This is a genomic window from Streptomyces sp. NPDC005202, assembly GCF_040608235.1.
Lineage (GTDB): Bacteria > Actinomycetota > Actinomycetes > Streptomycetales > Streptomycetaceae > Streptomyces.
On record NZ_JBEXHW010000027.1, the window covers coordinates 1 to 97,851 of the forward strand.

At 70.3% G+C, this 97,851-nt stretch carries 94 protein-coding genes and 11 pseudogenes; 63 read left to right on the forward strand and 42 right to left on the reverse strand.

Features of this window, described 5'->3' with window-relative positions; all coding sequences use genetic code 11:
- Nucleotides 1-98 precede the first annotated feature (98 nt).
- Entirely contained in the window at nucleotides 99-2,819 is a 2,721-nt protein-coding gene (gene ppdK / locus ABZV31_RS28725; protein WP_355899513.1) for a pyruvate, phosphate dikinase, read from the reverse strand.
- A 268-nt stretch (nucleotides 2,820-3,087) separates the two neighbouring features.
- On the opposite strand from ppdK, the gene ABZV31_RS28730 reads away from it, so the two are divergent.
- The 8 genes from ABZV31_RS28730 (at nucleotide 3,088) to ABZV31_RS28765 (ending at nucleotide 9,194) form a co-directional block, all read left to right on the forward strand.
- Nucleotides 3,088-4,044 carry a universal stress protein gene (locus ABZV31_RS28730; protein ID WP_355899515.1) on the forward strand — a complete coding sequence of 319 codons (957 nt, stop codon included), beginning with the start codon at nucleotides 3,088-3,090 and terminating at the stop codon, nucleotides 4,042-4,044.
- Nucleotides 4,045-4,140: 96 nt separating this feature from the next.
- Nucleotides 4,141-5,058, forward strand: a complete 918-nt coding sequence (locus ABZV31_RS28735; protein ID WP_355899517.1) for a carbamate kinase — start codon at nucleotides 4,141-4,143, stop codon at nucleotides 5,056-5,058.
- 505 nt (nucleotides 5,059-5,563) lie between these two features.
- Complete coding sequence (locus ABZV31_RS28740) at nucleotides 5,564-6,313, forward strand: SOS response-associated peptidase (protein ID WP_355899519.1); 750 nt, start codon at nucleotides 5,564-5,566, stop codon at nucleotides 6,311-6,313.
- 14 nt (nucleotides 6,314-6,327) lie between these two features.
- On the forward strand, nucleotides 6,328-6,735 hold the full coding sequence (locus tag ABZV31_RS28745) for an alpha/beta fold hydrolase (protein ID WP_355899671.1): 408 nt from the start codon (nucleotides 6,328-6,330) through the stop codon (nucleotides 6,733-6,735).
- Between the two features lie 214 nt (nucleotides 6,736-6,949).
- The gene (locus tag ABZV31_RS28750) at nucleotides 6,950-8,065 is read left to right on the forward strand and encodes an AI-2E family transporter (RefSeq protein ID WP_355899673.1); all 1,116 of its coding nucleotides are present in this window, start codon (nucleotides 6,950-6,952) and stop codon (nucleotides 8,063-8,065) included.
- A 292-nt stretch (nucleotides 8,066-8,357) separates the two neighbouring features.
- Complete coding sequence (locus tag ABZV31_RS28755; RefSeq protein ID WP_355899521.1) at nucleotides 8,358-8,525, forward strand: hypothetical protein; 168 nt, start codon at nucleotides 8,358-8,360, stop codon at nucleotides 8,523-8,525.
- Nucleotides 8,522-8,662 carry a hypothetical protein gene (locus ABZV31_RS28760; protein ID WP_355899522.1) on the forward strand — a complete coding sequence of 47 codons (141 nt, stop codon included), beginning with the start codon at nucleotides 8,522-8,524 and terminating at the stop codon, nucleotides 8,660-8,662. Before ABZV31_RS28755 ends, ABZV31_RS28760 begins: the two co-directional genes overlap by 4 nt.
- Before the next feature lie 121 nt (nucleotides 8,663-8,783).
- Nucleotides 8,784-9,194, forward strand: a complete 411-nt coding sequence (locus ABZV31_RS28765) for an SRPBCC family protein (RefSeq protein WP_355899524.1) — start codon at nucleotides 8,784-8,786, stop codon at nucleotides 9,192-9,194.
- Nucleotides 9,195-9,323: 129 nt separating this feature from the next.
- On the opposite strand, the gene ABZV31_RS28770 is transcribed toward ABZV31_RS28765, so the two are convergent.
- Complete coding sequence (locus ABZV31_RS28770; protein WP_355899526.1) at nucleotides 9,324-9,536, reverse strand: hypothetical protein; 213 nt, start codon at nucleotides 9,534-9,536, stop codon at nucleotides 9,324-9,326.
- A gap of 282 nt (nucleotides 9,537-9,818) precedes the next feature.
- On the opposite strand from ABZV31_RS28770, the gene ABZV31_RS28775 reads away from it, so the two are divergent.
- The 7 genes and pseudogenes from ABZV31_RS28775 (at nucleotide 9,819) to ABZV31_RS28805 (ending at nucleotide 17,626) form a co-directional block, all read left to right on the forward strand.
- A complete protein-coding gene (locus ABZV31_RS28775) occupies nucleotides 9,819-10,376 on the forward strand; it encodes a hypothetical protein (RefSeq protein WP_355899527.1) in 558 nt (185 codons plus the stop codon).
- Between the two features lie 86 nt (nucleotides 10,377-10,462).
- Nucleotides 10,463-10,999 carry a hypothetical protein gene (locus ABZV31_RS28780; protein WP_355899529.1) on the forward strand — a complete coding sequence of 179 codons (537 nt, stop codon included), beginning with the start codon at nucleotides 10,463-10,465 and terminating at the stop codon, nucleotides 10,997-10,999.
- 214 nt (nucleotides 11,000-11,213) lie between these two features.
- Nucleotides 11,214-12,072, forward strand: a pseudogene (locus ABZV31_RS28785) (site-specific integrase).
- A 334-nt stretch (nucleotides 12,073-12,406) separates the two neighbouring features.
- On the forward strand, nucleotides 12,407-13,450 hold the full coding sequence (gene trpS, locus ABZV31_RS28790; protein WP_355899675.1) for a tryptophan--tRNA ligase: 1,044 nt from the start codon (nucleotides 12,407-12,409) through the stop codon (nucleotides 13,448-13,450).
- A 247-nt stretch (nucleotides 13,451-13,697) separates the two neighbouring features.
- Nucleotides 13,698-14,821: pseudogene (locus tag ABZV31_RS28795) on the forward strand (tyrosine-type recombinase/integrase).
- Nucleotides 14,818-16,932: a site-specific integrase gene (locus ABZV31_RS28800; RefSeq protein ID WP_355899531.1), complete on the forward strand. Its 2,115-nt coding sequence runs from the start codon at nucleotides 14,818-14,820 to the stop codon at nucleotides 16,930-16,932. Before ABZV31_RS28795 ends, ABZV31_RS28800 begins: the two are co-directional and overlap by 4 nt.
- A gap of 262 nt (nucleotides 16,933-17,194) precedes the next feature.
- Nucleotides 17,195-17,626 (forward strand): hypothetical protein, encoded by a 432-nt coding sequence (locus ABZV31_RS28805; protein ID WP_355899533.1) that lies wholly within the window; start codon nucleotides 17,195-17,197, stop codon nucleotides 17,624-17,626.
- Here ABZV31_RS28805 and ABZV31_RS28810 read toward each other — a convergent pair.
- The 4 genes from ABZV31_RS28810 to ABZV31_RS28825 form a co-directional block, all read right to left on the reverse strand.
- On the reverse strand, nucleotides 17,615-18,061 hold the full coding sequence (locus ABZV31_RS28810; protein WP_355899535.1) for a Tn3 family transposase: 447 nt from the start codon (nucleotides 18,059-18,061) through the stop codon (nucleotides 17,615-17,617). The two genes, ABZV31_RS28805 and ABZV31_RS28810, sit on opposite strands and share 12 nt — an antisense overlap.
- A gap of 17 nt (nucleotides 18,062-18,078) precedes the next feature.
- Nucleotides 18,079-18,300: a hypothetical protein gene (locus tag ABZV31_RS28815; RefSeq protein ID WP_355899537.1), complete on the reverse strand. Its 222-nt coding sequence runs from the start codon at nucleotides 18,298-18,300 to the stop codon at nucleotides 18,079-18,081.
- Nucleotides 18,301-18,349: 49 nt separating this feature from the next.
- A complete protein-coding gene (locus ABZV31_RS28820) occupies nucleotides 18,350-18,589 on the reverse strand; it encodes a hypothetical protein (protein ID WP_355899539.1) in 240 nt (79 codons plus the stop codon).
- 223 nt (nucleotides 18,590-18,812) lie between these two features.
- On the reverse strand, nucleotides 18,813-19,463 hold the full coding sequence (locus tag ABZV31_RS28825) for a DUF4158 domain-containing protein (RefSeq protein ID WP_355899541.1): 651 nt from the start codon (nucleotides 19,461-19,463) through the stop codon (nucleotides 18,813-18,815).
- Nucleotides 19,464-19,529: 66 nt separating this feature from the next.
- Here ABZV31_RS28825 and ABZV31_RS28830 point away from each other — a divergent pair.
- Nucleotides 19,530-19,712 (forward strand): annotated as a pseudogene (locus tag ABZV31_RS28830) (SDR family NAD(P)-dependent oxidoreductase); the annotation flags it as partial.
- Nucleotides 19,713-20,251: 539 nt separating this feature from the next.
- Here ABZV31_RS28830 and ABZV31_RS28835 read toward each other — a convergent pair.
- Nucleotides 20,252-20,956, reverse strand: a complete 705-nt coding sequence (locus tag ABZV31_RS28835) for a hypothetical protein (protein WP_355899543.1) — start codon at nucleotides 20,954-20,956, stop codon at nucleotides 20,252-20,254.
- Nucleotides 20,957-21,293: 337 nt separating this feature from the next.
- Nucleotides 21,294-22,742, reverse strand: coding sequence for a hypothetical protein (locus ABZV31_RS28840; protein WP_355899545.1), 1,449 nt, complete (start codon nucleotides 22,740-22,742; stop codon nucleotides 21,294-21,296).
- A gap of 113 nt (nucleotides 22,743-22,855) precedes the next feature.
- Here ABZV31_RS28840 and ABZV31_RS28845 point away from each other — a divergent pair, with 113 nt between their 5' ends.
- Nucleotides 22,856-24,106 carry a molybdopterin-dependent oxidoreductase gene (locus ABZV31_RS28845; protein WP_355899547.1) on the forward strand — a complete coding sequence of 417 codons (1,251 nt, stop codon included), beginning with the start codon at nucleotides 22,856-22,858 and terminating at the stop codon, nucleotides 24,104-24,106.
- A gap of 313 nt (nucleotides 24,107-24,419) precedes the next feature.
- Here the strand turns inward: ABZV31_RS28845 and ABZV31_RS28850 are convergent, their stop codons facing one another.
- Genes ABZV31_RS28850 through ABZV31_RS28860 form a run of 3 tightly spaced genes read right to left on the reverse strand, consistent with a single transcriptional unit; the run spans nucleotide 24,420 to nucleotide 26,559 of the window.
- On the reverse strand, nucleotides 24,420-25,232 hold the full coding sequence (locus ABZV31_RS28850; RefSeq protein ID WP_355899548.1) for a class I SAM-dependent methyltransferase: 813 nt from the start codon (nucleotides 25,230-25,232) through the stop codon (nucleotides 24,420-24,422).
- On the reverse strand, nucleotides 25,229-25,846 hold the full coding sequence (locus ABZV31_RS28855; protein WP_355899550.1) for a DUF2064 domain-containing protein: 618 nt from the start codon (nucleotides 25,844-25,846) through the stop codon (nucleotides 25,229-25,231). Before ABZV31_RS28855 ends, ABZV31_RS28850 begins: the two co-directional genes overlap by 4 nt.
- Nucleotides 25,843-26,559 (reverse strand): glycosyltransferase family 2 protein, encoded by a 717-nt coding sequence (locus ABZV31_RS28860; RefSeq protein ID WP_355899552.1) that lies wholly within the window; start codon nucleotides 26,557-26,559, stop codon nucleotides 25,843-25,845. The genes ABZV31_RS28855 and ABZV31_RS28860 overlap by 4 nt, the downstream gene beginning before the upstream one ends.
- Nucleotides 26,560-26,673: 114 nt before the next feature.
- Between ABZV31_RS28860 and ABZV31_RS28865 the strand changes: the two genes are divergently transcribed.
- A complete protein-coding gene (locus ABZV31_RS28865; RefSeq protein WP_355899554.1) occupies nucleotides 26,674-27,420 on the forward strand; it encodes a response regulator transcription factor in 747 nt (248 codons plus the stop codon).
- 2 nt (nucleotides 27,421-27,422) lie between these two features.
- The gene (locus tag ABZV31_RS28870) at nucleotides 27,423-28,535 is read left to right on the forward strand and encodes a HAMP domain-containing sensor histidine kinase (protein ID WP_355899556.1); all 1,113 of its coding nucleotides are present in this window, start codon (nucleotides 27,423-27,425) and stop codon (nucleotides 28,533-28,535) included.
- 52 nt (nucleotides 28,536-28,587) lie between these two features.
- Here the strand turns inward: ABZV31_RS28870 and ABZV31_RS28875 are convergent, their stop codons facing one another.
- Nucleotides 28,588-29,613 carry an NAD-dependent epimerase/dehydratase family protein gene (locus tag ABZV31_RS28875; protein ID WP_355899557.1) on the reverse strand — a complete coding sequence of 342 codons (1,026 nt, stop codon included), beginning with the start codon at nucleotides 29,611-29,613 and terminating at the stop codon, nucleotides 28,588-28,590.
- A 176-nt stretch (nucleotides 29,614-29,789) separates the two neighbouring features.
- On the opposite strand from ABZV31_RS28875, the gene ABZV31_RS28880 reads away from it, so the two are divergent.
- Nucleotides 29,790-30,494, forward strand: coding sequence for a PAS domain-containing protein (locus tag ABZV31_RS28880; protein WP_355899559.1), 705 nt, complete (start codon nucleotides 29,790-29,792; stop codon nucleotides 30,492-30,494).
- A complete protein-coding gene (locus ABZV31_RS28885; protein WP_355899561.1) occupies nucleotides 30,491-31,459 on the forward strand; it encodes a pyridoxal-phosphate dependent enzyme in 969 nt (322 codons plus the stop codon). Before ABZV31_RS28880 ends, ABZV31_RS28885 begins: the two co-directional genes overlap by 4 nt.
- A gap of 452 nt (nucleotides 31,460-31,911) precedes the next feature.
- Here ABZV31_RS28885 and ABZV31_RS28890 read toward each other — a convergent pair whose 3' ends face one another.
- From ABZV31_RS28890 to ABZV31_RS28925, 8 genes are all read right to left on the reverse strand, one after another.
- Nucleotides 31,912-32,355 carry a hypothetical protein gene (locus tag ABZV31_RS28890; protein WP_355899563.1) on the reverse strand — a complete coding sequence of 148 codons (444 nt, stop codon included), beginning with the start codon at nucleotides 32,353-32,355 and terminating at the stop codon, nucleotides 31,912-31,914.
- A gap of 334 nt (nucleotides 32,356-32,689) precedes the next feature.
- Nucleotides 32,690-32,920 (reverse strand): hypothetical protein, encoded by a 231-nt coding sequence (locus ABZV31_RS28895; RefSeq protein WP_355899564.1) that lies wholly within the window; start codon nucleotides 32,918-32,920, stop codon nucleotides 32,690-32,692.
- A 124-nt stretch (nucleotides 32,921-33,044) separates the two neighbouring features.
- Nucleotides 33,045-34,286, reverse strand: coding sequence for a cytochrome P450 (locus ABZV31_RS28900; protein ID WP_355899566.1), 1,242 nt, complete (start codon nucleotides 34,284-34,286; stop codon nucleotides 33,045-33,047).
- Nucleotides 34,287-34,350: 64 nt separating this feature from the next.
- Entirely contained in the window at nucleotides 34,351-35,742 is a 1,392-nt protein-coding gene (locus ABZV31_RS28905; RefSeq protein ID WP_355899567.1) for an FAD-dependent oxidoreductase, read from the reverse strand.
- Nucleotides 35,732-35,977, reverse strand: coding sequence for a ferredoxin (locus ABZV31_RS28910; RefSeq protein ID WP_355899569.1), 246 nt, complete (start codon nucleotides 35,975-35,977; stop codon nucleotides 35,732-35,734). Before ABZV31_RS28910 ends, ABZV31_RS28905 begins: the two co-directional genes overlap by 11 nt.
- A 170-nt stretch (nucleotides 35,978-36,147) precedes the next feature.
- Nucleotides 36,148-36,828, reverse strand: coding sequence for a hypothetical protein (locus ABZV31_RS28915; protein ID WP_355899571.1), 681 nt, complete (start codon nucleotides 36,826-36,828; stop codon nucleotides 36,148-36,150).
- Nucleotides 36,829-37,008: 180 nt separating this feature from the next.
- Nucleotides 37,009-38,685: a multicopper oxidase family protein gene (locus ABZV31_RS28920; protein ID WP_355899573.1), complete on the reverse strand. Its 1,677-nt coding sequence runs from the start codon at nucleotides 38,683-38,685 to the stop codon at nucleotides 37,009-37,011.
- A 361-nt stretch (nucleotides 38,686-39,046) separates the two neighbouring features.
- Nucleotides 39,047-39,442, reverse strand: a complete 396-nt coding sequence (locus ABZV31_RS28925; RefSeq protein WP_355899574.1) for a group 1 truncated hemoglobin — start codon at nucleotides 39,440-39,442, stop codon at nucleotides 39,047-39,049.
- Nucleotides 39,443-40,006: 564 nt separating this feature from the next.
- On the opposite strand from ABZV31_RS28925, the gene ABZV31_RS28930 reads away from it, so the two are divergent.
- The 4 genes from ABZV31_RS28930 to ABZV31_RS28945 all read left to right on the forward strand — a co-directional run bounded on the left by ABZV31_RS28930 (nucleotide 40,007) and on the right by ABZV31_RS28945 (nucleotide 44,176).
- Nucleotides 40,007-40,345: a hypothetical protein gene (locus ABZV31_RS28930; RefSeq protein ID WP_355899576.1), complete on the forward strand. Its 339-nt coding sequence runs from the start codon at nucleotides 40,007-40,009 to the stop codon at nucleotides 40,343-40,345.
- Between the two features lie 395 nt (nucleotides 40,346-40,740).
- Nucleotides 40,741-41,193 carry an NAD(P)H-dependent oxidoreductase gene (locus ABZV31_RS28935; RefSeq protein WP_355899578.1) on the forward strand — a complete coding sequence of 151 codons (453 nt, stop codon included), beginning with the start codon at nucleotides 40,741-40,743 and terminating at the stop codon, nucleotides 41,191-41,193.
- Between the two features lie 51 nt (nucleotides 41,194-41,244).
- Complete coding sequence (locus ABZV31_RS28940; RefSeq protein ID WP_355899580.1) at nucleotides 41,245-43,782, forward strand: MMPL family transporter; 2,538 nt, start codon at nucleotides 41,245-41,247, stop codon at nucleotides 43,780-43,782.
- The gene (locus ABZV31_RS28945; protein ID WP_355899582.1) at nucleotides 43,739-44,176 is read left to right on the forward strand and encodes a 4'-phosphopantetheinyl transferase superfamily protein; all 438 of its coding nucleotides are present in this window, start codon (nucleotides 43,739-43,741) and stop codon (nucleotides 44,174-44,176) included. Before ABZV31_RS28940 ends, ABZV31_RS28945 begins: the two co-directional genes overlap by 44 nt.
- A 48-nt stretch (nucleotides 44,177-44,224) precedes the next feature.
- Here the strand turns inward: ABZV31_RS28945 and ABZV31_RS28950 are convergent, their stop codons facing one another.
- Nucleotides 44,225-44,959, reverse strand: coding sequence for a hypothetical protein (locus ABZV31_RS28950; protein ID WP_355899584.1), 735 nt, complete (start codon nucleotides 44,957-44,959; stop codon nucleotides 44,225-44,227).
- Between the two features lie 1,019 nt (nucleotides 44,960-45,978).
- Here ABZV31_RS28950 and ABZV31_RS28955 point away from each other — a divergent pair.
- On the forward strand, nucleotides 45,979-46,488 hold the full coding sequence (locus ABZV31_RS28955) for a GNAT family N-acetyltransferase (protein ID WP_355899586.1): 510 nt from the start codon (nucleotides 45,979-45,981) through the stop codon (nucleotides 46,486-46,488).
- A gap of 23 nt (nucleotides 46,489-46,511) precedes the next feature.
- On the opposite strand, the pseudogene ABZV31_RS28960 reads toward ABZV31_RS28955, so the two are convergent.
- Together ABZV31_RS28960 and ABZV31_RS28965 are read right to left on the reverse strand one after the other, a co-directional pair.
- Nucleotides 46,512-46,805: pseudogene (locus ABZV31_RS28960) on the reverse strand (alpha/beta hydrolase); the annotation flags it as partial.
- Nucleotides 46,806-47,057: 252 nt separating this feature from the next.
- Nucleotides 47,058-47,669 (reverse strand): TetR/AcrR family transcriptional regulator, encoded by a 612-nt coding sequence (locus ABZV31_RS28965; RefSeq protein WP_355899588.1) that lies wholly within the window; start codon nucleotides 47,667-47,669, stop codon nucleotides 47,058-47,060.
- A gap of 99 nt (nucleotides 47,670-47,768) precedes the next feature.
- Between ABZV31_RS28965 and ABZV31_RS28970 the strand changes: the two genes are divergently transcribed.
- Nucleotides 47,769-48,686, forward strand: a complete 918-nt coding sequence (locus ABZV31_RS28970; protein ID WP_355899590.1) for an oxidoreductase — start codon at nucleotides 47,769-47,771, stop codon at nucleotides 48,684-48,686.
- Nucleotides 48,687-49,140: 454 nt separating this feature from the next.
- The gene (locus ABZV31_RS28975) at nucleotides 49,141-50,538 is read left to right on the forward strand and encodes a PP2C family protein-serine/threonine phosphatase (RefSeq protein WP_355899592.1); all 1,398 of its coding nucleotides are present in this window, start codon (nucleotides 49,141-49,143) and stop codon (nucleotides 50,536-50,538) included.
- Here the strand turns inward: ABZV31_RS28975 and ABZV31_RS28980 are convergent.
- On the reverse strand, nucleotides 50,517-51,962 hold the full coding sequence (locus tag ABZV31_RS28980; protein ID WP_355899594.1) for a glyceraldehyde-3-phosphate dehydrogenase: 1,446 nt from the start codon (nucleotides 51,960-51,962) through the stop codon (nucleotides 50,517-50,519). The genes ABZV31_RS28975 and ABZV31_RS28980 overlap by 22 nt on opposite strands.
- Before the next feature lie 301 nt (nucleotides 51,963-52,263).
- A complete protein-coding gene (locus tag ABZV31_RS28985; RefSeq protein WP_355899595.1) occupies nucleotides 52,264-53,589 on the reverse strand; it encodes a lipase family protein in 1,326 nt (441 codons plus the stop codon).
- Between the two features lie 1,158 nt (nucleotides 53,590-54,747).
- On the opposite strand from ABZV31_RS28985, the gene ABZV31_RS28990 reads away from it, so the two are divergent.
- From ABZV31_RS28990 to ABZV31_RS29035, 10 genes and pseudogenes are all read left to right on the forward strand, one after another.
- Nucleotides 54,748-55,956 (forward strand): ATP-binding protein, encoded by a 1,209-nt coding sequence (locus tag ABZV31_RS28990; protein ID WP_355899676.1) that lies wholly within the window; start codon nucleotides 54,748-54,750, stop codon nucleotides 55,954-55,956.
- On the forward strand, nucleotides 55,953-56,354 hold the full coding sequence (locus ABZV31_RS28995) for a roadblock/LC7 domain-containing protein (protein ID WP_355899597.1): 402 nt from the start codon (nucleotides 55,953-55,955) through the stop codon (nucleotides 56,352-56,354). Before ABZV31_RS28990 ends, ABZV31_RS28995 begins: the two co-directional genes overlap by 4 nt.
- A complete protein-coding gene (locus ABZV31_RS29000; RefSeq protein ID WP_355899599.1) occupies nucleotides 56,351-56,725 on the forward strand; it encodes a DUF742 domain-containing protein in 375 nt (124 codons plus the stop codon). Before ABZV31_RS28995 ends, ABZV31_RS29000 begins: the two co-directional genes overlap by 4 nt.
- On the forward strand, nucleotides 56,700-57,302 hold the full coding sequence (locus ABZV31_RS29005; RefSeq protein ID WP_355899601.1) for an ATP/GTP-binding protein: 603 nt from the start codon (nucleotides 56,700-56,702) through the stop codon (nucleotides 57,300-57,302). Before ABZV31_RS29000 ends, ABZV31_RS29005 begins: the two co-directional genes overlap by 26 nt.
- A 95-nt stretch (nucleotides 57,303-57,397) precedes the next feature.
- The gene (locus tag ABZV31_RS29010) at nucleotides 57,398-58,702 is read left to right on the forward strand and encodes a cytochrome P450 (RefSeq protein WP_355899678.1); all 1,305 of its coding nucleotides are present in this window, start codon (nucleotides 57,398-57,400) and stop codon (nucleotides 58,700-58,702) included.
- A gap of 104 nt (nucleotides 58,703-58,806) precedes the next feature.
- A complete protein-coding gene (locus ABZV31_RS29015; protein ID WP_355899603.1) occupies nucleotides 58,807-60,069 on the forward strand; it encodes a cytochrome P450 in 1,263 nt (420 codons plus the stop codon).
- A complete protein-coding gene (locus tag ABZV31_RS29020; RefSeq protein ID WP_355899605.1) occupies nucleotides 60,066-60,857 on the forward strand; it encodes an enoyl-CoA hydratase/isomerase family protein in 792 nt (263 codons plus the stop codon). Before ABZV31_RS29015 ends, ABZV31_RS29020 begins: the two co-directional genes overlap by 4 nt.
- Before the next feature lie 201 nt (nucleotides 60,858-61,058).
- A complete protein-coding gene (locus tag ABZV31_RS29025; protein WP_355899607.1) occupies nucleotides 61,059-61,961 on the forward strand; it encodes a serine hydrolase in 903 nt (300 codons plus the stop codon).
- Nucleotides 61,962-62,148: 187 nt separating this feature from the next.
- Nucleotides 62,149-62,619, forward strand: a complete 471-nt coding sequence (locus tag ABZV31_RS29030) for a MarR family transcriptional regulator (RefSeq protein WP_355899609.1) — start codon at nucleotides 62,149-62,151, stop codon at nucleotides 62,617-62,619.
- A gap of 74 nt (nucleotides 62,620-62,693) precedes the next feature.
- A pseudogene (locus tag ABZV31_RS29035) lies at nucleotides 62,694-62,878 on the forward strand (MFS transporter); the annotation flags it as partial.
- Between the two features lie 471 nt (nucleotides 62,879-63,349).
- Here the strand turns inward: ABZV31_RS29035 and ABZV31_RS29040 are convergent.
- Nucleotides 63,350-63,646, reverse strand: coding sequence for a hypothetical protein (locus ABZV31_RS29040; protein ID WP_355899611.1), 297 nt, complete (start codon nucleotides 63,644-63,646; stop codon nucleotides 63,350-63,352).
- A gap of 496 nt (nucleotides 63,647-64,142) precedes the next feature.
- Here ABZV31_RS29040 and ABZV31_RS29045 point away from each other — a divergent pair, with 496 nt between their 5' ends.
- From ABZV31_RS29045 to ykgO, 3 genes are all read left to right on the forward strand, one after another.
- Nucleotides 64,143-64,373 carry a helix-turn-helix transcriptional regulator gene (locus ABZV31_RS29045; RefSeq protein WP_355899612.1) on the forward strand — a complete coding sequence of 77 codons (231 nt, stop codon included), beginning with the start codon at nucleotides 64,143-64,145 and terminating at the stop codon, nucleotides 64,371-64,373.
- A 258-nt stretch (nucleotides 64,374-64,631) separates the two neighbouring features.
- Nucleotides 64,632-64,796 (forward strand): 50S ribosomal protein L33, encoded by a 165-nt coding sequence (gene rpmG / locus ABZV31_RS29050; protein WP_351308460.1) that lies wholly within the window; start codon nucleotides 64,632-64,634, stop codon nucleotides 64,794-64,796.
- Nucleotides 64,797-64,871: 75 nt separating this feature from the next.
- Nucleotides 64,872-64,994, forward strand: coding sequence for a type B 50S ribosomal protein L36 (gene ykgO, locus ABZV31_RS29055; protein ID WP_355899614.1), 123 nt, complete (start codon nucleotides 64,872-64,874; stop codon nucleotides 64,992-64,994).
- A 188-nt stretch (nucleotides 64,995-65,182) separates the two neighbouring features.
- Here ykgO and ABZV31_RS29060 read toward each other — a convergent pair whose 3' ends face one another.
- Complete coding sequence (locus ABZV31_RS29060) at nucleotides 65,183-65,338, reverse strand: DUF6131 family protein (protein WP_355899616.1); 156 nt, start codon at nucleotides 65,336-65,338, stop codon at nucleotides 65,183-65,185.
- Nucleotides 65,339-65,647: 309 nt separating this feature from the next.
- Here ABZV31_RS29060 and ABZV31_RS29065 point away from each other — a divergent pair.
- A pseudogene (locus tag ABZV31_RS29065) lies at nucleotides 65,648-65,761 on the forward strand (alpha/beta hydrolase); the annotation flags it as partial.
- A gap of 62 nt (nucleotides 65,762-65,823) precedes the next feature.
- On the opposite strand, the pseudogene ABZV31_RS29070 reads toward ABZV31_RS29065, so the two are convergent.
- Nucleotides 65,824-66,015 (reverse strand): annotated as a pseudogene (locus ABZV31_RS29070) (alcohol dehydrogenase); the annotation flags it as partial.
- A 68-nt stretch (nucleotides 66,016-66,083) separates the two neighbouring features.
- On the opposite strand from ABZV31_RS29070, the pseudogene ABZV31_RS29075 reads away from it, so the two are divergent.
- A pseudogene (locus tag ABZV31_RS29075) lies at nucleotides 66,084-66,510 on the forward strand (hypothetical protein).
- 47 nt (nucleotides 66,511-66,557) lie between these two features.
- Here the strand turns inward: ABZV31_RS29075 and ABZV31_RS29080 are convergent.
- From ABZV31_RS29080 to ABZV31_RS29090, 3 genes are all read right to left on the reverse strand, one after another.
- Complete coding sequence (locus tag ABZV31_RS29080) at nucleotides 66,558-67,595, reverse strand: alcohol dehydrogenase catalytic domain-containing protein (protein ID WP_355899618.1); 1,038 nt, start codon at nucleotides 67,593-67,595, stop codon at nucleotides 66,558-66,560.
- Nucleotides 67,596-68,116: 521 nt separating this feature from the next.
- Nucleotides 68,117-68,533, reverse strand: coding sequence for a cupin domain-containing protein (locus tag ABZV31_RS29085; RefSeq protein WP_355899620.1), 417 nt, complete (start codon nucleotides 68,531-68,533; stop codon nucleotides 68,117-68,119).
- Nucleotides 68,534-68,591: 58 nt separating this feature from the next.
- On the reverse strand, nucleotides 68,592-68,951 hold the full coding sequence (locus ABZV31_RS29090; RefSeq protein ID WP_355899622.1) for a carboxymuconolactone decarboxylase family protein: 360 nt from the start codon (nucleotides 68,949-68,951) through the stop codon (nucleotides 68,592-68,594).
- A gap of 175 nt (nucleotides 68,952-69,126) precedes the next feature.
- On the opposite strand from ABZV31_RS29090, the gene ABZV31_RS29095 reads away from it, so the two are divergent.
- Entirely contained in the window at nucleotides 69,127-69,990 is an 864-nt protein-coding gene (locus tag ABZV31_RS29095; protein ID WP_355899624.1) for a helix-turn-helix transcriptional regulator, read from the forward strand.
- Between the two features lie 208 nt (nucleotides 69,991-70,198).
- Nucleotides 70,199-70,537 carry a hypothetical protein gene (locus tag ABZV31_RS29100; RefSeq protein WP_355899626.1) on the forward strand — a complete coding sequence of 113 codons (339 nt, stop codon included), beginning with the start codon at nucleotides 70,199-70,201 and terminating at the stop codon, nucleotides 70,535-70,537.
- Between the two features lie 178 nt (nucleotides 70,538-70,715).
- Here the strand turns inward: ABZV31_RS29100 and ABZV31_RS29105 are convergent, their stop codons facing one another.
- Nucleotides 70,716-71,510, reverse strand: coding sequence for a polysaccharide deacetylase family protein (locus ABZV31_RS29105; RefSeq protein WP_355899628.1), 795 nt, complete (start codon nucleotides 71,508-71,510; stop codon nucleotides 70,716-70,718).
- 739 nt (nucleotides 71,511-72,249) lie between these two features.
- On the opposite strand from ABZV31_RS29105, the gene ABZV31_RS29110 reads away from it, so the two are divergent.
- Nucleotides 72,250-72,564 (forward strand): GNAT family N-acetyltransferase, encoded by a 315-nt coding sequence (locus tag ABZV31_RS29110; RefSeq protein ID WP_355899680.1) that lies wholly within the window; start codon nucleotides 72,250-72,252, stop codon nucleotides 72,562-72,564.
- Nucleotides 72,565-73,044: 480 nt separating this feature from the next.
- Here the strand turns inward: ABZV31_RS29110 and ABZV31_RS29115 are convergent.
- Nucleotides 73,045-73,748: pseudogene (locus ABZV31_RS29115) on the reverse strand (DUF4328 domain-containing protein).
- A gap of 527 nt (nucleotides 73,749-74,275) precedes the next feature.
- Here ABZV31_RS29115 and ABZV31_RS29120 point away from each other — a divergent pair.
- The 3 genes from ABZV31_RS29120 to ABZV31_RS29130 all read left to right on the forward strand — a co-directional run bounded on the left by ABZV31_RS29120 (nucleotide 74,276) and on the right by ABZV31_RS29130 (nucleotide 80,105).
- On the forward strand, nucleotides 74,276-75,307 hold the full coding sequence (locus ABZV31_RS29120; protein WP_355899630.1) for a VCBS repeat-containing protein: 1,032 nt from the start codon (nucleotides 74,276-74,278) through the stop codon (nucleotides 75,305-75,307).
- A 97-nt stretch (nucleotides 75,308-75,404) separates the two neighbouring features.
- Entirely contained in the window at nucleotides 75,405-78,620 is a 3,216-nt protein-coding gene (locus ABZV31_RS29125; RefSeq protein WP_355899632.1) for a BTAD domain-containing putative transcriptional regulator, read from the forward strand.
- A gap of 72 nt (nucleotides 78,621-78,692) precedes the next feature.
- A complete protein-coding gene (locus ABZV31_RS29130; RefSeq protein WP_355899633.1) occupies nucleotides 78,693-80,105 on the forward strand; it encodes an FAD-binding oxidoreductase in 1,413 nt (470 codons plus the stop codon).
- 171 nt (nucleotides 80,106-80,276) lie between these two features.
- Here the strand turns inward: ABZV31_RS29130 and ABZV31_RS29135 are convergent, their stop codons facing one another.
- From ABZV31_RS29135 to mdlC, 3 genes are read right to left on the reverse strand one after another with little or no spacing between them, the layout of a single operon-like run.
- A complete protein-coding gene (locus ABZV31_RS29135) occupies nucleotides 80,277-81,533 on the reverse strand; it encodes an aromatic acid/H+ symport family MFS transporter (RefSeq protein ID WP_355899635.1) in 1,257 nt (418 codons plus the stop codon).
- 39 nt (nucleotides 81,534-81,572) lie between these two features.
- A complete protein-coding gene (locus ABZV31_RS29140; RefSeq protein ID WP_355899637.1) occupies nucleotides 81,573-83,027 on the reverse strand; it encodes a benzaldehyde dehydrogenase in 1,455 nt (484 codons plus the stop codon).
- Nucleotides 83,028-83,058: 31 nt separating this feature from the next.
- Nucleotides 83,059-84,639, reverse strand: a complete 1,581-nt coding sequence (mdlC, locus tag ABZV31_RS29145) for a benzoylformate decarboxylase (protein ID WP_355899639.1) — start codon at nucleotides 84,637-84,639, stop codon at nucleotides 83,059-83,061.
- 96 nt (nucleotides 84,640-84,735) lie between these two features.
- Here mdlC and ABZV31_RS29150 point away from each other — a divergent pair, with 96 nt between their 5' ends.
- On the forward strand, nucleotides 84,736-85,668 hold the full coding sequence (locus ABZV31_RS29150; RefSeq protein ID WP_355899640.1) for a LysR family transcriptional regulator: 933 nt from the start codon (nucleotides 84,736-84,738) through the stop codon (nucleotides 85,666-85,668).
- Between the two features lie 295 nt (nucleotides 85,669-85,963).
- Here the strand turns inward: ABZV31_RS29150 and ABZV31_RS29155 are convergent, their stop codons facing one another.
- Complete coding sequence (locus tag ABZV31_RS29155) at nucleotides 85,964-87,118, reverse strand: DUF3103 family protein (RefSeq protein WP_355899642.1); 1,155 nt, start codon at nucleotides 87,116-87,118, stop codon at nucleotides 85,964-85,966.
- A 378-nt stretch (nucleotides 87,119-87,496) separates the two neighbouring features.
- On the opposite strand from ABZV31_RS29155, the gene ABZV31_RS29160 reads away from it, so the two are divergent.
- Nucleotides 87,497-87,850 (forward strand): hypothetical protein, encoded by a 354-nt coding sequence (locus ABZV31_RS29160; RefSeq protein WP_355899644.1) that lies wholly within the window; start codon nucleotides 87,497-87,499, stop codon nucleotides 87,848-87,850.
- Between the two features lie 500 nt (nucleotides 87,851-88,350).
- Entirely contained in the window at nucleotides 88,351-88,497 is a 147-nt protein-coding gene (locus ABZV31_RS29165) for a hypothetical protein (RefSeq protein WP_355899646.1), read from the forward strand.
- Nucleotides 88,498-88,609: 112 nt separating this feature from the next.
- Here the strand turns inward: ABZV31_RS29165 and ABZV31_RS29170 are convergent.
- Nucleotides 88,610-89,446 (reverse strand): annotated as a pseudogene (locus ABZV31_RS29170) (alpha/beta hydrolase).
- 69 nt (nucleotides 89,447-89,515) lie between these two features.
- Nucleotides 89,516-90,001, reverse strand: a complete 486-nt coding sequence (locus tag ABZV31_RS29175) for a hypothetical protein (RefSeq protein WP_355899648.1) — start codon at nucleotides 89,999-90,001, stop codon at nucleotides 89,516-89,518.
- Between the two features lie 325 nt (nucleotides 90,002-90,326).
- Between ABZV31_RS29175 and ABZV31_RS29180 the strand changes: the two genes are divergently transcribed.
- The 5 genes and pseudogenes from ABZV31_RS29180 to ABZV31_RS29200 form a co-directional block, all read left to right on the forward strand.
- On the forward strand, nucleotides 90,327-90,635 hold the full coding sequence (locus ABZV31_RS29180; RefSeq protein WP_355899682.1) for a DUF190 domain-containing protein: 309 nt from the start codon (nucleotides 90,327-90,329) through the stop codon (nucleotides 90,633-90,635).
- Nucleotides 90,636-91,001: 366 nt separating this feature from the next.
- Nucleotides 91,002-91,700 carry a fluoride efflux transporter CrcB gene (crcB, locus tag ABZV31_RS29185; RefSeq protein ID WP_355899650.1) on the forward strand — a complete coding sequence of 233 codons (699 nt, stop codon included), beginning with the start codon at nucleotides 91,002-91,004 and terminating at the stop codon, nucleotides 91,698-91,700.
- Between the two features lie 10 nt (nucleotides 91,701-91,710).
- Nucleotides 91,711-92,136, forward strand: a complete 426-nt coding sequence (locus ABZV31_RS29190) for a DUF190 domain-containing protein (protein WP_355899652.1) — start codon at nucleotides 91,711-91,713, stop codon at nucleotides 92,134-92,136.
- Entirely contained in the window at nucleotides 92,136-92,504 is a 369-nt protein-coding gene (gene crcB / locus ABZV31_RS29195; RefSeq protein ID WP_355899654.1) for a fluoride efflux transporter CrcB, read from the forward strand. Before ABZV31_RS29190 ends, crcB (ABZV31_RS29195) begins: the two co-directional genes overlap by 1 nt.
- A gap of 254 nt (nucleotides 92,505-92,758) precedes the next feature.
- Nucleotides 92,759-93,066 (forward strand): annotated as a pseudogene (locus tag ABZV31_RS29200) (transposase); the annotation flags it as partial.
- Nucleotides 93,067-93,230: 164 nt separating this feature from the next.
- On the opposite strand, the gene ABZV31_RS29205 reads toward ABZV31_RS29200, so the two are convergent.
- Complete coding sequence (locus ABZV31_RS29205; RefSeq protein WP_355899656.1) at nucleotides 93,231-93,419, reverse strand: hypothetical protein; 189 nt, start codon at nucleotides 93,417-93,419, stop codon at nucleotides 93,231-93,233.
- Nucleotides 93,420-93,679: 260 nt separating this feature from the next.
- Nucleotides 93,680-93,847, reverse strand: a complete 168-nt coding sequence (locus tag ABZV31_RS29210; protein WP_355899658.1) for a hypothetical protein — start codon at nucleotides 93,845-93,847, stop codon at nucleotides 93,680-93,682.
- Between the two features lie 45 nt (nucleotides 93,848-93,892).
- On the opposite strand from ABZV31_RS29210, the gene ABZV31_RS29215 reads away from it, so the two are divergent.
- Both ABZV31_RS29215 and ABZV31_RS29220 read left to right on the forward strand, forming a co-directional pair.
- Complete coding sequence (locus ABZV31_RS29215) at nucleotides 93,893-94,435, forward strand: hypothetical protein (RefSeq protein ID WP_355899659.1); 543 nt, start codon at nucleotides 93,893-93,895, stop codon at nucleotides 94,433-94,435.
- Nucleotides 94,436-94,533: 98 nt separating this feature from the next.
- Complete coding sequence (locus ABZV31_RS29220; protein WP_355899661.1) at nucleotides 94,534-95,001, forward strand: MarR family transcriptional regulator; 468 nt, start codon at nucleotides 94,534-94,536, stop codon at nucleotides 94,999-95,001.
- Nucleotides 95,002-95,182: 181 nt separating this feature from the next.
- Here ABZV31_RS29220 and ABZV31_RS29225 read toward each other — a convergent pair whose 3' ends face one another.
- Complete coding sequence (locus ABZV31_RS29225; protein WP_355899663.1) at nucleotides 95,183-95,338, reverse strand: hypothetical protein; 156 nt, start codon at nucleotides 95,336-95,338, stop codon at nucleotides 95,183-95,185.
- Between the two features lie 13 nt (nucleotides 95,339-95,351).
- Between ABZV31_RS29225 and ABZV31_RS29230 the strand changes: the two genes are divergently transcribed.
- From ABZV31_RS29230 to ABZV31_RS29245, 4 genes are all read left to right on the forward strand, one after another.
- The gene (locus tag ABZV31_RS29230) at nucleotides 95,352-95,462 is read left to right on the forward strand and encodes an SDR family oxidoreductase (protein ID WP_355899665.1); all 111 of its coding nucleotides are present in this window, start codon (nucleotides 95,352-95,354) and stop codon (nucleotides 95,460-95,462) included.
- Between the two features lie 372 nt (nucleotides 95,463-95,834).
- The gene (locus ABZV31_RS29235; RefSeq protein ID WP_355899666.1) at nucleotides 95,835-96,116 is read left to right on the forward strand and encodes a hypothetical protein; all 282 of its coding nucleotides are present in this window, start codon (nucleotides 95,835-95,837) and stop codon (nucleotides 96,114-96,116) included.
- A gap of 86 nt (nucleotides 96,117-96,202) precedes the next feature.
- Nucleotides 96,203-97,117 (forward strand): NmrA family NAD(P)-binding protein, encoded by a 915-nt coding sequence (locus ABZV31_RS29240; RefSeq protein ID WP_355899668.1) that lies wholly within the window; start codon nucleotides 96,203-96,205, stop codon nucleotides 97,115-97,117.
- Between the two features lie 545 nt (nucleotides 97,118-97,662).
- A partial coding sequence (locus tag ABZV31_RS29245) for a transposase (RefSeq protein ID WP_355899669.1) occupies nucleotides 97,663-97,851 on the forward strand: 189 nt, incomplete at its 3' end.

Sequence of the window (97,851 nt, forward strand, 5' to 3'; positions counted from 1 at the left end):
TGCCGGGCCCGCGCGGCGTCGGCGCTGCTGGACCGGGTGGTCAGCGCGGCCGTGAGCCGGGCCGGGGGCAACGGCGGGACCGGGGCCGGCGGTCCTGCTCACCTGCTGTCACTCGCCTCGGCCCCCTCCAGGACGGCCCGCCCGGCCTCCAGACGCGCCACCGGGACCCGGAACGGCGAGCAGGAGACGTAGTCGAGGCCGGCGGTGTGGAAGAAGTGCACCGAGTCGGGGTCGCCGCCGTGTTCGCCGCAGACGCCGATCTTCAGGTCGGGGCGTGCGGCGCGGCCCTCGTCGACGGCGATCCGGACCAGGCGGCCCACGCCCTCACGGTCGATCGTCTCGAAGGGGGAGGCGGGGAAGACGCCCTTGTCGAGGTAGGCCGAGAAGAACGCGGCCTCGACGTCGTCGCGGGAGAAGCCCCAGGTGGTCTGGGTCAGGTCGTTGGTGCCGAAGGAGAAGAACTCAGCCTCCCGGGCGATCCGGCCCGCCGTGAGCGCCGCTCGGGGCAGCTCGATCATGGTGCCGACCGGGCACGTGACCGGGATGCCGGACGCGTCCGAGACCTCGGTCAGCACGCGCTCCACTTCCTCGCGCACGATCCGCAGTTCCGTGACGTCCCCGACGAGCGGGACCATGATCTCCGCTTGTGGGGTGCCGCCCGCTCGCGTGCGTTCCACGACGGCCTCGGCGATGGCCCGCACCTGCATGGCGACCAGGCCCGGGACCACCAGGCCCAGACGCACGCCGCGCAGGCCGAGCATCGGGTTCTCCTCGTGCATCCGGTTCACGGCGTGCAGCAACTCGGCGTCGTGCGCGTCGGGTTGCTCGCCACGGGCCTCGGCGGCCGCGATGCGGGTGGCGAGGTCGGTGCGGTCGGGCAGGAACTCGTGCAGCGGCGGGTCGAGGAGGCGGATGGTGACGGGCAGTCCGTCCATCGCCTCCAGGATGCCGGTGAAGTCCTCGCGTTGGAGCGGCTGGAGGGCGTCCAGCGCACGGTCGCGCTCGGCGTCCGTGCGGGCCAGGATCATCTCCTCGACCAGCTTGCGGCGCTCGCCGAGGAACATGTGCTCGGTGCGGCACAGGCCGATGCCCTGCGCGCCGAACCGGCGTGCCCGGGAGGCGTCCTCGGGGGTGTCGGCGTTGGCGCGCACCTCCATCCGCCGGACCGCATCGGCCCGGCCCAGGGCGCGGGCCACGGCGTCGACCACTCCGGCCGAGGGCTCGTCGACCACTCCGGCCGAGGGCTCGTCGACCTCACCGGCCTCCAAATACCGCATGACCGCGGAGTCGACCATCGGCACCGACCCGGGGTACACCGTCCCCGCGGAGCCGTCCACCGAGATCACGGTGCCCTCCTCGACGACGGTGCCGTCGCGGGTGGTCAGGCGCCGGGCCGCGGTGTCCACGGCGAGTTCCTCGGCGCCGCAGACGCAGACCTTGCCCATGCCGCGGGCGACGACGGCCGCGTGGCTGGTCTTGCCGCCGCGGCTGGTCAGCACCGCCTGGGCGGCGACCATGCCGGGCAGGTCGTCGGGGGTCGTCTCCTGGCGTACGAGGACGACCTTCTCGCCGGCCGCGGCACGCCGTACGGCCTCGGCGGAGTCGAACACCGTCGCGCCGACCGCGGCACCGGGCGAGGCCGGGATGCCGTGGGCGAGCGGGGCCCCGGTCGCGGAGGCGTCGAAGCGCGGGAACATCAGCCTGGCGAGCCCGTCCCCGCTCACCCGCGCCAGGCCCTTGTCGGGGGTGATGAGACCCTCGTCGATCAGTTCGGCGGCGATGGCGAAGGCGGCCTCGGCGGTGCGCTTGCCCACCCGGGTCTGCAGCATCCACAGGTTGCCGCGCTCGATGGTGAACTCGATGTCGCACAGGTCCCGGTAGTGCCGCTCCAGGGTCCGCATGTGCGCCCTCAGCTGTTCGTACGAACGGGGATCCAGGCGCTCCAGCTCGGCCAGGGGCACGGTGTTCCGGATGCCGGCGACGACGTCCTCGCCCTGCGCGTTGGGCAGGTAGTCGCCGTACAGGCCGGGGCGTCCGGTGGCGGGGTCGCGGGTGAAGGCCACGCCGCTGCCGGAATCGGGTCCGAGGTTGCCGAAGACCATGCACTGCACGTTGACGGCGGTGCCGAGGTCGTCGGGGATGTGCTCGCGCCGCCGGTACAGACGCGCCCGTTCGCCGTTCCAGGACTCGAAGACGGCGAGGATCGCACGGCGCAGCTGCTCTGCGGGGGACTGCGGGAAGTGCTCGCCGGTCTCGTAGTGGATCAGGTTCTGGTACGTCTCCACGAGCTGGGCGAGGTCTTCGGCGTCCAGGTGCACGTCGTCCGGGACGCCGCGCAGGTCCTTGAGCACCGTGATGGCCTGCTCGAACAGCGCCGCGTCGACGCCCATGACCGTACTGCCGAACATCTGCACCAGGCGGCGGTAGGAGTCCCAGGCGAAGCGTTCACTGCCGGAGACCTTCGCCAGGCCGAGGACGGAGTCGTCGTCGAGGCCGATGTCGAGGATGGTGTCCATCATGCCGGGCATGGAGAATCGCGCGCCGGAGCGGACGGACAGCAGCAGCGGGTCGTCCGGCTGACCCAGCCGCCGTCCGGCCGCGGCCTCCACGGCCGACAGGTGGCCGGAGACCTCCTGCGCCATGCCCTCGGGCCCGGCGCCGGTGGCGAGGAAGGCCCGGCAGGCCTCGGTGGTGAGGGTGAAGCCCAGTGGGACCGGGAGCCCCAGCCGGGTCATCTCGGCCAGGTTGGAGCCCTTGCCGCCGAGCAGGCCGGCCAGGTCACGGCCGCCCTCCGTGAAGTCGTACACGTAACGGACCATGACGCTGTGCTCCTCAGCTCTGTGGGCCTGGTGCATCCAGAGCTCTGTGGGCCTGGTGTATCCAGCCTCGGACGGGCGGCGCAGCCGGGGGAGGTGCCGGGCGTCCCCGGCGCAGGGCCGGTCGGCCCCCGGTCCCGTGGCGGTCCGCCCGCCGGTTGGGCCGAAGGGCCCCACGGGGGGACTGTGCGGCCCATGGGCGTATGCCCGTCCCGGCAGCAGGCTCGACATACAGGAGGGCCCACAGGCCCGGATCCGGGAGGGACACGTCATGCTTCGGAATGTCGCCGCGGGAATCGACGGATCCCCCCAAAGTCTCGCGGCCGCGCACTGGGCGGCCCAGGAGGCCCTGCGCCGGGGAGTCGCGCTGAGCCTGGTGCACGCCTGGCGCAGCCATCCGCGTCCGGCGCCGTACGTCCCTCTGGGCAGCACGGAACACCAGTGGGCCGAGCACCTCCTTCAGCAGGCGGTCGACAGTGTCCGTGCCGCCCACCCCGGGCTGGACATCGCCGCTCGCCTGGTGTGCGACGCGCCGGATGCCGCGCTGCTCACGGCGGCCGGGGACGCGGAACTTCTGGTGCTCGGATCGCTGGGGCTCGGTAGCGTGGCCGGATTCGTGACCGGCTCGGTGTCCCAGCGCGTCGTGGGGCGGTGCACGCGCCCGGTGGTGCTGGTGCGGGCGGGGCAGGGCGCTGCCGACGAGCACCTGCCGGCCGTGGACGGTGTCGCCCCGGAGGAGATTCCCGAGATTCCCTTCCGCGCGGTGGTCCTCGGCCTGGACGTCCATCACCCCGGCGACGAACTGATCGAGTTCGCCTTCGAGGCGGCCCGGCGGCGCCAAACCGACCTGCGCGTCGTCCACGTCTTCAAGGCGCCGTCGGCCTCCGCCGCTGACGGCTCATCGGCCTCCGCCGCCGACGGCTCATCGGCCTCCGCCGCCGACGGCCCGTCGGTCCCGGCGCCCGGTCCGGAACTGCTCGCGGCCGAGGAACGCGCCGTCGTCGCGGCCCTGCGCCCCTGGTGCGAGAAGTACCCCGACGTCCCCGTGACCGAGACGGTCGTCGAAGGACGCGCCGGCGCGGAACTGGTGCGGGCCGCCACCGGGGCCGGCCTCGTCGTGGTGGGGCGCCGGACCGGCAGCGGCAGGCTCGGCGCCCACACCGGTCCGGTCGCCCACGCCGTCCTGCACCACGTCGGCTGTCCCGTCGCCGTCGTTCCGCACGACTGAGCCGGCTCCCGGCCGGCCCGACGGCAGCGACCGGCCACGGAGGACGAGCCGTGACCGACCGCCCGGCGGGCCTCACGCACCCGAAGGACTGAGACGATGCGTATCGTAGTCGCCCTCGGCGGCAACGCCCTGCTCCTGAGGGGCGACCGCCCCGACGCGGACGTCCAGCGGGCGAACGTCGTGCGGGTGGCCACCGCGATCGCCCCCCTCGCCCACGAACACGACCTGGTGATCACTCACGGCAACGGGCCCCAGATCGCCTTGCTCGCCGACGAGAGCACCACCGACCCCGAGCTCGCCGCCCCGTACCCGCTGGACCTGCTCACCGCCCAGACCCAGGGCATGATCGGCTCCCTGCTGGCGCGCGCCCTGCACGACGCGCTGCCCGGACGACGGGTTGCGGCGCTGGTGACGCACACCGTCATAAGGCCCGACGACCCGGCGTTCGACCGGCCCACCACGCCTGTCGGCACGTCCTACCCGCGCAAACTGGCACAGGCGCTCGCCTGCAGGCGCGGCTGGCACATCGCCGAGGACGGCCACGGCGGCTGGCGCCCCGTCGTCCCCTCGCCGTCCCCGGAGCGGATCCTGGAGACCGAGACCGTGCAGGAGCTGCTGGGCAGCGGAACCCTTGTCGTCTGCTCGGGCGGTGGAGGCATCCCCGTGACCGAGGGCAGGGGCGTCCTGCCCGGCACGGAGGCGGTCGTCGACAAGGACCTCGCCGCCGCCCGGCTCGCCGAGGACCTCAAGGCGGACTTCCTGCTCATCCTCACCAATGTCCCCAACGTCTACGCCCACTACGGCACCCGCGACCAGCGGCCGGTCCTGGACGTCACGCCCGCCGAACTGCGCGGCGGCCGCTACGCGGACGGTTCGATGGGGCCCAAGGCCGAGGCGGCCGCCCGGTTCGTCGAGCACACCGGACGACTGGCCGCCATCGGTGCCCTCGATGCGGCCTACGAGATCGTCCACGGCAGGTCGGGGACGCTGGTCCGCCCCGACCTGGCCGGCTGAGACCGCCGCCGGGGTGGTCGGCGGGGCCGATGGTCGGCGGGCGGGGCCGATGGTCCCTGCGGGCGGGGCCGATGGTCCCTGCGGGCGGGGGCCGCAAGGGACCGGCACGTGCACTGTCCGGCACTCCCCGCGATCACCTCCGGCGACGAGCATCGACCGTGAGAGAAGCGCTCAGGGAGAGGACCTGTGATGACCGCGACGGTGGCAGCCGACAACCGGACCGCCGACGCCTGGCGGCACTTCGCCGGGACGAGGTGGCGCGAGCGGAGCGAGATGGGGGTGCCCCGGCCGAAGGCCGGGGGAGGATCGACGTGCGCGACTTCGGCCGGGCCAACTACACGCCGTACGAGGGCACCGCGGACTTCCTGACCGGCCCAGGTCCCCGACCCGAGGCTGACCGAGCGGGTCCGCGGACAGTTCCAGGAGCACGGCATGGCCGCCTACTGACCGGCACACCATGGGCGGGCTGCGGGCACCGCGACCGGCGCCGTGACACCCTTGCGGCATGTGCGGTCGCTACGTCTCCACCCGTCGTCCCGAGGACCTGGTCCAGCACTTCCGGGTCACCGAGTGGCGCCCCGAGGAGGCGCTGGCGCCGAGCTGGAACGTCGCCCCGACCGACGACGTCTGGGCCGTCCTCGAGCGCGCCCCGCGCGAGGACCGCGACGGTGACGGCACGCCGGTGCGCAGGGAGCTGCGGCCGCTGCGCTGGGGCCTGGTTCCCTCCTGGGCCAAGGACGTGAAGATCGGCGCCCGGCTGATCAACACTCGGGTGGAGACGGTGCACGAGAAGCCCGCCTTCCGCCGGGCCTTCGTCAAACGCCGCTGTCTGCTGCCGGCCGACGGCTTCTACGAATGGCGGCAGATCAAGGACCGGGACACGGGCAGGGCCCGCAAGCAGCCCTACTTCATCCACCCCGAGGACGCACAGGTGATGGCCCTGGCCGGCCTGTACGAGTACTGGCGCAACCCGGAGGTCGCGCGGGACGACGATCCCGCCGCCTGGCTGATGACCTGCACCGTCATCACCACCGATGCCACCGACGCCGCCGGCCGCGTCCACCCCCGCATGCCGCTCGCCCTCACCCCGGACCACTACGACGACTGGCTCGACCCCCATAACCAGAACCCCGACGAGCTGCGTGAGCTGCTCAGCCCCCCGGCGGGCGGACACCTGAACGCCCGGCCCGTCTCCCCGGCCGTCAACAACGTCCGCAACAACGGCCCTCAGCTTCTGGAGGAGGCGGCGCGTTAGCGTACGGCCCCCCAATCGTTCAGTCCGCTTCTTCTTCTCTCGACGCCCGCGGCCTCGCCGAGCACTCCTGGCACGACCCGGACCTCCACCACGTCGACCCCGCCGACGTCCCGGCCGGCCAACTCGCGCTCCGGCAGGCCAACATGGCCACCATGCGCACGCTCGCCGGCGACCCCTACCTGCACGACCCCAAACTGCTGCGCCGGCTCGGGCGCGTCCACCCGCCCGCGCTCCTGCTGTGGGGAGAGAGCGACCGCATCGTGACCCCCGCCTACGGCGCGGAGTACGCCGCCGCCTTCGCCGACGGCCGCCTGGAGGTCGTACCCAAGGCGGGGCACCTTCCGCAGATCGAACAGCCCGACGCCACCTTCGCCCTGGTCGACGCTCACCTGCGCCGCACCAGCACCCCATCCCCTCGATGACCGGCCGGGGGACCGCCGGAAGGCCCTGAGCAGGGCATGCCCGGCGTACGGCGCCTGTACGACGCCTCGCCCGTTCGGGCGCGTTGCACCCCGCGCCCCGCCCGGCTGGCCCTTACCGTGCTCTAGACGTGACCGGCAGTCGGGAACGGGAGGCGTGGTGGCGGATACGGGCGGTCCGGCGGCCGGGCGGGGCCGGGGGCGCCGCGCGGCCGGCATGGTGCTGGGCAGCCGACCCGGGCACTCCGTGCGACTCCCGCCCCGTGTCCGGTCCGGTCCAGCGGCCTCGGTCGCCGAACGCACGGTGCCCTGGCTGCGCGTCGCCGCCGCCTACGCCTGGCGCCTGATCGTCGTCGGCGTCGTCGTCCAGAGCGTCTTCACCGTCCTCGGCCGCTTCCAGCTCATCGCCGTGGCCCTGTTCCTCGCGCTGGTCATCACCTCGGTCCTGCGCCCCCTCGCCGACCTGCTCAGCCGCCGGCTCCCGAGACCGCTCAGCGTCGTCATCGCCCTCGTGGGCAGCCTGCTGCTCCTGTTCTCCCTGCTCGCCCTCGTCGGCAACGCCGTGGCGGGGGAGTCGGGCAGGCTCGCCGGTGAGTTCCGCGGCGGCATCCACCGGATCGAACTGTGGCTCCAGCGCCCCCCGTTCCGGCTCAGCCCGGGGAAACTCTCCGATCTGCAGCAGCAGGTTCTCTCCTACCTCTCCGCACACCGGGCCAACCTCCTCAACAGGGCCCTCAGCGGCTTCGGCAGGGTCGTCGAACTCGTCACCGGGGCGCTGCTCGCGCTCTTCTCCTCCGTCTTCTTCATCCACTCCGGCGAACGCCTGTGGGGCTGGGCGCGCGACCAGTTGCTGCCCAGGGACGCCCGGCCGGTGTGGGACCGGGCCGGACGCGCGGCCTGGCGGACGTTCGCCGGGTACACGCGCGGCATCATCATCGTGGCCGCCACCAACGCCGTACTCGTCGGTGTCGTCCTGCTCGTACTGCGGGTGCCGCTGGCGCTGCCGCTCACCCTGCTGGAGTTCTTCGCCACGTTCGTGCCACTGGTGGGCTCACCGGTCGCACTCGGGGTGGCCACGGTGGTCGCCCTCGCCGGGCGCGGCCCTCTCACGGCCGCGGGCGTGCTGGTGCTCATCGTCGTCATCGGTCAGCTCGAAGGACACGTCCTGCATCCGGTGGTGATGAGCTGGGCGGTCCGCCTGCACCCGCTCGTCGTCGCCGTGTCCGTCATCGCGGGCAGCATCATCGCGGGCGTGATCGGCGCCGTGGTGGCCGTCCCGTTCGTCTCCGTCGCCTGGGCGGTGCTCCGGGCACTGCGACCGGAGCCCCCGTAACGAGCACGTCCATGCGCGGATCGGGCCCGGCAGTGCACGGCGCCCCGCGGATTGGCCGGAACGGTCTGCCCGCCTGTGTTGCCTTCTTCGGCACGCTGGTTCACGGTGTTGCCTCCACCAGGCAGCGCTCGTCGCCCGCTGGAACGGCCATGCATGGACCGAGCTGCCCGCGCCCGGCGGCATCCGCGCCTCCGTCACCGGACTGCTCCCCGTCGCCGCCGACGACATCTGGCTCACCGGGTACGCGTACGGAGTCGGCGGGCCGCCCGGAAAACCTCCCTCGGTCACCCTCATGCACGGGGACGGCAGCACGTGGACCAGCGTGACCGCGCCGTTCACCGTCGGCATGCTCGGCGGGATCGTCGGCGACGAGCGGGGACGGCCCGACCGCATCGCGGGCTGGGACTTCTGGGACCAGACCCGCGCCACTACCTGCGCTTTGACGGCACGTCCTGGGTGAGCGAGCGTGGCCCGACCGCCACGACCCCCGTGCTGATCACCTCTCTGGCGACCGTGCCCGGTTCCGGCGGGTACTGGTCCGTCGGCACGACGTCCTCCTCGCCGTATCCGCCCGCGCAGGTGCGCATCGAACAGTGACGTGAACAGTCCGTGACCGACGCCGTCGGCGCCCCGACGAACGGGGCGCCACGGCTTTTCGGTTCCGGCAGAAGGGGCACGCGTCCGTCGTACGATCCCCGAGCGGAGGAACGGTGCCGCGATGGCCGAGTACGAACGTTCACGCACGATGCCCGCACAGCCCGAGCACGTCTTCGACCAGGCCGCCAACGTCGACCAGTTCGACGCCTGGCTGCCGGACGCCCTGCACGTGCACGCCGAGGACCCGCCCGCCGTCACCGTGCACGAGGACCACACCGACCAGGACACCTCCGCCCTGCTGCGCCCCGAGCGCGACCGGATGCGGCTCGAATGGGGCACCCGCGAGCAGGGCGGCTACGCCGGCTGGCTCCAGGTCGCCGGCATCGGAAGCGGCGCCAGCGAGGTGACCGTGCACCTGGCGTTCTTCGACGACAGCCACGATCCCGGCGAGCAGGCCGCGTGCGACGCCCTCGACCGCAGCCTGCGGCGGCTGGAGGAGCAGGTGCGGATGCACGAACACCCGGCCGGCTGATCCGCGACCGGCGCGCCCCACCGTGGATCCGGCCTGCTGTAGGGCAGGGCCGCCGTGATCACTGGCGGCTCTCCCTCCTCCTTGAGGTGAGTGATCAGCGCATCGGCGCCCTCGCGAGGGATGATCGGCTCAGGCAGGTCCTACGGCCCGGCTGCGGTAGGACTCCGGGTAGCGTTCGGTGAACTTGAGGGCCCAGATCAGCAGCACCACCGGGACCACCCAGTTGAGCCAGTCGCTCGCGGAGGGCGTGCGCACGGCCAGCCAGGTCGACACGGCCATGACCGCGAACACGGCTCCCCATGCCGTGGTCAGCACCACGTTGATGTGTCTGAAGACGGGCAAGTTCCAGACGCTGGGTGGGGCCGACTGCCGGGCGTACTGCGCGGTGAAGGGATCGGACAGCAGGGAAGCGAAAGCGACGACGGGTGGTGAACGTGTCACGTGTCCCACACCGTGTCGAGAGAGAGCAGGCAGGTGTCCGACCCGTACCGCGGTCGCCCGCTTCATGGTGAGACCGTACTCGTGCCGTTCACGGCCTCCCGGCGGGTATGGGCAAAGTCATTCAAATGGGTGTGATACGGTCACTGCTGGGCATGGGTAGCACGCGCCAAGGAGGTGCATCACATGTCCACGGGAACACTTCTCGCGATCATCATTCCCATAGTCGTCGTGATCGCCCTGGTCGCGGTGACGGCCTCGCTGATGACGCGACGCCATCACCTCCGTGAGCGTTTCGGCCCGGAGTACGAACGGACGGTCGAGGGCGCCGACAGCCGGATGGCCGGCGAGCGTGAGCTCAGGGCCCGCGAAAAGCGGCACGATTCACTGGACATCAAGCCGCTGCCCGCCGCCTCGCGGGATCGCTACACCCGGGAGTGGAGCAGCGTCCAGGAGGGGTTCGTGGACTGGCCGGTGGACGCGGTGCACGATGCGGACCAGCTGGTGACCTCCCTGATGCACGAGCGCGGTTACCCGACCGAGGGATTCGAGCAGCAGGCCAAGGCCCTCTCGGTGGAGCACGGCCGCACCCTCGAGCACTACCGTGCCGCCCACGAGATCGAAACGCTCAGCACCCGCAGCAAGGCCACGACCGAGCAGCTCCGGGGCGCCATGGTGCACTACCGGGCACTCTTCGACGAACTGCTCTCCGACGGGGGCCGGGCCCAGCCCGCCCGGTCCTGAATCCGCCTGCCACTCCGGCCGTCGGCCGCCCGCCCGTGCGCCCCGGGATCCCGGGCCCCGGCGCCGGCCGGCAGGGGAGGGACGCCATGCACAGCAACGAGGAACCGAGCCGCGCGAGCGGCGGCCTGTCCACCGAGGATCTCGCTCAGCCTTCCGGTGGCACGGCTGCAAGCACCAGAGAGGCGGAGGGAGCCGCCTCGGGGGCTCCCGTCTTCCCTGGCGAGAGCACCGCCGGGGAGCCCGCGACGACAGAGGCCGCAACGGCCGATACGTCTGATACGTCGGATGCCGAAACCGCGAACACGGCGGGAACCGCCGAAACTGCGGACACGGCGCAGACAACGGACGAATACACCCCGCCGCTGCTGACCGCCGAGGACGAGCAGGGCTTCCGCGACCGCTGGCAGGAGATCCAGAGCAAGTTCGTGGACGACCCCCGCGAGGCCGTGCACAGTGCCGACACCCTGGTCGCGGACGTCATGCAGGCGCTGGCCGCCACCTTCGCCCGGCACAAGCAGGACCTGGAGGGCCAGTGGAGCCAGGGCGAGCAGGTGGACACAGAGGATCTGCGCAAGGCATTGCGCCGGTACCGGTCGTTCTTCAACCGGCTGCTCAGCACGTGAATCCGCGGCCGTCGGGCTGGCCGACGCGGTCCGCGCCGTCGGCCTGCCGGTCGTCGGCCCTGGTGGGCAGCTGACGGGGCGCCGGCGGCGGGGTCGGTCTGAAGTTCTCCCCAGATAACACTCCAATATCTGCGGTAGCTTGATCCGTCACCTGCGGTGACGTTCTCTGGCCACTACGTGAAGCGGCCCTGTTATCTGCGGCAAGGGGGAAGCGGTGCCCACCGTCGTAAAGCTGCCGACCGGCAAGGCGTTGACCGTCCGGGCGGCGGCCGACGCCTTCCTGGACTCGCTCGGCAACCCGAACACAGTCCGGAACTACGGGATTGGAGTGGGCAAGACCGCCGAACGTCTGGGCGAAGGTCGGCCACTGGCGGCGGTCGTGGACGACGAGATCGGCGAAGCCCTGGAACTGCTGTGGGGCACCGCGGCGGTCAACACCTGGAATCCCGCCGGGCGGCGCTGCTCTCCTGGCTCGGCTGGTGCCGCGAGCGCGGCTACGACAGCCCGGCGGTCCCGCTCTGGTTGAAGCGGCTGGCGGTGCCGGACTCCCAGACCCCAGCCCGCTCGAAGATGGCGATCCACCGGCTCATCGCCCGCCGGGACGTGCACCTGCGGGAGCGCCGCCGCACCAAGGCCCGCCGCCGCGGACAGGTCCGCGAGGACTACGTGTTGGAGACCGTCTATTGGGACGCCGGCACTGCCCGACTCCTGCCCCGGCCACTCAAGGGCCGCACCCGCGGGCCGGTGTTCGTCACGCACCGTAGGCCCGGGCCGGGGAAGGTCGTCAGCCCGCGCGACGTGTGCCCGGACAGCGGGCTGGCCCGGCTGTCGTACGGGCAGGCCCGCGCCCTGCTCGACGAGCACACCGCCGTTCGGGGGCCGGGCACCGGCTGGGACCTGCACGAATACCGCCATTCCTCTCTTACCCATCTCGGCGAGGCTGGGGCGAGCCTCCTGATGCTGCGAAGTCCCGGCACAAGAAGCCGGAGAAAGTCCGCCGCTACTTCAAGCCGTCCCCGGAGTCGATTGCCGAGCTCACGAGCCTCCTCGCACCAGGCGACAGCAGGCGCTGATCAGCTGTGGAACCTCGGGCCAGCCAACCGCCAGCAGCGGCGCGCATGGGCAAGGCGATAAGCCCGCCGATTTCCCCCGGATCATGCCAGCTGACGTTATGATGCGCCCATGCATCTTTCATCGTGTCTGAGCTGGTGGCGCTCCTTGTAGGAGCGGCCGCCTCTCACGCATGAACCGGGCCGTTCGGACGGACGGCCCTTTTGTGTCCCCTGGATCAGGGGTCGTGTCGTCCTGACGGCGATACCGACCCACCAGGAGACACTCATGAACACCACCCTCCACACCGCAGGACCCGAGACCCTCGCCTCCGACTCCCCTACCGACACCCTCGGGATGTCTGCCGCGCAGGCTCGCAGCACGAAACTGGAAGAGCTGATCCGTAAAGACCCGGGGCAGTTCCGCGTGCTGACCGGCGACCGCCCCACCGGACAGCTGCATCTGGGGCACTACTTCGGCACGCTCCACAACCGGGTGCGTCTCCAGGACCTCGGGGTGGAGATGTTCGTGATCATCGCGGATTTCCAGGTCCTGACCGACCGCGACCTAGCGGACAACCTGACCGGGCACGTCGAGGAGCTCGTGCTGGACTACCTCGCCATTGGCGTGGACCCGGCACGCAGCACGATCTTCACGCACAGCGCCGTTCCCGCCCTCAACCAGTTGCTGCTGCCCTTCCTCAGCCTTGTCTCCACTGCCGAGCTCAGCCGCAATCCCACGGTCAAGGATGAGATTGCTCACTCGCGGCAGTCCTCCGTCAGTGGGCTGATGTTCACCTACCCCGCCCACCAGGCCGCCGACATCCTCTTCTGCAAGGCCAACCTGGTCCCGGTCGGGCAGGACCAGCTCCCCCACCTGGAACTGACCCGGACCATCGCCCGCCGCTTCAACGACCGCTACGGCGCTGGCACCGCTGTGTTCCCCCAGCCCGATGCCCTGCTGTCGAGCGCGCCGCTCCTGCTCGGCACGGACGGCACCAAGATGAGCAAGAGCCGGGGCAATGCCATCACCCTGGCCGTCGGCGCCGACGAGAGCGCCCGCCTGATCAAGGGGGCCAAGACCGACTCCGAGCGCCACATCACCTACGACCCGGCCACTCGCCCGGAGGTGTCCTCGCTTCTGCTGCTGGCAGCCCTCTGCCAGAACCGAACTCCCGAGGAGGTTGCCGCCGACATCGGTTCCGCGGGAGCCGCCGCGCTGAAGAAGACCGTGACCGAGGCGGTCAACGAGTACCTGGCTCCGATCCGGGCCCGCCGAACCGAGTATGCGCAGGACCGCGCCTACCTCCGCCAGATCCTGCGGGAGGGCAACGAGCGAGCCAGAGCCGTGGCTGATGCCACCCTCGCCGAGGTGCGTACCGCCATGAACAGCCACTACTGACACCCAGGCCAGTGAGACACCGCCGCCGAATCTGTGTCTCACTGCCCACCTTCCTACGGTTCGTCGGCCTCCTCGGGAACGCGCAGAGGCCGCATCCCGTCAGGCAGCTCGGGAAGCTGGAAGGAATACCGGCCGAGCATCTCCTTATCTGGACACCTTCGAGTGACGCCTGAACCGGCGCCGTGGCGGTGGAGGCGGAGGTCTCGTTGGGCTATCCGAGTGCAGGCTTGGGGAGGCCAGTGTGCGGGTGGTCAAAGAACGCGACGGCGGCGTCGTACGGCGAGTTCGGTTGGTCGACGGTGACGGTGAACCGATCGCGGCGGCCTGCCGGTTCCTGGATCATCTGGTCGACCGGGGCTTCTCGCCGCACACGATCTGCGCGTACGCGTACGACCTGCGGCGCCTGTTCACCTTCCTCGTTGCCGAGGGCATGGACTGGCGCGAGTTCCGGGGCCCGGATGCCTTGCGGCTGCTGGCGTTCCTGCGGCGGGCGCCCTCGCGTCGGCCGGCCCAGCGGCTCGGCCTGACGGTCGTGGTCGGCGGTCCGGAGACACCGGGCAGTCTGCTCGCGCCGGCAACGGTGAACCGGATCTTGGCTGCCGTCTCCAGCTTCTACGACTGGGCGGTGGTCGCCGAGGAGTACGACGGCGACTCCCCGATGCAGAAGCGTCTCGACCCGGCACTGGCCCGGGTGCCGGACCGGCATCAGCCGCTCATGGGCCGCGCCAGCCGTCAGCAGCCGATGCGTCGCACGGTGACGGTCAAGCAGCCGCGGCGACTGCCACGCCCGGTGGACGAGGCGGTGCTGCAGCAGTTCATCGGCAGCCTGAAGCGGCTGCGGGACCTGGCGGTGTTCCTGCTGATGCTGGACGGCGGGCTGCGGCCGGGTGAGGTGCTGTCGCTGCACGTGGACGACATCTCTTATGGCCGCCGCCGGATGATGGTCCGCAAGCGCGACGACCACCCGCGCGGGGTCCGCGGCAAGTCCCGCACCGAACGGGTCGTGGACCTGCACGAGCCCCGCACCCTGGAGGCGGTCAGCCGCTATGTGATGCACGAGCGTCCCCTCGACGCGACCAGCCCGTTCGTGTTCCTGGTCGGAGGGAAGGGCACCCGCCGTCTGGAGCCGCTGGGCTACGACGCGGTGGTGCGGCTGTTCGCGCGGCGGCTGGACAAGCTCGGCCTGCGCACGCCGGAGACCACGCCGCACGCGCTACTCACGCCACGGCGATGTGGGAGGGCGGGATGCGGGAGTTGTCGCTGCAGAAGCGGTTGGGGCACGCATCGCCGGAGTCGACGAAGGTTTATACCCGGGTCTCCGACGAGGCTGTGCTGGCCGACTACACCCGCGCGCTGGAGGGCAACAGGTGACCGCGCTGACTCTGGCACCCGCCCTGGAATTGGACCGCCGCCGGTGCCACGCAACGAGGGAGGAGTACTTCGCCTGGGTCCGAGCGACGTTCGCCGATGCTCCGGCGTCGATCAAGTCCCGCCGCTACTTCTACAACCGCTTCCTCAAGCACTGGCCGGACTTGGAGGACTGGTTCGCCGAGCCCCTTCTGGTCCGCCTGGACCTGCACGGACGCGTCGCGCATGAGCCAGGCAAACGCATCGGGCCATCCCACGAGGCAGGCCCCTACCTCGCCTACCTCTCGCTGGTGCACGGTCTCAGGCTGGACGCCGACTACGTCCTCAGTCGGAATTTCGACAGCCTGTTCGTCCCCAAGGTCGCCGCCAGCCTCGGGCTGGACCTGGATCTGCTCGATTCGCTCTCCGCCCGCATGCTCCAGCTCGGCTATGCGCCTGTCAGCGGCCGGTCCGTCCTCACCTGGACGTTCAACCGCCTTCTCCTGATGAGAGGAGACCCTGACCTGCGCGCGATCCGGCTCGACGACCTTACCACTCTCGCCGAAGAGATCAAGCGCTACTGCGCCCGGCCAGAGGCCGGGTTCGTACGGGCCAGCCATGTCTCCAACGCACGCCGCCGCCTGCCCATGAACCAGCTCGCTGAGATCTACCAGAAGGCGTGCCTGACCAGGCTGCACGGCGTCCATGTGCTGCTGTTCAACATCGGACAGGTCCCCGAGCCGCCGTTCCACGGCCTGAAGACCGCCGAACTCTGGCGGACCGAACTCACCCCTCCCGAGACGCCGCCGACGCTCGCCGCCCCGGTGACGCGCTGGCTGTCGGGACGGTTGCAGACCAGCGACCGCGCGGAGTCTGTCCGCCACTCACGCGACGCCTTCCGCTACTTCCTGCGCTGGCTCGCCCAGGCCCACCCCGACATCAACGCGATGACCCAGCTGGAGCGTCGGCACATCGAGGGCTTCATGGCCCACCTGCACGAGCACACCAACGCCCGCACCGGACGGCCACTGACGGCACGGTCCCGCTACACCTACCTCAGCCCGCTGCTTCAGTTCTTCCGCGAGACCAGCCAGTGGGGCTGGAGCGACGTCCCGGGCCGGCCCTTGCTCGGCCGCTCGGACATGCCCAAACTCCCTTCCGCACTGCCGCGGTTCATCCCCCGGGCCGAGCTGGACCGCCTCATGGAAGCGGTCGAAGAACTCGAAGACCCGCACCAACGAGCCGCTCTGCTTCTGCTGCGCTGGAGCGGTGCCCGGCGCGGCGAGATCGCACGGCTGACCCTGGACTGCCTGGACGCCTACCCCGACGGCTATCCGCGGCTGCGGATCCCGGTCGGCAAGACCTACACCGAGCGCATGGTCCCGCTGCATCCCCAGGCGGCGGACGCTCTGCGCGAGCTGATCGACGCGGCCAAGGCCGCGAACGCCGCAGCCCGCCACGACGCATGGGCCCAGCGGTCGGTCCGCTACGTATTCATGCGGCGGGGCAAGCCGATGGGCCGGCACTTCCTCTATGCGGACGCCCTGGAGATCGCCTGCCGCAAGGCCGGGCTCGTCGACGGCGACGGAAATCCCACCGTGACCGCCCACCGGTTTCGCCACACGGTCGGCACTCAGCTCGCCGAAGGCGGCGCCCAGATCCAGACCATCATGGCGATCCTCGGGCACCGCAACGCACAGATGTCGGCCACCTACTCCCACATCAGCGACCCCGTCCTGAAGGAGCAGTACGAGAAAGTCATCGCCGGCGGCGGACGGATCGCAGGCCCGGCCGCAGAGGAACTCCTGACCAGCCGGATCGGCGAGGACACCCTGAACTGGCTCAAGACCAACTTCTTCAAGACCGAACTCGAACTCGGCCACTGCCTGCGGGCACCCGCTGAAGGGCCCTGTGAGTGCGATCTCTATCTCCGTTGCTCGAAGTTCCTCACCACCACTGAGTACGCCCCGCGTCTGCGATCCCGGCTTGCCCGCGAGCAGCAACTGGCCCAGGACGCCATCGAGCGCGGCTGGCCCCGCGAAGTCGAGCGGCACAACGCCATCGCCGACCGGATCCGTGGACTCCTCGCCGATCTCGGAGAGAGCGCCGATCCCGGCCCTGACGATCACTGCTGAGCAGTTGGTTCGGCGGCCTGAGCGAGAGCCCCCGACGGATACTTGTCAGATGGATGGATCAAGGGCCTCTTAGGTCAACACCACGCATGACTGGGCCGGCATCGTCGACGCGGGCCATCTCACTCAGATCCGCCAGGAACCCGCACAGTTCGCTCCGGGCGGGCCGGGACACCTTGTTCTTGAGGTCGTTGCTTATGCCGCTGATGAGGCAGCGAGCCGGGGCGGTGGACGGTGCGTGGTCACGCTACATACTGACGGCTCCGTGTCGGTGAAGGATGACGGGCGGGGCACCGACACTCGGGTCGACGAGCACGGCCGGGTGGTGAAGAAGCCGGTCATGGCCACGAAGGATCTTCGCTTCTTCGACCTCCCGGAGGCGGAACCGCTTCCGGACGGACATCCACGTCGCGGTATGTCCGTCGTCGCAGCGCTTAGCGAGTGGCTGATTCATACCAACCGCCGTCTCAACGGATCCTGGAGCCAGCGTTATGCGCGTGGCATCCCGGTGACCGACCTGGAGCCCGTCGAGGCCGACGGGACCACGGGGACCTGCGTCCGCTTCCTGCCGGACAAAGCTCTGCGTTCGCGGTGGTCGTTGACCGCGGGTGATCTGGCGCGGTGGTCCGAGCACTGGCCCGACCTGACTGTCCACCTCGAAGATCAGCGAGACGCCGTGGACCGGTCAGGTCCGTGACCGCGGGGCGTCACGACCGAATTGCACCAGAACGAGCGGCCCGGTCTGCCCTCGACCCGTCGTCCCAACGCTCGGCTCGGTGACCTGAAGGCGGTAGGTGTCGGAGCCGGTCTCGATCAAGGGCATCTGAAGTTGGGCCGGTCCCGCATACGCAAATTCGTCCAGATAAATGTTGATGTGGTGCCGCACGAACGGCGACAGGCGGGTCACATCTTCATCGCGGACGTTGAACCCGTCCGCGCGCAGCTGGGTTACTGCGGCGTCCATGTACCTCGTGTTGAACAGCACCAGCGCGTTCAGGACCAGGCCGAGCACGCCGATCTGGTCCTCCATGCCGTCCTGGTAGCGCTGGTAGAGCTGCCCGGCCCTGCCGTGGAAGATCTTCCGGTGCGTGACGACCCTCCTCGAGGTTGGCCTGGGCTTTGAGCGCCCCATGAGGTCCGGCAGCGACGTCAGCGCGTTGAGGACCGGAAGCCCTTCCGGGGGGTGGCGCCGAAGTCCACGACCTTCACGAGGAGCTTGAGGAACGGCCGCACCGTGCCGAACCGGCCCACCAGCATCGCCCGCCATGCCTCGTCGGCGTCGGAGTCCAGCGGCGGCGTCAGCTCGAACAGCGCGGCGATCGCGGCGGCCAGCTCGTGGCGCGGCACCACCGCCTCGATCCGCTCCCACATCGCCTCGAAGCTCTCGACCTTCGGGCCGCTGATCTCCCCGGTGTCGGTGTCAACCTGCTCGGACCCTCTCCACCCTCGGCAGAGTCTTCATCTTCTCCTTGACCGTCTCCCGCTCGGCCTTGGCCAGCAGCTTCGTCGCGATCAGTACCTCCAGCAGGTCCAGCGCGTCATCGACCGCCCGGGTTGTCAGGTGAACGGTGGTGGCCAGCAGCGTCGCCAGACGCCGGGAATTGCTGTGCCGGCGCAGGAGCGACGCCTTGCCGTCCACGCCATACCGGGAAAGCGCCATACCGGGAAAGCTCCGCCCGCCGCCGCGGAGGGATCGCCGAGACGTCCAGATCACCCATCCCGAGGTCGGCGATCTCCTCCGCACGCTGAAGCGCCCACTTCATCTGCGGGCCCGACACCCGCACCGGACCGCGCCGCAGCCGGTCCAGCTCCGATACCCGCTCGCCAGGCGGGACGGTCAGCAGCGAGTCCAGCACCGCCCGCTGACCGACGTTCAGCAGCCCCTACAGGGTGTCCCACAGCCGCTGGTTCGCTGCCTTCCGCACGGTGCCCACCAGCCGGGCCAGACGGCCTGCCCCGGGCAGCAGCACCCGGCGCTCACGCAGCCACCCGGCCGCCGCGTCGAACAGCGCCTTCGGCCCGTCGCCGGTCGTCCAGGCCCGCGCGTCCAGCCACGCGCTCAGCTCTTCGCGCACCTCGGCTAGTCCCGCCAGCCCCCGGCCTCCTGGATCTCCCCGGCATGGGTGCGGACCGTTCCGTCCCGCTCGCCCTACAGCTTCAGACACGACGGGTCCGCGAGTTCCAACTGCTCGGCCAGATACTTCGGCCGCCAGCGCCGGCACCTGCCGCGGGTCCGGCATGAACCGGCCCAGGTACCGCACGCTCGTCAACTGGACCGCGTACCCGAGCCGGTTGTGCGCACGCCGCTTGGCCTGCACCGCGTCCCGATCCGCGTCGTCCAGGAAGAAGTACCGCTCCAACTCGGCACGAGACGGCGCCCCGTGAAACGCCCCATACCGGGCCGCCTGCTCATCCGACAGGAACTCGACCGCCACAACAGCCCTCCGAATGTCGACAACAACGACCCGCGAAGGCTGCGACGCGCAATCACCCCAGGTCAAAGCACCAAGCAGCCCGGAGAAGGCTTTGCGCACGATCTGACACGGAAGTTCCTCAGACCCCTACTCGAGCCAACCCACGCACAGAAAGGGTTGAACGGCATGCAGATCGATCTGAAAGGCCGCGGCCCCCGCACGGCTCTGGTCACCGGCTCGACGCAGGGCATCGGCGAGGCGATCGCCGTCGGCCTCGCCCGCGCCGCTGCCCGAGTGGGCATCAACGGCCGCACTGCCGAGCGGGTGGAGGACAGTGTCGCCCGGCTGCACCAGCACCTGCCCGGCGCCGCGCCTGGAACACCGGAGGCGGTGGTGAGGCCATGGACCAGATGCGGCAGCAGGTCGGACGCCCATGACGTCACATCCCACGAGGTGGGATCGGTCACCCGAAGGGCGGTGGCGGGGACGTCGCTGCCCGCCATGGCCGCCGCTCCGAGCGGCCCGGCCGCCCACGTCGGCAGGGGCGTGCCTCGGCGCCCGAGCACCCCGTACGCCGCTCCGACGCCGAGGCCGGTGACGTATTCAAGGAGCGCACCGGCAGCTTGTTGACGGTTGGACTTGGTTTCCCCATCACCCAACTCCACGCCGGTGTGGTCGGCGAGACGCTCCGCGATCTGCACCGGCATGTCGCTGGACGACCGGCCGCGCAGCAGCATGTCGCCCTAGGTGGCCAGGTTCAGTGCGATGGTACCCGCTGCCCCGGCCAGCAGGCCTTTGGTCACTGACTGCATCCGAGGCACTCCCTTGGGTCTGTGCCGATGTGCTGGACAGACCCCGGGTTCTCGCGCGGCGGCGGCCAAACAGAGCGCGGCAGGACACGGCACGCCTCAACTGTCGGCCTGTTCAGGTTGTGCCTCGGCCTCGGGCTCTGCCGCTGCCTCAGGCTGTGCCGTCGCCTCGGGGGCGGTGTAGAAGACAGAGGTGCCCTGCTTGGTGCGCTGGGCGCGGTTCTTGGCCACGAGTCCTTCCAGCGTGGTGCGCACGACGGTGGTCTTGATACCGCGGTCGGGATGGGCCTGGCAGAGTGCGGTGGCGATTTCCGCCGCCGAGCGAGGTTCGCTCTGCTCGGAGAGGTGACTGCGGACGAGTTCGACCAGCGTGGGCTGCGCCGACTGCGCCGATTGCGCGGACTGAGCGGACTGCGTCGCCACGGCCTTGCCCGCGCGCTTCCTGGCCGCCTGCTTCGTGGCCGCCTGCTTCGTGGCCGTGCCGTCTGCCTGCGCGGTGGTGGACTTCTGCGTCCGGGCCCGCTGACCGCTGCCCCGTTGAGCAGAGCCCTTCTTGCGCGGGCCGGGCACCGCGGCGGGTGCGGGCTCGGCCGCGGGCCGCGCGGGCGTCGGTGCGATGCCCAGTGCCTGTTGCATGTTCACCAGCACGGTGTGGTCGTGCTGCAGGGTGACCAACTGCTCCTGCAGCGTGGCGATCTCCGCGCTGATGCGTTCCTGCTCCTTGACGTTCGCTTCGAGGTCACTGGCCACCTGGGCGATGTAGTGAGATGTCAGCTCGGTGGCGGGAGTCGTGCTCTCGGACATGGGTCGGCCTTTCCTTGGTGCCGTTCCTTGGTGCCGTGGTGCACAGATAGTACGGATGAGTGGAGCCGGTTGTTCCTGGCGTGTGAGGGGTCGCTGCCCCGCCGTGCGGAGCGATGCTCCGTGACCTGGTGACAAAGGCACCTCGGGGAACCTGAGTTCCTATGAGCACCGCATGAGCGCACGGTGGCTGTGGCCCTGCCGTTGGGCCATGGACATGAGTCGCAGAGAGAAGCCGGACCGGGGGCATCGCGGTGGTGTTCGCGGGAGGTGATTCCTCGGCGGGACGGGTTCGGCCGGGCGGGACAACGGCGTGCTCTGGCGTGCTCTGACGAATTCGTCACCAGCCGGTGAGCAGCAGGTGGTTGAGGAGAAGGGCGAGCACCGCCTGGGCGGTGAGCCAGACACGGGGGTGGGTCAGGAAGGCGCACGCCGGAAGCAGCCACATGGCGAAGGGCAGCCAGATGCGTTCCGTCTCCGCCTTGCTCATGCCGGACAGGTCGGCGACGAGGAGGGCGAGCAGAGCGCAGCAGACGAGCAGGGCGAGCCGTACCTCGGCGGCCGGCCCGTCGCCGGCCGGTGCCGTCACCGGCCGGGCGCGTACGTCGGCGCGTTCGCGGACGAGCGCCCGGCCGGCCCGTTGCAGGCCGGCCGCCGTGGCGAGGCCGACGATGAGCACGGTGCACGCGAGGTTGGCCCACACCCAGTAGCCGTAGGGCCGGGTCCCGCCGACCCCTTGGTAGTAGCGCGTGACCAGCAGGCGGTACGCCTCCCACCAGTCGAAGCCGGCGAGGGTGAACAGCAGCGGGACCACGGCCAGCCCGGCGAGGAGGAAGGGAAGCACGCGGGCCGCATGGCGCCCGGTCCGCGCGTCGCTGCGGGTACACGCGGACCGGGGCCGTTGAGGGGACTCGGGCCGGCCCGGCCCGCCCCGCCCGAGCAGCAGGACGCCCGCGGCGATCAGCGCGAACAGCGTCAGGCCGTACGAGAGGTAGCAGGTCAGGCCGAACAGCAGCCCCGAGCCGAAGGCGGCCGTTCCCCGCAGGCCGAACCCCGCCCGTCCCGTCACCGCGAGCGCGAGCAGCGCCACCGACCAGGCGGCCACGGCCGCGAAGTAGCCGTCGGCGGAGGCGCCCACCCATACCGCGGCCGGCGCCAACACCAGAAAGGGTGCCGCCCGGCGTGCCAGGCGCTCCCCGGCCAGCACCCGCACCGTCACCAGCACGGCCACGCACGCCGTGGCGCCGACGGTGATGCACCAGGCGCCGGCCCAGCCTCCGCCGCGCAGGCCGACCCGGTCGAGCAGGACAAAGGTGAGCGTCGCGGCCGGGGGATGACCGGCGATGTGGGCGGGCCAGGGGGCGGGGGACCCGGCCACGATGTGGTGGGTGAAATCCCGCAGCGTGGCCGGGATGTCGTGGAAGCGGTCGATGACCCGGAGGTACTCGTTGGTGGTGGTCAGCCGGATGGCCACCCCCTGGTGCCAGCCGTCGACGAGCGCGAGGGACCAGGTCCACGCCATGGCCGTGCCCCAGGCGGTGGCGAGCAGCGCCCGCCACGGCAGCCGCACCGCGAGAAGCGGTCCGTACGCCACCATGGCAACCGCCACCAGCACGGCAGCGGATGTGCCCGGTCCCACGTGCGGGTCCCAGTCGGCGAACAACGGAGGCCAGTGGACGAACAGCGTGTGGTGGGCGAGCTGGATGTGGCGGCCGACCAGGACGGCCGCCAGGACGAGCAGGGCGGCGGCCGCGGCGGCGCACAGGTCGCGGAGGAGAGGGCGGGTCACACGGGCACGCTAGGCCGCAGGGCGGCGAACGGGCTGGTACACCGGCTGGACGTCAGCGTTTCGTCATGGGTTGCGCACCCTTTCTCGGGCGGATCGCGGCCTACGGTCGAGGCATGCGCGATCAACGGCTCCCCACCTCGCCCGGCTTCTGGCGCAGTCCGCTGCGCGGCCCCTGGTTCACCTCGGTGCTGGGTCTCGTCCTGCTCGTCGGCATCAGCGTGCTGTTCGTGACGGGGCTGGTCTCGTACGCCGCCTACAACCCGAACCTGTCGCCGGTGAACGACCAGACCCCCGACAAGGGCGTCCTCGGCTTCTACCTCTTCGCCTGGCCGACGCATCCGCACTGGCTGTACCGGCTCACGCAGGGCGTCCACGTCACGCTCGGCATCACCCTGATCCCCGTTCTGCTGGCCAAGCTGTGGTCGGTCGTGCCCAAGCTGTTCGCGCTGCCCCCGGCCCGGTCCCTCGCACACGCTCTGGAGCGGATCTCGCTGTTGCTGCTGGTCGGGGGCGGACTGTTCGAGTTCACCACCGGTGTGCTCAACGTCCAGCTCGACTACGTCTTTCCCGGCTCCTTCTACCCGCTGCACTTCTACGGCGCCTGGGTCTTCTTCGCCGCCTTCGTCGTCCACGCCGTCCTGAAGGTGCCCGCGGCGGTGCGGAACGTGCGCCGTATGCGGGAGGGCGGAGAGCCGGCGGCACCGCGGGAGGAAGGGGAGCTGGTATCATCCCGACCCGACCCGTCCACCGTCTCGCGCCGCGGGGCGCTGTGGCTGGTCGGCGGCGGCTCGCTGCTGCTGTTCGTCACCAACGCCGGCCGCAGCTTCGACGGGCCGCTGCGGCAGACCGCCGTACTCACGCCTCACGGCGGGGCGGAGCCCGGCAGCGGTCCGGGCGGCTTCCAGATCAACAAGACGGCCGCGTACGCGCGGATCACCGCGGCGGAGACGAACGAGGAGGCGTGGCGGCTGGTCGTCACCGGTCGCACCGGCACCGTCCGGCTCAGCCGGGCCGACCTGCTCCGGCTCCCCTTGCACAGCTCGGCGCTGCCCATCGCCTGTGTGGAGGGCTGGTCCACCTCGGACCAGTGGTGGCGCGGGGTCCGGCTGCGGGACCTCGCAGCACTCGTCGGGTACGACGACGCACCCGACGTCCTCGTGGAGTCCCTCCAACGGCACGGTGCCTTCCGCCGGGCCGCGCTGCGCGCCAACCAGGTGGCCGACCCGCGTTCCCTGCTCGCCCTGTACGCCAACGGCGAGGACCTCACCCCGGACCACGGCTACCCGGCCCGCGTCATCGTGCCCGCGGCGCCCGGTGTGCTCAACACCAAGTGGGTGGCCCGGATGACCTTCGGAGACCTGTGATGATGCGTCGGATCCCGATCGGCAGCCCCCTGCAGCTGCTGCTGCTCGCCTGCTCGTTCGCATTGGCCGCATACGCGGGTGTGCGGCTGCTCGCGGGCGACTGGTTCCAGGTGGCGCTGTGGTTCGTGGGGGCGGCGCTGCTGCACGACCTGGTGCTGCTGCCGCTGTACGCGGCGGCCGACCGCGCGGTCGTACGGGCGCTCGGCACGGTCGGCCACCGGGAGCGGGCCCTGTACGTCCGTGTCCCGGCGGCCCTGTCCGGCCTGCTGCTCCTGTTGTGGTTCCCGCTGATCAGCGGTCAAATGGACCGGCCCTACCGGTTGGCCGCCGGGCTGTCGACGGACGGCTTCCTCGCCCGCTGGCTGCTGATCACCGCCGTGCTCTTCGGCGGCTCGGCGCTGCTCTTCGTGCTGCGGCTGCGCAGGGCGACGAAGGACCGCCCGCCCGCCGTCCACTGATCGACGGCCCGCCAGCCCGCCCGTTCCGCGTGCCGGAGCAGGGCCGGAGTACCGAGCCGCGCCCAGGGGAACGGGCTGCCCGCGGCGCCCCGCGCGTCAGTGACGTGGACGACCTGGACGACCTGGACGCGGACGCGTTCGTCGACGTCCACCGGCGCAGTCTCGGCGATCAGCAGACCGCCGGGGCGCAGGAGCCGGGCCAGCCGGCGGAGCAGGGCGCGCGGGTCGCCGCCGATGCCGACGTTGCCGTCCATGAGGAGTGCGGTGTCCCAGCGGCCCTGGCCGGGAACCGGCTCGAAGACGGATCGGCGCAGCGCGGGGCCGCCGAGCCTCATCGTGTGCGCCACGGCGGCCTCGCTGACGTCGATGCCCAGGACGTGCCGCCCCTGCGCTGCGAGCGCCGCGACCAGCCGTCCCGGCCCGCACCCGACGTCGAGCACGGCGCCCTCGCACCGGCCCAGCACCTCCAGGTCCACCGCGTCGGCGTCCGCGCACCACCGTTCCACCTCCAGCGGCAGCAGCCACCCGTCGGCCCGGCGCAGGAAGAGCGGGCCGTGGCCGGTGCGCAGGGCGGCGGAGTAGGGCTCGGCGGCGGCCCAGGCGGGCGCGGTGGTCCCCGTGGGCTGTCCCGGCGTGTTTGGTGGCGCGATCTCGTGTGCGGTGCTCATGGGCCGGTGACCGCCGTGAGCCGGGCGAGCCGCGCGGCGAACCGGCCGTGCGGAGCGCAGGCGGCGACGGCCCGGGCGTCGGCTGCGGTGTCGACGTCGCGAAGGCGCGGCAGGTCGCGCACGCGCAGGCCCGCGGCGACGAGCCGGTCCCGCTGGACGGCACCCGTCACGGCCGTCGACATGGGCACGCCCCGCAGGAGGGAGGGATCGGGTTCGGCCAGTCCCAGGGCCCAGAAGCCGCCGTCCTCGGCCGGGCCGAAATACGCGTCGCAGTCGGCGAAGTCCACGGTGAGCTGTTCCGCTGTCACCTGCGGTGTGTCCATCCCGATCAGCAGCGCCGGGCCGTCGCATCCGGCGAAGGCCGCGGCCAGCCGTTCGTCCAGCCCGCCCGTGCACTGCGGCATGACGTCGAAGCCGGGCGGAAGCCAGGGGCCGATCGTGCCGTCGAGGACGAGGACGCGCCGCGAGGCGGGAGTCGCGGCCACGGTGTGCAGGGTGTCCGTGAGCGCCGCCTCGGCGAGCGACGCCGCCTCCCGTGGGGTGAACGGTGGCGTCAGCCGGGTCTTCACCCTCCCTGGCCGCGGCTCCTTGGCGATGACGAGCAGCGTGGTCACCGAGGGATTCCTCCTCCTGTGGTCTGCGGGGCCGGTTCGGCCAGCACCCGGCTCATGTCCCGTACCGCCTGCCAGGTCCCGCGCCAGGTGCCCGTCACCTTGGACGCGCCGGCGCGCGGCAGGTACGGCACGTCGTGCTCGCTGATGCGCCAGCCGGCGTCGGCGGCACGCACGACCATCTGCAGCGGATAGCCGCTGCGGCGGTCGGTGAGGCCGAGGGCGAGCAGCGGTTCGCGCCGGGCGGCGCGCAGGGGACCGAGGTCGTGCAGGGGCAGGCCCGTGCGGCGGCGCAGCATCCGGGCGAGCACGAGGTTGCCGGCCCGGGCGTGCGCGGGCCAGGCGCCCCGGCTCTGCGGACGCCGCCGGCCGAGCACCAGGTCGGCTGCACCGGCGTGCACCTCGCGGACGAAGGGCACCAGCAGCGACGGGTCGAGGGAGGCGTCGCAGTCGCAGAAGCAGACGATGTCGGCGGTGGCGGCGGTCAGTCCCGCGTGGCAGGCGGCGCCGAACCCGCGGCGCGGCTCGTTCACGACGGTCGCGCCCCGGGCCCGCGCCAGCTCGGCCGAGCCGTCGGTGGAGCCGTTGTCCACGACGAGGGCGCGCCAGCCGTCCGGGATGCGGGCGAGCACCCAGGGCAGGGCCGCGGCCTCGTTCAGGCAGGGGAGCACCACGTCGACGTCCGATGATGTGGGAGAGGTCGTCACGGCGTTCACCCTACGAACGCGAATGGCGCATATCGGGCTTCGGCTCCTTACGAAACACGGACGTCGGGGCCGCGGGAGCTCTCGGCGGCGGCACGGACCGGGGCGCGGTGCCACGCTGGACGCATGCAGCAGCCGTACGAACCCATGCAGGCAGCGCCCGCCGAGAACCGGCCGGCCGGAGCCGCTCGTGTCCTGGTCGTGGACGACGACCCCACCGTCGCCGAGGTCGTCTCCGGCTATCTGAACCGCGCCGGCTACGTCGTGGACCGGGCCGAGGACGGGCCGACGGCGCTCACCCGGGCCGCCGCGCACTGGCCGGACCTGGTGGTGCTCGACCTGATGCTGCCGGGCATGGACGGCCTGGAAGTGTGCCGTCGGATGCGCGGGCACGGACCTGTACCGGTCATCATGCTCACCGCCCGCGGCGACGAGGACGACCGGATCCTGGGCCTCGAGGTCGGCGCCGACGACTACGTCACCAAACCGTTCAGCCCCCGCGAACTCGTCCTGCGTGTGGAGTCGGTGCTGCGCCGTACGCGGCCCGTCACCGCTCCGCACCCGCTGGGCGCGGCCGGCCTGGCCGTCGACCCGGCCGCCCGGCGCGCCACCAAGGACGGCGCCGAACTCGCCCTTACGCTCCGCGAGTTCGACCTGCTCGCCTTCTTCCTGCGCCACCCGGGCCGAGCCTTCAGCCGCGAGGACCTGATGCGCGAGGTGTGGGGCTGGGACTTCGGTGACCTGTCGACGGTCACCGTCCACGTCCGACGGCTGCGCGGCAAGGTCGAGGACGACCCGGCCCGGCCCCGCCTGATCCAGACCGTGTGGGGCGTGGGGTACCGTTTCGACGCCGCCGGGCGCGAGGGGAGCTGATCGTGCGCGACACCCTCCTGATCGCCCTGTACGCCTTCCTCGGCGCCGCCGCGACCGGCCTGGCCGGGGCGGGCGTGCTGCGGCTGATCCGGCGGCGCTCGCTCACCGCGTCGCTTGCCGTGGTGGCCGCCGTGGCGGTGTGTGCGATGCTCGCCGGCACCCTGGCCGTGGCGGAGGCGATGTTCCTGTCCGCGCACGACCTGTCCGTCGTCACCACGGTCGTGGCGATGGCCGCGATCGTGTCCCTGGCCACCGCACTGCTGCTGGGCCGCTGGGTCGTGGCCCGCAGCCGCGCCCTCGCCCGCGCCGCCCGGTCGTTCGGGGACGGCGGGGACTTCGCCGCCCCCGACGGCCCGGCGACCGCCGAACTGGAGTCCCTGAGCCGCGAGTTGGCCGCGACCAGCGCCAGGCTCGCCGAGTCCCGGGAGCGCGAGCGCGCCCTGGAGTCCTCCCGCCGTGAACTCGTCGCCTGGATCTCGCACGACCTGCGCACCCCGCTCGCCGGACTGCGCGCCATGGCGGAGGCACTGGAGGACGGGGTGGCCGCCGACCCGGGCCGCTACCTCAAACAGATCCGCACCGAGGTCGAGCGACTGAACGACATGGTGGGCGACCTGTTCGAGCTCTCCCGCATCCACGCGGGCAGCCTCGCCCTCACCTGCTCCCGGATCTCGCTGTACGACCTGGTCGGCGACGCCCTCGCCGGAGCGGATCCGCTGGCGAAGGAACTCGGCGTGCGCCTCGTGGGCGACCGCATCGAGCCGGTGCCCGTCGAGGTGGACGGCAAGGAGATGAGCCGCGTGCTGGGCAACCTGCTGGTGAACGCGATCCGCCGCACGCCCGCCGACGGTACGGTCGCGGTCACCGCCGAACGCTCACCCGAGGGGGTCGTCCTCTCCGTCAGCGACAGTTGCGGCGGCATCCCCGATGAGGACCTGCCACGCGTCTTCGACACCGGCTGGTGCGGCACGGACGCCCGCACCCCTCCGGGCGGCGCGGGCCTCGGTCTCGCCATCGTCCGGGGCATCGTCGAGGCCCACCGGGGACGTGCCACCGTGCGCAACATCCCCGGCGGCTGCCGTTTCGAGGTGACACTGCCCACGGCCGAGGGATGAACGCCGGGGGAGTCGGGGGAGTCACGGGGAGCCGTCGGACAGTCGCCGACCCCTACCGCGGGGAGAACCCGCTCGGCTTCTCGCCGCGGAGCCGGGCGCGCGCGAACTCCCGCATGCCCTCCTCGAATCCCACGTCGGCCTTCCAGCCCAGCTCGGCCCTCAGCCGTGAGGAGTCGGCGGTGATGTGGCGCACGTCGCCCAGGCGGTACTCGCCGGTGACGACGGGCTCGGGCCCGCCGTGCGCGGCGGCCAGCGCCCGTGCCATCTCGCCGACCGTGTGCGGTTCGCCGCTGCCGGTGTTGTAGGCGGTGAGCATCCCCTCGGGCGTGGTGGCCTCCAGCGCCGCGACGTTGGCCGCGGCGACGTCCCGCACGTGCACGAAGTCGCGCCGCTGCCGTCCGTCCTCGAAGACGCGCGGAGCCTCGCCGCGGGCGAGCGAGGAGCGGAAGAAGGAGGCGACCCCGGCATACGGGGTGTCGCGGGGCATGCGGGGGCCGTACACGTTGTGGTAGCGCAGTGACACCGCCGATCCGCCCGTCGACCGGGCCCACGCGGCCGCCAGGTGTTCCTGGGCGAGCTTGGTCGTGGCGTACACGTTCCGGGGGTCGACCGGGGCGTCCTCGCCGACCAGCCCCGGCGACAGCTCCTCCCCGCACGCCGGGCACGTCGGCTCGAACCGGCCCGCGTCCAGATCGGCGACGGCCCGCGGACCCGGCCGCACCGGCCCGTGCCGATGGCACTCGTACCGCCCTTCCCCGTAGACGACCATCGATCCGGCCAGGACGAGGCGCCGTACGCCCGCATCCGCCATGGCCGTGAGGAGGACGGCGGTGCCGAGGTCGTTGCGGGATACGTACTCCGCCGCGTCGGCGATTCCGTTGCCGAGACCGACCATCGCGGCCTGGTGGCACACGGCGTCCACGCCGGACAGGGCGCGGGCAACCGCCTCCGGGTTCCGCACGTCCGCACCCACGTCCTCGCGCACGTCGAACACCACGGGCTCGTGTCCGCGCGCCGCCAGCGCCTCGACGACATGGGACCCGATGAACCCGGCACCGCCGGTGACCAGTACACGCATGTGGCCCACGCTAGGCCCGCGACGGCACCGGACCGCACGACCGCGCCCACCACGTCACCCCTCCGTAAGACATGGCGCGGCGACGGCCGAGCGGCAGGTCCAACCCATTTGGATTTTCTGTCCATTGGGTTAGATTCTCAGTACAGATCAGTTCGCCTGAGGTCCTGGGAGGGTGGATGGCGGCCAGTGAGCCGGACGCGATCATCGCGGCCCTGACACCCGTCATCGACGGCCTCGCCGCAACCCTGGGCTCCTTCTGCGAAGTCGTCATCCACGACTTCCGCCGACCGGAGAACTCCGTCGTCGCCATCGCCGGCACGGTCACCGGGCGGACGGTCGGCGGATCGATGAGCGAGATCGGCATGGGCCTCCTCGCCCGCGGCGACGAGGCAACCGACGAACTGAACTACATCACCCGCACCCAGGACGGGAAGTTGGTGAAGTCGTCGACCATGGTCCTGCGTGACTCCGCGGGCACGGCCTTCGGGGCCTTGTGCCTCAACCTCGACATCACCGTGGCGAACCAGGCGTATGCCCTGATCGGCGAACTCGCCGGAACGAGCGGTCCCGCCACGGTCCCGACGACCACGTTCGGCGACGACATCGGCTCCGTGGTGGACGCGATCGTCGACGCCCACCAACTGCGGCAGCACAGGCGGTGGTCCGAACTCAGCCGCAGGGAACGCCTGGAGCTGTTCCGCAGTCTCGACGACCGCGGTGTCTTCGCCGTGCGCGGGGCGGCCCAGCAGATCGCCGAACGCCTCGGCATCTCCCGGGCCTCCGCCTACAACTACCTCGCCAAGGCGAGAACCCCGACCGACGCACCCGACGCGGACGGCAGCGTGCCCGTCGGCCCCCACCAGGAGGGAGTACAGGCATGACCGGCACCCCGCCCGTCACCCTGGAGGACGTCCGCGACGCCGCCGTACGCATCAAGGGCGTGGCGCACCGCACCCCCGTGCTGCGCTCGCGCACCCTGGACGCGCTGGTCGGCGCGGAAGTCTTCGTCAAGTGCGAGAACTTCCAGCGCATCGGAGCCTTCAAGTTCCGCGGGGCGTACAACGCCGCCTCGCGGCTGTCCGCCGAGCAGCTGGCCAAGGGCATCGCCGCCTACTCCTCCGGCAACCACGCGCAGGCCGTCGCCCTCGCCGCCCGGGAGCTCGGCACCAGTGCCGTTATCGTCATGCCGGAGGACACACCTCGCTCCAAGAGGGAGGCGACGGCAGGCTACGGAGCGGAGATCGTCACCTACGACCGCTACACCGGCGACCGGGTGGCCATCGGGGAAGCGCTCGCCGCCGACCGCGGTCTGGCGCTCGTACCCCCCTACGAGCATCCGCACGTCATCGCCGGGCAGGGAACGGTGGCCCTCGAACTGATCGAGGAAGTAGGCGACTTGGACGCCCTGATCGTGCCCGTCGGGGGCGGCGGCCTGATCGCCGGTTGCGCCACGGCCGCCAAGGGGCTGCTGCCCGGGCTCCGCGTCATAGGCGTCGAGCCGGAAGACGGCGACGACACCAAGCGGTCCCTGGAAGCCGGCCGACGCGTCTCCGTCCCCGTGCCCCGCACCATCGCCGACGGCCAGGCCGCGGACGTCCCGGGTGAACTCACCTTCTCCGTCAACCAGCGCCTGGTCGACGGCATCGCGCTGGTCGGTGACGACCAGATCCGCGACGCCATGCGGTTCGCCTTCGAACGCATGAAGATCGTCCTCGAACCCAGCGGCGCCAGCGCCCTGGCCGCGCTCCTGGCCCACCGGCTCGACCGCGTCCCGCCCAGAATCGGCGTCATCGTCTCCGGCGGCAACATCGACACCCAGAGGTTCACCGAGGTCCTCTGCGGTTGACGGACCGCAGGCCGAAGTCCGGCTGGAGCACCGGCAGGTGACGGTCCGTCGGCTCCGCAGGGGCGTATATCTCCAGCGCACTGGCCGTTGTGGGTGAGTGACCGCGACGCCGATCCCGGAACGCCCGCACCAGCACACGGTCCCACCCCTGGTCCGGCATCTCCTCGCGGTCATACGGTTGCCACCACGCAGTAGTGCGGGAACTCCTCGGCCACCCGGCTCAGCAGGGCGCCGGCGACCGGATCATGCGGAACGAAGACCGGCCAGGTCTCAGCGAACTCAGGAGTCGGGAGATCAACGCCGGACGCTCGGCGAGCGAGATGATCTGGATGCTGTCGATGTCTGACACGGCGCGGCACCCTGCCACAGGGGCCCATCGTGACCAGCGATTTTTTTCCTCAGCTCGCGCGACGTCGGCTCCCGGCCGTGCGTTCGACGGCGTCTCGGCCGGGTCAGTTCCAGAGCGGGTAGGTCATCACTTGCTCGAAGCCGTCCGGTCGGCCACTGGTGTAGACGAGGCTCATCTGGGTGTAGTGCTCGAGCTGAGGGTGCTTCTTCCACGGCTGCGGACGGTCGAGCCGCACGACGACCGGGTACGAGTGGAACTTGCCTGCCGCGCAGTACGGCTTGCAGTCGTTGACGAGGTTGAAGCCCTTGGCCACCGCCGAGTCCGCGCCCCATTGCGACCAGTGGAGCGAGGAGAGGCGGCTGTTGCCGTCACCGCAGGCGAGTATGAACGCGTCGGGGCGTTCTTGCGGATGCCAGAAGCAGTCGACGATCACTGGGTTGCCCTGCTGTTTCACCTCGTGGGCGGCCGCCGACGACACCGTCGGGGCAGCCGAGGCTGCTCCCAGGGTTGCTGCGAGCGATGCGGCGGCACAGAGTGTGACCGCCATCCTCACTGTCTGTATCCGCATGTGCGCTCCCGCCCGCATGATTCCGGTCCTGTGGTGCCCCGCGCCCCCGCTCCCGGACTGCCCCCTTGTCGGGGGTCTCGCCCGCCGGGCGGATGCCGGAGGCTCTACCATCCTCTGCCGGCGCTGGCTCTGTACTGACGCTACGACCATGTCGGGGGATGCACCACTCGTATGGAGCAGCGCCGCGCGCAGCGAGCCCCGCACGGCAAGCGGCGACCCTCCGGGCAGGCCCGGGCGACCGACCGGGCCTGGGTGCCGGACCCGTGGTCCGTGGGGTGCCGGTTCTGCCGGGCGTGGCGCTGCCCATCTGCCGTCATCCGAGGAGATGCGGGGACGAGTGGCCGGCTTCCTGCGTCGGCAGTGGTCCAGGGGCTTGGAGGGGCGGGTCGTCATCGTCGGTCTGCGGCTGGCATGTTTCGCACAGTTCGTGGTGTCCGTCGCGGGTGATGACGGTTCCCCAGCCGAGGCAGTGGTCGCAGTCGCGAGCCAGGCTCAGGTCGGGGTGGGGAGGCGGAGTGGGGTTGTGGTGGGCTCCGTACGCCATGCGGGGGCGGCTCCTTGAAGTCGCAACAGGGGCGCAGACCATTTTGTCTGATTTTTCGAATATGTCCATAAGACTCCTTGATGTAGTCGAGTGCGCGCTCTCCGTCGCGACAGTCGCCGACGCACTAGGGATGCACCCCGTCGATGCCGACGTTCAGATGGCGTGGGCCGCGCAGCACCGCGTTCTGTCGATACGGCGGCGGGTCCTCCACCAGGCGGGGGTTGTCGAGGCGGCGGGCCAGTTCGGACAGCGCGAGCTGTGTCTCCAGTCGGGCCAGCGGCGCGCCGAAACAGCTGTGGATGCCGCTGCCGAAGCCGAGGTGCTCGATGTCCTTGCGGTCCGGGTCGAACCGGTCGGGGTCCTGGAAGCGCTCCGGGTCCCTGTTTCCCGCGGCGAGGACGAGCCAGATTCTCGACCCCTTCGGAATGGTGACCCTGCGCAGCTCGACGTCCGCGATGCACGTGCGCTGCGGCACGAGCTGCACCGGCGGCTCGTAACGCAGCAGTTCCTCAACGATGTTGACGGCCAGACCGGGATGGTCGCGCAGCCTCTGCAGGATCTCCGGGTGACGCAGCAGGGTGAGCATGCCGTTGGTGATGAGGTTGACCGTCGTCTCGTGGCCCGCGATCAGCAGCAGCACGGCCGTACTGAGCACTTCCATCATCGACATGGCGCCATCGGGGCCGTGACTGGTCGCCAGGTCGGACAGCATGTCGTCGCGGGGCTCCTTGGTGCGCTGCTCGACCAGGCCGGCCAGATACATGCCCAGTTGCATCCGTGCTTCCTGCGCGGCGCGCTGGAAGTCGGCGTCGGCTCCCTTGCGCGTGTCCGGATCCAGGCTGGCGACGAGCGGGTCGACCCAGGCGCGGAAGCGCGGCTCGTCCTCGCGCGGCACCCCGAGCAGCCGGCAGATGACGGTCACCGGGAAGGGATACGCGAACTGGTCGACCACGTCGATCTGCTGCGTGTCTCCGAAGCCGTCGATCAGGCCGGAGACGATCTCGGCGAGCTCGTCGCGCATGGAGTCGATCCGGCGGGCCCGGTGCGGCGGGCCGAAGGAACGGTTGGCGATCCGCCGCAGCCGGTCGTGCTCCGGTGGGTCGAGCCGGATGAAGCTCGGTGGCAGACCCGTTGCGGCCTCCGGCCCCGAGAGCTCGTCGTCGCCCGCGACGGCGAGGTTGGTGGCGTCGGAGCTGATCCGCGGGTCGTGGAGGAGACTCTGGATGTCGTAGTACGCACTGATGACGTACGGACCGCCCTCCTCCTCGTGCAGCACCGGGGTCTTGCGGAGCTCCTCGTACAGCGGATACGGGTTGGCACGGTTGGCGTAATCGGTGATCCGGCGCATGAGCGAGGCTTGCGTCATGAGGGGTCCTTGGGGCGTGAAGGTCCGAGGAGGTCTCGAGCGGGGGCGGACGGCCGGGCGTCGGTCAGTGGCGGGCCGGGGTGAAGACCAGGCGCCGGTCGGCCGGCGAGTAACCGCTGAGGGTCACGGTCGGGCCGTGGGTCGGCAGGGACGGGTCGGGGAAGTCGGCCGGGACCGGCCGGCCCTCTGGCCGGCGGTCCACCGTCGGGAACTCCAACGGGAACGGCGCGCCCGTCTCGATCAGCCGCTGGTAGAACTCCAGCCACCGCGTGTTGTCGAAGCTCACGGCGGCGATGACGCGGCCCTGGTAGCCGTACACCCCGATGAACCGGCGCTCGGCGAGCGACCCCTGTGTGATCATGATCTGATCGGCCATGGACGGGACGCCGACCGACTTGATGTTCACGCCGAACTGCGACGACCAGAAGGCGGGCACCCACATGTGGGGAAGGCGGTCGGCACTGGCGCTGATCATGTTGTGCGCGGCCACCTCGGCCTGCGCGACGGCGTTGCCCCAGTGTTCGAGGGACAGGAACTGGTAGTTGAACAGCGGGTGCGGGGAGCGTGCGACATCGCCGGCGACGTAGATGTCGTCGGTGACGATGCCCCGGTAGTCGAAGGCCCGGCAGCCCGCGTCGCAGGCGATGCCGCGGGGGCCGGCACCGAGCCCGGAGCCGGCCAGCCAGTCGGTGTTGCGGGTCGCGCCGAGCGAGACGACCACGACGTCCGTCTGCACCACGCTGCTGTCGGACAGATGGGCCGCCCGCACCCGGCCCGCCGAGTCGCCCTCCAGAGCGGTGACCATGACGCCGGTGCGCAGGTCCACGCCGTTGTCGTGGTGCAGCTCCGCGGCCACCGCGCCGATCACCCCACCTAGGGCGCCCACCAGGGGCGCCCCCGCGCGCTCCGCCACGGTGACCGCGATGCCCTGGTCCCGGCAGGCCGAGGCGATCTCCGAACCGGTGAACCCGGCGCCGATGACGAACACCCGGCGCGGCGAGGCCCTCATCCGCCGGTGCAGGGCCACCGCGTCGTCGCGGGTCCGCAGCGTGAAGACCCCGTCCAGCTGGGCCTCCGACTCCTTCGGCCAGGGTCTGGCGCGGACGCCGGTCGCGATCAGCAGCCGGTCGTACTCCACCTCGTCCCCGTCGGCCAGGCGCACCCGTCTGGCCGCCATGTCGAGACCGGTCGCCGCGGAACCGAGGCGCCACGTCGCGTCGATCTCCCGGCGGCGGGGCAGCTCGGTGTGGTGCGGGGACGCCTTGCCCAGCAGCACCGCCTTGGACAGCGGCGGCCGGTCGTACGGCTCGTACGGCTCGTCACCGATCATGGTGAGCGAACCGGCGAAGCCCTCGTCGCGCAGCGTCTCGGCGGCCCGCAGCCCCGCCAGCGAGGCACCCACGATCACCATCCGGCCCTCGCGGCTGAGCCACTCGTGGAACTTCTCACCGGCCATCGGACGTCTCCTGCCCGGCCCCGGCGGGGGCGGCTCCCGCGTCGTCCAGTCCGTCCGTCGTGATCGCCTGCACCGGGCAGGCCGCGACGGCACGCGCCAGCTTCTCCCGCTGTTCCTCCTCGGCCCGTGGGCTGTAGACGAGCGACTCCTCGCCGTGCATGGCGAACACGTCCGGCGCGAGAAACGCGCACTGCGCGTATCCCTGGCACTTGTTGAGATCGACGACAAGCCTCATTGGCGCTCCGCCCTTCCGGCGGCCAGGTCCTGGGGCACCACCCGCTCGGCGGACGCCCTCGGACGGTGTTCATCTCCCCTACGCCAGCATCGGAGTTCCGTCGGGCTCCACGCGCGCCAAGACCCGCCGAAGGAGTGACAGGCCGTGCCGGCATCCCACCGGGCACCGCCTCATGACGCCGCCGTGATGCCGGCCCGGGGGCGGCGGCTGCTCACCACGAGGATGTAGACGCTGAGGATCAGCGACCATGCCGGGAACACCAGCTCGACCCAAGGGACGTTCGACACGACGAACAGCAGCGTCAGCGCGGTGAGGACGCCCAGCAGGGTGAGCCACCGCGGCAGGATCCCCAGACGATGCCCGATCACCGACAGCGAACACGTGAAGACCGCCGCCATCCGCATCGCGTACCCGGTCATCAGCGTGTACGCGAAGTGGCGGCCGAAGTCCCAGGTGGGGAGCCCGGGAGTGGCACCGGGCGGGTGCGCGGTCGTCAGCACGGCCCCGGCCGCCGCGGCCGCCCCGAACATCGTGGCCACGAAGACCAGCCCACTGCCCAGGAAGACGGTGGCCAGGAACTTGTCCTCGGCGTCCCCGACATGGGCCCGTACGACGCCGATGAACCACAGGAAGAAGATTCCGGCGAACGGCACGAGTGCGAGCGCCGCCTGCACCGCGTTGCGGCGCGCGGAGTCGGTGAACCCCTGGGCGGTGACCGCGTCGACTCCCTCCGGAATCCCCAGCCGGACCAAAATGATCGCCGCCGCGAGCAGCAACGCGAAGAGAACCCCTGCCAGCCCGGCGGCCCACGGAGTCGTCAGTGCCTGCTGCGTCGGCCCGGTTTTCGTCATGTGCGGCCCACTTCCTGTGTGAGGCACCCCGGCACCAGCAAGCCGCCGCCCGGCGGCTCCCGCCCCCGGGAGACGGCCGAACGGCAGACAAGGCGAACGGCAGACAAGGCGAACGGCAGACAGGCCGAGCGGCAGACAACCGGACGCAGCACCGTCAGGGACTTGGAACCGATGCCGCCGTCACTTGCGGTAGCCGAGGATGGTCATCATGCCGGATTCGGAGTGGTACTGGTTGTGGCAGTGGAGCATCCACAGGCCGGGGTTGTCGGCGTTGAAGTCGACCACCAGCTTGCGGTGCGGCAGCACCACGGCCGTGTCCTTGCGGGTTCCGACGGCGTCGACACCAGTCAGGGCGAAGCTGTGGCCGTGCAGGTGCAGGGGGTGCCACATGTCTGTGGTGTTGATGAGCGTGAGCCGGACCCGTTCGTCCTCACGGACCGGGTGGCGGTGTTCCACGGAGTAGGGCCGGTGGTCGAAGCCCCAGTTGAACTTCTTCATGCTGCCGGTCAGTTTGATGCGGATCTCGCGGTCCGGCTCGCGGTCGCACAGGGCCACGGACTCGTGCGGCACGAGATGTCTGGTCGGCACGATCCGCCCGTCCAGTTCCTCAGGATGTACGTCGGGCGCGGGCACGGCTCTTCCCTTGCCGGTGCGCAGCAGGGCCAGTGCTCCGGCCTTCTTGCCCTCGGCGAGCGCGACCAGGGGGAACACCCCGTCCTTGGCGGTGACGAGCACGTCGTAGCGTTCGGCCATGCCGATCAGCAGCGCGTCCGTCTTCTTGTGCTCGACCGGGTAGCCGTCCGTGTGCGTCACCGTCATCTCGTGGCCGCCCAGCGCCACGCGGAATGCGGTTTCGGCTCCGGCGTTGATGATTCGCAGCCGGATGCGGTCTCCGGGGCGGGCCCGGAAGACCGAGGGCGCGTGGGGGAGACGGCCATTGACCAGGTAGTAGGGGTAGGCGACATTGCCGCCCTCGCTGTGCAGGATGCGGCTGTGGGAGTCCCGCAGGATGCGGGAGGGGCCGCCGGACGTACCGGAGGTCGGCCCGTGCCCTCCGCCCGGCATGTAATGGCCGCCGGACCCGTCGTGTCCGGGGTCCGCCCCCATGTCCATGCCCGTCGGGGCACGCTTGCCACCTTGCAGCCGCGCGAGCACGCCGTCGGGGGTGGAGCCGTCCACGCCGTCCAGCCAGTCGTCCAGGACGACGACCCACTCCTTGTCGTAGGACAATGGCTCCTTGGGATCCTCCACGATCAGCGGGGCGTACAGACCGCGGTCGAGCTGCAGCCCCGAGTGCGAGTGCAGCCAGTACGTGCCCGGGTGGGCCACGGCGAAGCGGTAGGTGAAGTCCGCGCCGGGGTTGATGGCGTACTGGGTCAGACCCGGCACGCCGTCCATGTCGCAGCGCATGCGCACACCGTGCGAGTGCAGCGTCGTTGCCACGGGCAGGTGGTTGGCGAGCGTGAGATCGAGGATGTCCCCTGTGGTGACCCGGACCTCCTTGCCGGGCAGTGTGTCACCGTACGCCCATGACCTGACGGTTCGTCCGCCCAGGTCGAGCGAGGTCTCGGTGGCGGTGAACTTGAACCTGCGCACCGGTCCGGACCCGCGCCTCTTCTCGGCGGCCACCACCTCGGGATCGGACGGGTTCACGTACCCCTTGGGCCCCTGGGGAACGAAGCGGCGGTGGCTGTGGCTGACGGCCCCGGTGCCCGGCGCGAATCCCGAGCCCGGCGCGGATCCCGGGTGCGAGCCGGACCCCGAGTGGGAGCCGGAACCGGAACAGGCGGCCAGGACTCCCGAACCGGCGGCCATGATCGAGGCACTGAGCAAGGTGCGCCGCGTATGTGTGTGCATGACTGAATAACACACGTTTTGCCACGGTATGTGCGAGCACTGGAGCGGCGCGTCCGATGATGTCGGCGACGGATTTTTCGTGTTCTTGGGACATGCGCCGGGCCGACGACGTCCCGGGGCGGCACCGAGCCGGCTCCAGCCGGTGGGCCCGACGGCCGTCGCGTCGTCCTGTCGAGCGCAGCACGCCGCGGCGTGGGGGAGCTGCTCAGGAACCGGACGGTGGCGTGGCCGCGGGCCGCGCGACGGCGAGGGGATGGCCGACAGCGATGCGCGCGCGCCTGCTGTCGGTCCCTGACCAGAGCATCGCCGCGTTCGCTCCAGAGTGTGCGTTCCGCGACCGGACCGGAACCGGGCATCCGGCTCAAGCGGTGACGATGTCCTGTTTCAGCGGAAGCAGCTTCTCCGCGACGGCGCCGATCGTCGCTTCGTCCACGCCCACCTCGGAGAGCGAGGCGGCCAGGTGCTCCACCACACGGGAGAAGGCCCCCTCGGTCACCGACAGGTGTGCGTGGGCCTTGTGCATGGAACGGCCACTGTAGGGACGGGTGGCCCCGAGCGCCTGTCCGACGAAGCGCCGCTGATGCCCTTTGAGGCGGTCGATGTCGACCCCGGCGAAGTACGGCTCCAGGTCAGGATCGGCGAGCACCTTGGCGTAGAAGACGTCCACTACGGCTTCGACGGCCGCTTCCCCGCCGAGCTGCTCGATAAGGCTCGGGGTGCTGTTGTCGGCCGGCGTTCCGGCCACGATGTCGGTCATGCCGGCAGTCTGCGCAGTCCCTCTTGCTGCAACGTGATCGCCTCGTTACCGGGCCGTCAGACCCTTCTCTCCCCACGATCCCGCGCGACAGGAGCGGTCGGCAAAACGCTGCTCATGGGGAGGCAATCCTGACGATACGAAAGGTGTCGGCTCTGGCGTGTCGTAGGCCTTCACGAAGGGCTCCTGCAGGGGCCGGTTGCCGAGCGGTGGACGTGCGCTACACTGGATCTTGAGCGGATCGCCGGAACTCCTGGCGTTCGGCCGTGCGTTGGTGGTCCAAGGAAAGACGCCCCGCTTCCTGCGGGGAGATGCAGGTGCAAGGCCTGCCCGGCGCTCGAATGTGAACCCCACCCCTCAACAGGGGTGGGGTTTTCTTGTGAGCCGCGGCTCTTCCGTGCCCGGATCGGGATGGGTCGGCATGTCCGGGCGGAGGGGGCTGTTCTCCCTGTTGATGCCGGTGCCGTTGATACCGCGGCCACGAGTGACGGCCCGGCGGGTCGGCGCGTTCCGCGTCGCCGAATGCGTCGCACTCCGGGACGGTCCGAACAGTTGTGCGCGGACGTGATGCCCGACGCGCCGTTCGATCTCCAGGTGATGGCGAAGGGCGCGCCGGTCGGATACCAGGGGCTGCTCACCAAGGCCGCCGACGGGATCCGGGAGGCGCACTGCTTCAGCGAACCGGAGCAGTGGCGATATGACTGGGAGTGGACCTACACCCGGGACGCCTGGCTGGACCAGATGCCCACCCAGGGCGCCTTCACCCGGCTCCCGTCGGACAAGCTGGCGGAGGTCCGGGAGGGCGTCGGGGCCGCCATCGACGCGATGGGGGGAAGCTTCACGATGCCCTACGCGACGGTGACGGTCACCGCGGTGCTCACCGGGACCGTGAGCGGCTCCAGGTGAAGGCGTCGATGCGGAGTTCGGCGGGGTCGGCAGTCACTGTCCCGACGGAGGTGCCGGCGGCAATGGGCGGCTTCTCGCAGGAGTAGCGATGGCACGGGGAGCTGATGGTCAGGTGGTCACCCGCTGTTCAAGGGGCAAAAGGCCGATGGGCAGTTGGCAATGACCATACGTCTGCTGAGACACGAACGAGGGTGATGCCTGAGGCACGCCGCCTCCCAACGAACTGGGCGCGCACGCCGCTCGGCTGCTTGGCGGCGATGGGACCGCATGGGCAGCAAGCCGTGTGCGGCGCGCGCTTCGCGGACGGCCCGAGACCGAAGTTCGGACAGTACATGCAGGCCAGCCGGTTGAGACCTGGTTGCGGCCGGTGCGGGTGTCCGGGCAGGGTGGGGGGCGTGCCTATGTTGCTGATCGTGCATCACACTCCGTCGCCGAACTGTCAGGCGTTGTTCGAAGCGGTGGTCTCGGGCGCGTCGGCGCCGGAGATTGAGGGGGTGCGGGTGGTGCGGCGGGCGGCGTTGTCCGCCACGGCCTCCGACGTCCTGGAAGCCGACGGATACGTGCTGGGCACTCCGGCGAATCTCGGCTACATGTCCGGCGCTCTGAAGCACTTCTTCGACCAGGTCTACTATCCCTGCCTGGACGCGACGCGCGGCCGGCCCTTCGGCTTCTACGTGCACGGCGGCAACGACGTCACGGGAGCCGTGCGGGGCATTGAGTCGATCACGACGGGCCTGGGCTGGCGGCCGGCGGCCGAGCCGGTGACGGTGACCGGTGAGCCGGGCAAGGCCGACATCGAGGCGTGCTGGGAGCTGGGAGCGACGGTTGCTGCCGGGCTCATGAGCTGACTTGGGGCGCCTCGCCCATGTGCGCTCACGCGGGGCGAGCAGTTCAAAGCGGTGGGCCAACTCGCGGAAGTCAGGGACGGCCGCTCGGCCCTGCTGCTGGCGCACGTGGACGGTGAGGGGGACAAGCTCGGTCCCCGCGCCCAACGGGTGCGCGAGGCGCTGTCCGCACGGCCGTCGGCGGGCGAAAGCTCCGCGCTGACGGTGCACGTGGGCGGGATGGCGCTGGCCGACGCCGAGATGCAGGACATTGCCGCCGGCGACCTCAGGCGGTCCGAGGCGGTCGTGCTGCCCGGCACCCTGGTGTTGCTGGTGTTGGTGTTCGGCAGTGTGGTGGCCGCGGCCCTCCCCCTGCTGATCGGCGTCCTGGCGATCGGCGGGACGCTGCTGACGTTGAGCCTTCTGGGCAGTGTCACCGATGTGTCGGTGTTCGCGCTGAACCTGACCACCGCGCTCGGCCTCGGCCTGGGCATCGACTACGGACTCCTGGTCGTCTCCAGGTTCCGGGAGGAACTCACCCAGGGACACTCGCCGCAAGATGCCGCCCGGCGCACGGCGCGCACCGCGGGCCACACGATCTTCTTCAGCGCCGCGACGGTGTGTGCGGCGCTGGCGACGCTGCTCGTCTTCCCGCCGTATTTCCTGCGCTCGTTCGCGTACGCCGGCATCGCCGTGGTGGCTCTTGCGGCGGTGTCGGCCACGACGGTACTGCCAGCGCTGCTGGGCCGACGTGTGAACGCGTGGCCAGTGCCGTGGCGCCGCCGGGTCCAGGCCGGGTCCGAGTCGCGGTTCTGGGAGCGGCTGGCGCGAGTCGTCGTGCGCCGGCCGGTGCTCGCCGCGCTGCCGGTGATGGGCCTGCTGGTGGCGCTCGCGGCACCGTTCACGCACGCCGGTTTCGCCACCTGCGACGACCGGACGCTGCCGCCGAGCGCGTACAGCCGGCAAGCCGGGGACCTGATGCGCAGCGAGTTCGACGCGAGGAGCGCCGGCGCCCTGACGGTCTTCACCACCAGCGCCACGCCCCAGGTCGCGCTCGACTACGCGCCCGGGCTGTCCGCCCTGCCCGGAGTGGCCGAAGTCGTGGGCCCGTCGGGAGTGTGGCGGGAGGGCAAGCCGGTGGCGGCGGCGGGCGGCCAAGCGCCGTCGGGCGCCGGCGCTCCGGCGATCCTTTCGGTGGTGCCGTCGGTCGATCCGCATGCGGACGCCGCCCAGCGGCTCGTGCGCGCCATCCGCGCAACTCCCACGCCCGCGGGCACCGACATCCACGTCGGCGGACCGAGCGCGGCGCCGGTCGACGCCAAGGACACGGTCGGAAAGCGGCTGCCGCTGGCCCTGGCCATGATCACTGTCACCACGTTCGTACTGCTGTTCCGCTTCTCGCGCAGCCTGCTGCTGCCGCTGAAGGCGATCCTGCTGAACGGTCTGAGCCTGGCGGCGGTTCGCGGAGCCATGGTGTGGATCTTCCAGACCGGACACCTCAAAGGCCTGCTCGGTTTCACGCCCGGACCGCTCAGCACGACCATGCCGGTGCTGCTGTTCTGCATCGTCTTCGGGCTCTCCGTCGACTACGAGGTCTTCGTCCTGGCCCGCATCAAGGAGGCGCACGACGCCGGGCACGGCACGGCCGACTCCATCGTGATCGGTATCGCCCGTACCGGCGGCATCGTCACCACCGCCGGTGCCCTGCTGGCGTTCACCCTCCTGAGCTTTGGCACCTCCCAGGTGGCCCTGCTGCAGTTCTTCGGGATCGGCGCGGGCTTCGGGGTCCTGCTGGACGCGACCCTCGTGCGCGGTGTCCTGGTGCCGGCGCTGATGCGGCTGGCCGGCGGCCTGAACTGGTGGGCGCCGCGTCCCTTCGCCGGCGCGATGCCGGCCCGCCCGCCGCCGTCCCGGCCGCCCGGCGTGTGCCGCCCGTTCGACGAGCGGGCCGACCGCGCTGCGGATCATGCGGGCCGAGCCGCAGCGCCTGGTGCGGCTGCGGGAGAACTCCGCGCTCTTCGTGCGCCTGGCACGCCGGGCGGGCATCGACACCGGGGACAGCCTCGGCACACCGGTCGTCCCCTGCAGGGAGTCGGCGAAGACCCTGCGGCTGGCGCAGGCACTCTTCCAGCAGGGCATCAGCGTCAACCCGATCCTGTACCCGGCCGTCCCCGAGGAGCTGGCCCGGCTGCGGTTCCTCGTCAGCTGCGAGCACACGCCCGACCAGATCCGGTACGCCGTGGCCGCACTGGATCAGCAGCTGCGGCACCTCGGCGTCGCCCCCGCCGCCTGACCGGCACCTGTCATGCACGCCGTGTTCCCCGCGCTCCCCGCGCTCCCTGTGTTCCCCGCGATCGAGGTGTTCCCCGCGATCGAGCCGGGCCGCATCCACCGATGGGCCGGAGCCACCCTCGTGGTGGCCCGGCGCGATGTCCTCGACCAGGCGCCGTCCTTCTCACCGCTGCCGGCGCTCTCCCCGGCCGAACGGCGCCTCTTCCACACTCTGCCGCCCTGGCGGCAGGCCGAGTGGGGGGCCGGCCGGCTGCTCGCCAAGCGCCTGGTGGCCGACGTGACCGCCGCGCCGCCGACCGAGGTGGAGATCCTCCCACGTGACGACGCCAGCCCCCGGGTGTTCGTCGCAGGCAGCCCGGTGTCCGAGTGGAACGTCTCCATCAGCCACACCGCCCGTCACGTCGCCGCGGCCCTGGCACCCGACTCGGTCGGAGTGGACCTGTGCGAGACAGCCTCGGTTGCCGCGGTGCGCCGGGCCGCGGATCACGTTCTCACCCCCGAGGAACGGCCGGTCGTGACGGAGCGGCCCGATCTCCTGATCGCCGCCTGGGCGCTGAAGGAAGCCGCCGTGAAGGCCGACCGAAACAGCCTGTTCGGTCAGGCGCCGCGCCGCGTCCGAATCCTCGGCCTGATGCCGCCCGCTCTCGACGGCCGGCGCCGTGCCCTGGTCCGTCACGCCGGAACAGCCGTTCTCGCCCTCGTCCTCGCCCTGTGAGGTGTCGCTTTTCTTTCCGATGCGCTGTCGGTCCTCTGCGGTCCGCTGTCAGGCCTTCAGCTCCGCCCTGTCTCCCATCACCACGACCGGGTGCTGCTTGGGGTCGAGAGTGCGCAGCAGGTATTGCATCGCGGTCTTGGACAGGGTCACGCACGCCGACGTGCCGCTGCCGTGGTCCATGTGCAGCCAGATGCTGCCGCCCTTGGACTGCCCCTGCGGCCGGGTCGGGTCATTGGGCGGAGTGCCCTTGACGCGGTTGTAGTCGATGGCGATGACGTAGTCGAAGTCGTGCCAGGACGCCTTGCTCCAGTAGTGGGGGGCCTGGAACGATGCGGACTTGGTGTACGGCAGCTTGGCTCCGGGATCGTCGAGCACGCCGCCTGCGTCGCTCAGAGTGAACAACCCCACCGGGCTGCGCTGGTCGCCCTCGTGATGGTCCGTCGTCCAGCCGTTCCTGCCGTTGTGCGCCGCCCAGGAACGCGTCTGCTGCCAGATGGAGCCGTGCTTGGTGAAGAACACGACGGTCGAGTCGGGGGAGTTGCGGCCCGCGCCGTAGACGGCGACCACCTGGCGGGAGTCGGCCGGTACACGTCGCCACAGCCGGTCGCCGATGTCAGGTATCCGCTTCAGGTCCCGCTTCCGCGGCGGCACGTGGTCTGCCTGCCCGCCGAAGCCGGCGGCGGCCCCGTGGCCCGAACCGCCGCACGCCGCCAGGGACATCGCCAACGCACCGCAGGCCGCCGCCACCGCGGCCGCCGCCCCCATCCCACTGCCTTTTCGCATGGGCTCCAGGGTGGCACCCCAGTCCCGTACGACTGAGCCCGGGGGCCGGACTTCCCGAACCGATTCCGGCGGCCGGGGTCAAGCTCTGGCCCGGCTACTCCTGCCGACCGGCAGGGATCTTGGTGCGCTCCTCCCACTGCCGGATGCCCGGACCGTTCGGATGCTCGGATGCCACCGGTGACAGAACCCCTTGAGCGATGTGCACCTGCGAGCAGAGTGGCCTTACGGATCGGCCAGGAGGGCACTGCCTCGGCGTACGCGCCGAAGAAGTGGCTGAGGGAGTCCAGGTGGTCCGGGTGGCGGCATCAGGACCGCCGTAGGTCTTGCGTCTGTCCGAGCGCGGGCCGGGCGGCGCCATCCGCATCGGTATCCGCTGGGAGGGCAGCCGCGACTGCGGGGTGCCTCCGTCAGCCTACGGCGGCCGGCAGCGGCTGGCACGCTGAGAGGTGGGCAGCCGTAGGCTGACGGACTACGGCAATTCCGTGGCGGTCACCCGAATGGCCTGCGCCCGTTTCGCCGTTGACGCTTGCGTGAGCTCTCCTGGGGTGAGAAAGGCGTCCACCTCTGGGAGGCCGGTCATGTACGAGATGTGCGTAGGCCCGGAGAAATCGGGTGAAGCGTTGGTGTGGCACGTGATGGCCAAGCAAACGAGTGCCACCCTGTGCGGGCAGAGGCTCGCTGAACGCCTCGAGGCGTCCCGCGCGCAACGGGCAGGTCACTGCTCGCTGTGCATGGCCGCATTCGCGAAGCTGATGGCGGCCACCCCACGCTGACGTGGTGGAGGCCGGGCCGGCTGACAGGGATGAGGGCCCCAGGCCGGACAGGGTTCGGGCCCTCGCTCCTCTTCAGGAACTCGACTCTACGGGTGTGGCCGTCGACGACGCCGGCATTGTGGGAAAACGTGAGTCCGGCGATGACGGCTTGGCGTCCATGCTCAGAACCCGCTGGTTCCCTGATGCCTCTGTAGTCTGTCCGGCATCTCGGCTGATGTAGCGTCCCGGCGAAGCAAGGAGGACCCAGTGCAGTTGCGGAACGTCACACCGGACGACGTCGACGCCTACATCAGGATGCGCTGCGATCCCGTGATGATGGCAGACCTCGGCGGACCCCTTCCCCGCGAAGGAATGAAGGACAAAGTCCAGCGAGACGCCGATGAAGCGGCAGCAGATCACGCGTGGATCAAGATGATCGTTCCCGATGCGGAGGTCCCTGATGTGGTGGCAGGGATCGTGACCATCTGGTCCCACGACATCGGCACGGGGCCCATCTCCGAGATCGGATGGATGGTCCTGCCTGAATTCCAGGGACGGGGAGTGGGCAAGCGCGCCGTCCGCGCCCTGCTCGAACAGGCCAGGGACGAAGACCGCTGGGGAGTCGTGCACGCCTTCCCGGCAACGAGCAACGGAGCATCGAACGGCATCTGCCGCTCTCTCGGATTCCGGCTCGTCGCGGAACGCAACGTGACGTTCGCGGACCGGGTTCTGCGAAGCAACCACTGGACCATCGCCCCCCGCACCGATCTGGCGTGAAGGCGATACCAAGACACCTTGGTCTAGTCGCAGTAGGTGTCGCGGTGGGGTCGTTCGCCGGTCGCAAGGAAGTGGGAGACCGTGCTGTCGCCGCATGCGTTTCCGTTGGCCAGGTAGGCGCCGTGGCCGGTGGAGTTCAGCGTCACCATGACCGCACGCGAGCCAAGGGCGGCGCGGAGTTTCAGGGCGCCGCTCAGCGGGGTGGCGACATCGTGTTCGTTCTGCACGAGCAGGATGTTCGACGGCCCCCGGTCGGTGATCCGGACCGGCGCCTGCCGCGGCGGGTACGGCCAGGCGGCGCAGACCATGGCGTTGCGGGACCGGCCACGCGCACAGCGGCACCGCCCGGCAGACCGACGATTCAACGCCAAGACAGCCCAAGCGTCGGTCAGACCCAGAGTCAGACCTCCGAGCGATGCCACCTACATCCTCACTGTCAGACCTGTCTGCGATGGTGTGGGTACGGGGGCGGTGCTAGCACCCGCCCCATGGACACAGCGCGTGACAGTCCGCACGGAACGACTTCTCAGCCCGCATCGAGCTGTTCCTGGCGGCCTCGACCAGCTTGTTCACGAGCTTGCCGGTTCCGGCGCACACCCGCGCAGGATGCTCGCGATCACGTCGTCCAGTCCGTGCTCGGTCGCCTCCGGTGGCAGCATGCCGCTGGCCGCCAGGCTGGCGTAGCCGTGCAGGGTCGTGAAGACCGGAAGGCCGACGCGTTCCACCGGCCCCTGGCGCACCTCGCCCCGGCGCTGGCCCTCGCCGATCAGTTGGACGATCTGCTCGGACCAGCGCTGGGCGGCCGAGCGCAGTTCCTGCGATGCCTCCGGGTTGTGCTTGACGGAGTACATGAGGTCGAGCAGCGCCGCGTTGGCCGTGGCGAAGCCCACGTAGGCGCGGGCCATGGCGTCCAGCCGCTCGGCGAAGGACTCGCCGACCCGTGCCTGGCACTCCGTCATGAGCTCGCCGAGCCGCTCGAAGCCGTTCAGTGCCAGCGCGTCCAGCAAGGCCTGCTTGTCCTTGAAGTGGCGGCTCGGCGCGGCGTGGCTGACGCCGATGTCGCGGGCGAGTTCGCGCAGTGACAGGGCGGCGGGCCCCTTTTCCCGGAGTGTCTGCTCGGCGCGGGTCAGCAGTGCGGCGCGGAGGTCTCCGTGGTGGTAACGGCGAGGGCGGGTCTGCATGGCCGTCATTCTACCGCGCATGTAATCGCTGCCTACATTGTGGACACCGCCACCATTGTTGTCATTGACAGCAATGTTGGCAGCGCCTACGTTGGGAGCATGGCTACTACACCCAGTAAGTGGAACGTCACCGACATGCCTGATCAGACCGGCCGCACCGTCGTAGTGACCGGCGCCAACAGCGGGCTCGGCATCGCCACCGTGGAGGCGCTGGCCGGCGCGGGCGCCCATGTGGTCCTCGCCGTACGGGACTTGAAGCGCGGCGAGGCCGCGGCCGCGACCGTACGGGGGAGCGTGGAGGTGCGCCGGCTCGACCTGGCCGACCTCGCCTCCGTGCGTGCGTTCGCCGCCGGCTGGCACGGCGATCTGGACCTGCTCATCAACAATGCCGGCGTCATGAACATCCCGGAGGCCGCAACCAAAGACGGCTTCGAGATGCAGTTCGGCACCAATCACCTGGGCCATTTCGCCCTGACCAACCTACTGCTGCCGCACATCACCGACCGCGTGGTGACCGTGTCGTCCTGCGCGCACCGGATGCCGGGCACCCCTCGCATCCACTACGACAATCTCAACCTGACCGGTAAGTACGCCCCTATGAAGGCGTACAGCCAGTCCAAGCTGGCCAACCTGCTCTTCACGCTCGAGCTCCAGCGACGGCTCGCCGAAACGGGCTCGCGCCTGCGCGCCGTGGCCGCGCATCCCGGCTGGGCCGCCACCAACCTCCAGGGACACGATGCCAGCGCCCTGCGACGCGCCTTCATGCGGGTGGGCAACCGTCTCATGGCACAGGACAGTCGAGCCGGTGCGCTGCCCACCCTGTACGCAGCCGTCCAAGACCTGCCCGGCGCGAGCTACGTCGGCCCCGACGGCCTGGCCGAGATGCGCGGCGCGCCGACCCTGGTGGGCCGCTCGGCGGCGGCCAGTGACCCGGACTCCGCCCGGCGCCTGTGGGCCGTCTCCGAGGACCTGACCGGCGTCACCTTCCCTGAACCGGCCGCGCCGGCGAGGGCCTGACGGCGCGACTCGGCGCACGCCGGCCGGGCCGCAGTGGTCCGGGACCTGGCGATCCTTGTGGCTCCCTTGGTGCACAGAAAGATCGCAGCGATGGGGCCGGCGCCCCGCGTACGGGCCGTGTCCGGGGTGTCGACGGCGACGACCTTGCCGCCGGAGGCGGTCGGGCAGTTGCGCGCCCCGGGGCCGACGCGGCGCGCCCCGTCCCGCCCATTGCAACGCCATGGTGGTGCGGATACGCCACGGTGGTGCTGTGCACCGAGGCCGGGCGCACCCCTCCGACAAGACTCTGACCGACCGGGTCCGCACCCGCGGCGACAACCTCCGCACTCCCTGGACCCCGATCGCGGCCGAGGCCGACCGCTTGGGCCTCGTCGGTCGACGATCCCGGGAAGTATGCACCAGGGAACCCGGGAAGTATGCACCAGGGAAACAGGGGAAACCGGAGGGTATGGGTGTGCGGCGTCTGTTGGTGGACCGCCTCCTGGAGCAGCCGTCGGGCCGCGGGCGGGTGGCGATCCCGCTCGCGCTGATCGTAGTGATCACCGTGGTGGACATCCGTTCTCCGGCCGACGTCCACCTGGGCCCCTTGCTGGTCATCGCACCCGCCCTGACCGCATCCTTGGCGGGGCCGCGACTGACCGCGCTGGTCGGAGTCTTGGCCGTGGCCGCCCAGGTGCTCATCGCCGTGCTCCACGGCGGGCTTACCACGACCAACCACCTGGCACAGATCACCGCCTTGACCGTGCTCTCCGCCTTGGTCGTCTTCGTCTGCCATGTGCGGGAGCGGCGCGGCCAGGAGCTGACCCGAGCACGATCGGTGGCTGAAACGGCACAGCGGGTCCTGCTGCGGCCTCCGCCCCGCCGGATCGGGCCGTTGCGGGTGGCCTGGCTGTATCTGGCCGCCGAGGACGAGACCCAGATCGGAGGCGACCTGTTCGCGATCGCCCGCGCCGCCCATCCCAGCACCCGCGTGATCATCGGCGACGTCCGGGGCAAGGGCCTGGCTGCCATAGGCGAGGCATCAATGGTGCTGGGCGCGTTCCGTGAGGGCGTTCACCGATGTGCCACCCTGCCCGAGCTCGTGGCGGCTTTGGAGGAAAGCGTCTGCCGGGACCTGGAAGAGGTGGCCGACACCGAGCACGACCCGGGCGAGCACTTCATCACCGCCCTCCTCCTCGACATCCCCGACCACGGCTCACAGGTCCGGATGGTCAACTGCGGCCATCCCCCGCCCCTGCTGCTGCACGATCATCAGGTCACGGTCCTGCACTCGCGCAGCCCCGTACCCCCCTTGGGCATGTGCGAACTGCCCCCCTCGGGCCACCGCGCCGACCCCTTCACCTTCGAGCCCGGCGACATCCTTCTGCTCTACACCGACGGCGTCGTCGAAGCCCGCTCGCCGGCGGGAGACTTCTATCCGCTCGCCGAGCGGGTCGCCTCCTTTTCCGCGTCCGGCCCCGAAGCCCTGGTGCGCCACGTACACGATGACCTGCTGTCCCACATCGGTGAGGAACCCGCCGACGACGCCGCCCTCCTGGCCATCGAACGCTTCGCCCCGCATCACCGCCACCGGCCGCACATCACGGCCCACCCCTCAACGGCCGCCACCGGCTCCACCACAGTGGATCGTCCCGACCCGCAGACCGATGACGTCGGCCCCAGCCATGCTCTGCCCCACTCCGGCCCAGGCCTTCGACGAGTGCGGCAGGGCAGCAACCCGGGGGAGTCGCTGCCCTGCCGTCGGCCACGACGCTCGGCCCGCTCCGGTTACGGTGCTGGGCCGGTGGTGACTCTCGGCCCGCCGACGAGGCAGAACCGCAGGTCCTGGCTTCAGACCGCTGGGGCCGGGTAGGTCGGGTACTCCACCCCGGAGACGTGCTGGACGACGCGGACGACCTGGCAGGAGTAGCCGAACTCGTTGTCGTACCACAGGTAGAGAATCGCGTTGTCACCCTCGACCTTGGTGGCGCCCGCGTCGACGATCGAGGCGTGGCGCGAGCCGATGAAGTCGCTCGAGACCGCGTCGGGGGCACTGATGAAGTCGATCTGGCGCTTGAGCGGCGAGGTCAGCGACACGTTCCGGAGGTAGTCGAGGACCTCTTCGCGCGTTGTCTCCCGCGCGAGCTGCAGGTTCAGGATCGCGATCGAGACGTCCGGCACCGGGACGCGGATCGAGCTGCCGGTGATCTTCGCCTTGAGGTCGGGCAGCGCCTTGGCCACGGCGGAGGCGGCACCGGTCTCGGTGATGACCATGTTGAGCGGCGCCGAACGACCACGACGGTCCGAGTTGTGGTAATTGTCCAGAAGGTTCTGGTCGTTGGTGAACGAGTGGACCGTCTCCACGTGGCCGCGCAGGACGCCGTACTCGTCCGCCATCGCCTTCAGCGGCGGGACGATCGCATTGGTGGTGCAGGACGCGCAGGACAGGATCTGCTCGTCCGGCTTGATCATGTCGTGGTTGACGCCGTGGACGATGTTGGGGACGTCGCCCTTGCCCGGCGCGGTCAGGACGACCTTGGCGATGCCGGGGCGGAGGTGCTTGGACAGGCCCTCGCGGTCGCGCCACTTGCCGGTGTTGTCGATGAGGATGGCGTCCTTGATGCCGTACGCCGTGTAGTCCACCGACGTCGGGTCGTCGGAGTAGATCACCTTGATCGCGTTGCCGTTGGCGACGATCGTGCTGTTCGCCTCGTCGACGGTGATGGTGCCCTGGAACTGGCCGTGGATGGAGTCGCGGCGCAGGAGCGAGGCGCGCTTGACGATGTCCTGGCCGCCGCCGTTGCGGACGACGATGGCGCGCAGCCGCAGGCCGTTGCCGGAGCCGGTCTTCTCGATGAGCAGGCGGGCGAGGAGGCGGCCGATGCGGCCGAAGCCGTAGAGGACGACGTCGCGCGGTTCCCGGCGCTCGATCTTGTTGGCACCCGTGGCGCCGGCGACGGCCTCGGCGGTGAAGTCCTTGACGGAGAGACCGCGGTCGTCGGTCTTGTACGTCGCGGCGAGCATGCCGATGTCGATCTGGGAGGGGCCGAGATCGAGAGTGGTGAGAGCCTGCAGGAACGGCAGCGTCTCGGTGACCGAGAGCTCCTCACCGGCGATCTGCCGGGCGAATCGGTGGGTCTTGAGAATACTGACCACCGACTTGTTCACCAGGGAGCGGCTGTGAAGCAGGACCGTGACGTCCCGCTCCCGGTGCAGCTTCCCGATGATGGGGATCATCGACTCCGCGATCTCCTCGCGGTTCTTCCAGTTGGTGAACGAGTCGTCGTTGACAGTCACAGATCTATCTTTCGAGCTAGGCAGCGCTCATATGCTAACCCCTCGCTGATTTGATCATTCAAACGGTGCCTTCTGGGCGGGCTGTCGTGATCGGGTGCCCCGGTCCCACAGCGATCGACGGGCCGTTTCAGTCCACGACGGACCACTCCCGGCGTGCGCAGCCGCGTTCGAGGACATGCGGGTGCAAGGCCGGCCCGGTGCTCGACAAGACCCCGCCCTCGGACGGGGCGGGGTCTTCCGGTGCGCACCGAGCACTTGCCGGCTGGGGCGGTGCTCGCCCCCGCGGCACGCAGGAGGCAGGTCAGGGCTGGGCGGGCATGGTCCAGCAGTTGGAGGCGGCGGGCTTGTCGGAGAGGCGGTCGATCAGCCAGGAGATGGCGTTGCCCTGGTCGGTGAGCAACGGGCCGAAGTGGTTGATCAGGCCGTCGCCGACATCGGGTAGGGCGACGGGCTTGTAGGTGATGTCGGCCCCCTTCCGGCACCAGTCGACGGCGAGTTGGCGGGCCTGCGCGTGGGGGACGAGATTGTCGTTGATTCCGGTGGCCACACGGACCGAGCCGGCCGGCTTCAGTCTGCCGATGCGCTGGCTGTCGAGAAAGGCCTGGAGCTCGGGCGTGGAGCGGATGATGTCGCTGACGGACTGCCCGTCGCTCGTCCACGTCGTGCTCTGCGCAGAGCCGTACTTGAACAGAGCGTCGCCCACACACATGGTCGACAGGTCGGCCAGTGCGGCCTTGCCTGCGGCGTTGAGATGCGCGTCGGCGATGGGCCCGAGGTCCGGGTCGGACTGCAGGAAGCCATTGAGGGACCAGCCCAGGGCACCGGCCAGGTCACTGCCGTCAATGGCTTTGGTGACCTCGGTCAGGTCGGCGGGCGGAGCACCGGCATAGGTACCGGCGAGGGGGACGTCGGGGGCGTAGGTGGGCTGGAGCTCGGCGGCGGCCGCGGTCGCACCGCCGCCCTGGCTGTAGCCGAACAGGCCCACCCGCGAGGCCGAAGTGACGGAGGCTCCGGTGAGGGCACGAGCGGCGCGGATCGCGTCGAGGACGGCGTGGGATTCGTCGACACGGTTGACGTAGGTGTGCAGCCGGTCTGTTGTGCCGAGGCCGACGTAGTCGGTGACCACGACTGCGGCGCCTTCGGCCAGGAGCCGGTAGATCGACAGGTCCTCGTAGCCGACGGACACCGTCTGACCGTTGAGCACGAGCGGGTGCTCAAGGCCCAGGGAAGCGGCGCACTGGTCGCCCTGGCCCATCGTGCCGGGTGCCACGGCGACCAACGGGCGCGGTACGCCGCCCTTCCACGAGGCCGACGGTTCGATGTAGGCGCCGGTGACGGCGACCGGCTGACCATTGGAGTCGGTCGACTTGTACATCAAACGGGTGGCTCGGCCCGGCAGCGGTCCGGGGATGCCGGGCAGGCTGAGGGCCAGCGGAAGCGGTTCGCTGCGGATCAGGGCGCCGTTGGCGGCAGGCAGTGTGGCGGGCGGGTCGTAGAACGCGGGAATGGTGACACCACGGGAGACCACGGTGTCCGACCCTGTGGCGGCAGCGGCCGGCAGGGCTTGTGCGCTGACACAGGCGACAGTGGCGACGGCCGCGGCGAGCAGACGTCCGCGCGCAGGCATGGGGAACCTCCTGAGATGCGGCTGGCAGGAGAAAGGGCCTCCGTGCGGGGCGGACAAATGCCGCCCGGGCGCGGAGGCTCGGCAGCGTGAGGTCGCACGGTCGTCGTCCTACGAGCTCGCTCGCGCCGCTGTGGGGAGTTGCCTGCCGGGACCGTACCGACCTGGCTGTTACCGGCGGTAGCAGCTGGAAGGTTACGGTTCAGTAATTTGACTCAGCGTCTAATACGGGGGAGCGGACGGTCACGCCGCGCACGCACCCCTGCGGCCTCTCAGGACCGGATCCAAGGCGCCCGGACGGGCGGCGGTCGGCGACTCGACACCACGGCGGAGAGGGCCGGTCGAGGGGCCGGTCGGGGTCACACCACGGCGAGCGTCGGCCGGAACCGCGCGACGGGGTTGCAGGCGCCTGAAACCGCGTGATGGGGGGCAGTTGGGGCTGCCCTCAGCGTGGCCAGCAGGCAATTCACGCAACCGTGACGACCCGCAATGCTCGGCGCCACTCCCGGAGGCCCGCTCGAGGACATGCAGGTGTCGGCCCTCACAGGGATGTCCGCCCCGCCGAAAGGTGGAGCATGGCCTCACGGCTGCGGGAGAAGTCACGGGAGCTGGATCAGCGCTCGCACCGGCGGCCTTCGTGGAGAGCTGCCGAGAGAGCAGGGGAACGACGTGACCGACTACCGGCCGGCGGCGCGCGGTGCCGCCGTGCTCGTGGCGGGCAGGGCGCGGCGCGCCGTTCCTGGGACCCGCCACGTATGGCCGGCACAGGCGGTTCGCCAGGGCTTCATGTCGACTCAAGATGCCGGAGTCGTGGGGTTCGGCTTCCGCGGCCGGCGCCGGGTCGGCGCGCCTGAATCATCCGGCGGGACCCTCTTCCGCTGTCGCTGCACGTGCTGCAAGGATCGGTGTGCGGATCTCGTGATGGTCCGCAATTGGGGTCTGGGGCAAGCTCGTTGAGCATATGCAACTGATAAGATCATCCCACGTTTCAGTAGGCTGACGGCGTGTCATGAACGCGCACGGGGGGACAGTCTCGACGGCCCCATCGCTAAGGAGTGAAGTTGGTCCGCCTGTAGGTCCGCGGCCGTGCGGTAGCTGGACGCTCCGCGCGGACCGGTGGCTGCTCACGCTCCCGATGCAATGCGACTTGAAGAGAGTCTCATGACGTCATTGATTCAGGATCCGCTGCTGTGGATCTTGCTTGTGGTGCTCGTCGCTGCGGTTGTCGCAGTGATGCGGGCGCGGAGAACCAATATGGCGCTCCGAAGAACGAAGAAAGACCTGGAGACAGGACTGGGCGAGGCCCGCGGCGAGCTCGGTCAGCTGCATGCTCAGATCGCCTCGCTGAGTGCGCAGCATCAGCGTGACCTTGCCGACGTACGGGCGGATGCGGAGTCGGCCACCAAGGCAGTGCTGAAGTCCGCGATGGGAACGCTGCAGTCTCTCGCCGAGGAGCAGCAGGTACTCCTGGACAGCCTGCAGAAGAAGTACGGTGACGACACGGACGTCCTGGCCGACCTGATGTCCGTCGACCACACCGGCAGCCAGTTCAGCCGCCGCGCCAAGGGTATTTCGGTGCTGTGCGGCGGGTGGCTGGGGCGGCGCGAGGGTGCTGCGACCGTCTACGACGTGGCCCGCAGCGCCCAGGGCAGGATCAAGGACTTCAATCGGGTCAGCGTCCACTCGCAGGTCAACGTCTCCATCTCCAGCAAGGCCGTCGAACCGGTGGCGGTTGTCCTGGCGGAGCTTTTGGACAACGCGACGAACTACAGCGCTCCCGGAACCCCGGTCGAGGTCAACATCCAGGCCGTTCCCGCAGGCGTGTGCTTCATCGTTGACGATGCCGGGCTGGGCATGGACCAGGAGACCAAGGACCGGGCGGCAGCTCTGCTGTCCGCCGACGGCCCGGTCGACATCACCGGTCTCGGCGATCCGCCCCGATTCGGTTTCGCCGTGTGCGGCATGCTCGCCGCTCGCTACGGCTTCGCCGTCTCCGTCGGCTCGGTGTCCCCCTACGGCGGAGTGCGTGCAGTGATTCGTGTGCCCGAAAGTCTCCTCGCGGCTGATGGTCCTGCGCGTGTAGCCGATGTCCACGATGCCGCAGAGCAGGAGCCCGCCCCCCAGCGGCTGGCACCGGTCCCGGTCGTGGGCCCCTCGCACGTGGTGGGGACGACGTCGGGGGGGCTGCCCAAACGCCGGCGGCGCTCGGGCCCCGTCGCGGTGGTCCCGGTCCCCGACACCCCCACTGCCGAGCAGGACGGGACGTCCGAGCCGGACAGCGAGGTCACGGCGTCGCGCCTCGGGGCGTTCGCGCGCGGAACACAGCTTGGGCGGACCACGAACACCACGGAAGGATCTGACAACCAGTGAACACCGACCTGTCGTGGGTGCTGAACGACGTGCTCGAGGTGCGCGGAGCCCGCCACGCGATCCTCGTCTCGGGCGACGGCCTGCTGCTGCAGCGTTCGGACGACATCTCGCGGGACGACGCGGAGACGAACGCCGCCGCGATGAGCTCGATGCAGTCACTGAGCCGTGCTGTCGCCGGCTTCGTCGGGTCAGGGCACGGAATCTGGAAGCAGACGCTGCTGGAGTACGACGGTGGCTGGATCTTCCTGATCGCCGCCGGTCAGGGCGCCTACTTGGCCGTCTCGGCCGCTCTGGACGTCGACATGGAGGCCATGTCGTTCCGTATGCAGAAGACGGTGGCTGCCCTGAGCAAGGCGATGAGTGTGGCGCCGCGCTCGGACAATGGTGTCGGCGCATGACGGCGCACGGCGAGGAAGCCTCCGTCACCAGCGGTTTCGTCCGCTCCTACGTCATCACCGGCGGCCGGAGCCTGCCGGCCTCCGATGAGCTGGCCCTGCACACCCTGGTCACCCTGGCTCCCGAGCGGACCCTTCCGCTCGGGGCCAGTCCCGAGGTCAAGGCGATCTGGAACCTGTGCGCGGGAGGCTACCTGTCGGTCGCCGAAGTGGCCGGCCACCTGGGACTGCCGGTGGGGGTGGCCCGGCTGCTGCTGACCGATTTATTCGAGCAGGGGCACCTCCTGCGCCGCGCCGAACCGCCCCGGGCGCAGAACGTTGACAGAGCGACCCTCGAGAAGGTTCTGAATGGACTCCAATCCCTCATCGGCTGAGACGGCCAATGGATCCATCTACGTCTCCAGCGCGGTGACCAACGCTGCCAAGATCCTGGTTGTCGGGCATTTCGCCGTGGGCAAGACGACGTTCATCGGCTCGCTGTCGGAGATCACCCCGCTGCGCACCGAGGAGAAGATGACGCAGGCGTCGCTCCACGTGGACGACCTCAGGGGCGTGGCGGACAAGACCACCACCACCGTGGCCCTGGACTTCGGCCGTCTGACGTTGAGCGACGAACTCGTGCTGTACCTGTTCGGCACACCGGGGCAGCAGCGTTTCATGCAGCTGTGGGAGGACATGGCCCGCGGCGCGCTGGGGGCGCTGCTTCTGGTCGATCCCGCCCGGCTGGAAGAGACGTTCCCTGTCATCGACCTCGTCGAGAGGTACGGCCTTGAGTACGCCATCGCGGTCAACAGCTTCGAGCCGGACAAGGTGTACGAGGAGGCAGAGGTGCGTGAGGCGCTCGACCTGCTCCCGGACACCCCCGTCGTCTACTGCGACGCCCGCGACCGGCAGTCCTCCGCCCGGGCGCTGATCGCGCTGGTGCGTCACCTGCTCGACCGCGCCGCCTGATACGCCAACACGCCCGGACCATCAGGCCCGGGACCAGCAGAAGGATCTTCATGGACCGTCAGACAGTCTCCGCCCCCGCGGGCGGCAGATGCCCCATGCACGACGCCGCGTTCGCCGCCGACCCCCAGCAGGTCTACGACCGGTTGCGCGCCCACGGTCCCGCCGGGCCGGTCGAACTGGCACCCGGCGTCGAGGCCACCCTGGTGGTCGGACACGAGATGGCACTGCGCGTGCTGCAGAACTCCACGCTGTTCGCCCGGGACGCCCGCCGCTGGAAGGCTCTCAACGAGGGGCGCATCAGCATGGACAGCCCGGTACTGCCGATGATGGCCTACCGGCCCAACTGCCTGTTCACCGACGGAGCTGTGCACCTGCGGCTGCGCAAGGCCGTCACGGACAGCCTCGCCAAGCTCAACATCGCCCGGATCCGCCGCGACGTCGAGCCGATCGCCGACTACCTCATCGACCAGTTCAGTGAGCGAGGCCGCGCCGACCTGCTCAACGACTACGCCAAGCTGCTGCCGCTGCTGCTGTTCAACAAGCTGTTCGGCTGCCCCGCGGACATCGGTGACACCCTCACCAGCTCCATGTCGGCGATCTTCGACGGCAAGGACGCCCTGCGCGCCAACGAGGAACTCACCGCCTGCCTCATGGAGTTGATCGCCCTCAAGCGCCGCCAGCCCGGCGACGACGTCACGTCCTGGTTGATCCAGCACCCCGCAGGGCTGACCGACGAGGAACTCAAGGACCAGCTGGTCATGTTGATGGGCGCCGGCGTCGAACCCGAACGCAACCTGATCGGCAACGCCCTGCTCCTGCTGCTCTCGCCCGGCACGAGTGGCCGCCACGCCGGAATGCTGATCGAGGAGGCGCTCGATCATGTGCTGTGGAACCAGACACCCATCGCCAACTACGCCACCCACTACCCGGTCCAGGATGTCGATCTCGGGGGAGTGGTGGCAGAGGCCAACACGCCGGTCGTCATCAGTTTCGCCGCGGCCAACAGCGATCCCGTGCTGGCCGAAGCCCGCCGGACGCACAGCAAGGGCGCCCACCTGGCGTGGGGGGCAGGTCCGCACGCATGCCCGGCCAAGGACCCGGCGCAGGTCATCGCGACCACCGCGATCGAGAAAATCCTCAACGCGCTGCCCGACATGAGGCTGGCGGTGCCCGAGACAGACCTGCAGTGGCGGCCCGGACCGTTCCACCGGGCACTGGTCGCTCTGCCCGTGGCCTTCAGCCCGACACCGGCGACGCGCATGGCCTCCGCCCTGCAGAACCGGACCGTCCCTGTCTCGGCGGAGCAGCCGCAGCACGTGGCCCCGGTCGCCACCACGCGCCAGGAGCCGGCCAGGAAGAAGGGCTTCTGGAGCAGCTTCTTGGACATTTTCCGTGTCTGATGCACGGCATGTGACAGGAGCAACACACAGAGGCGCATGACGGAGGGGAGAGGAAGGGTAGATTCCGGCGGTAACGGTTAGCGCCCAGCCAAAAGGAGCTTTGCGTGACCGCCGTTGGCGTCATACATGGCACCACCACATACCGCCGAGCTGTCATCTCCCTCCTCCGTCGGCTGCGTTCCCCGGAGGGACAAGCCAACCCCATCCCTGTCTGGGAGGAGCTACGAGCACTGGGGGATGTGGTGCCCGCCCCGTGGGGCGGCTTCTTCGTCACCGGATTCGAGACATGCAGCCAGGTCCTGCGCGGCAGGAACTGGCTGGTGCCGGACTTCGCCTGGCAAGAGCGCCAGCCCGACATGGAGCGCTGGCAGGCCCCTGCCACGCGTGAGATGACGCGAACTCTCTCCCGTCTCAACGCGCCCACTCACACCTGTCAGCGACGCGCCCTGGGCAACCTCTTCGGCCGCAGCACGCTAGACGCCATGCGGCCCCAGGTCGCCGCTCACGTCTCCCGGCTCCTGGACGGCCTCGACGAACAGCTGCGCACACAGGGCGAGGCCGACTTCGTCACCACCGTCAGCGAACAGCTCCCGATCCACACCGTCGGCCACTGGCTCGCCATACCGGCCGAGCACTACCCGCACATCCTGGACTTCACCCACCGTCAGGTCCACGCCCAGGAACTGCTGCCCACCAAGAGCGAGCTGGCGATATCGGCCCAGGCCACCCTCGAGATGAGGGCCTTCTTCACCACCCTCATCCACCACCGGCGCACACACCCTGGCAACGATGTCCTCACCGGCTGGATCCACCACTGGGACGCCCAGTACCCCAACGACCGCGCGGCCGCGGACCAGGTGCTGTACGACCTGACGATGTTCATCACCATCGCCTCCCTGGAGACCACCGCGACGCTGCTGACCAACGCCGTGTGGTTCCTGACGCAGGACCCCGCCCGGGCCAACTGGCTGCGCCGGCACCCCGAGCACCTCGACGACGCGATCGACGAAGTTCTGCGCTACGACCCGCCCATCCACCTCAACTCCCGCATCGCCGCCGACGACACCGTCCTCGCCGGCGTACCCATTGCCAAGGACACCACCGTCCACGTCCTCTACGGCGCCGCGAACCACGACCCCCGCCGCAACGAGAACCCTCACGTCTTCGACATCCGCCGCAACGGCAGCCATCTCACCTTCGGTGGCGGCGCCCACTACTGCCTCGGAGCCGCCCTCGCCCGCCTGGAAGCCCGCCTGCTGCTCGCCCAGCTGCTGCAACGCTTCAGCACCCTGCGACCGGCCGCACCCCCCACCTACGCCAACCGTATGGTCTTCCGACGCGTAACCTCCCTGAAAGTGACGACATGACTGCCCTGCCCCGCACAGCCTTTGGGGATGACCGGATACTCAAGACCCTGCGCATCCACCGGCAGGGTCCCGTCCTCACCATCGAGCTGAACGTCCCCGAGCAGGGCAACACCGTCACCGACGCGATGCTGGACGACCTGTTGGCGGTCCTCGCCGACCAGGATGCGTCGGTCCAGGTCGTCGTGCTCACCGGGGCCGGCGACGACTTCTGCCTCGGCGGAGACCGCGGCGAGTTCGCCCAGCATCTCGCCCACGACCCCACCGGCAGCGGCATCCGCATGTCCGGGACCAAGGCCCGACGCGTGTGCGATGCCCTCACCTCGAACCCCGCCGTCACGATCGCCCGCATTCACGGCAAAGCCGTCGGAGCCGGTCTCGCCCTGGCGCTCGCCTGCGATCTGCGGGTCGGAGCCGAGGACGCGACCTTCCGCCTGCCCGAACTCGCCCTCGGGCTGCCCACCGCATGGGGCGGCCTCCTGCCCCGCCTGATCAGCGAGGCCGGCGCCGCCCGCGTCCGCGAACTCATCCTCACCGGCCGCGCCTTCACCGCCCAAGAGGCCCAGTCCCTGTCCATCCTGCAGAAGACCGTGCCGGCTCAGGAACTCGACGCGGCCGTCACCGCCTGGGCCAAGCCCATCGTCCGGCGTCCGCCCGCAGCCCTACGCGTCACCAAGACGCTGCTCAACTCCCTGACCGCCTCGACCCGTCTCGCCGACGCCTCCGTTCTGGACCCCGAACTGATGGCAGCAGTCGTAGCCGAGCTGCACCACGCGCGCAGAACCGGTTGACCACTCCGACCCCGGCTTCGCTCGGCGCCGTCAGCCCCCCGGGGGTCGTTGTGGCGGCGCCCACACCCCGGTCTGTGGTTCTCCCCACAATGCGGGCCGGAAAGCGGCCTGTTGTGACGGCGGTCACCTCATGGTGCGGGTCTTTTGTCTACGTTCGCAGTTACGTGTCCCCTTCCATCGACCTGCCGAGGCCTGCTCACCATGCCGTACCGACCGTTCCCCCTGCCGCACCGGGAAACCGCGGAGAAGCGCCGTGGCCGGCGCGCCATCGCCGGTGTCGGTGTACTCCTGGCATCGGTGACGGCCCTCTCCTCCCTCGGAACGCTCGGCGCCGCACCGGCTGCCGCGGCCACGTCGTCGGGGCGGGGCGACGTCCCGGCCGGGTCCCTCGCGCCGGTGCAGCCGCCGGGCAAGGCACGCCTGACGGCCGCGGTGCTCGACATGGACAGCACGGGCCGTGAGCCCACGGTGTACGGAGACGACACCCCCTACGACACGGCGAGCATCGTCAAGGTCGACATCCTCGCGGCGGTTCTGCTCCAGGCGCAGGACGCGGGACGGCCCCTCACCGCGCAGGAGCGCGCCCAGGCGGAGGCGATGATCCAGCGCAGCGACAACGCGTCGGCGAACGCCCTGTGGCGGCGGATCGGCCAGGGGCCGGGGCTGGAGGCGGCGAACAAGCGGCTGGGCCTGACCTCGACCAAGGGCGGCCCCGGCCCCAGGTGGGGACTTACGCGGACGACGGCGAGTGACCAGATACGGTTGCTGCGCGCGGTGTTCGGCACAAGCCCGGCGTCGCACGCGGGCTCCACAACGTTGAACGAGGCGTCCCGGTCCTACATCCGGAGGCTGATGACCCGGATCGTGGCCGACCAGGCGTGGGGCGTATCGGCGGCCGCGGACTCCGGATGGGCACTGAAAAACGGCTGGCTGCAACGCAACACGACCGGACTGTGGGACGTCAACAGTGTCGGACAGGTCATGGTGGGCGGACACCGCTATCTGGTCGCGGTCCTCTCGGACGGCGACACGTCGATGAAGGACGGCATCTCGCTGGTGGAACGAGCGGCCCGGACGGCCGTGTCCTCGGCGTCGAGCCGTTGACCGCTCCGGCGGAGCGCGGACCAGCTCGATCACCTGGTGTCGGCATGGACCACAGCGCACCTCCCGCACCACTGGCGCGCCCCTGGGTTCGGCTGCCGCCCTGAGGCCTGACGCCGGGCTGTGTCCGCAGAGTAATTACTAACGTTTGGTTTAACAGTTCAGGCTGATAAACCTACTGTTAGTACTTGTGGACGTGAGAAACGCGGCCGCACACGGCAGCCACCCCGGCTCTTCGGAGCACACCGCCCGGCTTGCCTCCGCTCTGCGCCTCGCCGTCGCCAGGATCACCCGGCGGTTGCGTCAGGCCCACGCCGTGGGCGACGTGTCCCTCTCGGCCATGTCAGTGCTCGCCCGGCTCGCCGCGGACGGGCCGGACTCTCCGGGGGCGCTCGCCGAACTGGAACGGGTCAGGCCGCAGGCGATGGCAACCACGCTCGCCGGACTGGAACAGCGTGGGCTGGTCCGGCGCACCCCCGACGCGGCGGACGGGCGGCGAGCCGTCGTGACGATCACCGATGACGGGCGGGACATGCTCGCAGCGCGCCGCACCGAATCCGTACAGCGCCTCGCGGACGTCCTGGACGAATTCAGTCCGCAGGAACGACGCACGCTCGCCGCTGCCCTTCCCCTTCTCGACCGGCTGGCCGAGCGGCTGTGAGCGCGCCCCCTCCCAGCTCCGGGGACCGACCTTCGGACCGCGCCCGAGGCAGTGCCGCCGACACCGCCCGCGGCCTGCGCCTCGCTCGTCGACGCAAGGACGCCGCCATGGCCCCGGCTACAAGTGGATCGCCCTGTCCAACTCCACGCTCGGCGTGCTGATCGCCACGATGGACGCCTCCATCGTGATCATCTCGCTGCCCGCGATCTTCCGCGGGATCGGACTCGATCCGCTCGCCCCGGGCATCATCGGCTACCTGCCATCGAGCGGAACGCTCTCACATCTGTCCGCGGCCGACCGCCAGGTCCTGATCGGGCACGAGTTCTTTCCGCAACTGGTCTCCGCCCCCTTCCACCACGGGCTCACCATCGTCTTCAGCGTCGCCGCCGGCATGGCCCTCGTCTCCGCGCTCGCCTCGGCGCTGCGGGCCGCCACCCGCCTTCAGGAGAGCACCGCCCCGCGCAGGGCCGGCCGCCTGCGGCATCCGACCGGCAGGGGCGGAACGCCCATTCCTCGTGAGGGATGCGCCTGGTGGACCCATGGCGATCGTCCATGCAGGCGGCCGCCATGCCACCGAGGGCTGCCTCTTCTCGCCTCGGAGCCGGCAGTCCCAGGCGTCGTTTCGCGGCAGCCGCATCGGGCTGTACCCAGGGGAGTTCGACAAGTTCGGGTCAGCAAGTAGCTCCCGCGACCACCGACAAGGCTGCGTGTTGCAGAAGGCCGACGCGCGTCAGACGAACTTCGCCTCGATGCCCGCGAAGAACGCCTTGGCCAGCCGCTGGAAGTACTGCTCGAGGACACGGATCTCGTCGCCGACCGCGTAGCCGAGGACGGATGTCTCCGGCTTGAGCCGGATCTGCTGGTCGGCGAGCAGCCGGCCGTCGTTGCCCGTCAGGGACGCGCTGAGCAGGCGACCCGTCAGGCCCGTCGCCGCGGCCGCCACCGCGCGGTAGGCCGCGACCTGCTCGTCGATCCGCCGCCGAGCGGCCTCGACGTACTCGGGAGCGTAGGTGTTGATGCACAGCATCCCGCTGCCTCCTGCTCGTCAAGTCAGTTGATTCAGTGGTTTCTGGGGTCATCCGGCCGCCGGTGCGACCCGTGTGCTCTACGCAACGGGCGCCCTGCCGCCCCTGCTTCTCCGATCCTGACCGACTCCGGCCCCACGTCGGTGAGGGTGACGCCCACGGCACCCCAGCCCTGCAGGACGACGGGCGGTGCACAAGCAGGCCCGGCCCGCCCCGCCGACGGGGGCGTTCCCGCCCCCGTCGGCGGGGCGGTGTACATCTGCCGGCGGCGACGGGGGCAGGAAAGGGTGCCGTAGGGCGTCTAAAGGGCCATACGGCTCTCCTGGTGGACCGTGCCCTGTGACAGGCCTGTGACAGTCGGCGGACACCGACGTGAAGTTGCCCAGGCAGGATATTTCTCAAAGAGGACAAAACGCCGCAATCAGTACTCAGGCGTATGTCCCCTGCTTCCGAGGGTGTGAGCAGTGATGACCGGGCCGATCCGTCGGAGGGAATCCCATGAGCCTCACCTTCACCACGCCGTACACCGAGGCCCCCGCGCCTGCGCTGGCCCCGCGTGAGCGGGAGACGCTGCGCCATATCGCCGCAGGGCGCACCTACCTGCAAACGGCTCGCCACATGGGGCTCTCCATGCACACGGTCGACGCCTATCTCCGCCGCATCCGGGCCAAGCTCAACATCAACAGCACGGCCGAACTCACCCGACTGGCGATCTCCCTGGGTCTGTGACGCCGGCCATCGGAGCGGGGGATGGACAATCCTGTCCATGCAGGCACTCATGCATGACGATACGTAATCGTCGAATGACTTTCTGGCATATTGCCATGTGGCGCACCAAGTCGCTGTCACCGAGGCTGATCGTTTGCAGCCCATACCTCTTCGGGCGGTGGGGTCGGGAATTTCGGGATGAAGGGCCTCGTTACAGGTCATGTGATTGGCATGGCTGGGTCAACGACCCGGTCATGGGCAGAAGGAGTGGAGAACCTCATGGCACGCAGCACCGCGCGTCCCGTCGTCAGGCTGAAGTCGACGGCCGGGACCGGCGTCACCTATGTGACGCGCAAGAACCGTCTGAACGACCCCGACCGGCTCGTCCTGCGCAAGTACGACCCGGTGGCAGGGGAGCACGTCCTCTTCCGTGAGGAGCGGTGACACCGAGCCTCGAGGCCTGTCATTCACCCCGTTTCCCGAACGGTCGTCTTCCCTGATCAGGAGGAGAACACGCGCATGAAGGTACGCAAGTCGCTGCGCTCGCTGAAGTCCAAACCCGGCGCCCAGGTGGTACGCCGACGGGGTGCGGTCTTCGTCGTCAACAAGAAGAACCCCCGCTTCAAGGCCCGCCAGGGCTGAGAGCGCCCTGTCCCTCCGGTCGGCCCGGCTCCGCAGTCAGCGGTGGCCGGGGCGGATGTCATCGTTGTCGCGCTGAGAGGTGTGCGGTCAGCCCCTGGTCGGACCCGGATGCGGAGGGGTCGTGGCCTATCCGATCGTTACGTCTCCCGGATTCTCAGGGACGCCTGACGGAGACGTTGCCGGATGGATCACCAGTAATGCCGACGGCCGGCAACCGCATGCCCCATGGAGCCCAGGATCCACAGAATGGCGCCGACCACGACAAGGATGACGCCAATGGTCCACAGGATTGATATGCCGGTGAGGAAGCCGACGACGAGCAGGATGACGCCGAGGACGATCATGACCGCCTCCTGTTGCAGGTAGTGCTTTTTTCACGGGTACCCAGATTTCACCGTGCACGCAAAACGGCGACTCGTCGCCCCGTAATTCACCGTGCCTGCACCCATCGGGTGCGTCTGCTGTCCAGCCGCGCATCCAAGGGCTCGGCTGAGGAGCGTCGGAGCGCGTGAGACGTGCCGCCGGAGCGGATTTGCTGAAACGGCAACAAGATTGGCTGCGTCCACCGCCTGCGCCACATGATCGGGAGGGAGCCGTTGCACGCCAGGCCCGCCTCGGCCCGGCGCGAGCAGATCAGCAGCCCGGGAGGATTCATGCCGCAGCAAGCCACGGACTTCACCCACCGGCTGGTCTCTTCCCCGGCGGGCCGGATCCACCTGGTGGAGCAGGGCGCAGGGCCACTGGTGCTGCTCGTACACGGCTTCCCATGGGTGCTCGCACGGGGCGCCGATTGATGTCTTCGGGTGGGCGGGGGCGGGCGCGGAGTCCGTCAGACGAGGGTGGAGTTGTCGATGACGAAGCGGTAGCGGACGTCGGAGGCCAGGACGCGTTCGTAGGCGTCGTTGATCTGGTCGGCCGATACGGTCTCGATCGTGGTGCCGATGCCGTGCTCGGCGCAGAAGTCGAGCATCTCCTGGGTGCCGGGCAGCCCGGCGATCAGGGAGCCGGCGAAGGCACGTTGGTTGAGGGTCAGCGAGGCGCGCTTGAGGCGGAACTCGGGGCGCCGACGATGGCGAGGGTGCCGCCGGGATCGACTCCTGGCCGGCGAAGCAGCGCAACGTCGCCCGCTACCTCTTCCTCCACCCCCAGGCGCGGGAGGTGTTCGCGGACTGGGACAACCAGATTCGCGGCTACGTGGCCCGGCTGCGCGCCTGGCCGGCACCGACCCCGACGCACCCGACCTCACCCAGCTGGTGGGGGAACTGCTGCTCAAGAGCCCGGACTTCGCCAAGCTCTGGGAACGGTACGACGTGAAGGCCACGGCACCAAGACCTTCCACCACCCGGAGGTCGGCGACCTCGTCCTCGGCTACCAGTCCATGGCCCTGGAGGGCACCGACGGGCAGCGGCTGATCACCTGTCTCGCCGAACCGGGCACCCCCGAGCACGACGCGCTGGTGCTGCTGGACATGACCGCCACCGACCAGGCGGCGAAGCCGCGACAACGGCACCACTGACCAGCCCCCGGCAGACATCCGAGCGTCTGTCCATCGGGGGCTCGTCGCTACGGAGTGACGAGAACCTTCAGCGCCTCACGCCGGTCCATGGCCCGGTAGCCATCGGGCACCTCCTCCAGGGACACGGTGCGGTCAAAGACACGTCCGGGCTCGACCGTCCCGTCCAGAACGGCGGGCAGCAGCTCGTCGATGTAGGCGCGCACCGGTGCCGGGCCGCCGGTCAGAGTGATGTTGGGGCCGAACAGGCTGCCGAAGCCCACCGGTGCCTCCTCGTACTGCGGGACGCCGACCCGGCTGATCACACCGCCAGGCCGGACGGCACCGACGGCCATCTCGTAGGCGGGCATGTGGCCCACGGCCTCCAGCACGGCTCGGGTGCCGTGGCCGCCGGTCAGCTCGCGGACCTTGGCGATGCCCTCCTCACCGCGTTCGGCGACGACGTCGGTGGCGCCGAAGTCGCGGCCGAGGTCGGTGCGGTCCTTGTGCCGCCCCATGAGGATGATCCGCTCCGCGCCGAGCTGCTTGGCCGACAGGACCGCGAGCAGGCCCACGGCGCCGTCGCCGATGACGGTGACCGTGTCGCCCGGCCGGATCCGGGCCTGCCTGGCGGCGTGGTAGCCGGTGCCGTACACGTCGGAGAGCGTCAGCAGCGACGGCAGGAGGGCCGAGTCCTCGCCGACCGGGAGCTTGACCAGGGTGCCCTGGGCCTGCGGGACACGGACAGCTTCGGCCTGGGCGCCGCCGACGCCGCCGGCCCCGTACCAGCCGCCCTTCGGGCAGGAGGTGTGCAGGCCCTCGCGGCAGAACTCGCAGGTGTTGTCGGCGAAGGCGAACGGCGAGACGACGAAGTCGCCGCGCCGCAGGCCGGATACGTCCGAGCCGATCTCCTCGACGATTCCGAGGAACTCATGGCCCATGGGCGCGGGGCCGTCGGAGGCGGCCAGGGAGTGGTAGGGGTGCAGATCGCTGCCGCAGATGCAGGAGCGCACGATCCTCACGACCGCGTCGGTGGGCTGCTCGATGACCGGGTCCGGCGCGTCCTGGACGCGCACGTCACCGGCCTCGTACATGAACGTTGCCCGCATGGGGACATCTCACTTTCTACGTGATGGATGAGGGTGAACTCGAAGGGGCGCTGCGGTGAGGCGGGCGCCCGGCGGCCGCGTGGTGCCGCGCCGCCGCGGGCCGGCGGGCCGGGATCCGGGAGTGCCGCCGTGAGGGCGCGTTCCGGCTCGCATGGCGGAGAATTGCGCCTGGTCATGGCACGAGCAGGACGAACTTTCCGTGGGCCCCGCGCGAGCGCAGTCGTTCGGCCGCCACGGCCCCGGTGCCAAAGGCGAGGCTGATGCAGATCGGGGACCGCGCCCGGCCGTCAGCGACCGCGGGCAGCAGTTGCTCGTCGGCTGCGGCAATCACGGCTGAGGGCGACGGCCCGGGCACCTACCAGCAGCTGGCCGGAACCGGCCTGGGGCACAGGAACCTCCCGTGGCCCGCCGTCGTGTCCGGTGCCGCCGAACAGGGCGGTCATCGTCATGCGCACACGCACTCCTTCACGTGCGGGTGGCGCGTGTCCGGTCGACCGGACGGGCCCGCCGGGCGGCCAGGGTCAGTAACCGCTGCGGGTACGGGGGGCGTTGTACTGCTCGTCGGTGACCTTCTCCAGCCACGTCGTCTCCGGCCGGTCGTCGCCCGGCCCCTCCCACATCGCCAGGTGCTGCATGAACCGGTCCGGGGTGGCGCCGTGCCAGTGCTCCTCGCCGGGCGGGCAGGTGACCGTCTCACCGGGGTGGGCCTCGAAGACGGTGCCGTCGCGGGTGCCGATCAGGGCGATGCCCTCGACGACGTGCAGGGTCTGTCCGACGGCGTGGTGGTGCCACGCGGTGCGGGCGCCCGGGGAGAAACGGACCATGTTGGCGCGCATCCGGGAGGGCTCCCGGCCGGCGTGGATGACGTCGAACCACACGTCCCCGGTGAACCAGTCGTCCGGGGCCTTCGTGGTGGGCTGAGGCTTCACAAACTCCATCGGTGTCCAGTGTCCTTCTTCTTCGGGGTTCTGCGACCGCCGGTGCCGAGGGCGGGTGTCAGGTCCCAGGGGTGTCCGTGCCGCCGACGATGTCCTTGAGCCGGCCGAGTGCGCTCATGGCATTGGGCCAGCCGGCGTAGAACGCCAGGTGGGTGAGCGCCTCGACCAGCTCCTCACGGCTCAGCCCGTTGTCCATCGCGAGCCGCAGGTGGAAGTCGAGCTGGTCTGTCCGGTACAGCGCCGCCAGTGTGGTCACGGTGATCAGACTGCGGTCCCGCGGCGAAAGCTCCGGGCGCTCCCACACATCCCCGAACAGCACGCTGTCGGTGAGCTCCACCATCTTCGGCGCGAGATCACCGAGCGCCTTCTGCGCCGCAGATTCCTTTTGCGACACGACATCATCCCTCTCCTGCTTCATCGGGCCGGAAAAGCTATGCGGGTCGAAATCCGCAGGGCTTCTTCCGGTGCCACGGGTTCCAGGCTTGCACCCGTACGCGGGCCCGCAAAGGGGAGAGTCCTCTCCTGGGAGGAAAACATCCTGGGAGAGGACTCTCCCCCCAAGGGGGTCGACGGCCGGTGCCACACTGGGAGACATGAGCCCCGACGCACACCTCAACGAGCTGGGAGAGTTCCTCAAAGTCCGCCGGGCCGAGCTCAGCCCCCGCACCGTGGGCCTGCCCGACACCGCAGGCCCACGCCGGGTCGCCGGGCTGCGCCGGGAAGAGGTCGCCCAGCTCGCGGCCATCTCCACCGACTACTACACCCGCCTGGAGCAGGGCCGCATTCAGGCCTCCGCGCCCGTCCTCGATGCCCTCGCCCAGGCCCTGCACCTCGACGACGACCAGCGCAACTACCTCTTCAGTCTCGCCGGAAAAGAAACCGCACGCCCGCGGCGCCGGGCACGGCAGAAAGTCCAACCGCAATTGCGGCGCCTGTTGGACGACCTCACCGCCACTCCGGCCATTGTCATGGGCCGCCGCATGGACGTCATCGCCTGGAATTCCCTCGCGTCAGCGCTCATCACCGACTTCGGTCAGATTCCGGAAAAGCACCGGAATTACGTTCGCATTCTCTTCACGGACCCGGCCATGCGCACTCTGTACGCCGACTGGGAGACCGTGGCCCGCACCTGCGTCGCCCAGCTGCGCATGGAGGCCGCGAAGTACCCCGACGACCCCCGCCTGACCGCGCTCGTCGGAGAGCTGTCCGTGCAGGACCCCCACTTCCGCAAGTGGTGGGCCGCCCACCACGTCGCCACCCTCAGCGTCGGCACCAAAATCCTCAGGCACCCCGTCGCCGGTGAACTCTCTTTGGACTGGGACACGCTCACCGCCAGCACCGACCCCGACCAGCAACTCGTCATCTGGACCGCCGAAGTCGGCACCCCCACCCACGACGGGCTGCGCATCCTTGCCTCCTGGGCTGCCGACCGGCACCCCATGGCACCCACCGACTGAACGCTCCGACGCTGCCACTGGGGTGGCTTCGCGGTGTGCTCGGGCTGAGCGGCGGCGACGTACCGCATGGCGGTCTGTTCCGTGATGCCGAACAACCGTCCGACCGAGTGGTGCGTATGGCGTTGCCGCCGTCGTCATGGGCCATCGAGTTCTCCACGGTGGAGCGGTTCTGATGAATTCCCCAAGCCACTGGCAGTACATTCATGCCATGACCGAGCAATTTTTCCCTCCGTTCGAGACAGCTCAGCTAATCGCGGAGGATCTTCGAGGAAAGTTGGTTCTGTCACCGCAAGCGGGGCCGGTGGACATCGTCGAAGCCCAAGGTGACAGCCAGGCCTGGCCAATTACCGTGCGCTTCTCGGCAGAGTCCCAGAAATGGCCGTCGCCTCGCTCCTGGGAAGTCACTTTCGAAGAGGGCGACATCCTCTCCGGGGAGTCGGTACACGCGAACGCGGCCGCGCTTGCCGAGAATGCCGTGACGCTTCTTCTGGAGACTCTGGCGACAGGAGTCGTAGGCGGAATTCGCGAAGTGAACGGAGAATTTTGATCGAGCCGCCCCAAACCGAATGGGTCGGGGCCTGCGCCGCGGCATGATCGGCCGCCCCCGCCGCAAACCGGACTTAATGCTCGCGGAGGTGGCGGGGTCGGAGGCGCTCGGCGGCGGTCTCGCGGAGACCCGACCACCGACGTCCCGGCGGCAACGGTCACACCCGGATGAGGCGCGCTCAGCGCACCGGGAAGCCGAAGGAGTATCCCTGCTGCTTCAGCCACGGCAGGATCTCGCGCAGGGCGGCCACGGTCTGGGAACGGTCCCCGCCCGCATCGTGGAAGAGGACGGTCGGGCCGTTGGAGATCTCATTCTTGACGGTGGCGACCATGGCGTTGGTGCCGGGACGCTCGAAGTCCCTGGAGTCGACGTTCCAGCCCAGCGGCCGCATACCCCGGGACGCGGCGAGCCGGCGGCTGTACGGGGTGAAGGCACCGCCCGGGGCCCGGTAGTACAGCGGCCGGACGCCCCCGGACGCCTCAGTGATCATGCGCTCGGCGTCCAGAATCTGTTGTGACTGGTAGGCCTCGGACTTGGTGTCCATGGTGGTGTCGTGCGACACCGTGTGGTCACACAACCGGTGCCCGGCCGCCACCACCGCCTTGACCAGGTCCGGGTGCGCCCGGGCCTGCGTGCCCACCATGCAGAACGTGGCCTTCACGCCGTTCTCCCGCAGCACCTGCAGCACCCGCGGCGTCCAGACCGGGTCCGGTCCGTCGTCGATGGTGATGTTGACGCCCCGGGCGCCACGGTCCGAGGCATGGGCGATGTCCACCGACACTGCCGCCCCTCCGGGGCCCTGCGACCGGGCATCCGGCGCGGAGGGGTGCGCCGAGACGCCCGCTCGTGCGTGCCGCCCCTCGACGGGATCGGCCTGCGCGGTCCACACCGAGGTGGCCGCGGCCACCGCCGTTACCCCGACCGCCGCCGCGAGCACCCGGCCGTACCATCCCCGTCCGCCACGCCGCACCATGTCCGCCCCGTTCCTTGCCGTCTCCGTAGATGCCGTGCACCCGTCAGGACGGAGGCAGGCCGCCACCGGATCCGTCCGTTACCGATCACGGACGATTCTGCGGGGATTCGGCGACAGGCCGGTGACACAACGACGGCATGACGGGCGGACGGAACCCATCTAGCGGCCCCGGGCAGGGCGTCAGGTTCCGGACGCGATGGCCCAGGCGCGCAACTGACGGGCGACCCTCGGGCGTTCGTGAGGCTGGGCGCGGTATGGAGTACTCGCTTCGGGATGCTCCGCACGTGGGACACCAGTTGCCGAAGTCGGCGGCAGGACTGTGTCCGGGACACCGGCTCGCGAGTGCCGTAGTGGTCGCCGAGGATACGTGTCCCCCCGTACCGCTTGTTGAACATCGATGCGTCGTGCGGGTAGTGGAGGTTCGTGTCGTCGGCATGTACGACGCCGACGGACAAGAACGGCCGGCCGTCCGGCGCGTGATACGCCGGCGTCCACGCCGGAGCACGGTGAAGGCGGCAACCGTGTGCCTGGCACTTGGGGCGGGATGTCAGTGCCTGCCGATAGCGTCGCGACCCATGAGTGATCAACGATTGGCAGTGGTTGTCCGCCGGGCTGAGCACGCGGACGTTGACGGGCTCGTGGCGTGCAGTAGCGCGTTGCCGAGGACGCCGGGACTCGGGATCCAAGCATTGACATCGATTGGCCTCGTGAGCACGGGCCCCAACGTTTCGCCGCTGGTATAGGTGATCCGAACCGGCTCTTGCTCGTTGCTGACCGTAACGGCGAGGTGGTGGGGCATCTTGTGGGTGCGCTGGTAGAGGCGTCTGAGATGAAGCCGGTGAAGGTCGCGACGCTGGTGAGCATGTATGTGCAGCCAGCACATCGCCGAAGCCGGATCGGAGGGCGTCTGATCGCAGAGTTCTTCGGCTGGGCGAAGGAGGCAGGGGCTGGAGCAGCAGAGGTGACGGCATACTCAAGCAATGCCGAGGCCATCCGGTTCTATGAGCGCAACGGCTTCGCGTCTCAGTCGGTGACTCTGCGGACGTCTTTGTAGCTCATGAGCCTGGTGGGCGGTGGACGTTCGCCCACCAGGTCATCCGTCGCCGGCGCAACGGGATTGTGTGACGGCTGTCAGGACTGGTGCTTCGGTGGTCCAGTTGTGCCAGATGGCGGCTGCCAGGGCGAGCAGGCGCTGGCCGGTGTGGGCGAAAACTCCAGCTGGGGCCTGGTCGAGGTCGGTGCTGCGGAAGCGGCCCACGGTCTGGCGGTCCCAGCTTCAGCCGCCAGGCGATCGTGCTGAGGGTCCAGCCCCCTCCGCCGCAGCCGACGGCACAGCCCCCGAGGCCGACGGGCCCCTGATTCCCAAAGAGCCTCAACTGTGGCGGCTTGGACCGGTTCCGCGGACGCGTCGCTGGAGGGCCGGCCTGACACTGCTTCAAGATGGCCTGCTTGCCGTCCTCCAAGCCTGGCGCCTGCGTTCGCGCCCGTATGAAGGCCGGGAAGAGTCCGGTGTCGTCCGGTGTCAGGCGACGGCTCAGGACGGCGACTTGGCAGGTTGGGACACCGGGCCGGCGCCGTGCTGCCGCAGGGGCTCGTCGATGTGTTCCTGCTGCACTGCGGTGAGGGCACGGACCACGAGCATGGCAGCAACGACAGCACCGAAGTTGGCCGCGTCAGCGGCCAGCAACGGCGGCACGTCCGTGTAGGCGCGCGCGATAACGGCGTCCGTGGAGTCGGCGTACATCAGTCCGGCTCCGCTGAGCAGCCCGGCCAGCCACAGGCCCCACCACCGGTTCACCGCGCGCGGCAGCCGCTGTTCCGGTGCGCTCGCCTGGTGGATGTCCGCGACGATGCCGCGGGGCACCCAGAGGTTCACGATCGGCACGATCCAGCCGGCGTAGACCACGGCCGGGCGTACCGCGGCCGCTGCTTCGACAGGACGTACGCGTTGTCCCGGACGCGCCACAGCCACGCCAGGAACGTGATCGCGCAAAGGGCCGTGGTGGCATCCCCCAGGGAACTGACGACGTGGTAGGCGTTCTCCAGTGCCGTCAGCGGGCGGTGCCGGCCCTCTCCTTGGCCTGGTGACCCAGGATCCGGCCGGCCCGCCGCGGCGAGTTGCATGTGCCACACGGCCCGGGCCACCCAGGCGGCACCGGCGAGGAGGAAGGCGGCAACCGTCATGCGGGCCGCTCCCCGGACTGGACGCAGGGCGGACCGGGCATCGCGATCGATCATCCGCTCATCCTGGTGCAGGGGAGGCCTCAACCACCAGGCCGTGATGTCTGCCTCGTCGTTTCCTGGGCGCGGTGCCGTTCCGGCCCGCGGCGATCGCCTTGCATCGCCCGTTCGCGTCGTTGTCCGTCACCGCATTGCGCAGCCGTCATTCCCATGCCACCAGCAGACGCCTGGTACCGGCTGGCGGCCAGCGGGCTCGGCCAGCGGGCTCGGCGCGCGGGCGAGGCCGGGACCTGCCGGGTCAGACGCAGGTTGCGGCGTTCCAGCCTCTGGGGCCGACTCGGCACGCCCTCGAAGACGAGAACGGCCTGCAGCACGTGGAAGAAGGTCTCCGGCCGAAATGTCCTGCAAGGGCGCCTCGAGGGGCTGCCGCGAGAAGCACGGGAACATTGGTCAACGCCTGGGAAATTCGCGCCCCCTTCAGGGCAACCCCCTCACCGTGCGGTGAGTCGTACTGGGCGGCAACGTGAGGATCTTGGGCCCTCCGTGCGTCGACTGCCCTCATGCAGACAGGAGTTGGTGCCCCCGTGAGCACGCGTGGATTCCGTCGTCGTCTCGGGCTCGCGGTGGCCACGGCCGTCATCGGGACCGTCGTCGGCCCGGTGGCCGCGCATGCGGCCGGTGCACGGACCGTCGGGGTGCGCGCCGACTTCAACGGCGACGGGTACGCGGGCCTTGCCGTCGCCGCCCCGTGGGGCAGGATCGACGGTCACGCGCGTGCCGGGTATGTGGGGATCGCGTACGGCTCGGCGAAGGGGCTCAACACCGCGCACCGGCAGGTCATCAGCCGGGACACGGCGGGCATACCGGGCGTCGCCGAGGCCGACGACCACTTCGGCAGCGGCCTCGCCCTCGGAGACCTGGACGGCGACGGGTACGCGGACCTCGTCGTCGGCGCCGGGGGAGAGGACGTGGGCTCCGTCCGGGGCGCGGGCACCCTGACCGTCGTATGGGGCGGGCCGAAGGGGCTGTCCGGGGGTTCGACCGTGGCCACCGGAGAAGAGGGCGACCGCGTCAACGCCCAGCAGCCCGCCGTCGGTGACTTCAACGGCGACGGCCACCTCGACCTGGCCACGGCCAACCGCCTGCTGTACGGGCTGTTCGGGCGCACGACCGGCGCCGCGCACTCCGGTGATCTGTCGCTCGACTCCGACTACGCCACCGACGACGTCGCCGCCGGGGACATCGACCACGACGGCATCACCGACCTGGTCGGGCTCATCCACGACTACGGGGACGAGGACTCGACCGACTCGGAGGCGATCGCCCGCCGCGCGGTCTACCTGCACGGCACCCGACAGGGCCCATCCCGAGAGCGGCACCTCGTTCCCCTTCGACCCCAAGCCCAAGAACAACGCCGCCAAGGTCGTGGTGAACCCCGCGTCGTAGGACGTTCCGGCGGCGGGTACGGCAGGGGTCGTCACGCGAGTGGGGCCGTCCAGCTCGGTCACCCTCCGCCCTCCGGCGTCGTTGACCAGGTGTTTCAGGCATTGGCTGTGGGGGGACGGCTCCCGACACACGGCGGGAGTCGGGCCCTCACGGCGCAGTGGAACCACTGAGCAGGACCCCGCGGCGGGCGCCCGCGGGTGCTTCCCGCGGGTGCTTCCCGCCGGTCCTGGCACCGGTCAGGCGGTAGCCTGCTCGTGAGGGGCAGCCATGGCCGATGAGGTACGCATCCGGCTCCTCGGCGGTTTCGGTGTGGCGGTCGGGGACCGCCCGGTCGCCGCCGGGGCGTGGCGGCTGCGCAAGGCGCGGAGCCTGCTGAAGCTGCTGTGCCTGACACCCGGCCACCGGATGCACCGGGAGCGCCTCTACGACCTGCTGTGGCCGGACCTCGACCGGACGGCCGCGTCGAACAATCTGCACCAGGTGCTGCACGCCGCGCGGCGTGCACTGGCCTCCACGGGGGCGCCCGGCGACGTCGTCGTCCTCCGCGACGACCTGGTGCTGCTCGGCCCCGACGGCGAGGTGCGGATCGACGTCGACGAACTCGACGAGGCGGTCCGGCGGGCCTCGCACGACGGCGCCCCGGCGAACTACCGAGCCGCGCTCACCCTGGCCGAGCCCGGGCTGCTGCCCGAGGACACCTACGAGCCATGGGCGCGCGAGGCGGCCGCGGCCCTGGAGCTGCGGCGTACCACGCTCAGGTTGGGGCTGGCCGAGGCACTCGAGCGCGATCACCGCACGGCCGAGGCGATCGACGTGCTGCGAGACCTGATCGCCCAGGAGCCCCTGCACGAGCCCGGCCACCGGGCGCTGATGCGGGCCCTGGCCGACGCCGGGCGGCGCCGGGAGGCGCTGGCCGCCTATGAGCGTCTGCGGGACGCGCTCCGCCATGACACCGGCGCCGACCCCGACCCGCAGACGCGCCGCCTGTACCGCGCGCTGCTGGCCGACTCGGTCGAGGCGCGGGAGCCGCGGCGGGACGCCCCACGGCACAATCTGCCGGCCCAGGCGACCGGCCTCATCGGCCGGAAACGCGAGATCGCCGAGGTGGAGGAACTGCTCGGGCGCAGCAGGCTGCTGACCCTCACGGGGGCCGGCGGCTGCGGCAAGACCCGGCTCGCGCTCGCCGTGGCGGCGCGGCGGGTCGACGCCTTCCGGGACGGCGTGTGGTTCGTGGACCTCGCCGCGCTGACGGAACCGCACCTCGTACCGGACGCGGTCGCCGCCGTACTCGGGCTGCGGCTTCCGCCGTCCGGCGGGGCGCGGAACGCGCTGGTCGCACAGCTCGGCGGCCGGGAACTGCTGCTGGTGCTGGACAACTGCGAGCACCTGGTCGACGCGTGCGCCGCTCTGGCCTCCGATGTGCTGGCCCGCTGCCCCGGCGTTGCGGTGCTCGCGACCAGCCGGGAGCCGTTGCGCAGCTACGGGGAACGCACCTTCAGGGTGCCGTCCCTGAGTCTGCCGGACCCGCGCCGGCTGCCGTCCGTGGAGGAACTGGGTCGTTTCGCCTCCGTGCGGCTGTTCGTGGAGCGGGCCGCCGACGCCGCCCCCGGATTCCGGCTGAGCTCGGGCAACGCGGCTGCTGTCGCACAGATCTGTTTCCGGCTCGACGGAATGCCCCTGGCCCTGGAGTTGGCGGCGGCGCGGGTGCGCGTCCTGGCCCCGCGCCAGATCGCCGAACGGCTCGACGACACCCTGGCCCTCCTCGGTCGCGGCAGCCGGCACGGCGTGACCCGGCAGGAGACGCTGCTGGCGACCCTGGAGTGGAGCCACCGGCTGCTCGACGACGAGGAACGACGCCTGTTCCGTCGGCTCGCCGTCTTCGCCGGAGGCTTCTCGCTGACCGCGGCCGAGGAGGTGTGCGCCGACGGTGTCGCCCCCGCGGCGGTGCTGGACCTCCTCGGCCAACTGGCCGACAAATCACTGGTGTGGGTGGAGCCCGGGCAGGACGAGGCCCGCTACCGGCTGCTGGAGACGATCCGTCAGTACGCGGCGGAGCGCCTGCGTGCCGCCGGGGAACTGGCGGCGACCCAGGCCCGGCACCAGCGCTTCTACCTGGCGCTGGCCCAGGCGCGGGACCGCGAGCCGCTCACCGGAATCTCCGGGGCGACGTCGCTGGAACTGGAAGCCGACTACGACAACCTCCGCGCCGCCCTGCGGTCGTTGTTGCGCAGCGACCCGGACAGCGCGCTGCGCCTGGCGGTCGCGCTGCGGGTGTTCTGGTCCGAACGCGGGCGCCTCGCCGAGGGGCGACGCTGGCTGGACGACACCCTGGCCGCCGCCCCGGAGCCCACCCCGCAGCGTGCGAGGGCGTTGATGGGACAGGGCGTGCTCGCGATCCGCCTCGGTGATGGATCCCCGCTGGAGGACATCGGTGCGCAGATCGTCGGGATCCAGCAGCGGCGGTCGGACCCGGCGGCGCTGGGGTACGCCTACCACCAGCAGGCGGTCCTGCTCTGGATGCGCGGTACGTGGGACCGCGCCCGCACGGCTCTTGACCGAGCCCGTGCTCTCGCCCGCGACGCGGGCGAGCCCTCGGTCCTCGCCACCGCCGCGCACCTCGAGGGCGTCTGGGCCGTCTGCCGCGGTGAGGGCACGGCGGCCCGCGAGGCCTGCACGGAAAGTCTGCGGCTGCTCGACGAGGTGGCGGAGGTGACCCGCCCGTTCTTGCCGGTCATGACACCCGGTTACGAGGTCGAGGAGGACGACGCGGGGCAGGTGTCGCTGTTCTTCGAGGAAACGGTGCTCGCGGGCCGGACGGTCGGCACGGCCCGGGCACGCGGATACGTCCTGGCGAACCTCGCGTGGGCGACCCGCCTGGAGGGCGATACCGGCGGGGCCACGGCAGCCGCCGAACGCAGCCTCGACACCTTCCGCGCGCTCGCCGACCCGCACGGGGAGTCCCTGGCCCTCAACACCCTCGGCAACATCTGCCGGACCCGGGGCGACCGCGACGCGGCCCGGGAATACCTCGACGCCGCGCTGGCGATCAGGTGCCGGCTCGGCGACCGCCGGGAGGAGGGCATCACCCTCGGCTGTCTCGGCCTGCTCGACCTGGGCGACGGGAACACCGAAAGCGCACGGGCCACCATCGCCCGCGCCCTGGCGGGCTTCGAGGAGACCGACGACATCCCGGGCACCACCAACAGTCTGCTCCACCTCGGACTCGTGGCCCGGGCCGCGGGTGACCCGGCGGGAGCCCGCACCCTGCTGACCCGCGCCCAGCGGCTGGAGCACGTCGCCGGGTCGCCCTCCGCCGCCGGATGGGTGGCGCTCATGCTGTCGCAGCTGGCACGGCAGGCGGGTGACCGCGTCGCCGCCGGGGCGTCGGCCGCCCGGGCCGGGGACCTCTTCGCCGGGCTGGGCGACACACGGGGCCCGGCGGTCCTGCGGCGCACGGCGCCACAGGTGCAAAACGGCTGCTGAGTGAGTGCTAAGAGGCACTGCCTACGGTCCTGAGTGTCGAAGCGAGCACCCACCCACACGGAGGAGCCGACGATGTCGATCGACGCGGCAAAGGGCGTCCTGGGGGACGCCACCATAGGTGAGCTTGAGGCAGGCCTGCGCGGCACGGTTGTCCGCCCGGGCGACGCCTCCTACGACCAGGCCCGAACGGTCTGGAACGCGTCCCATGACAAGCACCCGGCCCTCATCGTGCGCTGTACCGGGACCGCGGACGTGATCCGCGCCGTCGAGTTCGCACGCAGCGAGGATCTGCTCGTCGCCGTGCGCGGCGGCGCTCACAGCATCGCCGGTTTCTCGACCTGCGACGACGGCATCGTCATCGACCTGTCGGCCATGAACGGCGCTGTCGTCGATCCCGTACGGCGTCGGGTGGTCGCCCAGGCCGGCCTGACGTGGGGCGACCTCGACCATGAGACGCAGGCCTTCGGCCTGGCCGTGACCGGAGGCCTGATCTCCACGACCGGCATCTCCGGTTTCACGCTCGGCGGCGGGGTGGGCTGGCTTGTGCGCCGCCACGGCCTGGCCTCCGACAATCTGACGGCGGCCGAGGTCGTCACCGCCGACGGTCGTGTGGTGCGCGCCGATGAGCGAGAGCACCCGGAGCTGTTCTGGGCCCTGCGGGGCGGCGGCGGCAACTTCGGTGTCGTCACGTCGCTCGAGTACCAGCTGCACCCGGTGGGGCCGCAGGTCCTGGCCGGCCTCATCGTCTACCCCCTCGCGGAGGCCCGGCAGGTGATCACGCGCTGGCGCGAACTGACCGCCCAGATGCCCGACGAGCTGACGACAGTGGTCAACCTGACGACCGCGCCTCCGCTGCCGTTCCTGCCCGAGGAGGTCCACGGCACCCGGGTCGTGGTGCTGGCCGGCATGTACGCGGGCCCTCCCGCGGCCGGTGAGGCGGCCGTCGGTCCGCTGCGCAGGCTGGGGACACCGATCGCCGACCTCATGGGCCCCATGCCGTACATGGGCATGCAGTCACTGCTCGACCCGCTATGGACGGCCGGCGCCCACAACTACTTCACTTCGGCGTTCATCGAGCCGTCCGACGCGGCGATCGACGCGCTGCTGCGGCAGCACCTGACGACACCCACGCCCTTCAGCGAACTGCACCTGCACCAACTGGGCGGTGCCTTCGCCCGCGTGCCCGCCGAGGCCACGGCCTTCAGCCAGCGGGAGGCGAGCGTGCTGTGCAACGTGATCGCGCGCTCTCCCGAAGCGACCGGCTTCGACGCCCATGTCGAGTGGGCCCGCGAAGCCCGCAAGGAGATCGCACGCCACGGCCGCGGGACCATGTACGTCAACTTCACCGGCGACGCAGCCGAGGACAAGGTGCACGCTTCGTACCCGGACGCCGTCCACGAACGGCTCGTGCGGGTCAAGGACACCTACGACCCCACGAACATGTTCCGCCTCAACCAGAACATCCGTCCCTCAGCGGCGAGGTGACGGAACCCTCCGTGTCGGTGATGGGCTGCAGCAGCATCCTGCACTTCGGGACACCGGAACGGAACTGCAGAGCCCGTGGCCGACGTCCCGAGCGCTTCCGCCAGGCTGGGCCGTGTCCGCGAAGTCGGGCAGGCCCAGCCGTGGGCGGGTGAAGGTGACCAGGGCCTGGCATCAGGTGACGGGCTGGACGTCCTCCGCCGGTGTGTTCTCCGTCCGGCGTGGCAGGGTCAGCACGGCCAGGAAGCCGAGGACCGCGACCGCGGAGAAGAAGTAGAAGCCCCAGGGGTGGCCGATTCCTGCGGCGACCAAAGCGCCGGTGATCGACGGGCCGACGATCGAGCCGATCCGGCCTATGCCCGAGGCCGAGCCGAGGGCGGTGCCACGGACGGAGGCCGGGTAGAAGTTCGTCACATAGGCGTAGACGAGCACCTGGGCCGAGAAGACGAAGACACCGGTGAGGAAGACGACGACGTCGAGCAGGATGTCGCTGTTCATCTTGATGCTCAGGCACGCCAGCATCACCACCGAGACCGCGAACCAGCCGAGCGTGGTGCCCTTGATGCCCCGCCGGTCGGCGACGAAGCCGCCGAGGACCAGGCCGACGACGCCACCGATGTTGAGCACGAGGAGTTGGGTGACGGCTGTGGGGACGGGGTAGCCGGCGTCGTTCATGAGCTTCGGCAGCCAGGTGTTGAGACCGTAGACCAGCAGCAGCCCCATGAAGGAGGCGACCCAGACCCCGATGCCCGCGCGGAGGTATGCGGGCTTGAGCAGCTCGGTGAACGGAACACGCTGGGATCCGCTTGTCTGCTTGGCGCGGACGAAGGCCTCCGACTCCGGCAGACGGAACCACTGGATGCCGGCGATGACGAAGCCGGCGATGCCGAGGATGTAGAAGAGGATTTGCCAGTTGTCGGTCACCCGCAGCGCCAGGAGCGAGGTGATCACGGCACCGGTGTGGTAGCCGGTCATCGTCAGCGTGCTGGCCCGCGCTCGCCGGTCGGCCGGCATGTGCTCGGCCATCATCGTGAGCGACACCGGCATGCAGGCACCGAGACCCAGGCCGGCGATGAGGCGGAGCACGGCGAACATCGCGACGGAGCCGGCCAGCGGCACCAGCAGGGTGAAGAGCGAGAACAGCAGCACCGACCCGATGAGCAGGTGGCGCCGCCCCAGCCGGTCGGCCAGCGGGCCGACGGAGACCGCACCGATGGCCACGCCGACGAGTGAGAGCGTCGCGATGGTGGTCGCGTCACCCGCAGTCATGCCGAGATGATGGGTCTTGAGCAGGGTCGGGATGATGGCGCCGAGGACCACGAGGTCGTAGCCCTCGAGCATGACGGTGATCCAGCACAGGATGACCGTCCAGGCGTTGCGTCCGGCGGTGCCGGCCTGTGTTGAGGCGTCGGACGGGGTGACGGTTGTCATGGTGGCATTCCCCCCAGGGGCGGGTATGGGAGAGCGGGGTCAGAACGGGTAGTCGGCGATGTCCGGGCGGACCGTGACCCACTGGGTCTCGGTGAAGGCCTCGATGTTGGCGGCGGCGCCTCCGAAACGGGACCCGGTGCCGGAGGCCTTGACACCGCCGAAGGGGGCGTTGGGCTCGTCGCTGACGGTCTGCTCGTTGATGTGGACCTTGCCGGAGTCGATCCGGTCGGCGAGCTTCATTGCTGTCCCGACGTCCCCGAGGATGCCGACGGACAGCCCGTACTCGCAGTCGTTGACGATCCGCGCGGCTTCCTCGAGCGTCGAGAAGCCGATGACGGGTGCGACGGGGCCGAAGATCTCCTCACGCCATGCGGGCATGTCGGTCGTCAGGCCGGTCAGTACGGTGGCGCGGTAGCCGGCGCCGACGATCTCGCCGCCCGCGACGACGGTCGCGCCCGCGGCGACGCTCTCGGTGACGATGCCGTGCACCCGCTCCAGCTGACGCCGGTCGATGATCGGGCCGAGCGCCACGTCCTCGCGGGCCGGGTCACCGACCGGCAGCGCCTCGGCCTTCGCGGCGAGCGCGGTGGTGTACTCCTCCAGCAGCGACTCGTGCACGATGTGGCGGCCGGTCGTCATGCAGATCTGGCCCTGGTGCAGGTAGGAGCCGAACGCGCCGGCGGAGGCCGCCTTCTGGACGTCGGCGCCGGGCAGCACGACCAGAGCATTGTTCCCGCCCAGCTCGAGGTGGGCCCGCTTGAGGAGGCGGCCGGCCTGCTCGCCGATCGCCCGCCCGACCGGCGTGGAGCCGGTGAAGGAGACGACCCGGACCTCGGGGGCCTCGACGACCGCCTGCCCGACCGAGCCGTTGCCCGGCAGCAGGTGAAGTACCCCGGCCGGCAGCCCGGCCTCCTCGAAGACACGGGCGATGACGACGCCACCGCTCACCGTGGTGCGCGGGTCCGGCTTGAGCAGAACCGCGTTGCCGAGGGCGAGCGCGGGCGCCACCGAGCGCAGGCCGAGGATGAGCGGGAAGTTGAAGGGTGCGATCACGCTGACGACGCCGGCGGGGCGGCGGCGGGCGAGCGACCAACGGGCGTCCTCGGAGGTGAGCACCTCGCCCTGCGGGTGGGTCGGCAGCGCCGCGCACTCGAAGCACTCGCCCACGGCGAGCTGTACCTCGAAGCCGGCCTTGGCCCGCACGGAGCCGGCCTCGCGCACCAGCCAGTCCTCGATCTCGGCGGCGTGCTCGGTGAAGAGCTCACCCGCGCGCCGCAGGACGGCGGCCCGCTGCTGCGGGGAGGTCGCCGCCCACGCACGTTGGGCCTCGGCGGCGCGGGCGGCGGCGCGGCCGACGTCCTCGGCCGTGGCCAGGCCCACCGTGCCGAGCTGATCACCGGTCGCCGGCTCGACCACCGGGTGCTCGCGGGCGGACTCCTTCCAGCCGTCGCTGAAGTACTTCTTGCCCCAGACGTCGTTGTCCAGGAGTGTCATCGGTTTCCCTTTCTGCAGGAGGGCGTGGTCTTCAGGAGGGGGTGGTGAGCGCCGTGTCCACCTGGATGAGCCGGGGATGGTCCAGGCGCTCGGAGAGGACGGCACGCAGCTCCTCGACACCGGTGACGTGGTGGGAGAGGACGCCGTAGCCCTCGGCGATACGGGTGAAGTCCAGACCCGGAATGTCCAGTCCGGGGACGTCCGGCACGCCGAGCAGGCCGCCGAACCACCGCAGTGCCCCGTACGTCCCGTTGCGCAGCAGCACGATGGTCAGGGGAACCCGGTGCTGGGCTGCCGTCCACAGGGCGGTGATCCCGTAGTTGGCCGAGCCGTCCCCGATCACGCCGACGACCGGCCGGTCGGGCCGGCCCATCGCGACTCCGACAGCGCCCGGCAGCCCGAAACCGAGCCCGCCGGCCGCCGGGAAGTAGTAGGAGCCGGGCCGGCGCAGGTCCATCTGGCGCCACCACGAGGAGTTCGTCGAGGTCGACTCGACCACGTACGCGGTGTCCCCGGGCAGCTCGTCGCGCAGCGCGGCGAAGACCTGCTCGGGATGCAGGCGCGGCCCCTCGACGGTGAGCGGCTCGGGCGTGGGCCGGTAGGCACCTGCGGGCGCCGCGGGGGTGTCGAGGACCTTCGTCAGCAGGTCGATGACCGCTCCGGGGTCGGCGACCAGCGCCTCGCCCATCGGCGCCCGTGCGGCAGCGGAGGCATCTTCGGTCACCTGGATCAGCCGGGTGCCCTCCGGCAGGTACCGGCCGGGGAGGTGCTCGTGGTAGCGGAACACCGGCGCTCCGAGCACGAGCACAAGATCGTGGCCCTCCAACGCCTGGGAGATGGGCGCGATCCCGGCGGGCAGCACACCGCGGAACAGCGGGTGGCGGTTGGGGAAGGGCAGCCGGAAGAGCGACGGGGCCGCCCACACCGGACCGCCCAGGCGCTCGGCCAGGCGGACGGCGTCGTCGAAGAGACCGGCCGAGTCGATGTCGCCGCCCAGCACGAGCGCGGGCCGCTCGGCGGAGGTGACCTGCTCGGCGAGCCGACGGCCCTGCTCCCCGCCGGGCACGGAGCCACGCTGTACTTGCCGGTCGAGCACCGCCAGGCCGTTGTCGTCGGTCTCGGCCGCCCAGTCGTCGTAGGGGACGGAGAGGTACGTCGGTCGCCGCTGCAACTGCGCCTCGAACACGGCCTGCGCGAGGGCACGCGGTACGTCCTGGGCACACGCCGGCTCCGCGGCCCAGCCGACGAGGGGCTTCATCAGCGCCGGGGCGTCGACGTTGGCCAGGTTGGCCTCCGTGCCGACGGCGGACCGTACCTGCTGGCCGGCCACGATCACGAGCGGGGTCCGGGAGGCCACGGCGTTGGTCAGCGCGCCCATCGCGTTCCCGGATCCGGAGGCGGCGTGCAGGTTGACCAGGACGGGCCGACCGGTTGCCTGGGCATAGCCGTCGGCCATGCCGACCACAGCACCCTCGTGGAGGCCGAGGACGTAGCGGAAGCTGTCCGGAAGATCGGCGAGGAAGGGCAGCTCGTTGGAGCCGGGATTGCCGAAGACGGTGGTGAGCCCCTGGCGCTCCAAGAACTGGTGGGAGACACGACGCACGGATGGCACGGACGTTCCTTTCCGGAGTGACGCGCGACACGCTAGGCACCGGCGGGACATGGGCACCAATAGATGTTGCGGCGCTGCGATATAGAGTCCTTCGATATGAGGAACTTCGACCTCAATCTGACCCGCGTCTTCGTGCTGCTCTACGAGACCGGCAGCGTCACGGCCACCGCCGAGACGCTCCACCTCACCCAGCCCACCGTCAGCTACAGCCTGGCGAAGCTCCGCCGGCACTTCGACGACGAGCTGTTCCGCCGTACCGGGCGCGGACTGACACCGACCGCCGGCGCCCGCCGGCTGTACGAGCCGCTGCGGCGCGCCCTGGCGGACATCGACGGGGCGATCGGCCAGGCCGACGACTTCGACCCCGCGACCATGTCGGGCCGCTTCACACTCGCCCTGTCCGACCTCGGGGAAGCGACCCTCCTGCCTCGCCTCCTGGCGGCGGCACGCGAGCGGGCGCCGGGGGTGTCGTTCAGCGTCCGTCCGCTCGACGTGGACGACGCCGAGAGCCAGCTGCGCCGTGGTGACCTGGACGCGTTCGTGGCCACCCCGGTGCTGACCTCCCATCGGACCGTGCGGATCCCGCTCTTCCACGAGCGATACGTCGCCATGGTGGCCGCCGACCACCCCCGCGTCCGGGGCGACTCGGTCACCCTGTCGGACCTCGCGGCCGAGCACCATGCGACGGTCTTCGGCCCCAGCGGGCACGTGGTGCCGCGGGCGGTGCTGGCCGCGCACGGGCTCCTGGACCGCGTGGCCGTGGACGCCACCCGCTTCTCGATGCTTCCCTACCTGCTGGAGCAGACCGATCTGATCGCCATCGTCCCCGAGTACGTCGGGGAGGTCTTCACCGCGTCCCACCGCCTGCGCCTGGTGCGGCTGCCGTTCGAGACGGAGCCGATCGAGGTGGCCCTCTACGCACGGCACGAATCCTCGCGCAGCCCCTCGCAGCGGTGGCTGGTCCAGTTCATGGCCGAGGTACTGGGCGAGCGGGTGAGCCCGGCCCAACTGCCGCCGTACGCCCCGTAGTCGCCGCCGGAAACGTGGCGACTCACTGCCGCATCCCCGACGGCGGGGGCTCAGGCCCGCCCACCGCTGGGCGGAGCCGCGTACCGGGTGGCGGGAGCCGAACTTTACCCGCCAGGGCGGATCCTCGTAGAACCCGTCGCCGCACGACAGTCCGGCCGCACGGAGAAGCCTGCGTCGGCCCGGCGCCTGCCGCAGGTGGCTGGATGTGCGCTTCGGGCGGCCGGGCGCGAACGGGCCGGTGGAATCTTCCGCCGGCCCGTACCGCTGCCGCGGGCCTGGGATTCCGGCGCGTGCCTCAGAACTCCTGCACGAAGTACGGCTCCACGGTCATCCAGCCGTTGCCGCGGGCGCCGTAGCGGGTGCCGCTGTCGCTGCGGGCCAGCGTGTACCAGGAGTCGACGTAGTCCGGGTCGTCCGTCCACCAGTCGTTGGGCATGGCGTCCAGGACCGCGTTCACCAGGGGGATGTAGGTCCCCTGGTCGGTGATGGTGAGCAGGGCGGTGGCGATGGCCTTGGCGAGATCGCGGTAGTTGGTGCTGCCGTCCTCCTCCATCATCACGGCGTCGGCCAGGTCGTACTTGTAGTACGACCAGTTGACCAGGATCTGTCCGGGCCGGTAGACGGTGCCGTCGTTGTCGAGGTACGGCATGTCGACGGGGTCGACACGCACCTTGCCGTCCTGGCCGAAGCCCGTGACGAGCGTGTAGATCTCGGCGTCGCCCTTGGCCCAGGGCTCCTCGTCGTCCGAGAGTTCCACCGCGGTGATACGGGTGGTCCAGAAGCCCGCGGTGGCCGCCCGGGCCTGCGGAGGGGCGGTGGCCTCCCGCTGCGGGGCCGGTGCGGCGGAGGCCAAGCCGTAGCGGTTGAGTTCTTCGTGCAGCACGCCCAGGCCGGCGGCGAGCGCCTTGGAGCCGTCGATGTCGACGACGTACACCGGGCGGGCGGGCGCGTGGCGGGGGTCGAGCGTGTGAACCCGGCCCCCGCTGTCGTAGGCGACGACAGTCGTGGCGTCGTCGTCGGTGGCGGCCGCGGCGACCCAAGGTGCGAGACCGGCAGCCAGTGCGCCGCGCATGGCACGGTCCCCGAGCCGCAGCCGGAGCAGCGAACCGACGCCGGTGTCCAGGCCCTTGGCCGTGGCGATCCGGTGATCGGCCGCGACCAGGGTGGACTTCAGGGTGCCGCCGGCCTGGCCGGCCAGCGCGGTGACGGCCACCTCGTCGGAGGCGAGGGCGGCCTTTTGGACACGGGTGCGCCAGTCGGCGTCGGAGAGGGAGCGGGCTATCGCACGGGCGGCCTGGTCCTGCGCCGCGGAGACCGCGGACGTGGGAGCGGCGGCGTGCGGGGCCGCTGCCGCCGGTGGGGCGCTCAGTGCCTGGCCGGCGGACAGGGCAAGCAGGGATGCCGCGACGGCGGCGACGGCGCCGCGCCGACGGGGATGACGAGGTCTCACTGGATCGATCCTCCTGGGAGCGAGTATTGGTCGCGCTGTCAGGTGGAGCGGGTGGAGCGGGTGGAGCCTGGGGGGAATCTATGCGAGTAGATTCCTTGGTAAGCATGGCGGGAACATGACACACAGGCAAGGGTGAGGCGCCGAAGTCCCGCCTGAGACAGGGAATTTGACGTTGGGTGTGCCATCCTCGTCGGCCGCACATGCAATCGACAGACGGCACACCGCAACGTACGGACCACGGAGGCAGAGGCGGGCCGACACGCATCCCGCCGCGGGCGCGACAGGGTCCTGCCCGACGCACCTCTCGTCGACGACAGCCGCATCGTCCTCGGCCACCTCCCCGGCGAGGGCCGGCGCACCGGCGCGAACCGGGTCGCCGTGCTGCACACCCTGTTCGTCACTCCACCGCTGGCCACGGTGGGTCTCACCGACAAGCAGGCCCGTGCGGCGGGACACCGGTTGAAGATCGCCCGCCAGCCGGTCGCCGAGATCATCGCCATGCCGCGCGCCTACGCCGTCGAGGAGGCCCGCGGGGTGATCAGCGGTCCGATGCCGCGCCCCGCAGCCTCCGGTGTGGTGTGTCGTCGCGGTGTCGCTGATCGGAACGCTGCCCGGCGCGACCACGGGGCCGGTGACCGCGCCGGTGACGAGTGCGCCGCTCAGACGCCGGGGTGGCCGACGCCGGTCGCCTTCTCGGAAGCCTCCCGGAACCGGGCCCCCAGCCCCAGGTGAGGATCGTCCATCGGGCCCGCGGGAGCCGCCAGTGCGATCCGCGTGTCGCGCTTGGGGCCGGTCGGGCCGATGAACGCGGCGGCAGCGTGCGCTGCGACTGACTGCCCGTTACCAGGCCGCCTGTGCAGAGGACGGGGAAAGCGCCAGGCCGGTCCTGGCCGAACCGCTCGCCTCAGTGGACGCCGTCATCGGCGCCGGTGGCGCCGTTACCAAGGACGTGCCTGCCAAAACTTCAGCCTCGCCGTCGTTCGCCCCACCAGGGAAGGATCGGAGGCAGGTCGCTGAGCCCTCGGGCAGGCCGCTTGGGCATGGGCGACTCGCCGTCGTCACCATCCCAGCGGCGGCCGTACTGATCCGGAAGGCTTCCCCAGCCCCAGTACGGAACCGGACGGCCGGGCATCTCGCCGAGTTCCTCCAGCGGATCGAGGCTCCTGTCGCCCACTGTGCACAGGTGCGCCCAGTCATCTCCCATGTCGAAGACGTAGGCGAACGGCTACCACGTGACACTGGTCCGCAACGCCACCGCGGCCTTTCTCCCCGAGATGATGCACGCCGCACACGAGCTGAACGGCCCCACCTTCGCCCATGCCATCGTCACCACGGCAGAGCTCGTCACCGCGTTCAACGAAGCGCGGTCACGATCCTGACCGGGCGACTGCCCGGTGAAGCGGTCTCAGTGGCCGCATGACGAGGGCGACGAGGCACTGCCCCCTTACTGGAGATCTCCATCCGCTGGGGTTACGGCGACGGTGCGGTCACCTACCCCAGGAATGCCACGACGGTCGCCACGAACCGGTCGGCGTCGTCGAGCCACGGGTAGTGTCCGGCTCCGGCCTGAACGACGAGCTCGGCGTTCGGAAACAGACCCGCGAACTCGGCCGTCGTGCGAGGAGGGGCACCCAGGTCGACCTCCCCGGCCATCAGGAGCACGGGCGGTGCGAATTGGGCGAGGGCGGCGCGGGTGGTATCCGGGTCGAAAGCGCCCTCGGCACCGAAGGCCGCCACGACCTCCATGTTCATCTGCTCATCCTCGGCAGCCTGATGGGCCTGAGCCACCTCGTCCCAACGGCCATGGGAAAACGGCGCGATGGCCTTCCAGCCCTCTTCGGTGCCCTTGCCCGCCACTATCGCCTCCAGGGCTGCGAACGCCGCCGGGAACCACGGCTCGTCCCGGCGGAGCTGCGCGGTCTCGCGCCGGAGGTCTCCTGCGATCGTGAGGCCGACGGCCCTGACGCTCGGCGTGATGAGCGCCAGCTTGCTGACGCTTTCCGGATGACGGCCCACCTACAGCGCGGCCAGATTCGCGCCCCCGCAATGCGCGAGCAGGTCCATCCGGTCCAGGCCGAGGTGCTCGCGCAGGGCCTCCACGTCATCGACGAGTCGGTCGCATCGGCAGGAGGCGGCGTCCTCCGGGATCGCCGACTGGCCGGTGCCCCGAAGATCCAGCCCGATCAACTGCCGGTGCGCGGAAAGGCCACCGAGGTCGCCGAGGTATTCGGAGTCCGTCGGTCCCCCGGGCAGGCAGACCACGGGATGGCCCTCGCCGAAGAGGTGGTACGCAAGCTTGGTTCCGTCATGCGCGGAGAAGGGAGGCATGGCAAAGATCCTTTCAAGCGGTGTGCGGACAGAAGTGCCGTCGCGGTACGGCGACTTGATCCACGCAGGTCAGCGGTGCGCCTGCGGGGCGTCGAGGTCTCGGAGGAGGTGACGGGCGAAGAAGCGCTGTGAGCTCTCCAGCTCGAACGCGGGTATGCCTGCGTGGCGGCCCGGGTTGGCATGCAGCGTCTTCTCGTGGGAAGCAAAGGCGTTGAAGAGCGCGAGGCCGGAGTCGCGTGGCACCAACTCGTGGTCCCACTGCAGCAGAAACTCGACCGGGATGGTGACCTGTGCCGCCGCCTCGGCCAGGGTTTCGTGGCCCGCGCAGCCGAAGACGGCGGCAGTGACGCGCGGCTCGGCGGCGGCCAACGGCACGCCGTTCCCGCTGCCCAGCGACAGGCCCCAGAATCCCACTGGTCCGCCTGCGCCGACGCAGTCGAGGTCCTGGAGGGCGTCCAGGGTGCACTGCCACTCGGGAACGGCGCGCGCCGCCAGCGGAGCAAACCCCCGGATCAGGTCCAGCCCGTACACCACTTCCCAGGACGCAACCCCCACTCCACCAGCGCGCGTCTTTCATGGGCCGAACCGTAGCGCCACAGATTGCGGGGGGCGGCTCACCAGGAGTGTGTTGCCTCCAGTACATAAGTCGGGGGAGCCCATTACTCCGTCCAAGGAAGTGCTCTGAACTGCGGGGTGCCGTGGAGAACCACTCGGCCAAGGGCCTCCGCCCGGGGGTCCTTGCTGGCCTGTGTCAGGTGTGCTCCGATGGGTGTGCGGGGATGTCTGTCGCCCGGCGCTCTTGCCTCTGGGCGGTGTGCAATCTCCGGCCGTCGGTTGAGGAGAAGCCGTAGCCTCGCCGACACAATTCGGTCGGCTGACGATCTACCTCGATGGTGCGCTCCAGTGGCGGCATGAGCCGCTGGCCACGCAGATCGTCCTTTATGCCCATGAGAGCCGCTTGCGCGGGGCGAGCGTGCGCTGCTGTGTCGCCGGGTTCGGAGATGGCGGCACCTTGCGGCAGGAGAGGCCGTTCGCGCCTGTTCGGCACCTGCCGGTCGAGATCGTGCTCGTGGACGACCTGGTCGTCCTGCAGGACTTCTCGTCCCGCCTGGACCGCATGGGCGTGCGCATGCTGGCGACTTTGGAGCCTGTCGACGTCGCGCCCACCGAAACCGGCCGCGAGGACTGATCGCGATGAGGACGTCTGTACCGCGTGGCCGCATGCTCACCACGGCCGCCGCAGCCGCTTGCCAGGTGCGCCCCTCCTATTCGCCGGGCCGGCGGCGTAGGCTGACATTGATGGCGGTGGGGCTCGCCGAAACCGCGACCGTGTACCTGGGTCGACAACAGTCCCTACCTGGCACCTGCAACGCAGGCACACCCACAGGTAGGAGAAGATTATGCCCCGACCGCCCCAGACAGCGCCTCAGCCGACCCGGAGCAGCTGCAGCCCAGCGGCCAACCCTCGCGTCCGACGCACAGCGCGAGGACGGCCGACGGCGGCGCGCGGACCACCGTCGGACCCCTTAGCCCACCTCGGTGAGGAAGCAGCGCGATGTCCGGCGGAGAACCCCTAGGCCGGCCCCGCGACGACGCACCGCCGCCGGCGGAAGTCCTGCCGGTCGACCCGGACATCGCCGACAGCGCCGAACCCCAGGCCCGGCCCAGCGACGACGCACCGCCGCCGGAGGAGGTCCTGCCGGTCGACCCGGACGTCGAGGCCGGCGACGAGACGCAGGCCCCTCCCCAGCAGCCACCGGCCAAGGCTGAGCGTCCCCGCCAGGCGGACGTCCTGGCGGTGATCGCCCTGGGCGGCGGACTGGGCAGCATCGCCCGCTACGGCCTGACCCTCGCCTGGCCCACCCCGGCCGGCGGATTCCCCTGGGCCACCTTCATCACCAACATCTCCGGAAGCTTCGCCCTGGGACTGTTCATGGTCTACATCCTGGAGGTGTGGCCACCCAATCGCTACGTCCGGCCCTTCCTGGGCGTCGGCATCCTCGGCGGCTACACCACCTTCTCCACCTTCGCCGTGGAGATGCGCCATCTGCTCTCCCTCGGCGACTGGTCCAAGGCCGACGCCTACGCCCTGACCAGCCTTGTCGCCGGGCTCGTCGCGGTGTGGCTCGGTATCGCGGCCGCTCGCCGGGCCGCCGGACTGTCGGTGCGCCGCGGACCCGGCCGCCGTAGCCAAATACCCTCCTCGCCGACCGCCGGACCGGCCACCCCGCCGCCTAAGCGATCCGTCCCATAAGGAAGTAGCGATGAACCCGCACCTTCCCCGACACCACCACGAGGAGAACCCTCCCCCGCGGCCGCCGCGCCCGCCCCTGAACGCCCCGGTCCTGCGGTTGACCGTCCACCTGGGCGAGTCCGACCAGTACCACCACAAGCCCGCTTACACCGAGATCGTCCACCGCGCCCACCACGCCGGGCTCTCCGGCGCCAGCGTCTTCCGCGGCTTCGAAGGCTTCGGCACCTCATCGATCGTGCACACCACCCGCCTGCTCGACCTCGCCGAAGACCTCCCCGTGACCGTCGTCATCATCGACGAGGAGGACCGCATCCACGCGTTCCTGCCTCAGGCCCGCGAGGCCGCCCCCGACGCACTGATCACGCTGGAACCGGTCCAAGTCGTCGCCCAGTGCAGCAAGGCACTCGGCCCCGTCACCGAGGAGCAGATCAATTGATGCCCCTCCTCCTGGTCTTCCTCGGGGGCATGCTCGGCGCGCCCCTGCGCTACCTCACCGACAAGGTTATCCAGGCCCGCCACGACAGCGTCTTCCCCTTCGGCACCTTCACCGTCAACATCGCCGGCTCATTCATCCTCGGCTCTCTGGCCGCAGCCGTAGCCACCCACGGCCTGCCCCCCAACGTCCTGTTGCTGCTGGGCACCGGCGTGTGCGGCGCCCTGACCACTTTCAGCACCTTCACCTTCGAAACCGTCCGCCTCCTCGAAGACGGCTCCCTCGCCGAGGCCGGACTCAACGCCATCGGCAGCCTCCTGGTCGGCCTCGCCGCCGCAGCTGCCGGCTACGCCCTCCTGACCTGGCTGTGACCGGGTCCGCCCGCGGAACCGGGCAAGGGGACACTGTGGCTTGGCTGTCAGGCTTCTGCCCGCGCTCAAGGTAGACCGGGGCGGCCCAGGGTCCGTCTTCAAAGATCATCGGGTGGTGGATCATGGTTGGGTGATACGTCGCCATGAACTCACCGATCAGGAGTGGGAGTTGCTTGCTCCGCTGATACCGCGGGCCGCCACAGGGTGGCCTCGCGTGGAGGACCGGCAGGTCATCAATGCAGGACGAACCGGACGATCACGCCGTTGGCCGATCCCGAGGAGGCCTGACCACCAAAATCCATCTCGCCCGCGATGGCAAGGGCCGTCCTCTCGCCGTGTTGGTGACGCCGGGCCAACGCCATGACAGCATCTGCGCACGCCCGCTCCTCGAACGGATCGGGGTACCTCGCAACGGCCTTGGCCGGCCACGTTGCCGTCCCGGCCACGTGATCGGGGACAAGGCCACAGCTCCCGCGAATTCCGGGCCCACCTGCGCAGGCGAGGTATCGCGCACACCATCCCGGAGAAGACAGACCAACAGCGTCACCGGCACAACCGCGGCCGGACGCCGCGGCGGCCGGCCGTCACAGTTAGACGGAGACTGCTCGCCCAGCGACCCGCAAGGCTCGTCATGGCCCACCGGCTGCGTCCAAGCGCCGCTGTTTGACGGCGGCCGGAGGGCTTGCGTGGAAAGCAGCAGCGCCGCTGTGAGCAGACGGAGGGGCGCTAGCCAGGGTGCACATATCGCCCGTACATGGCGCATTCCTCATTGGTGCAGATAGCCGCCCCGCGCTGTTTCTCGCGGCCCTCGGGCCCGGAGGCCGTCGTGTCGGTGATGTCATACGTGACCGGCTCGCCGCAGTCCGGGCAGCGCTCGGGCTCTGACCCGCCGGCTGTGGCTTCGATGTCGCCCATCACACGACCGTAAGGCGGATGCGCGTTCTCCGCCCGCTGTGTCTCCCGCCGCGGCCTGGACATCGATCACCGGGTCCCCGTGTCCAAGCATGGAACTCTGCCACGTAGTGCTGGGCCGCCTGCAAGGTGCGCGGCTGGCCGACCCGCTCTCCGTCCCGGACACGATCGCCCCGTGGAGAGCCTCAGCGACGCGGAGTACGGCGAGCTGCGCGCGACGCGGGCCGCCGTCCGGCGGCTCGCGCGGGTTGGGGGGCTTCCGGTCAGAGCCGGAAGTCGTCGGCGTGGTCCTGCGCCCAGGTTGCGAAGGTGCGCGCGGGGTGGCCGGTCAGCTCCTGCACGGTCTGGGTGAGATCGACGGGGGAGCCGTCGTTGAACAGCCACCAGTCCAGTAGGGAGTTGGCGAAGGCGGCCGGGACGTACTCCGCCATCTCCTTCTTCCATTCCTGGCGGGTGACCTGCCGGAAAGGAGCACGATGTCGGTCAGGAACATCGGGCGCCGGCCGAGGCCGTACAGGTCGGCCTCGATGAGGAAGGCCGCCAGGATCGGGCCGCCGACGGCGGACGGACCGAGGGCAGGGGCGAAGACGCTGAAAGCGGAGCCGAGCCGCTCGCGGGGGACGACCGCGCCGAGGATGCCGAACCCCGGCGGGATCAACAGCGCGCCGAACGCCCCCTGCACCAGCCGCGCGACGACCATGGAGAGCCGCGGACGCCGTCGTGAAGCCGGTGATACCGGTCAGGAAGAGGCGGCGCCGTCCGTACCGGTCACCAAGGCGGCCGCCGACGACCAAGGGGACACCGAGCGCGGGGGCGTACCCGGCACCCAGCCACTGGATGAGGGGCTCACCTCTGTGCAGATCCGCCAGGATGGCAAGCGCGGCGACGTTGGTGATGGTGCCGTCGAGGAGGTCGAGCACGGGGGCTGTGAGGATGACGGCGACGAGACCGCCCACCGCTGTCCCTCGGAGGCCGTAGGTGCGGCGCGAGCGAGCGAGAACATGGGTATCCCCTTCTGAAGGGTAGAATGCAAACGCAACACAGATACTTCGTGCTGCAGATTCTGTGCGGCAAAGTATCTTCGTCGCGAAGGTAATTTGCGGCTTGGAGGCACCGGATGTCAAACCGGGCGGAGTTGCTCGCGCGCGTCGTAGGGGAGAGCCGGCGGCACTATGCCGCCTACACGCTGTTCAACCAGGCGCTGGCCGACCGGCTCGGGCTGCACCCCACCGACGTGCAGTGCATCGCACTGCTCGACCTCGAGCCCGGACCGGTGACGACCGGGGAGATCGCCCGGCTGACCGGTCTGGCGTCCGGATCGGCGTCCCGGCTGGTCGACCGCCTGGAGAAGGTGGGCTTCGTGGAGCGGCGGCCTGACCCGAACGACCGCAGGCGGGCCCTCGTCGCCCTCGCCCCCGACGCGGCCGCACGGATGGCGGAGGTATGGGAGACGCCGGGCAAGGCGTTCGGCGCGGTGCTCGATCGCTACACCGACGAGCAACTGGAGATCATCGCCGAGTATCTCCGCGAGGCCGCCGAAGTGGGCCGCGACCAGGCCCGTCGGATCACCACCGAGACGCCGTAACACCGCCGCGCACGGCCAGGGAGAGCCCCGTGGCGGGGGGCTACGACGCCGACGCCGTACGGGTCCGAGCCCCAAGCGGCGGACGAGGCCGACTGCAACCCGCGGAGCCCCCTCGAAGCTTCCGAAGCCCGTCGCCTGGATCGAGGGTTGGCGATCGCGGTCGCCGTGGGGTGGTTCAGTCTCAGTCTGGGACGGCGGCGTCGACCAGGGCGGCGGCTACGGTGCGGGCCGCTGTTTCGGCGCTGGGGTCGCGGTCCAGCCAGGCGCTGACGCCGGCGCCGTCGTAGAGAATTACCAGTTGGTGGGCGAGTGACTTCGCGTCCTTGGCATCGGTCATCCCCCTCGGACGAATGGAACGCCCCGAGGAAGTCGGGGCGGCGGCCCTCTTCCTCGCAGCCGACGAAAGCAGTTTCTGTGCAGGCATGGACCTGAGCGTCGACGGCGGCATGGCTCAAGTCTGAGGCTGGAATTTGTCAAACCGGGGAATTTGACTCCTCCCACGACTTCAATGGGTCGCCCCGGAACGCAATATGGCTGTCGCCACGTGTTGCGCCACAGGAGGCGCCTTGGCGAGGCGTCAGCCCGCGCCGAAGGCAGGGCCGATCGTTACGGCGGTCGCTGTTCATCGGATCCGCCGGAGACAAGCATTGCAGCACCACCTGTAGGGAGAACTCTCATGGGACAGACCGTGGAAGAAAGGAACAAGGAGATCGTCCGGGAGGCGTTCGACACACTCTTCAACAAGCGTGACTACGCAGCGGCCGAAAAGTTCTGGTCCCCGGACTACATCCAGCACAGTGCACACATCGAGCCGGGCCGCGAGGGTCTTTTCAATGATCAAGATCCTGCCGGACGAGCTGCGGCACGAAGTCGACTGCATCATGGCGGAAGGCGACATGGTGATGGTCCGCGGACGGTTCTCCGGACACGCTCAACCGGCACCCTGGATCGCCGCAGACTTCGTCCGTATGGAGGATGGGCTGCTCAAGGAGCACTGGGACATCATCGAGAACGAGACATCTCGCGCGAACTCATTGAAAGCGGTCTACCAATCTACGGTGACACGTTCCCCGAGGAGCGCTGACCGAAGCAGCGAGCATTCGCCTTCGATGTAGTTTCCGACCGCCCACACCGAAGCCATCACGGGACCACTTCACAGCCGCCTCGGTGATTGCTGTCGCATGAGGTCGAGGAGAGACAGATGCGGAACGCAGACACCCCGCGGGCGCTGGTCCTCGGGGCCACCGGCCGCACTGGAGCGGCGGTCGTGAAGACGCTGGAGGCGACACCCGGCCAAGCAGCTCCGGTGCGTGCTTCACGCAGCAACGCGACCGTCGAGCAGTGGAACAAGGAGGGGAAGGAAGCGGTCCGCATCGATCTCGATGACCCCGACACCTTCCCCGGCGCGCTGGAGGGCATCGACCGGGTATTCCTGATGACCGGATACACATCGGCGATGAACCACCAGACGAAGACGCTGGTGGACGCCGCCGAGGACGCCGGCGTCGGCTTCCTGATGCACCTGGGCGTGTTCAGCGACGGGCGGTCCACCGACCCGCACTTCGCGTGGCACGAACTGGTGGAGCGCTACATCGCAGGCTCCAAGCTGGCCTGGGCGAATGTGCATCCGCACGTGTTCATGGAGAATCTGCTGGGCATCAACCGGCTGCGCGACGGCCAGATGGTGTGGCCGATGGGCGACAAGCAGGTCGGCTGGATCGCCAACGACGACATCGCGGCGGTCGTGGCCAAGGTCCTGGCCGAAGGCCCCAAGACGCATGCGGGTGAGGATTACTACCTGTCCGCCGATCTCCTCAACGGCGCCGAGGTGGCCGAGGTCCTCTCCGCCGCCCTCGGGCGGGAGATCCCCGCGCTGGTCCTGACCCCGGACGATCTGCAGCGCATGATCGATGCAGGGCTGAACACCGCGCCCGCCAACATGGACGCCGCGTACGCTGCCAGCACGCTGATTTGGGCGCGACAGACCTACGAGGGCCGGATGGACTACTCCGCGGTCACCACCAGCACGGTCCAAGACCTGCTCGGCCGAGAGCCCATCCATCTCGATTCGTGGGCCACCGCACACCGTCAGGAACTGCTCGACCAGCTGTCCTGACAGTTGCGGCAGAGCGCGTGCCGGACGAAGGCATACGGCCCGCGTCCAGCGGCGGGTCGACCACTACATCCACTTCATGCCGGAGGCAGGCACGAAAAGACGCGGGGCGATCGGTAGCCGGCCTGCTGGTCAGGCGAACGAGAGTCCTGGCCCGAACTTCTTAAATCCTCCCCAGGCCAGAACCTGAGCGGGTCTACAGACCGACTGATCCGCGTAAACAGCGAGGTGACACGCTGCATGTTCACCACCCCGCCCCACCTCCAGGGCATATCCGGCATGAAGTCGTCTACCTGGTGGCGTTGACCTGCGGTGATGCGGGCATGTCCGCCTCTGACCTGCGCAGATGAGTCTTTCAGCGTCTTTCAGATCATGCCAGGTTACGCAGTCGATTCTCCCCGCGCGCTCCCCAGGGTCGCCCATACTCCCCGGATTCTCCCAGGGATGGCCCGTGCCGCAGGCAGGGACGGCGTGGGAAGTAAGTCCGTCTCTTGCCCTGCCGTAGGCACCCTAAGACGTCGTCTCATTTGGGATCGTAATCTTGAGGCATGACGATCGTGGAGCGGCTGGTCCCGGACGGGTTGTGGGAGTTGTTCCAGCGGGTGGTGCCGCCCGCTCCGACACGGCCGCAGGGCGGTGGGCGGCGCCGGTACGGTGACCGTGAGGTGCTCGCAGCGATCATCTTCGTGGCCACCTCGGGCTGCACGTGGCGGCAGTTGCCGCCGGTCTTCGGCCCG

What these genes read in the sequence shown, in the direction of transcription:
- ppdK (WP_355899513.1), bottom strand. Translation starts at nt 2,819, where the DNA reads ATGGTCCGTTACGTGTACGACTTCACGGAGGGCGGCCGTGACCTGGCC.
- ABZV31_RS28730 (WP_355899515.1), top strand. Translation starts at nt 3,088, where the DNA reads ATGCTTCGGAATGTCGCCGCGGGAATCGACGGATCCCCCCAAAGTCTC.
- ABZV31_RS28735 (WP_355899517.1), top strand. Translation starts at nt 4,141, where the DNA reads ATGCGTATCGTAGTCGCCCTCGGCGGCAACGCCCTGCTCCTGAGGGGC.
- ABZV31_RS28740 (WP_355899519.1), top strand. Translation starts at nt 5,564, where the DNA reads ATGTGCGGTCGCTACGTCTCCACCCGTCGTCCCGAGGACCTGGTCCAG.
- ABZV31_RS28750 (WP_355899673.1), top strand. Translation starts at nt 6,950, where the DNA reads ATGGTGCTGGGCAGCCGACCCGGGCACTCCGTGCGACTCCCGCCCCGT.
- ABZV31_RS28755 (WP_355899521.1), top strand. Translation starts at nt 8,358, where the DNA reads ATGCACGGGGACGGCAGCACGTGGACCAGCGTGACCGCGCCGTTCACC.
- ABZV31_RS28765 (WP_355899524.1), top strand. Translation starts at nt 8,784, where the DNA reads ATGGCCGAGTACGAACGTTCACGCACGATGCCCGCACAGCCCGAGCAC.
- ABZV31_RS28775 (WP_355899527.1), top strand. Translation starts at nt 9,819, where the DNA reads ATGTCCACGGGAACACTTCTCGCGATCATCATTCCCATAGTCGTCGTG.
- ABZV31_RS28780 (WP_355899529.1), top strand. Translation starts at nt 10,463, where the DNA reads ATGCACAGCAACGAGGAACCGAGCCGCGCGAGCGGCGGCCTGTCCACC.
- trpS (WP_355899675.1), top strand. Translation starts at nt 12,407, where the DNA reads ATGTCTGCCGCGCAGGCTCGCAGCACGAAACTGGAAGAGCTGATCCGT.
- ABZV31_RS28810 (WP_355899535.1), bottom strand. Translation starts at nt 18,061, where the DNA reads ATGGGGCGCTCAAAGCCCAGGCCAACCTCGAGGAGGGTCGTCACGCAC.
- ABZV31_RS28815 (WP_355899537.1), bottom strand. Translation starts at nt 18,300, where the DNA reads ATGTGGGAGCGGATCGAGGCGGTGGTGCCGCGCCACGAGCTGGCCGCC.
- ABZV31_RS28820 (WP_355899539.1), bottom strand. Translation starts at nt 18,589, where the DNA reads ATGGCGCTTTCCCGGTATGGCGTGGACGGCAAGGCGTCGCTCCTGCGC.
- ABZV31_RS28835 (WP_355899543.1), bottom strand. Translation starts at nt 20,956, where the DNA reads ATGTCCGAGAGCACGACTCCCGCCACCGAGCTGACATCTCACTACATC.
- ABZV31_RS28845 (WP_355899547.1), top strand. Translation starts at nt 22,856, where the DNA reads ATGCGCGATCAACGGCTCCCCACCTCGCCCGGCTTCTGGCGCAGTCCG.
- ABZV31_RS28850 (WP_355899548.1), bottom strand. Translation starts at nt 25,232, where the DNA reads ATGAGCACCGCACACGAGATCGCGCCACCAAACACGCCGGGACAGCCC.
- ABZV31_RS28865 (WP_355899554.1), top strand. Translation starts at nt 26,674, where the DNA reads ATGCAGCAGCCGTACGAACCCATGCAGGCAGCGCCCGCCGAGAACCGG.
- ABZV31_RS28875 (WP_355899557.1), bottom strand. Translation starts at nt 29,613, where the DNA reads ATGCGTGTACTGGTCACCGGCGGTGCCGGGTTCATCGGGTCCCATGTC.
- ABZV31_RS28880 (WP_355899559.1), top strand. Translation starts at nt 29,790, where the DNA reads ATGGCGGCCAGTGAGCCGGACGCGATCATCGCGGCCCTGACACCCGTC.
- ABZV31_RS28885 (WP_355899561.1), top strand. Translation starts at nt 30,491, where the DNA reads ATGACCGGCACCCCGCCCGTCACCCTGGAGGACGTCCGCGACGCCGCC.
- ABZV31_RS28890 (WP_355899563.1), bottom strand. Translation starts at nt 32,355, where the DNA reads ATGGCGGTCACACTCTGTGCCGCCGCATCGCTCGCAGCAACCCTGGGA.
- ABZV31_RS28895 (WP_355899564.1), bottom strand. Translation starts at nt 32,920, where the DNA reads ATGGCGTACGGAGCCCACCACAACCCCACTCCGCCTCCCCACCCCGAC.
- ABZV31_RS28900 (WP_355899566.1), bottom strand. Translation starts at nt 34,286, where the DNA reads ATGACGCAAGCCTCGCTCATGCGCCGGATCACCGATTACGCCAACCGT.
- ABZV31_RS28905 (WP_355899567.1), bottom strand. Translation starts at nt 35,742, where the DNA reads ATGGCCGGTGAGAAGTTCCACGAGTGGCTCAGCCGCGAGGGCCGGATG.
- ABZV31_RS28910 (WP_355899569.1), bottom strand. Translation starts at nt 35,977, where the DNA reads ATGAGGCTTGTCGTCGATCTCAACAAGTGCCAGGGATACGCGCAGTGC.
- ABZV31_RS28915 (WP_355899571.1), bottom strand. Translation starts at nt 36,828, where the DNA reads ATGACGAAAACCGGGCCGACGCAGCAGGCACTGACGACTCCGTGGGCC.
- ABZV31_RS28920 (WP_355899573.1), bottom strand. Translation starts at nt 38,685, where the DNA reads ATGCACACACATACGCGGCGCACCTTGCTCAGTGCCTCGATCATGGCC.
- ABZV31_RS28925 (WP_355899574.1), bottom strand. Translation starts at nt 39,442, where the DNA reads ATGACCGACATCGTGGCCGGAACGCCGGCCGACAACAGCACCCCGAGC.
- ABZV31_RS28930 (WP_355899576.1), top strand. Translation starts at nt 40,007, where the DNA reads ATGCCCGACGCGCCGTTCGATCTCCAGGTGATGGCGAAGGGCGCGCCG.
- ABZV31_RS28950 (WP_355899584.1), bottom strand. Translation starts at nt 44,959, where the DNA reads ATGCGAAAAGGCAGTGGGATGGGGGCGGCGGCCGCGGTGGCGGCGGCC.
- ABZV31_RS28965 (WP_355899588.1), bottom strand. Translation starts at nt 47,669, where the DNA reads ATGCAGACCCGCCCTCGCCGTTACCACCACGGAGACCTCCGCGCCGCA.
- ABZV31_RS28970 (WP_355899590.1), top strand. Translation starts at nt 47,769, where the DNA reads ATGGCTACTACACCCAGTAAGTGGAACGTCACCGACATGCCTGATCAG.
- ABZV31_RS28985 (WP_355899595.1), bottom strand. Translation starts at nt 53,589, where the DNA reads ATGCCTGCGCGCGGACGTCTGCTCGCCGCGGCCGTCGCCACTGTCGCC.
- ABZV31_RS28990 (WP_355899676.1), top strand. Translation starts at nt 54,748, where the DNA reads ATGACGTCATTGATTCAGGATCCGCTGCTGTGGATCTTGCTTGTGGTG.
- ABZV31_RS29000 (WP_355899599.1), top strand. Translation starts at nt 56,351, where the DNA reads ATGACGGCGCACGGCGAGGAAGCCTCCGTCACCAGCGGTTTCGTCCGC.
- ABZV31_RS29005 (WP_355899601.1), top strand. Translation starts at nt 56,700, where the DNA reads ATGGACTCCAATCCCTCATCGGCTGAGACGGCCAATGGATCCATCTAC.
- ABZV31_RS29010 (WP_355899678.1), top strand. Translation starts at nt 57,398, where the DNA reads ATGCACGACGCCGCGTTCGCCGCCGACCCCCAGCAGGTCTACGACCGG.
- ABZV31_RS29020 (WP_355899605.1), top strand. Translation starts at nt 60,066, where the DNA reads ATGACTGCCCTGCCCCGCACAGCCTTTGGGGATGACCGGATACTCAAG.
- ABZV31_RS29025 (WP_355899607.1), top strand. Translation starts at nt 61,059, where the DNA reads ATGCCGTACCGACCGTTCCCCCTGCCGCACCGGGAAACCGCGGAGAAG.
- ABZV31_RS29040 (WP_355899611.1), bottom strand. Translation starts at nt 63,646, where the DNA reads ATGCTGTGCATCAACACCTACGCTCCCGAGTACGTCGAGGCCGCTCGG.
- ABZV31_RS29045 (WP_355899612.1), top strand. Translation starts at nt 64,143, where the DNA reads ATGAGCCTCACCTTCACCACGCCGTACACCGAGGCCCCCGCGCCTGCG.
- rpmG (WP_351308460.1), top strand. Translation starts at nt 64,632, where the DNA reads ATGGCACGCAGCACCGCGCGTCCCGTCGTCAGGCTGAAGTCGACGGCC.
- ykgO (WP_355899614.1), top strand. Translation starts at nt 64,872, where the DNA reads ATGAAGGTACGCAAGTCGCTGCGCTCGCTGAAGTCCAAACCCGGCGCC.
- ABZV31_RS29060 (WP_355899616.1), bottom strand. Translation starts at nt 65,338, where the DNA reads ATGATCGTCCTCGGCGTCATCCTGCTCGTCGTCGGCTTCCTCACCGGC.
- ABZV31_RS29080 (WP_355899618.1), bottom strand. Translation starts at nt 67,595, where the DNA reads ATGCGGGCAACGTTCATGTACGAGGCCGGTGACGTGCGCGTCCAGGAC.
- ABZV31_RS29085 (WP_355899620.1), bottom strand. Translation starts at nt 68,533, where the DNA reads ATGGAGTTTGTGAAGCCTCAGCCCACCACGAAGGCCCCGGACGACTGG.
- ABZV31_RS29090 (WP_355899622.1), bottom strand. Translation starts at nt 68,951, where the DNA reads ATGAAGCAGGAGAGGGATGATGTCGTGTCGCAAAAGGAATCTGCGGCG.
- ABZV31_RS29095 (WP_355899624.1), top strand. Translation starts at nt 69,127, where the DNA reads ATGAGCCCCGACGCACACCTCAACGAGCTGGGAGAGTTCCTCAAAGTC.
- ABZV31_RS29100 (WP_355899626.1), top strand. Translation starts at nt 70,199, where the DNA reads ATGACCGAGCAATTTTTCCCTCCGTTCGAGACAGCTCAGCTAATCGCG.
- ABZV31_RS29105 (WP_355899628.1), bottom strand. Translation starts at nt 71,510, where the DNA reads ATGGTGCGGCGTGGCGGACGGGGATGGTACGGCCGGGTGCTCGCGGCG.
- ABZV31_RS29125 (WP_355899632.1), top strand. Translation starts at nt 75,405, where the DNA reads ATGGCCGATGAGGTACGCATCCGGCTCCTCGGCGGTTTCGGTGTGGCG.
- ABZV31_RS29130 (WP_355899633.1), top strand. Translation starts at nt 78,693, where the DNA reads ATGTCGATCGACGCGGCAAAGGGCGTCCTGGGGGACGCCACCATAGGT.
- ABZV31_RS29135 (WP_355899635.1), bottom strand. Translation starts at nt 81,533, where the DNA reads ATGACAACCGTCACCCCGTCCGACGCCTCAACACAGGCCGGCACCGCC.
- ABZV31_RS29140 (WP_355899637.1), bottom strand. Translation starts at nt 83,027, where the DNA reads ATGACACTCCTGGACAACGACGTCTGGGGCAAGAAGTACTTCAGCGAC.
- ABZV31_RS29150 (WP_355899640.1), top strand. Translation starts at nt 84,736, where the DNA reads ATGAGGAACTTCGACCTCAATCTGACCCGCGTCTTCGTGCTGCTCTAC.
- crcB (WP_355899650.1), top strand. Translation starts at nt 91,002, where the DNA reads ATGTCCGGCGGAGAACCCCTAGGCCGGCCCCGCGACGACGCACCGCCG.
- ABZV31_RS29190 (WP_355899652.1), top strand. Translation starts at nt 91,711, where the DNA reads ATGAACCCGCACCTTCCCCGACACCACCACGAGGAGAACCCTCCCCCG.
- crcB (WP_355899654.1), top strand. Translation starts at nt 92,136, where the DNA reads ATGCCCCTCCTCCTGGTCTTCCTCGGGGGCATGCTCGGCGCGCCCCTG.
- ABZV31_RS29205 (WP_355899656.1), bottom strand. Translation starts at nt 93,419, where the DNA reads ATGGGCGACATCGAAGCCACAGCCGGCGGGTCAGAGCCCGAGCGCTGC.
- ABZV31_RS29210 (WP_355899658.1), bottom strand. Translation starts at nt 93,847, where the DNA reads ATGGCGGAGTACGTCCCGGCCGCCTTCGCCAACTCCCTACTGGACTGG.
- ABZV31_RS29215 (WP_355899659.1), top strand. Translation starts at nt 93,893, where the DNA reads ATGTCGGTCAGGAACATCGGGCGCCGGCCGAGGCCGTACAGGTCGGCC.
- ABZV31_RS29220 (WP_355899661.1), top strand. Translation starts at nt 94,534, where the DNA reads ATGTCAAACCGGGCGGAGTTGCTCGCGCGCGTCGTAGGGGAGAGCCGG.
- ABZV31_RS29225 (WP_355899663.1), bottom strand. Translation starts at nt 95,338, where the DNA reads ATGACCGATGCCAAGGACGCGAAGTCACTCGCCCACCAACTGGTAATT.
- ABZV31_RS29230 (WP_355899665.1), top strand. Translation starts at nt 95,352, where the DNA reads ATGGAACGCCCCGAGGAAGTCGGGGCGGCGGCCCTCTTCCTCGCAGCC.
- ABZV31_RS29235 (WP_355899666.1), top strand. Translation starts at nt 95,835, where the DNA reads ATGATCAAGATCCTGCCGGACGAGCTGCGGCACGAAGTCGACTGCATC.
- ABZV31_RS29240 (WP_355899668.1), top strand. Translation starts at nt 96,203, where the DNA reads ATGCGGAACGCAGACACCCCGCGGGCGCTGGTCCTCGGGGCCACCGGC.